At 58.3% G+C, this 115,343-nt stretch carries 86 protein-coding genes and 13 pseudogenes (2 of these 99 running past the window's edge); 58 read left to right on the top strand and 41 right to left on the bottom strand.

From position 1 onward, the window contains the following. Positions 1-366, top strand: the 3' portion of a protein-coding gene (locus IVB18_RS41800; RefSeq protein WP_247985993.1) for a transposase. It extends 54 nt beyond the left edge of the window; only the last 366 of its 420 coding nucleotides appear in the window; the start codon falls outside the window, past its left edge; the stop codon is at positions 364-366. 475 nt (positions 367-841) lie between these two features. Here the strand turns inward: IVB18_RS41800 and IVB18_RS41795 are convergent. The 6 genes and pseudogenes from IVB18_RS41795 to IVB18_RS41770 form a co-directional block, all read right to left on the bottom strand. Further along, positions 842-2,363: pseudogene (locus IVB18_RS41795) on the bottom strand (IS66 family transposase); the annotation flags it as partial. Positions 2,364-2,432: 69 nt separating this feature from the next. Next, complete coding sequence (gene tnpB / locus IVB18_RS41790) at positions 2,433-2,786, bottom strand: IS66 family insertion sequence element accessory protein TnpB (protein WP_247985992.1); 354 nt, start codon at positions 2,784-2,786, stop codon at positions 2,433-2,435. Next, complete coding sequence (locus tag IVB18_RS41785) at positions 2,783-2,971, bottom strand: hypothetical protein (RefSeq protein ID WP_247991966.1); 189 nt, start codon at positions 2,969-2,971, stop codon at positions 2,783-2,785. Before IVB18_RS41785 ends, tnpB begins: the two co-directional genes overlap by 4 nt. Next, positions 2,972-3,205 (bottom strand): annotated as a pseudogene (locus IVB18_RS41780) (transposase); the annotation flags it as partial. 527 nt (positions 3,206-3,732) lie between these two features. Further along, on the bottom strand, positions 3,733-4,392 hold the full coding sequence (locus tag IVB18_RS41775) for a hypothetical protein (protein WP_247985991.1): 660 nt from the start codon (positions 4,390-4,392) through the stop codon (positions 3,733-3,735). 671 nt (positions 4,393-5,063) lie between these two features. Continuing rightward, positions 5,064-5,999, bottom strand: coding sequence for a cyclase family protein (locus IVB18_RS41770; RefSeq protein ID WP_247985990.1), 936 nt, complete (start codon positions 5,997-5,999; stop codon positions 5,064-5,066). 597 nt (positions 6,000-6,596) lie between these two features. On the opposite strand from IVB18_RS41770, the gene IVB18_RS41765 reads away from it, so the two are divergent. After that, positions 6,597-6,944 (top strand): phytanoyl-CoA dioxygenase family protein, encoded by a 348-nt coding sequence (locus tag IVB18_RS41765; protein ID WP_247985989.1) that lies wholly within the window; start codon positions 6,597-6,599, stop codon positions 6,942-6,944. A 51-nt stretch (positions 6,945-6,995) separates the two neighbouring features. Here IVB18_RS41765 and IVB18_RS41760 read toward each other — a convergent pair whose 3' ends face one another. The 4 genes from IVB18_RS41760 to IVB18_RS41745 form a co-directional block, all read right to left on the bottom strand. After that, complete coding sequence (locus tag IVB18_RS41760) at positions 6,996-7,736, bottom strand: class II aldolase/adducin family protein (protein ID WP_247985988.1); 741 nt, start codon at positions 7,734-7,736, stop codon at positions 6,996-6,998. 857 nt (positions 7,737-8,593) lie between these two features. Next, positions 8,594-9,304: a hypothetical protein gene (locus IVB18_RS41755; protein ID WP_247985987.1), complete on the bottom strand. Its 711-nt coding sequence runs from the start codon at positions 9,302-9,304 to the stop codon at positions 8,594-8,596. 190 nt (positions 9,305-9,494) lie between these two features. Beyond that, a complete protein-coding gene (locus IVB18_RS41750; RefSeq protein WP_247985986.1) occupies positions 9,495-10,541 on the bottom strand; it encodes an alpha/beta hydrolase in 1,047 nt (348 codons plus the stop codon). Positions 10,542-10,914: 373 nt separating this feature from the next. Continuing rightward, positions 10,915-11,397 carry a MarR family transcriptional regulator gene (locus IVB18_RS41745; protein ID WP_247985985.1) on the bottom strand — a complete coding sequence of 161 codons (483 nt, stop codon included), beginning with the start codon at positions 11,395-11,397 and terminating at the stop codon, positions 10,915-10,917. 506 nt (positions 11,398-11,903) lie between these two features. Here IVB18_RS41745 and IVB18_RS41740 point away from each other — a divergent pair. From IVB18_RS41740 to IVB18_RS41720, 5 genes are all read left to right on the top strand, one after another. Beyond that, entirely contained in the window at positions 11,904-13,409 is a 1,506-nt protein-coding gene (locus IVB18_RS41740) for a porin (protein ID WP_247985984.1), read from the top strand. 688 nt (positions 13,410-14,097) lie between these two features. Next, on the top strand, positions 14,098-15,267 hold the full coding sequence (locus tag IVB18_RS41735; protein ID WP_247985983.1) for a Xaa-Pro peptidase family protein: 1,170 nt from the start codon (positions 14,098-14,100) through the stop codon (positions 15,265-15,267). 112 nt (positions 15,268-15,379) lie between these two features. Further along, a complete protein-coding gene (locus tag IVB18_RS41730; protein ID WP_247985982.1) occupies positions 15,380-16,552 on the top strand; it encodes a CmcJ/NvfI family oxidoreductase in 1,173 nt (390 codons plus the stop codon). Between the two features lie 83 nt (positions 16,553-16,635). Then, entirely contained in the window at positions 16,636-17,322 is a 687-nt protein-coding gene (locus tag IVB18_RS41725; RefSeq protein WP_247985981.1) for an SDR family oxidoreductase, read from the top strand. Between the two features lie 924 nt (positions 17,323-18,246). Continuing rightward, positions 18,247-19,088, top strand: a protein-coding gene (locus IVB18_RS41720) for an IS5 family transposase (RefSeq protein WP_247801096.1) whose coding sequence is annotated in 2 segments (ribosomal slippage) — positions 18,247-18,619 and positions 18,619-19,088 — 843 coding nt in all. Because the reading frame shifts where the segments join, the coding sequence is not laid out codon by codon here. A 43-nt stretch (positions 19,089-19,131) separates the two neighbouring features. On the opposite strand, the gene IVB18_RS41715 is transcribed toward IVB18_RS41720, so the two are convergent. Continuing rightward, positions 19,132-19,890, bottom strand: a complete 759-nt coding sequence (locus IVB18_RS41715; protein ID WP_247985980.1) for an SDR family oxidoreductase — start codon at positions 19,888-19,890, stop codon at positions 19,132-19,134. A gap of 202 nt (positions 19,891-20,092) precedes the next feature. Here IVB18_RS41715 and IVB18_RS41710 point away from each other — a divergent pair, with 202 nt between their 5' ends. The 3 genes from IVB18_RS41710 to IVB18_RS41700 all read left to right on the top strand — a co-directional run bounded on the left by IVB18_RS41710 (position 20,093) and on the right by IVB18_RS41700 (position 24,582). Next, positions 20,093-21,817, top strand: coding sequence for a thiamine pyrophosphate-binding protein (locus IVB18_RS41710; RefSeq protein WP_247985979.1), 1,725 nt, complete (start codon positions 20,093-20,095; stop codon positions 21,815-21,817). Between the two features lie 144 nt (positions 21,818-21,961). Then, positions 21,962-22,747 carry a GntR family transcriptional regulator gene (locus tag IVB18_RS41705; RefSeq protein ID WP_346732588.1) on the top strand — a complete coding sequence of 262 codons (786 nt, stop codon included), beginning with the start codon at positions 21,962-21,964 and terminating at the stop codon, positions 22,745-22,747. Between the two features lie 743 nt (positions 22,748-23,490). Further along, positions 23,491-24,582: an NADP-dependent oxidoreductase gene (locus tag IVB18_RS41700; RefSeq protein WP_247985977.1), complete on the top strand. Its 1,092-nt coding sequence runs from the start codon at positions 23,491-23,493 to the stop codon at positions 24,580-24,582. A 193-nt stretch (positions 24,583-24,775) separates the two neighbouring features. On the opposite strand, the gene IVB18_RS41695 is transcribed toward IVB18_RS41700, so the two are convergent. From IVB18_RS41695 to IVB18_RS41670, 6 genes and pseudogenes are all read right to left on the bottom strand, one after another. After that, positions 24,776-26,122, bottom strand: coding sequence for an IS5 family transposase (locus IVB18_RS41695; protein ID WP_247985976.1), 1,347 nt, complete (start codon positions 26,120-26,122; stop codon positions 24,776-24,778). A gap of 163 nt (positions 26,123-26,285) precedes the next feature. Further along, positions 26,286-27,634: pseudogene (locus IVB18_RS41690) on the bottom strand (CoA-acylating methylmalonate-semialdehyde dehydrogenase); the annotation flags it as partial. A 128-nt stretch (positions 27,635-27,762) separates the two neighbouring features. After that, a pseudogene (locus tag IVB18_RS41685) lies at positions 27,763-28,864 on the bottom strand (aldehyde dehydrogenase family protein); the annotation flags it as partial. Between the two features lie 875 nt (positions 28,865-29,739). Next, positions 29,740-30,849, bottom strand: coding sequence for a DUF2817 domain-containing protein (locus IVB18_RS41680; RefSeq protein ID WP_247985975.1), 1,110 nt, complete (start codon positions 30,847-30,849; stop codon positions 29,740-29,742). Between the two features lie 92 nt (positions 30,850-30,941). Further along, entirely contained in the window at positions 30,942-32,099 is a 1,158-nt protein-coding gene (locus IVB18_RS41675; RefSeq protein ID WP_247985974.1) for a Xaa-Pro peptidase family protein, read from the bottom strand. 121 nt (positions 32,100-32,220) lie between these two features. Continuing rightward, on the bottom strand, positions 32,221-32,877 hold the full coding sequence (locus IVB18_RS41670) for a hypothetical protein (RefSeq protein ID WP_247985973.1): 657 nt from the start codon (positions 32,875-32,877) through the stop codon (positions 32,221-32,223). Positions 32,878-34,127: 1,250 nt separating this feature from the next. On the opposite strand from IVB18_RS41670, the pseudogene IVB18_RS41665 reads away from it, so the two are divergent. Then, positions 34,128-35,323: pseudogene (locus tag IVB18_RS41665) on the top strand (IS256 family transposase). 524 nt (positions 35,324-35,847) lie between these two features. On the opposite strand, the gene IVB18_RS41660 reads toward IVB18_RS41665, so the two are convergent. Next, positions 35,848-37,068, bottom strand: coding sequence for an IS701 family transposase (locus tag IVB18_RS41660; RefSeq protein WP_247984400.1), 1,221 nt, complete (start codon positions 37,066-37,068; stop codon positions 35,848-35,850). Positions 37,069-37,168: 100 nt separating this feature from the next. On the opposite strand from IVB18_RS41660, the pseudogene IVB18_RS41655 reads away from it, so the two are divergent. Then, a pseudogene (locus IVB18_RS41655) lies at positions 37,169-37,840 on the top strand (IS5 family transposase). Positions 37,841-38,081: 241 nt separating this feature from the next. Here IVB18_RS41655 and IVB18_RS51765 read toward each other — a convergent pair. Then, complete coding sequence (locus IVB18_RS51765; protein ID WP_256476637.1) at positions 38,082-38,204, bottom strand: hypothetical protein; 123 nt, start codon at positions 38,202-38,204, stop codon at positions 38,082-38,084. A 577-nt stretch (positions 38,205-38,781) separates the two neighbouring features. On the opposite strand from IVB18_RS51765, the gene ltrA reads away from it, so the two are divergent. The 8 genes from ltrA to IVB18_RS41615 all read left to right on the top strand — a co-directional run bounded on the left by ltrA (position 38,782) and on the right by IVB18_RS41615 (position 49,526). Continuing rightward, positions 38,782-40,104, top strand: a complete 1,323-nt coding sequence (ltrA, locus tag IVB18_RS41650) for a group II intron reverse transcriptase/maturase (RefSeq protein WP_346732587.1) — start codon at positions 38,782-38,784, stop codon at positions 40,102-40,104. A 53-nt stretch (positions 40,105-40,157) separates the two neighbouring features. Next, a complete protein-coding gene (locus IVB18_RS41645; protein WP_247985971.1) occupies positions 40,158-40,307 on the top strand; it encodes a hypothetical protein in 150 nt (49 codons plus the stop codon). An 824-nt stretch (positions 40,308-41,131) separates the two neighbouring features. Continuing rightward, positions 41,132-43,582 carry a CoA transferase gene (locus tag IVB18_RS41640; protein ID WP_247985970.1) on the top strand — a complete coding sequence of 817 codons (2,451 nt, stop codon included), beginning with the start codon at positions 41,132-41,134 and terminating at the stop codon, positions 43,580-43,582. 517 nt (positions 43,583-44,099) lie between these two features. After that, positions 44,100-44,663, top strand: a complete 564-nt coding sequence (locus tag IVB18_RS41635) for an aminotransferase class III-fold pyridoxal phosphate-dependent enzyme (protein ID WP_247985969.1) — start codon at positions 44,100-44,102, stop codon at positions 44,661-44,663. Continuing rightward, on the top strand, positions 44,647-44,862 hold the full coding sequence (locus IVB18_RS41630) for a hypothetical protein (protein ID WP_247985968.1): 216 nt from the start codon (positions 44,647-44,649) through the stop codon (positions 44,860-44,862). The genes IVB18_RS41635 and IVB18_RS41630 overlap by 17 nt, the downstream gene beginning before the upstream one ends. Positions 44,863-44,902: 40 nt before the next feature. Continuing rightward, complete coding sequence (locus IVB18_RS41625) at positions 44,903-45,793, top strand: crotonase/enoyl-CoA hydratase family protein (RefSeq protein ID WP_247985967.1); 891 nt, start codon at positions 44,903-44,905, stop codon at positions 45,791-45,793. A 593-nt stretch (positions 45,794-46,386) separates the two neighbouring features. After that, entirely contained in the window at positions 46,387-47,097 is a 711-nt protein-coding gene (locus tag IVB18_RS41620) for a hypothetical protein (RefSeq protein WP_247985966.1), read from the top strand. 1,082 nt (positions 47,098-48,179) lie between these two features. Continuing rightward, positions 48,180-49,526 (top strand): LLM class flavin-dependent oxidoreductase, encoded by a 1,347-nt coding sequence (locus tag IVB18_RS41615; protein WP_247985965.1) that lies wholly within the window; start codon positions 48,180-48,182, stop codon positions 49,524-49,526. A gap of 182 nt (positions 49,527-49,708) precedes the next feature. Here the strand turns inward: IVB18_RS41615 and IVB18_RS41610 are convergent. Beyond that, positions 49,709-50,566: pseudogene (locus tag IVB18_RS41610) on the bottom strand (IS3 family transposase); the annotation flags it as partial. 227 nt (positions 50,567-50,793) lie between these two features. Here IVB18_RS41610 and IVB18_RS41605 point away from each other — a divergent pair. Then, positions 50,794-52,173, top strand: a pseudogene (locus tag IVB18_RS41605) (IS110 family transposase). Between the two features lie 2 nt (positions 52,174-52,175). Here the strand turns inward: IVB18_RS41605 and IVB18_RS41600 are convergent. Continuing rightward, positions 52,176-52,433, bottom strand: a pseudogene (locus IVB18_RS41600) (transposase); the annotation flags it as partial. A gap of 692 nt (positions 52,434-53,125) precedes the next feature. Here IVB18_RS41600 and IVB18_RS41595 point away from each other — a divergent pair. From IVB18_RS41595 to IVB18_RS52055, 5 genes are all read left to right on the top strand, one after another. Then, a complete protein-coding gene (locus tag IVB18_RS41595) occupies positions 53,126-54,403 on the top strand; it encodes an aminotransferase class I/II-fold pyridoxal phosphate-dependent enzyme (RefSeq protein WP_256476636.1) in 1,278 nt (425 codons plus the stop codon). Between the two features lie 189 nt (positions 54,404-54,592). After that, positions 54,593-55,381, top strand: a complete 789-nt coding sequence (locus IVB18_RS41590) for an SDR family NAD(P)-dependent oxidoreductase (protein WP_247985963.1) — start codon at positions 54,593-54,595, stop codon at positions 55,379-55,381. Between the two features lie 361 nt (positions 55,382-55,742). Further along, positions 55,743-58,187, top strand: coding sequence for a CoA transferase (locus tag IVB18_RS41585; protein ID WP_247985962.1), 2,445 nt, complete (start codon positions 55,743-55,745; stop codon positions 58,185-58,187). A 604-nt stretch (positions 58,188-58,791) separates the two neighbouring features. Next, a complete protein-coding gene (locus IVB18_RS41580; protein WP_247985961.1) occupies positions 58,792-60,306 on the top strand; it encodes an aspartate aminotransferase family protein in 1,515 nt (504 codons plus the stop codon). A 129-nt stretch (positions 60,307-60,435) separates the two neighbouring features. Then, positions 60,436-61,383 carry a hypothetical protein gene (locus IVB18_RS52055; protein WP_346732586.1) on the top strand — a complete coding sequence of 316 codons (948 nt, stop codon included), beginning with the start codon at positions 60,436-60,438 and terminating at the stop codon, positions 61,381-61,383. Positions 61,384-61,950: 567 nt separating this feature from the next. Here the strand turns inward: IVB18_RS52055 and IVB18_RS41570 are convergent. Continuing rightward, entirely contained in the window at positions 61,951-62,232 is a 282-nt protein-coding gene (locus IVB18_RS41570) for a helix-turn-helix transcriptional regulator (RefSeq protein ID WP_247382406.1), read from the bottom strand. Between the two features lie 462 nt (positions 62,233-62,694). Between IVB18_RS41570 and IVB18_RS41565 the strand changes: the two genes are divergently transcribed. The 3 genes from IVB18_RS41565 (at position 62,695) to IVB18_RS41555 (ending at position 63,933) form a co-directional block, all read left to right on the top strand. Next, positions 62,695-62,973 (top strand): DUF2285 domain-containing protein, encoded by a 279-nt coding sequence (locus IVB18_RS41565; protein WP_247284221.1) that lies wholly within the window; start codon positions 62,695-62,697, stop codon positions 62,971-62,973. Between the two features lie 173 nt (positions 62,974-63,146). Then, complete coding sequence (locus IVB18_RS41560) at positions 63,147-63,341, top strand: DUF6499 domain-containing protein (RefSeq protein ID WP_247985960.1); 195 nt, start codon at positions 63,147-63,149, stop codon at positions 63,339-63,341. A gap of 46 nt (positions 63,342-63,387) precedes the next feature. Continuing rightward, the gene (locus IVB18_RS41555; RefSeq protein ID WP_247985959.1) at positions 63,388-63,933 is read left to right on the top strand and encodes a DUF2285 domain-containing protein; all 546 of its coding nucleotides are present in this window, start codon (positions 63,388-63,390) and stop codon (positions 63,931-63,933) included. 229 nt (positions 63,934-64,162) lie between these two features. Here IVB18_RS41555 and IVB18_RS41550 read toward each other — a convergent pair whose 3' ends face one another. From IVB18_RS41550 to IVB18_RS41540, 3 genes are all read right to left on the bottom strand, one after another. Further along, on the bottom strand, positions 64,163-65,071 hold the full coding sequence (locus IVB18_RS41550) for a LysR family transcriptional regulator (RefSeq protein WP_247382408.1): 909 nt from the start codon (positions 65,069-65,071) through the stop codon (positions 64,163-64,165). Between the two features lie 359 nt (positions 65,072-65,430). Beyond that, a complete protein-coding gene (locus tag IVB18_RS41545) occupies positions 65,431-66,387 on the bottom strand; it encodes an isocitrate lyase/phosphoenolpyruvate mutase family protein (RefSeq protein WP_247985958.1) in 957 nt (318 codons plus the stop codon). Continuing rightward, on the bottom strand, positions 66,317-67,516 hold the full coding sequence (locus tag IVB18_RS41540; protein WP_247985957.1) for a pyridoxal phosphate-dependent aminotransferase: 1,200 nt from the start codon (positions 67,514-67,516) through the stop codon (positions 66,317-66,319). The genes IVB18_RS41545 and IVB18_RS41540 overlap by 71 nt, the downstream gene beginning before the upstream one ends. A gap of 35 nt (positions 67,517-67,551) precedes the next feature. On the opposite strand from IVB18_RS41540, the gene IVB18_RS41535 reads away from it, so the two are divergent. The 7 genes from IVB18_RS41535 to IVB18_RS41505 all read left to right on the top strand — a co-directional run bounded on the left by IVB18_RS41535 (position 67,552) and on the right by IVB18_RS41505 (position 73,896). Continuing rightward, positions 67,552-67,779 (top strand): hypothetical protein, encoded by a 228-nt coding sequence (locus IVB18_RS41535; protein ID WP_247985956.1) that lies wholly within the window; start codon positions 67,552-67,554, stop codon positions 67,777-67,779. 145 nt (positions 67,780-67,924) lie between these two features. Next, positions 67,925-69,505 carry an ABC transporter substrate-binding protein gene (locus IVB18_RS41530; RefSeq protein WP_247985955.1) on the top strand — a complete coding sequence of 527 codons (1,581 nt, stop codon included), beginning with the start codon at positions 67,925-67,927 and terminating at the stop codon, positions 69,503-69,505. Then, positions 69,439-70,080, top strand: coding sequence for a hypothetical protein (locus IVB18_RS41525; protein ID WP_247985954.1), 642 nt, complete (start codon positions 69,439-69,441; stop codon positions 70,078-70,080). Before IVB18_RS41530 ends, IVB18_RS41525 begins: the two co-directional genes overlap by 67 nt. 23 nt (positions 70,081-70,103) lie before the next feature. Next, entirely contained in the window at positions 70,104-71,090 is a 987-nt protein-coding gene (locus tag IVB18_RS41520; RefSeq protein ID WP_247985953.1) for an ABC transporter ATP-binding protein, read from the top strand. Further along, positions 71,087-72,085 carry an oligopeptide/dipeptide ABC transporter ATP-binding protein gene (locus IVB18_RS41515; RefSeq protein WP_247985952.1) on the top strand — a complete coding sequence of 333 codons (999 nt, stop codon included), beginning with the start codon at positions 71,087-71,089 and terminating at the stop codon, positions 72,083-72,085. The genes IVB18_RS41520 and IVB18_RS41515 overlap by 4 nt, the downstream gene beginning before the upstream one ends. After that, a complete protein-coding gene (locus IVB18_RS41510) occupies positions 72,085-73,017 on the top strand; it encodes an ABC transporter permease (protein ID WP_247985951.1) in 933 nt (310 codons plus the stop codon). Before IVB18_RS41515 ends, IVB18_RS41510 begins: the two co-directional genes overlap by 1 nt. 42 nt (positions 73,018-73,059) lie before the next feature. Continuing rightward, a complete protein-coding gene (locus IVB18_RS41505) occupies positions 73,060-73,896 on the top strand; it encodes an ABC transporter permease (RefSeq protein WP_247991858.1) in 837 nt (278 codons plus the stop codon). 299 nt (positions 73,897-74,195) lie between these two features. Here IVB18_RS41505 and IVB18_RS41500 read toward each other — a convergent pair whose 3' ends face one another. Continuing rightward, a complete protein-coding gene (locus IVB18_RS41500) occupies positions 74,196-74,336 on the bottom strand; it encodes a hypothetical protein (RefSeq protein ID WP_247985950.1) in 141 nt (46 codons plus the stop codon). A gap of 829 nt (positions 74,337-75,165) precedes the next feature. Between IVB18_RS41500 and IVB18_RS41495 the strand changes: the two genes are divergently transcribed. From IVB18_RS41495 to IVB18_RS41485, 3 genes are all read left to right on the top strand, one after another. Continuing rightward, positions 75,166-76,734: a porin gene (locus IVB18_RS41495; RefSeq protein ID WP_247985949.1), complete on the top strand. Its 1,569-nt coding sequence runs from the start codon at positions 75,166-75,168 to the stop codon at positions 76,732-76,734. Positions 76,735-77,312: 578 nt separating this feature from the next. Next, entirely contained in the window at positions 77,313-77,996 is a 684-nt protein-coding gene (locus tag IVB18_RS41490; RefSeq protein WP_247985948.1) for a DUF2971 domain-containing protein, read from the top strand. 255 nt (positions 77,997-78,251) lie between these two features. Then, positions 78,252-79,352 carry a DUF4236 domain-containing protein gene (locus IVB18_RS41485; RefSeq protein WP_247985947.1) on the top strand — a complete coding sequence of 367 codons (1,101 nt, stop codon included), beginning with the start codon at positions 78,252-78,254 and terminating at the stop codon, positions 79,350-79,352. A gap of 175 nt (positions 79,353-79,527) precedes the next feature. Here IVB18_RS41485 and IVB18_RS41480 read toward each other — a convergent pair. Both IVB18_RS41480 and IVB18_RS41475 read right to left on the bottom strand, forming a co-directional pair. After that, positions 79,528-79,735: pseudogene (locus IVB18_RS41480) on the bottom strand (cold-shock protein). A 29-nt stretch (positions 79,736-79,764) separates the two neighbouring features. Then, positions 79,765-80,166 carry a hypothetical protein gene (locus IVB18_RS41475; protein WP_247985946.1) on the bottom strand — a complete coding sequence of 134 codons (402 nt, stop codon included), beginning with the start codon at positions 80,164-80,166 and terminating at the stop codon, positions 79,765-79,767. Positions 80,167-81,354: 1,188 nt separating this feature from the next. Between IVB18_RS41475 and IVB18_RS41470 the strand changes: the two genes are divergently transcribed. From IVB18_RS41470 to IVB18_RS41455, 4 genes are all read left to right on the top strand, one after another. Beyond that, a complete protein-coding gene (locus IVB18_RS41470) occupies positions 81,355-82,767 on the top strand; it encodes an MATE family efflux transporter (protein WP_247985945.1) in 1,413 nt (470 codons plus the stop codon). A gap of 852 nt (positions 82,768-83,619) precedes the next feature. Then, positions 83,620-85,113 carry an alkaline phosphatase family protein gene (locus IVB18_RS41465; RefSeq protein ID WP_247985944.1) on the top strand — a complete coding sequence of 498 codons (1,494 nt, stop codon included), beginning with the start codon at positions 83,620-83,622 and terminating at the stop codon, positions 85,111-85,113. A gap of 778 nt (positions 85,114-85,891) precedes the next feature. After that, positions 85,892-86,092: a hypothetical protein gene (locus IVB18_RS41460; RefSeq protein ID WP_247380553.1), complete on the top strand. Its 201-nt coding sequence runs from the start codon at positions 85,892-85,894 to the stop codon at positions 86,090-86,092. Beyond that, positions 86,079-88,547 carry an ATP-binding protein gene (locus tag IVB18_RS41455; RefSeq protein WP_247985943.1) on the top strand — a complete coding sequence of 823 codons (2,469 nt, stop codon included), beginning with the start codon at positions 86,079-86,081 and terminating at the stop codon, positions 88,545-88,547. Before IVB18_RS41460 ends, IVB18_RS41455 begins: the two co-directional genes overlap by 14 nt. A 646-nt stretch (positions 88,548-89,193) precedes the next feature. Here IVB18_RS41455 and IVB18_RS41450 read toward each other — a convergent pair. Continuing rightward, on the bottom strand, positions 89,194-90,435 hold the full coding sequence (locus IVB18_RS41450; protein WP_247985942.1) for a cytochrome P450: 1,242 nt from the start codon (positions 90,433-90,435) through the stop codon (positions 89,194-89,196). Positions 90,436-90,471: 36 nt separating this feature from the next. Between IVB18_RS41450 and IVB18_RS41445 the strand changes: the two genes are divergently transcribed. The 3 genes and pseudogenes from IVB18_RS41445 to IVB18_RS41435 form a co-directional block, all read left to right on the top strand. Continuing rightward, positions 90,472-90,924, top strand: coding sequence for a hypothetical protein (locus IVB18_RS41445; RefSeq protein WP_247985941.1), 453 nt, complete (start codon positions 90,472-90,474; stop codon positions 90,922-90,924). Positions 90,925-91,626: 702 nt separating this feature from the next. After that, positions 91,627-91,794, top strand: a complete 168-nt coding sequence (locus IVB18_RS41440) for a hypothetical protein (protein ID WP_247985940.1) — start codon at positions 91,627-91,629, stop codon at positions 91,792-91,794. A gap of 149 nt (positions 91,795-91,943) precedes the next feature. After that, positions 91,944-92,407: pseudogene (locus IVB18_RS41435) on the top strand (IS110 family transposase); the annotation flags it as partial. Between the two features lie 414 nt (positions 92,408-92,821). On the opposite strand, the gene IVB18_RS41430 reads toward IVB18_RS41435, so the two are convergent. The 5 genes from IVB18_RS41430 to aepX form a co-directional block, all read right to left on the bottom strand. Further along, positions 92,822-93,025 carry a hypothetical protein gene (locus IVB18_RS41430; RefSeq protein ID WP_247985939.1) on the bottom strand — a complete coding sequence of 68 codons (204 nt, stop codon included), beginning with the start codon at positions 93,023-93,025 and terminating at the stop codon, positions 92,822-92,824. A gap of 29 nt (positions 93,026-93,054) precedes the next feature. Further along, positions 93,055-94,164: a histidinol-phosphate transaminase gene (locus tag IVB18_RS41425; protein WP_247985938.1), complete on the bottom strand. Its 1,110-nt coding sequence runs from the start codon at positions 94,162-94,164 to the stop codon at positions 93,055-93,057. 233 nt (positions 94,165-94,397) lie between these two features. Next, complete coding sequence (locus IVB18_RS41420; RefSeq protein WP_247985937.1) at positions 94,398-95,003, bottom strand: CDP-alcohol phosphatidyltransferase family protein; 606 nt, start codon at positions 95,001-95,003, stop codon at positions 94,398-94,400. Positions 95,004-95,010: 7 nt separating this feature from the next. Next, positions 95,011-95,811 carry a phosphocholine cytidylyltransferase family protein gene (locus tag IVB18_RS41415; RefSeq protein ID WP_247985936.1) on the bottom strand — a complete coding sequence of 267 codons (801 nt, stop codon included), beginning with the start codon at positions 95,809-95,811 and terminating at the stop codon, positions 95,011-95,013. 367 nt (positions 95,812-96,178) lie between these two features. Next, positions 96,179-97,051: a phosphoenolpyruvate mutase gene (gene aepX, locus IVB18_RS41410; protein WP_247991857.1), complete on the bottom strand. Its 873-nt coding sequence runs from the start codon at positions 97,049-97,051 to the stop codon at positions 96,179-96,181. Positions 97,052-97,961: 910 nt separating this feature from the next. On the opposite strand from aepX, the gene IVB18_RS41405 reads away from it, so the two are divergent. Next, positions 97,962-98,162, top strand: coding sequence for a hypothetical protein (locus tag IVB18_RS41405; protein ID WP_247985935.1), 201 nt, complete (start codon positions 97,962-97,964; stop codon positions 98,160-98,162). Between the two features lie 30 nt (positions 98,163-98,192). Beyond that, positions 98,193-98,327 (top strand): annotated as a pseudogene (locus IVB18_RS41400) (SOS response-associated peptidase); the annotation flags it as partial. 398 nt (positions 98,328-98,725) lie between these two features. On the opposite strand, the gene IVB18_RS41395 reads toward IVB18_RS41400, so the two are convergent. Further along, positions 98,726-98,950 carry a hypothetical protein gene (locus IVB18_RS41395; protein ID WP_247985934.1) on the bottom strand — a complete coding sequence of 75 codons (225 nt, stop codon included), beginning with the start codon at positions 98,948-98,950 and terminating at the stop codon, positions 98,726-98,728. Between the two features lie 173 nt (positions 98,951-99,123). Here IVB18_RS41395 and IVB18_RS41390 point away from each other — a divergent pair. From IVB18_RS41390 to IVB18_RS41380, 3 genes and pseudogenes are all read left to right on the top strand, one after another. Beyond that, positions 99,124-99,240, top strand: a pseudogene (locus IVB18_RS41390) (SOS response-associated peptidase); the annotation flags it as partial. A 264-nt stretch (positions 99,241-99,504) separates the two neighbouring features. After that, a complete protein-coding gene (locus IVB18_RS41385) occupies positions 99,505-99,777 on the top strand; it encodes a hypothetical protein (protein ID WP_247380532.1) in 273 nt (90 codons plus the stop codon). A gap of 308 nt (positions 99,778-100,085) precedes the next feature. Next, positions 100,086-100,262 carry a hypothetical protein gene (locus tag IVB18_RS41380; RefSeq protein WP_247985933.1) on the top strand — a complete coding sequence of 59 codons (177 nt, stop codon included), beginning with the start codon at positions 100,086-100,088 and terminating at the stop codon, positions 100,260-100,262. Between the two features lie 40 nt (positions 100,263-100,302). On the opposite strand, the gene IVB18_RS41375 is transcribed toward IVB18_RS41380, so the two are convergent. Further along, the gene (locus IVB18_RS41375) at positions 100,303-100,569 is read right to left on the bottom strand and encodes a hypothetical protein (protein WP_247985932.1); all 267 of its coding nucleotides are present in this window, start codon (positions 100,567-100,569) and stop codon (positions 100,303-100,305) included. A 397-nt stretch (positions 100,570-100,966) separates the two neighbouring features. On the opposite strand from IVB18_RS41375, the gene IVB18_RS41370 reads away from it, so the two are divergent. The 3 genes from IVB18_RS41370 (at position 100,967) to IVB18_RS41360 (ending at position 103,955) form a co-directional block, all read left to right on the top strand. Next, positions 100,967-102,421 carry an IS1182 family transposase gene (locus IVB18_RS41370; RefSeq protein ID WP_247985931.1) on the top strand — a complete coding sequence of 485 codons (1,455 nt, stop codon included), beginning with the start codon at positions 100,967-100,969 and terminating at the stop codon, positions 102,419-102,421. 521 nt (positions 102,422-102,942) lie between these two features. Then, positions 102,943-103,146, top strand: coding sequence for a CsbD family protein (locus IVB18_RS41365; RefSeq protein ID WP_247382607.1), 204 nt, complete (start codon positions 102,943-102,945; stop codon positions 103,144-103,146). 608 nt (positions 103,147-103,754) lie between these two features. Further along, positions 103,755-103,955, top strand: coding sequence for a hypothetical protein (locus IVB18_RS41360; protein WP_247985930.1), 201 nt, complete (start codon positions 103,755-103,757; stop codon positions 103,953-103,955). Positions 103,956-104,494: 539 nt separating this feature from the next. On the opposite strand, the gene IVB18_RS41355 is transcribed toward IVB18_RS41360, so the two are convergent. Both IVB18_RS41355 and IVB18_RS41350 read right to left on the bottom strand, forming a co-directional pair. After that, complete coding sequence (locus tag IVB18_RS41355) at positions 104,495-104,782, bottom strand: hypothetical protein (RefSeq protein ID WP_247985929.1); 288 nt, start codon at positions 104,780-104,782, stop codon at positions 104,495-104,497. Positions 104,783-104,785: 3 nt separating this feature from the next. After that, positions 104,786-105,922, bottom strand: a complete 1,137-nt coding sequence (locus IVB18_RS41350; RefSeq protein WP_247985928.1) for a hypothetical protein — start codon at positions 105,920-105,922, stop codon at positions 104,786-104,788. Positions 105,923-106,375: 453 nt separating this feature from the next. Here IVB18_RS41350 and IVB18_RS41345 point away from each other — a divergent pair, with 453 nt between their 5' ends. The 4 genes from IVB18_RS41345 to IVB18_RS41330 all read left to right on the top strand — a co-directional run bounded on the left by IVB18_RS41345 (position 106,376) and on the right by IVB18_RS41330 (position 111,615). Next, positions 106,376-106,747: a PilZ domain-containing protein gene (locus tag IVB18_RS41345; RefSeq protein ID WP_247985927.1), complete on the top strand. Its 372-nt coding sequence runs from the start codon at positions 106,376-106,378 to the stop codon at positions 106,745-106,747. 1,481 nt (positions 106,748-108,228) lie between these two features. After that, entirely contained in the window at positions 108,229-108,951 is a 723-nt protein-coding gene (locus IVB18_RS41340) for a hypothetical protein (protein WP_247985926.1), read from the top strand. Between the two features lie 909 nt (positions 108,952-109,860). Beyond that, entirely contained in the window at positions 109,861-110,604 is a 744-nt protein-coding gene (locus IVB18_RS41335) for a LuxR family transcriptional regulator (protein WP_247985925.1), read from the top strand. An 858-nt stretch (positions 110,605-111,462) separates the two neighbouring features. Beyond that, positions 111,463-111,615, top strand: a complete 153-nt coding sequence (locus IVB18_RS41330) for a hypothetical protein (RefSeq protein ID WP_247985924.1) — start codon at positions 111,463-111,465, stop codon at positions 111,613-111,615. A gap of 75 nt (positions 111,616-111,690) precedes the next feature. On the opposite strand, the gene IVB18_RS41325 is transcribed toward IVB18_RS41330, so the two are convergent. The 3 genes from IVB18_RS41325 to IVB18_RS41315 form a co-directional block, all read right to left on the bottom strand. Further along, a complete protein-coding gene (locus tag IVB18_RS41325; RefSeq protein WP_247985923.1) occupies positions 111,691-112,908 on the bottom strand; it encodes an MFS transporter in 1,218 nt (405 codons plus the stop codon). 1,114 nt (positions 112,909-114,022) lie between these two features. Further along, complete coding sequence (locus IVB18_RS41320; protein WP_247985922.1) at positions 114,023-114,460, bottom strand: hypothetical protein; 438 nt, start codon at positions 114,458-114,460, stop codon at positions 114,023-114,025. Positions 114,461-115,279: 819 nt separating this feature from the next. Next, on the bottom strand, positions 115,280-115,343 hold the 3' portion of the coding sequence (locus IVB18_RS41315) for an NAD(P)-dependent oxidoreductase (protein ID WP_247985921.1). 863 nt of this gene lie beyond the right edge of the window; the window shows 64 of its 927 coding nt (coding positions 864-927); its start codon lies beyond the right edge, outside the window; the stop codon is at positions 115,280-115,282.

Raw genomic sequence — 115,343 nt, 5'->3', positions numbered from 1 at the left:
TATGCTGGCTTGGGTCGAAAGCACTGGCGGGATGATTTGAAGGCACAGATTGTCGCGGAAAGCCTCGAGCCAGGCGCGGTTGTAACGGATATCGCACGCCGCCATGGCTGCCGGCCACAGCAGGTGCATGACTGGCGCCGGGCGCGTTTAGGTCAACTGGTGCTGCCAGCTTCGACGGATACATTTTCGTTCGTGCCTTTGGTGTCGGATTCTTCGGAACCGGCGGCTGCGGAGCCATCCGTATCACCGGGAGCAGCCACTGTTACGGTTGAGCTCCTGGGTGCGCGGGTAGAGGTGCGCGGAACGCCTGGGCTTGCCGTGCTGAGTGATGTGTTTTTGGCGCTCCGGCGGACACGTTCATGCTGACGGCTCCCGCTGGCCTCATGATTTACGTTGCGACCTGACCTGTAGACTTCAGGAAGGGCGCGGATGGCCTGGCGCTCTTAGCGAAGGAGGCGCTGGGCCACGATCCGATGAAGGGCGTGGCGGTGGTCTTCCGTGCGAAGCGCGCCGATCGTGTGAAGATTGTCGTCTGGGATGGCAGTGGTCTTGTGCTGTATTGGAAGCGGCTTGAGGGCGGCGGCTTCAAGTGGCCACCTGTTGTTGACGGCGTGATGCGGATGAACGCCGCGCAGCTGTCGGCGCAACGACCTGCTCACCGAGATCGACCAGCTTATAGCGACGGCCCCCGATCCAACTCAGGAGCCCGCCAACTACGTTGAGGCAACGCCACGCGCCGTGCCGAACGAGCTCGCTTCGACGAGACGAACGGCGAAGCACTCGACGAGCCGTCCGTGCGGCCCGCTTCTGAGACGCCGGTACAGCCGGCTTCTGCCCAAGTATGGCCGTCGATGATCGTCTCGAGTGTTTCGGCGATGTAGGCGGCCGGGTTGACGTCGTTGAGCTTGCAGGTGGCGACGATCGAGGCGAGCAGGGCCCAGTTTTCCGCGCCGACTTCATGACCGGCGAAGAGCGCATTTTTTCTGGTCAGGCAGACTGGCCGGATGGCATTCTCGACCGGGTTCGTGTCAAGCTCGAGGCGCCCGTCTTCGAGGAAGCGGTTCAGCCCTTGCCAGTGATTGAGCGCGTAGCGGATGTCCTCGGCGAGCGTCGAACCACTGGAGATCATCGACAGCTGCTTCTCGAACCACGGCTTGAACGCGGCGACGATGGGCGAGTGCTCCTTGCGCGCGGCCAGCCGGATGTCCGGCGATAAACCGCCTACCATGGCTTCGATGGCGTAAAGCTGTGCGATGTGCCGAACCGCGGCCTCGGCGATCGGCGATTTGCTGTTGCGGGCCAATTTGACGAAGCGCCGGCGCAAATGGCTCCAGCAATGCACGAGCGTCCACGGCCCCTGCGGTCGAGCAACTTCGGTCAGCCGGTCATAACCGTCATAGGCATCGCATTGCAGGAAGCGTCCGTTAAAGCCATGCAGGAACTGCTCGGCGAAGGCGCCGCAGCGACCGTGGGCATATCGGAACAGCACGATCGGAGGACTTGGGCCGCTGTGGCCGCGGTCGTCGGAGACGATCGCCCAGAAGTAGCCTTTCTTCGTTTGGCCACGCCCGGGATCGAGCACCGGTGCCGTGGTTTCGTCCATGAACAGACGATCTGCCCTCTCCAGATGGCGACGCATGTGGTCCGCTACGGGTTGGAGATGGAAGCAGGCGCGGCCGGACCAGTTGCCCAGTGTCGCCCGATCAAGCCGGATCCCCTGGCGCGCATAGATCTCGGCCTGACGGTAAAACGGCGTATGGTCGCCGAACTTGGAGACGATCACGTGACGCAATCGCCGCTTCGGTCGGCAGTCCACCAGGCACGACGTGCTCCGGCGCGTGCGCCTGCACGACAGGGCCCGAGCAGCGGCGACAGATGTATTTCAGGCGGCGCGTGACCAGCACGCGCCATTGCGCCGGGATCACGTCGAGGCGTTTGCTGACGTCCTCGCCTATCTTCGTCATGGCGCCGCAACCGCACGGACAGAGCGTGCTCGCAGGCTCGATTATCCGTTCCACCCGCGGCAAATGGGCAGGCAAGCAGCCGCGATTGCGATGAGAACCTTGATCCGGCGCGCTCCGCGATCGGCCCTGGATCACAGCCTCGGCTCTCTCCTGAGCCGCATCCAGGATGCCTTGCGCGATCTCCACGTCTTCCAGCGGCAAGTGATACTGATCTGGCCGCAGCTTCTCGGACTTCGCGCCGAACTTCTCGCGTCGCAATTCCCCGAGAATGATCTCCAGCCGACGTCGCGCTTCCTCCGATGCCGCCAGTGCCCCCTGATGCTCGCTCAAGGCTGACTGCGTTTGCGCCAAAAGCGCCTTCAGGCGTTCGTTTTCGTCGCGCAGCGCCGCAATGCTCATGCGCTATTTCGAGCACATCACCACTGCGCGTGCCACGTTCAAAATAGCTCCCGAGTCACTCTGCCGCAGTTATCCAGCCGCCTGGGGACGCCGCGCTTCTTGCGGGCGGACCAACCTCCAATCCAGCCCCTCGAACAGGGCCGCGAACCTCGCTGGCGATATGCGCATCACGCCGTCTGCGATCGTTGGCCAAACGAACTTGCAGCCTTCGAGGCGCTTATGAACTAACACCAGGCCCGTTCGATCCCAGACCAAAATCTTGATCCGGTCCGCTCGTTTCGATCGGAACACGAAGGCTGCGCCGCTGAACGGGTCGAGGCGAAGCATCTCCTGCACCTTCGCAGCAAGCCCATCGTGGCCACAGCGGAAGTCGATCGGCCGCGTCGCGATGTAAATCTTCAGATCGGCACCAGCCGCGATCATCGTGACGCTCGCACTGCGCGGATCACCCGGCACAGCTGCTCGCCATCTATGGCTGTGTCCGTCCGCAGCACGACATCGCCGATCGCGATCTCAAGCTTGATCGCCGGAGCGTGACCCTCCTCCAACGCGCCTTCCACGACCAGCGGCGCGAATGTCGACTGCGACGCCTCGCACGGCGCCAACATGCCTCGCTGTCGAAAGCGTCGTCGCCAATCGTAAATCTGCCAGCACGTCGCTCCGTGCTTGCGCCCCACCTCGGACACCTGGGCACCGGGTAGCAGACTCTCGGCGACGATCCGAGCTCTCTCAGCCTCCGAACGCACACGGCGTCCCGACGGTCCTTCAAGGACCTCCAGCCGGCTCACCGGCCCTACCGATGAGCCGTCCAAATGGACGTCCTTTTTGCTGTCCAATCCCATCCCAAACCTCCGTCCAAGCCGGAGGCTTCTTCGCACGTTCATTCGAATTCTGAAGCAAGGGTATCGGCTTCGCGCTTACCGCTCCTCTGGCTAGGGAGCAAAATGGATGAGGCAACAATAGGTCTATCGGGAACATCGCTACATGCGGCAATACGCACTTCCATCCTGATTGCCGCACCGCAAAGGCCGGCCGCGTTCTCGAACGACTATCTCGAGAACGTCCCGAGTTGTTCGCACACTGGAAGATCGGCATACGCGGCTCGTTCGCCTGATGGGAGCCCAGTGAGGCGAGAGTCTCACGCTGGGATCTATGAGAGGCCGGCGGTGAGATTCCACCGGCCTACTCGTCAAAGCCGCCTGCCCGGATCTGTGAGGGCAAAGCCAAATGGCCGAGCTACTCGACCAAGACCGAACTCCTCGATATCTTCTCTGGGGAGGAGTGCGCCAGCTATCTCAAAAGCTCAGGATCTGCTTCCATATGGAAGCCTCGTCCCGCTCGGAAAGCCGATTTTGAAAAAACAACATCTCTAGATCGAAGATTCCTTATTGACCTCTTCGGTCCCGACGCGGCTGCCGACATTGCTCAGCGTTGGGCTAAAACAGGCATAGGCGAGCAGGCCGGCGAGCACAACGAATTCAAGGAAAAACGGAGCCGGAGCGAAAACTTCATACAGGCTCACCGCGAACGGCGCGAAAAGTACATTCACACCACTCATCGCCCCAATAGCTCCGGCCACGCGCGCCTGCTCTTTCATCGACGTCGAAAGGGACGCGCTGACGATGAAACCTGGCCTGGCCAAGGCGAAGCCGAGATTAGCAAGGGCATAGCCGACGATGGCGATAGCATAGTCTGGCGAGAGGGCGATCACGAGACTGCCAAGCGACGCTAGCCCGGCACCCCATCGCAGGAGGGCCTTCGGTGTCATGCGGAAAACTGGGATAAGGCCCCAGAGAGCAAGCAAACTCGCGAGCGCCCCGGCGACCATGGCAATCCCGATATGAGTTTGGGCCATGCGCAGCAAGACCGGAGATAGGAGCTCAGGTACCGCTTTGCTCGTTTTGTCGATGATCAGAAAACCCAACGTCTGTGCCAGCGCATTCTGGCAGACGAAGAGCAGGAAGCCGTAGCAGATGAAAGGAGCAAAGTCGGATTGCCACAGTGGCTTCCGTTTGCCCTTATCAGCCACTAGTAGCGGCTTTTTCAAACACCGGTGGCTCATCGAGATGGCGCACGACAATGATCAGCATTGCCATTGCGATCAGGGCGAACGCGTACAACGGTCCTGCGAACCCAAAAACGCCAATGATGAAAGTGGCGCGAGCACAGGGCCAACCACAGTACCAAGGCTGGACGCACCAGCGATGCTGGACATCCATCGCGAGCGCTCAGCGCGGCACGTGCGCTGCGGGATGTAGGTTTGACTGGCCGGGGTGGTTGCCGCGCCGAAAAGGCCGAAGATTGCACGACAGACCAGGAAACATCCGAAAACGATTGTGGGAGTTGCCAAGCCGGCGAGGCCGGCGCTTACCACCAAGCCGCAGAGCATCATGGAAACCGTAAATCCAGTAGGGCCGACGATCATGAGCGGCTTACGACCACGCAGATCCGATTGACGCGCCCAGAACGGTGAGCTCACAGCCCATAACAGGGAGGAGAGTGAGAAAATGGCCGCCACCATAGAATCTGCGAATCAAAGTACTTTTGCAGAATCCTCTTGAATAATAGCGATCGCTCAGGTCGTACCGGTGAAGTCTCTCAGCATGACGGGAGCCCGAAATCGTCAAGACGCTGAGCCACGCGCCGCTGCTAAAAGGCGCTACTAAGTTGTAGCTTCGATCCGGAATTCCATTTCTCGGCCTACTTCAGCGCGTGCGGGTTGACGGGCGAGCCAAAGCCGCCAGTAACTTCCAGGGGCGGTGCTGTAAGCAGGAAGCTGTACCGTCCGTCGGCGGCGCAGTCGGCGGCCAGCGCCTCTAGATTGAACATCTCGCCCAGCGGCATGCCCATGTCGCGCAGCGCAAGCATGTGGAAGGCGAGCGGCATTTCCGAACCCATTCCCTCAGCGTCTAATATCTCCACAGCCATATTGTCGGCGGCGACGGCAGCCAGCGATTTGTCATGAGCCCACTCTGCACAGGTATAGGTGAGGCCTGGTTGCATCCCCATAAACCTCTCCCGGTCTCCGTCGGCGGTGAACCAAAGCATGTGTCCGGTGTGAACCAAGAGGATGTCGCCGGCGCCAACGCTTACGCCCTGCTTTTCGCATGCGGCCTTCAGATCATCGACCGTGATCGCATAGTCGAGCGGCAGCCGCTCGACTCCCTTCAGCCGTGCAATGTCGGCGAGTACCCCGCGCGAAACGATGCCGGGGGCTGCAAGATGGTTGACGCCCATCTTCAGCGCACCATTTTCGGTAAGGCATTCGCGCGCGATGCAGCCATTATAAAGGTGACCGTCGTAGTGAACGTGGCCGAGGGCGTCCCATTGCGTCGAACATTGCAAAGGCATGTGGATGACGTCATCGGAGTAGCAAACTCCTTGCGCCGCGGGGCTCATCGGAGTGAAAAGGTCTGTCGCGTAGACCATCGGGTTGAACCGCTTGCGTCCCAGCTGCGGCCCATTCCGATCAAACCGCAGACCGAGGTTAAAAAGCTTGCCATCGCGCACTTCGGCCGCCGCGTTCTTCAACGTTTCTGGCCCGATATGGTTAAGTGTGCCCCGCTGGTCCGCTTCGCCCCATCTCCCCCAGTTGCGCAGTTTATCCGCAAGATGGTCAAAATTCGCAGGCCGCATGGCGGGTTCCTTCTTCGCTGCCGAAGATGGGCAGCTTGGGCCTATTTAGTGAATTGCCTCGTCGCTTGCTCGGCATTCTTCATTGATATAGCGGCTCGACCCGGGTCGCTGCGCCAGCGTGAAGTGCCGCTCCTGGCTGAGAATGTTACCGCCTCGCAGCGGTTCTCCCCGCCCTAAATCAGCCCGGGCCATACCGAAAATATGCACGTGATCGCAGCCATGCGCAGCTTTTCACACAACCAACGCCAGCCTCTTGAGGTGCCTGGAACGCGATCAATAGGCGGCGAATTGCTGAGCAACAAAGAGAACTCAACAGCTCGAGAAAATCCATGCTCCTGGTCCTCGTACACACGGTCCGAGCAGCGCGGCCGCCACTGACCTGAATAACTGCCGGTCAGAATCCACGAGTTCGAAAGGAAGCACGCTCCATCAGCTGTGATCCGCTACCTTTCGGAGCTCGGGCACCGGCCGCCTAAAAGGTGCGGCAGGCCGGCATCCCGCGCCGGATTCCGTCAACTGGCGCAAAAGTAAGCTCAGAAGGCGGGCATCGAAATTGATAAATTTGGGTCAAGTAAAATGCGATCGAGGACGTAAGCAATGTTGGGCCAACAACCTGAATTAGCTCCTGTATCGGAAGCCAGTCTCTCGGCCGCAAAGGAGAAATACGCTTGGGATGGCTATTGCATCATTCCGGGCGTCTTGTCGCCGAGTGAAGTTGCCCAAGTTCGCCAGCGCATTGTCGAGCAGGCGGCAGCCGAAAAAGCCCTGGGCTGGGCACGCGAGGATGCCGGCCCGACCCAACTTAAAAAGATACTTGAACATCAGGGCGGCGCGCTGATCTCGGGATATGTACATGATAGGCCGCCGGCCCGATTGGTTCTAGACGCGCCATCGCAGTCGCGATCATGCCACTATCAGTCGTGGGTCGCCAGAATGGCAGCGTGATGTGTCAATCTGAATTCCTGTCTCCCAGGCATCAACGCATCGTTAACGTCGTCAAGTTGCGTAACCGGGACTTAAGCGATCGAGGCGGCGCTTGAGAGCTGCCCAAGGACGCGGGTTCCCGTTGTAGCCCTCGCGTTGAAACTGTTCCGCGGTGTGGGAAGCGATCTTATCAGAGGGCAGAGCGATCCTTTGTCCACCTTGCGTCGCCGCGATCTGGATCCGGCAGGATTGCTCCAAAAGGTACATGTTGAGGAACGCTTCGGAAACGGTACGGCCAACTGTGAGCAAGCCATGGTGCTTGAGGATCATCACGTCCTTTGTCCCGAGATCACGGACGAGACGCTCGCGCTCTCCAAGATCGAGCGCTACGCCCTCATAATTGTGATACGCTATATCGCCATAGAAGCACATTGATTTTTGGTTCAGAGGAAGCAGTCCCTGTTCTTGAGCAGCAACCGCCATTCCTGCCAAGGTATGCGTGTGAATTACGCACTGGGCATCATCGCGCGTCATGTGCACGGCCGAGTGAATCGTGAAGCCGGCGTTATTTATCTTGGCCTCGTCCTCTTTCTGAATGGCATGCCCGTTCGGATCGACCACAACGAGACTAGAGGCCGTGATTTCGTCGAACATCATACCGTAAGGGTTGAGCAGAAAACGGTGCGTCTTGCCAGGCAGGCGCGCTGACAAGTGCGTCGAAATCAAGTCGTCCATGCCAAAATGCGCAATCAGGCGATAGGCTGCAGCCAAATCGCAGCGGATCTCCCATTCTTGGGAGGCGTCGTTAGGCATGGTCGCTTCTCCTCAAGCGCAGTTAAGGAATGCGAGGGATCATAGCGGCGGCTAAAGCCAAACTTTCATTGATGAATGCCGTTCGGTCGTGGATATCCCGCTTGTTGCAGGAGAATTTGCAGGTTTCATGCGTCATTTTAAATTCCCCCAAACACTGACTGATGTCCTGTTATGGCGTCTGAGGCGCAGCTCGGGGATCCAGCGCTTTCTACGTCGTAGACCCCCTTGCAACACTGCTTGGCTCAACATTCACAGGTCGAACCTGCAGGCCTTTCAAATATGCCTAGGATTGCGGCCCACGGATCGTCGTGAAAGGAATTCGTGGGGTCGTGAGCGCGCTATCCGGAAGCAATTTGGCTTTGCTCCGCACCGACTCAGGTCCAGTCAGATCGGCTGTCGTGACCGAGCTCGGCGGACGCCCCTTTTAATTAGTATGATTGCTGTGGTATCGAGATCAGCTGACGACCTGTGGCGAAACTGAAAGCGGGCGAGACCCTGATGTGATCCGCCTCGCCGCGGGCGGCATCAATCGTTCCGATCGCCAGCCGGGCAAGGGCGACGACTCACCATGGATAACCTGTCGCATTTGCCCGCCCGGATTTAGCTGGTGAGACCGTTTTTTTCCGGCCGCTAAGCCAAGCCCTGTCTCGACGTTTCCAGGGGCATGGAAATACGCGATCAACTTCCAGACCTTTTGGCAGTTTTACCGAATGCGCCGCCGCTCCCAGCTTTCGGTGCCTGCTTCCGTTAGAGCGATCTCGGGGGACAGTAAAATAGGCGCCGCCTCGGCACCGGCCCTTCTTGATAACTGAGGCTGGGTCCCGAAGCCGTACACGTCCCTGCGGGCGAGAACGATATCAGTTCGTCGATGCCATTGCCAGCCGGCAGAGGTCCGTGATGCTGTAGACTGGGAGCTTCGCAATGCGGCGGATCGCCGGAGCGACAATTGGAAAGGCCGCGCATTCAAACAGGATGGTTGCGATCTCCGGATGCTTTGAGCGGAGACGCGCGATGCAATTGGCGACATCTGCTTCGATTGCAGCAACATCCAGGGGCGGCGCCGGACGTTTCAGCTCGTCGTGCCAGAACTTACCCCCTTCGATGCCGCCGATTACGATCCTCTCTCGCTCAGACTGATCATCGATCCCGAGCAGATCTTCGCTGCAATAAGTCGAGTCATAGGTCAGGACAGCGATCTTTGCGCGCCACGGTAATTGACGGAGCAATGCAGGTAAGAGCAGCAGGCTTGACATGACAACCGGCACGTCGACCGAAGCCGCGACTGCTGGTTGATGCCGGACAGAGAAGCCGCAGGTCGAACTTATCGCGACCGCGCCCCGTTTGACCAGTCGTCGAGCCGCGGCGATGAAGGCGGGCTCGAGTGTCGGATCGCCACGAACGACGTTCTCGACCCAAGCTCCCGCGACGGTTTCCGAAATAGTCGGAAAGTCGAATGTCGCCGGATTCAGTATTGAGCCGCGCGCCGGAGCGGGCGGAGTGGCGCCGGGTGCCAGCCCGCGTTCGAGGTGCAATATGCCGAGAGAGCGTGGTGCCAAGTGCGAGGTCATACCATAAGCCTAACCGAATCTAGAGCAGAATTCTGCAAAGAGAGCTCCTCGTATAACCGAATTTCTGCGTTTCTTGGACAAGCCGGTTTTGAGCTCGAATGGCTTACAGGCGACCCAACATCCAGATCTCGTGCGGTAATTCATTCGATTGGCTTTAGCGACGTCTTTCAAAGGGGCCCGCAACCGCCTATCAAGCGGAAGTGTGCGCCAGCTTCTGCTCTAGCCAGGAAAAAATGTCGTTGTCGCAGGCTGCAAAGTTCTCGAACTCACCGCCTGGAGTCGGTGCTAGCGGCGGCATCAATAGCTTGAGATCGATCCGCGCCGCTGTGCAGTCAGATTCTAATTTGATGCCTTCCGGAACGCTGACGATGCTGCGTCCACCTGCAACGACCAGAATCGGGCATTTCAAGCGTCGCGCTAATCGCGAGCGATGTGCTGAAGCTAAGTGATCATCCAGCAGGTGAGAGGTTCCCGTCATCCACGAGATGGATGCCTGGGTACGAGCCCAATTCCACAAGCCGCCGTCGCAAACCGCCGCAGCAATGCGGCGATCAGCTAGCGCGGAGTCGGTTGCTAACCCGGCCGACAGCCCTTCACCGTAGATCCCAATTCGAGACACATCGACTTCCTGCTGAGTAGACAAATAGTCCAAGCAAGAAGACAGAACTTCTAATCGTCCATGCCGACTACTTGGAACGTCGTCGTAAGCGAGAACGAGAGCCGCCATGCCTCGGCTTGCGATCACGGGCAGAAGTCGTCCTAGCAGCATCGCTCCCGTTTCGTCTTCCCTGCTTATGCAAATCACTGCTGGGGCACATGGGTCGGGCCCGCCGGCCGACACGTAGTAGGCAGGCAGCTTGCGTTCATCCCAAGATGCGATTTCGACGCGCCGCACCCTCTGCTCCAGAGATCCGAAATGGCTGATGCCAGCTTCCAGTTTGGCCAAAACGTCTCCCGTTTGTAGATCGTCTTCCTCGACCAGTCGCCTGGCAACTTCAAATGCAGTTAGTGCGCAAAGCCAAGATTCCGCCGCCGCATCGAAGGCGCCCCGTTCCACATTCAGGTCTCCGAACAGGCAGTGAGCATCTCCAATGTTCGTCCATCGTGCGACGAACTGCCGCCGGCTGGTCGGCTCGTAGCGTCCAGAGAAACTATCTAGGAATAGCGCTGCACTTCGCCTTGTGGACTCAAGGTTGTCCGTCACTTCAGGCCAAGCAGCGCACAGCATCAGTTTCATCCCTTGTGCGGATCGTGACCAATCGCTCAAGATGACCCTACAACCTTGAGCAATGGAGAGCCCTGAACCCGGCCAGTCAACGTTGACTGCAGCCTTCAAATTCCGCTTATGTCGGCTCCAGATTTTAACGCTCATCAAAGCTGACGCTCCCCAATCTATGGGTGCGCGCCGCTGAAATTCTGCGTTTTTTCGGTAAAATTCGCAGTATTTCCAAGTGCGCGCGTGCGTCGACCTCAGAAGTGTCGGCCCAGTTTGCGCAAAGGAGCCATCTGTAGCAGCGCATCCCTGCTGGTAATACTAAGCGGTAGGGCGTGCTTCCGGGCCGGGCACCACAAGGATCGTCAATGTGTCCCGGCCTCGATCAAGGGCCACACTACAATAGCCCCAGATTTAGTTTTTGATGTGCAAGCCGGCTATTCTTGGCAATCGATGTCAGTCGTTTATTGAGGTAGTCCAAAGACTCTTCGTCAAGACCGGCAAGCATCGTGGAATTAAGTGCCTGTCTCTTGTCTGACAGCTTCGCCATTTCCATTCGAGCCTTTTGGGTTAGTGATATCTGCAGGAATCTTGCATCATCGGGCGATATCACTCGGGCGAGGAGCTCCATCTGTTCGAGCTTCTTCGTTTGATTTGTTACGAAGGCGGGATGGATCCGCAGCTTGTTTGCGACCGCAATTCCCGAGACGCCGCGACCATCATCGAGTTCGTCAATGGCCATAAGGATTAGCCATTGCGGTTCGGTTATTCCTAACAGCTCCGCCCAGCTCTTGTGTATTTCCTCGAGTTGAGAGTGGATCTCAACGAGGTTCCAGATCAGGTCTCTAACGGCTCGATCGAACTGTTCTTTTCCGGCCATGTTTGCTTTCGCACTTGCTCATTAGTCGCGAGGGAAGAGGCGTTGGCGAACGACTCAGGGGAAGGCTGTAGTCGATCCTATCCATCGCAAGTTGCCTGAAACAGCGTCCATAGAACATAGGCACCATGCAAGTTATCAATTGATGCGAACAATTAATTGCGTATATCGCGTTCCGCGATCGTTTAGGACGAAACCACCGGTCGCTGCTCTAAATCTCCAAGTAGAACCCCCGAGATGCCCCTCGAGGGTTTTCTGTTTGGCCCGGAGGCGGTCGTCTAACGCATTTTCGCGCCGATTTTGTCTACGTTGCTCAATTGCAACATCCAGTTTCCAATTGCATGGCACCTCTAATTAATTGATTGCACTAATTGATGATAGAAACTAAATATCACCTCGACAGCGAGGGGTCCTCGAAGTCGTTCCGTCAAGCACCAGCCTTGAGGCGAGGGTGACATAGCGGATCTTTGAAGGACGGAAACGCGGTTTTCCAACTTGGAGGGTCATCGATGAAAGTGATGAAGGGTATTATCCTTGGATCAGCGGCAATGTTCGTGGGGGCTGGAGCGCAGGCTGCCGATCTCCCGGTCAAGGCCAAGGCGATCGAGTACGTAAAGATCTGCTCGCTGTATGGCGCCGGCTTCTACTACATCCCCGGCACGGACACGTGTATCAAGCTGGGCGGCTATCTGCGCGCTGACACAATGCTGGCCACAAACGTTGACTTCGACGCTGCCAGCACTGGTGTGGCTGGTGCCCAGAACCGGCTCAGCAACTATTACACGATGCGAACTCGCCAGGATCTGAAGATCGATACGCGTACCGCGACCGAGTACGGCGTTGTTCGCACATATGCTGAATTGGCGTTCACTTGGACGACGGGCACCTATAGTGGTTTGGGTACTGGTGGAACGGCTTATACCTCGTCGACGGGTTCTCAGGTGGCTGGCGGTTCGCTAGGTCTCTATAACGCGTTTATTCAGTTCGCCGGCTTCACGTTCGGTAAAGCGGTTTCCCAGTTCTCCACGCCTTGGTCCCAATACCCCGCGAACAACTTCGAATTGCCGGGCAGTGGAGGCTACGACTGGGTGAATCAGGTGACCTACACTGCTGACTTCGGTCAGGGAATCACCGCCGCGATTTCAGCTCAGGATCAAGTCCAGAATTACACCACCAATATTTGGAACGTGAGCGGTGCTACGGCCGCGGGAGTCGCGGCCGGCGCGTACGGCGCCAATGATATAGGGGGTACTCGCGCTCCCGACCTTGTCGCGATGGTTCGTGTTGACCAGGCGTGGGGTCTCTTCCAAGCATCAGTCGCTGCTCATGACAACCATGCTGCCTATTATGGTGCAACCGAGCTGACGGGGCATCCAGGCGACAAATGGGGCTGGGCTGGTCAGCTTGCACTATCAATCAAGAATCTTCCGACTGGGCCGGGTGATACGATCAACTTGACGGGCGTGTATACAAACGGCGCAAGCCGGTACAACTTCCAGGATTATCTATCCACCACCTACGCGATGTACGGAGGTACGAGCGTCACGGGTGCTTACCAGAGCTTGGGCCTTGCTGGCATTTCAGATTCTGTGTTTGTCACCGGTTCCGGCCAGGAGCTGACCACGACCTATGGCCTCAACGGCGGCTATACCCACAACTGGAATCCGTACTGGAACTCCTCTCTCTTCGGAGCGTGGGCTGCTGTAAGGCACAACAACACAGCCAAGAGCTATATCTGCGGTGCGTTCGTTGCGAACCTCGCTTTATCGAGCGGTATCGCCGGCTGCAATCCCGACTTCAACTATGCGGTTGTTGGTACAAAAACGTCCTGGACCCCGGTCAACAATCTGACGTTCACGGGTGAGCTTGCGTACATGATGCTCGATCAGAAATACGCGAGCGGAAGCACGGTTACACTTCCGCTTCAGTCGGGCGTCGCAAAACCTGCTGCGGTGTATGAGCTGAAGGACCAGAACAGCTTGGTGCTGCTGCTCCGCGCCCAGCGTAATTTCTAAGTCATTTCTTTAGCGAAGGGAGAAAGAACAGGCTCGACAGCTGACCTCCAAGAAGGCCCCCGGCATGCCCGCCGGGGGCCTTTCTCGTTAAAAGACGAGTCTCGTCCGTGTGCTCAATTGATCTGCTTCGAGAAGTCGTTCACTCTTGGCAGTTACGACATGCTCCCGGACCCGAGATGCATTGAACGAGCATATTTGTTTGAGCGCGAACGAGCGGCCGAACTTAGGTCAACCTTCGATCTCTAAGATCGGCCAATCGCGCTATGGGCGTGAAGCTTCAGGTGGGAGGGGGCGCACGTTGAAGGCCTTATGGGAGCGGAGGGAATCGGAAGAGGCTGAGTATGTTCTAAGTTGCGGCACAGGGGGCTAGGAACCAACCCAACATCCAGTTCGCTTTGCCCTCGCGCGCTTGCTGCGTGACGGCCGCTCCTACTCGATCACCAACGCAGAATTTCGACGGATAAATCTCTTATTTAGAGGATTTCACCTTTGTCATGTTCTCTATAGTGCTGCGCTTAAGATCTTTTGGGTCTTGCAGGACACGTGCGGCGGGCGTCACCTAGCGCTGGAGACGGAATCGAGAAATCTGCTTCCCAGATGAAGTGGCGCGGCGATCGTTCAAGGCTTGCCAAAATTCGCGATCTCCTGAAAAGACTTCAGACAGCCAAGAAACCAAGGAGCTAAGATAATGTCCATCAGCAAAGGACCTCAGGTGTTTCCGCGCGCGGAGTACTTGCGAAGGCTTGCCGCAGTAAAAGCAGAAATGGTCAAGCGGGAGGTCGAAGCCCTCGTCGTCACCTTCGATCGAAGCATCAATTACCTGACCGGCTACACCGCGCGATCGGCCTATGTCCCGCAAGGCCTTGTGATCTCGGCCCACGAAGAGGAGCCAATCCTCATCCTGCGTCTTATGGATGTGCCAGCAGGCATGCATCTGACATTTCTGGAGCGGAACAAGATCATTGGATATCCCGAATCGCTCGTGGGCAACCCCGAGAAGGACGGTTACGACGCCGTCATCGATTTTCTTCAGGAAGCCAACCTTGTGAACCGCGGGGTCGGACTCGAAATGGGGCAGCTTCCAGCGCGAGCGGCGGAAAACTTCAAGAAGCGACTGCCGGCTGCCAGATTCGTGGATTGTACGCACGTCGTCACATGGATTCGCGTCATCAAGTCCGATCTTGAAATAGCTCTCATGAAAGAGGCCGCCGCGATTGCCGATGCGGGTATGATGCGGGCTGCCGATGTCATACGCCCAGGAGTGCATGAGGCTGACGCCGTCGCCGAGATTCTTTCGACGTTAGCCCGCGGAGCAAATGGCAAGCACGGAACGGGGATTGCAAATATCTTCATGTGCTCCTCGCCGCGTACGGGTACTTGCCATATCACCTGGAGCGACGACATCTTTCGCCAAGGCTCGCAGATCAACCTGGAACTGGGAGGCGTGCGGCACACCTATACTGCGGCAGTCATGCGAACGTTTTCGATTGGCAAGCCCTCCGACCGCTTGTGCCGACTCCATGACGCGGAAGTAGCTGGTTTGGAAGCCGCGTTGGACAAGGTCCGCCCGGGAGCAACATGCCACGATGTTGCTCAGGCATTCAATCGTACGATCGGCAAGCTGGGTTTTCAGAAAGAGTCCCGTTGTGGGTATGGCATCGGCATTGATTGGAACGAGGCCGTTACGAGCCTCAAGGAAGGCGACATGACCGTGCTAAAGCCAAACATGACGTTCCATCTCATGCTGGGCAACTGGATCGACGAAGATTTCGGTTATGTCATCAGCGAAACCTTCCGGGTCACAGAATCCGGTGCGGACGTATTGACCCGTGTGCCACGCAAGATTTTCCAGATCTAACTCGGCGGCGGGAACTTCCGATCACGAGCCCGCTGCGGGCAGGCCCTTTACCTTGGCAACGTCCTTGTGGACGTTGCTGACTGCTGATGCGTGGGCCTCATAGTTTCCGTTTGTGGCCGCCGCTCTGATCCGGCTCAGGGCACTCACGAAATCCGCTAACGATCCCCTTGTCCCGTCGGGATGGTCGCGGACTCTGTTGCGATGTGGTTTTCGCGCGCTCAAGCTGGTCGTCTCGAATATCGACCCGCCGCGCTCTTCCGCCGTTAGGACCAACCAGGGCGGCTTCGAGCCGGGGGAAGACAATAACCGCGCGCTCACTTGCATCCTGCAGAATTTCCACAACGTCGGCCCAGTTTTCGCAGCTATCCGGCTTAAACCCGCGTTAAGATTTGTGCCTCTGGAGCGGAGAAAAACAGAAATGGGAGCGGAGATGCAAGGTTCTTCGACGGCGCACATCAACCGTGATCAGTTGAAATCGGTGCAAGGTCAAATCGCCTTTGCTCGACGCTCGCCGAGCGAAAAGGCTCCAGCAATTGTGGTGCGGGGGTCCGATGGGCCCTTGGTGAGCTATGACGTCACCATACGGGACGCGCGTCCGATCGTGGACGAACTCTCTCTCGACAGAGAAGGGTTCACCCTCGTCCAGCACAAGATCTCCTGTGCGAGCGAACGTGATCCGGAGGTCATGCGCGACAGGTATCTCGAAGAAATGGTCCCGTTCATCAAGGACTATTTCAAAGCGTCGTGGGTCGTACCCAAACGAGACGCCGTTATCATCCGCTCTGTTGGCGGGAGCTCTGTTCCGCCAGCAGAAAAGGGGACCGGTCTAGTCAGGCCGTATGTGGCCAGCTTTGCTCATATCGATTATGCGCCGATCGCCGGCCCGGTGATGGCCGCGCAGGAAGACCAACTCCAAGGCATTCCGATCCGGGCCTATTCTCGACTAATGATCATTCAAGCCTGGCATGCTCTCTCGGAGCCTCCGCAGGATTTTCCCCTGGCGTTCTGCGATGGCAACTCGGTCGTGGATACCGACCTTGTCGATACGGTTTACGAGAACTATGACGTCAAGCATAAGACGTGGCTTGTTCACTACAGTCCAGTTCACCGCTGGTATTACTTCCCCGAGATGACCTTGGATGAGTTCGCTCTCTTTAAGGGATATGATTCCGAAGACGATCACAATCCGCGGTCGGCTCATGCTGCGTTCGACAATCGTCGCGCTTACCCAAATGCGAAACCCCGCAAGAGTGTCGAGGCTCGCTTCTTCGTTTACTACGACTGAGGGCCGTTGTTGTTGTCGATAATCACTGCGCGAGTTCATAGGGGAACTTGCGGCGGTCCAGGTGGAGGGGAGACGTTCTTTCGATGAGCACAGTTCTGATCACGGGCGCGAATCGAGGTATTGGCCTTGCGCTTGCGCGGCAATACGCAAGCCAAGGTGCTAATGTTTTTGCGTGCTGCCGCGATCCAGCGAAGGCCGACGACCTCGAAGAACTCGCCGCGTCATCCAGCGGTCGCGTGCGGATCATCACACTCGACGTAGCCGACGAGTCCTCGATGGCCTCCCTTAAGCGTACCCTCGGCGATCAACCAATCGATATTCTCATCAACAACGCCGGAATCAGCGGCCTATCGGAAGACCGGATCGAGGCCGAGGGCTATATGACCACCATGCGCGTCAATGCCCTGGCACCTATGCTCATCGCGCAGGCCATGCACGACAATTTGAGAAGCAGCACCCAGAAAAAGCTGGTGGCAATCACCAGCATTATGGGCTCGACCAGCAGCGCCGGCGGCGCCAAGTATGCTTATCGGGCCTCGAAGGCGGCCCTCAACAATGGCATGCGTGGCTTATCGCGCGCATGGGCTCACGAGGGGATCCTGGTGGCCTTATTGAATCCTGGTTATGTGCAAACAGAAATGGTGAAGGGGCAGGTTGCTTTCATATCTGCCGACGAGTGTGCGCGCGGCCTTATCGCCCGGATCGCGGAGCTCACGCCAGCGACCAGCGGCATTTTTCAGGATTACCGCGGCGTGAAGATTCGCTGGTGAACGTTTTACTTCAGGCCAAACCATCGGTGCCCAACCCAACTTGCATGGCCGCCCAGGTATGGGCGGTCGGGATCGCCAGCCGCGCACGCCCTCAGAAACGAGATCGTGCCGACGCATTCTCTCCTGCACCACAGGACGTTGTCGACAATCAGTCCTCCATTCGGACTAAATGGCGGGTCGTCCGCCGAGCGGTCCGGGATTCTTTTGCAGCTTGATAAGCTCGAGCTTGAGCCGCCGATATCTGCCCCGGACAGCGGCGCTGCGACCGTGATCTGGCAAAACCTAGGCGCGGACGCGGATCGCAGGTGCGGTCAACCGGCGGAGACTAACGGCATCGGTTGCGGCCTTGTCCCAGGGACGACGGCCTGCGACGATCTCACTTCCGGCGGGGCGCGTATCCGCCTACGGGCTACACAGAGATGCGTAAAAAGGCTTTCCCAAAGCTGGCGCTTCAGACCCAGGAGATGGTGCGGCCATTCATCGAGCCGTCATTTTGGCGGGACGCGACGATAACTTGCTGAAGATGATTTGGCCCGGCGCCAGGCCGCCTGTCGAAAAGTGCCTGGAGCGCGCCCTTATTGGTGCGGATCTGGTTGAGACGGTCCTCGCTGCTTCATCAGCCGAACATTGGCTAGCTATGTCGTGGGCAAGCGTTAGATGAGGTCTCCTTCAGAACAAAGCTCGATTGCGGAACGACAAAGTCGCGCTTGGCGCGGCTTTGTCCCGATCTCGTGCGGCTTGTCCGAGGGCTTTGTAATCGCGAGTGCCACGAGCCAGCTTTTGGCCGCTCTTGCAGCCCGGGGAATTCGAACGCGATCTAGATAAATCTATGCTTTCGAACCCCTTAGTGTCTGTCCGGGAACATCTTGAATCATCGGAATCATTTGTGATTCAAGGGTGGCGGTCCGATTCGAAGGGGCGCCCATGTGGACGAAGGAGAACCGCGGTCGTTACGACCGAAGCCGGCTACGCTATCCAAGCGATTTGACTGATGAGGAATGGGCGTTGGTGGAGCCGCTGATTGCGCCAGCCAAGCGAGGCGGCAACAAGCGCACGGTCGATGTGCGCGAGGTGATCAATGGCCTGATGTATGTGCTGAGCACCGGTTGCCAATGGCGAGCGATCCCGAAGGACCTGCCGCCACGCAGCACGGTGCACGACTATTTTGACTTGTGGGCTTGGAACGGCACGCTCGATCGCATCCATCACGCGCTCTATGTACAATGTCGAGAATTGGCTAACCGAGAACCCAGCCCGAGCGCCGCCATCATCGACAGTCAAAGCGTCAAGAGCGCGGAAAAAGGGGGGCGTGGATCGACCCGCATGGCTACGATGCGGGCAAGAAGATCAAGGGCAAGAAGCGCCACATCCTAGTCGATACTCAAGGCTTGCTGCTCCACGCCCTCGTGCATTCGGCGGACATCCAGGATCGTGACGGTGGGGTGCTGGTGATGGCCACGCTGTTTGGCCTGCATCCATTCCTGCTGAAGCTCTATGCTGACGGCGGCTATCAGGGGCCGATCTTTCAGTCCGCCGTTCGCAAAATCCTCCGGCAAATCGACGTCGAGATAGTCAAGCGCTCCGATACAGCAAAGAGTTTTGCGATCTTGCCCAAGCGATGGATCGTCGAACGCACCATCGCCTGGCTCAACCGCTGCCGCCGTTTGGCCAAGGATTGGGAGTGCCTCAACCGAAAGGCATTGGCGTTCTTGCGCCTCGCCTCAATCCGCCTCATGCTGCGAAAGCTCTGCCAAAAAACAGCATGATCCCGGACAGACTCTTAGATGTCAGGGTCGAATTGAGCCGTGGCTAAAGCGTCAGACCGCCATCTATGACGATAGTCTGTCCTGTGATCATGGGCGCTGCAAAGCCCAGATAGACGATCGTTTCGGCAATATCCTCGGGAACGCATCTGCGCCGCAGGGGAGTTCGTTCGATGGAGCTTTGCCTTTGCGCCTCCGTCCACTCGATCTGCCAGGTGCTATCAACCGCGCCCGGCGCCACCGCGTTAATCCGGATCTCTGGCGCGAGACCTTGAGCAAGATGGCGCGTGATCGCAATAATACCGGCCTTGCTTGCCGCATAGGCCAAACTAGATCCTCTCGACGTCAATGCTGACACTGAGGCCAAGCTTACAACCGCGCCTTTCGATTGTCTCAAGGACGGAGCGGCGGCGCGCGTGCATCGGAAAAGCCCGATGAGGTTCGTGTCCAACACAGCCGACCACAGCTCGTCAGTGATGATGTCGAGCTCGGAAGACGAAATGGATTTTCGTGCTCCCGGCGTGCCGGCATTGTTAACGAGAAGGTCGAGCCCGCCCATCTTATCAACTGCAACGTTTACGAGTTCTGCCTCTTTCCCATCACCTATGGCCCCAGCGACGCCGAATACGTCGTAACCGTCCGCGCGGAGCTTGCTCACCTCCTCAGGCCCCCTTGGATCGTCGGGAAGATGATTCAGCGCAACGGTGCAGCCTGCTTGAGCCAGCCGCTTCAAAGTCGCCAAGCCGATGCCTGACGCTGCACCGGTGACGAGCGCTCTTTTTCCCGACAGTTCGTAGCGGATCATGGTCTCTCCTTATTGCTTTCTCTCACACGAGCCCGTTGGGCGCGCCGGGAGGCTGGCCTGGGATGAACTCGCGTTGACGGGACTTTTTATATCATATAAAAAGTTACCACGCGAGATGCCTATCGCGACAGCTGTCGTGGACAGATGGGTGCGGCTCGTGAGCCTTTTTTCACGCCTAGTTCGACAAACCGACAGGGTAGAAATGGACAATACAACGTTGCGTTCGCCTAATCCCGCGCTCACTCCAGTCCGCCGCATGACCGGCGGGCGCTTCATTGCCGAAACCATCAAGGCCAAGGGTATCTCACACGTCTTCTTCATGGATGCCGTTCTGCGGCGGGCGCTCACCGAGATGGAAGACCTCGGCATCAAGCGGATCCTCGGGCACTCCGAAAAGGGAATCGCGTATATGGCTGACGGCTATGCACGCGCATTGCGTCGCCCGGCCGTCTGCATGGCGCAGTCCGTCGGCGCAGCCAACCTAGCGGCGGCTCTCCAGGAGTCCTGGTTTGCCTACTCGCCCGTTGTCGCGTTGACCGGTCGCCACGCAGCCACCTACCAGTACCGAAACGCGTATCAAGAACTCCCACACGAGCCGCTTTACGCGTCCGTCACGAAGTTCAGAGGTCGAGTGGACGAGGTGGCGCAATTGCCCCATCTGCTGCGTCAAGCATTTAGAGAGGCGACAACCGGCGTATCCCGCCCCGTCCATCTCGACATCACCGGTTATACGGGCGACATCGTTGGCGCCGCCGAATTCACGGCTGCCATCTTTCCCGAAGAGACCTTCGCAAAAGTGCCGGCTTTCCGTCCCTCTCCGGATGCGGAATTGGTCAGCCGTGCTGCGGCCGCGATCGCGGCTTCGGAGCGACCCGTGATTCTTGCAGGCGCCGGCTTAATGATGTCGGGAGCCGAAGGAGCCCTGAAGGCGTTCGTCGAACATCACGGAATTCCAGTCGTGATGTCCCTTGACGCGAAGCACGCTCTTCCGGAGTTTCATCCGCAAAATGGAGGAGTGGCCGGGACCTACTCGCGGACCTGTGCAAACAGGCTCCTGTATGATGCGGATCTTGTCATGTTCGTCGGCAGCGATACCGGCGACATGATCACGAACCACTGGAAGCTGCCGAGGCCCGAGACGCAAATTGTACAGATCGACATCGATCCGGCGGAGCTTGGTCGCAACTTCCCCGAAGCGATCGGTGTACACGGTGACCCGAAAGCGGCTCTCGAGCGCCTTGGTTTAGAACTGCCGTCCCGTGCACGGCCAGGTTGGCAGCGTAAGGTTGCTGACTACGTCGCCGAATGGCGCGCTGAAGCGGAGATCGCGCGATCGTCTGAGGCGACGCCGACCAGGCCGGAGCGTCTGTGCCGGGAGATCTCGGAATGGCTTCCGAAGAACGCAATGCTGGTGGCCGATACCGGATACGCATCGCACTGGAGTGGGACGCTGGTCTATCTCACCGATCCGGCTCAGGGATACCTGCGAGCCGCCGGCTCGTTGGGCTGGGCCTTCCCTGCTTCGCTCGGCGTCCAGTGCGCAATGCCAGATCGCCCCGTCGTCTGCTTAACCGGCGACGGTGGCTTTATGTATCATCTTCCCGAGCTGGAAACGGCTAGGCGCTATGGCCTTAACGTGATCACGATCGTGAACAACAATCATTGCCTTGGACAGGGTCGGAGAAACATCGACATCGCCTACGAAGGAAGGAAAGGCAACAAAGAGGAGATCTTTGCCTATCGAGACACGGATTTTGCGCAAATCGCGCGCGATTTCGATTGCTTCGGTGTGCGCGTTGAGAAGCCCGGTGACTTACCGAAGGCGTTTGACGCCGCGCGCCGATCCGGTAAGCCCGCAGTTATTGACGTGGTGACAGAGTTTGAGGCGCTGGCTCCGTTGCCCTGGACCCCGCCGTCCGGAGGCTAGGCCGGCCCGGCACCGTTCAGACACATGTTAAGGGGGCCCGAGCGGCTTTAAGCTTTTGTAGCTCACCGCCGCCGTGGTACACGGTCGTGCCCACAGGAGCAGGTCCACCCCTGTCGGGGGCGCCGAAACAGGAACGATTGTAAAATGAGAAAGGCAGGATCTCGAGACGCAGAATCCTCTGCTTCCTCATCCACCTTCCTCATGCCAACCGACATCGATCGGCTGCACGTGGGGCGCGACAACTTACACGCGAGAGCATATTTGATGCTTCGGAAAGCTCTGATGGCCGGTCGGCTCCGGCCGGGTCAGCGGCTTCTTCTAAAGCCGTTGGCCGAGGAACTTGGAGTTAGTGTCACGCCTGTCAGGGAGGCGCTTCTCCGCTTGGCGTCCGAGCACGGCCTTGTTCCACATCAGTCGCGCACCATGATGGTTCCTGTGTTGAGTGTGGCCCGGTTCAGGGAAATTCGCGACATTCGAATTGAGTTGGAAGGCCGCGCCGCGGAAGCTGCGGCGAACAACGTCTCATCGGGCGATGTCTTCGCGTTGGAGAAGATGCACGAGCAGCTGATGCTCGCAAGACGGCAGCGCGATGTGCAGAAAGTGCTCTCAATCAACGAAGAATTTCATTTTAGGATCTACAGATCATCAGATTTGCCTGTGGTTTGCGGACTGATCGAAAGCCTGTGGGTTCAGATGGGCCCGCTTCTCACGCTCAACGATTTCAGTGAATCCGCAACGGCGAAGGATCATCCTCACCGATCGATCTTGGCGAGCCTGGCGGCAAGAGACGGCGCAGGGGCGCGCCTTGCTCTCGCCAACGACATACTCTGGGCCAGCAGGTACCTCGAGAAGGCCGTCGTCAGGCTGAATCAGCCCGCTGAAGACAAGAACAAAAAGCGGAGTTCGACCTCAGCCGTCAGCGCAAACTGACGGCCAGCTCTATCAACTGGGCCGCTATTCGAAGGCACTTTTTTTCGGGACCTGAACAAACAACGCGTCAACGAATGCCGAGAGTCGATCCGGATGCCGCTGCGCGCCCATTGCACCGCATCGTTCTCGTTTTCCAACGCATGTTTCCGAAGACCGAAAGAGCTTCCTTGAGTGACGGTGTTTCGTCAGGGAAGCTCATGATGTGCAACAGCAATTCCTGCGTGCAATTCATGTCTACTCTTTTTGCGCCTCTTTACCTCCCACGCGGTGACCAAGGCATCTGCTCACCGAGCAGCTGCTGATCGTTGGGCGAGGTTGGTAACGGATGCAGGACCGGTCACACGTACACGTCTAATCCCCAAATAGCATCGCTTCTAGCAAAGATCTCGCGAGTCTCGCTCGATGCCTCACAAAGACGTCCGCGAACAACTTAGTGGATGCGGAAGTGGTTTGCGCGGGAAAAACGCGCGCCGCCATTGAATACCGCCGAAATTAACATCAAGTCTCGTTATGATGACGTCAGGTGTTCTGTTTTGGAATTTCCTCGATTGGCACGCAAGGCCTGGTTGATTGGTCCGAAGGCCTGATCGCTAAGGTAAGGAGTTGAGTCAGAGCTTTCTGCTTGTGAACCGACTCCTGCGAGACAGAGAAGCCCGCCCTGCTCCGCTGGGTGAATTCGACGGAGCTGGCTGAATGCGTGAAGCTCAACACACCGGGGCGGTACCGAGAAGGAGTGAGGAGTCATGAGAAATCGATACTGGACCTTGTCAGAGCAGCCGGTGGTGGGGTGGCCACAAGAGAACACGTTCGTTCTCATGCAAGGCCCAGTCCCAGTGCCCGCATTGGGGCAGGCGTTGACCCGGACCATCTATGTGTCTCTCGATCCTTATCAAGTGTACTACCAGCGGGATCGCACGGGTCCGGCCGGCGCGCCCTGCCATGCGCGCACCGTCTCTCAGGTCATCGAGAGCCGAATGAACGGATTTGCCGCCGGCGACTTCGTCTTCAACACCAACGGCTGGAGCGAATACGCGCTAATGGGCGAGGGTGTCTGGCGGCCGGACTACATGGTCCCGCGCAAGCTCGATCCGTCGCTGGGGCGTATCTCGCAGTCCGTCGGCGTGCTTGGCATTCTGGGGCTAACGGCCTACGCCGGCATGGACCTGATGGCCTCGCCTAAGCCAGGCGAGACGGTGGTGGTTTCGGCGGCTTCAGGCGGGGTCGGCCAGATCGCCGGGCAGCTCGCCAAGCAGCGGGGCGCGCGCGTCGTCGGGATCGCTGGCCGTGATGCCAAATGCAAGTTCGTGACCGAGGAATTGGGCTTCGACGCCTGCGTTTCCCACCTTTCGCCCACTCTGCCAGCGGATCTCGCCGCGGTTTGCCAAGCGGGCGTTGACGTTTACTTCGAGAATGTCGGGGCCAAGGTGTTCGAGGCGGTGCTTCCGCTGTTCAATCAGGCCGCGCGGATGACCATCTGCGGCCTCATCGCGCACTATGGCGATAAGGACGGAGGCGTCGACAGGCGCGCAGCGCTGATGAAACTGGGCGAGCCGATCTTCAAGGAGCGGGACGTGAGGGTGAGGAACCTCTCGGTCAGCGAGTTCGCGGAACAGCACGACGAGATGTTGGCCTATGTCGCGCCGCTGGTGAATGCGGGTAAGATCAAGTACCGCGAGGACATCCGCCAGGGATTGAAGGTGATCCCAGCCGCTTTCGCCGAAATGCTGCGCGGCGACAGTTTCGGCAAGATGCTGGTGCAGGTGAGCCCCGATCCCACACTTGGGGTGCGTGCGCCTCAAAAGACCTCTCAAGGCCCATTCGGGATACGAACCTGATTCGGCCAAGTCTTGCCGCACGCCAGCGGTGTATGCGGTTCGCTGCACTCCGCGCGCGCTCGAGCGCGCCCGGAGTGCAATGTTGGCCGTCCGAAAACATCATCCCATCGTCGGCATGACGAATTCGGCTCCGGCCCGAATACCCGTGGGCCATCTTGTCGTGATTGTCTTCGACTTAGTATAGAGTCGTCCGTTAACAAGCGGGATTGAGGGCGACTGGGGTTGCGAAGGCGCGCCAAAGGACGATCAGGATGAAGCGCAAGAGCTTCCTGAGCCAAGCGAGGATGCGGCGGAAGTTATAGCCGACGGCGGAGAGGATGACGTTGGCCGCATCGCCGGCGCGGCCTTTGAGGTAGCAGCGGCCGAGGTGACCATCGACTTTCAGGTGTCCGATGATGGGTTCGATGGCGGAGCGGCGGCGCAGCTCGCGCTTGATGACACCGAAGACGCCGCGCTTCTGGCCAGAGATGAAGACGCGACGGGGATTTTGTGTGTCGTGGCCGCGGTATCCCTTGTCGACATAGGCCCGCTCGATCGCGCAGCCGGTGAGTGTCTCGGTGCGATTGATGACGTCCCGCAAGGTGTGACCGTCGTACGGGTTATCGGGTAGCGTCCTGGCGTGCAGCACGAACAGGCCACCGGGAGCCCGGCGGTTGTTGGTGACGATAGAGGCTTTGACACCGAACTCGTAAGGCGCGGCTGCTTTGCCCTTGCCGATGCACTCCACCTCCGGGGCGTGGAAGGAATAGAGCTTCCAGCCGCGCTGGCGCTGCTGCTGCGCGCGGATCTGCGAGGCCCGGCTGAGCGAGAGGGTGAACGCGTTCTCGAGCACAGCCTGACCTTCGATCTTGCGGCGGATATCGCGGATGATCCGGCCCAGCCGGCTGCGCAGGATGCGCAACTGCCGCTGATGCCGCTTGAATTGCTTGGCATGGGCGTAGCGTCCCGCCATCATTGCCGCGGTCTTGGCAATGCGAAGATAGGACTGCCGCAGCTTGACCCCGTGCTTCCTCGCCAGGCGGTTGAGCCCCTTGATCGCCGCGTGCAGCAGCTTGGCGTCGGTCGGGAAGGTGATCGCCTTCGGCTGCACGGTGGTATCGACCGTGACCCGCTTGAGGTCTTGGCTGCGTAACGCGCCGGCCTCGTGCGCCACCCGCAAGCTCTCGGCGAGCAACAGCTCCAGCTTGTCGCCGAGCCGCTTGCGCCAGTGGCTCAGGTCCGAGCGCTCGTGCGGGAACGCGTGCTGAAAGAACTCTTCGCCGGTGAAGTACTGGAAATACGGGTCGTGGACCCAGCGCACGCACACCCCCTCATCGGACAGGCCGTAAATGTGCTTGAGCAGCAGCAGCCCGATCATGAAGCGGGTCGCGATGCCCGGCCGACCGTTCTCGCTATAGAGCGGCGCGATCTCGCCGTCGATCCAGTCCCAATCGACCTTGCCGGCGAGCTGAACCAGCTCGTGCTTCATATTGATGATCTGGTCCAGCCTGGCCCGGAACAGATCGCCCGATCCCGTCGTCCTGTGCTTCTTCGGTCGCATCGCCACCTCCGATGCAACGACGGAATCATGACTGACGATTCGACGGAATCCTGAAAATGAAATTGCAAGGTTCCGATGCCCGAAGCATCAAAACCCTGCAATCCTAAAACAGTCCACAACGACAAATGCGATTCCAGCTCAATCGCTTAGCCGCTCTTCACGGACGACTATAGAATCGAAAGCCTTCTGGACCATGCATGTGGTGGTCGCCGAACAAAGATGCCTTCCAGCCGCCGAAGGAATGAAATGCCATCGGCACCGGAATTGGCACATTGATGCCTACCATGCCGACTTGAATTTGATGTGCGAATTCCCGGGCCGCGTCGCTGTCCCTGGTGAATATCGCTGTGCCGTTGCCAAATTCGTGTCGGTTGATCATTTCGGCTGCATAATTGTATGAATTCGCGCGTGCGATCGCTAGAACCGGACCGAAGATCTCTCCCGATAGATTTTCATGTCGTGACGCGATCGAAAAGTGTGCCCCCGATGAAATAGCCATTTTCATAACCTTGACGCCTGAAGTCGCGCCCATCGACCACGAGCTCCGCCCCTTCGGCAACGCCCGCATCGATATAAGCACGAACTTTGTCGAGATGCCGTTTGGTCACCAAGGGCCCCATCTCGGCATCGGGATCGGTGCCAGGACCGATGTTCAACGCGCGCACCTTCGGGGCCAGTTTTTGGATCAGGCGTTCGGCAGTCGTCTCGCCGATCGGAACTGCCACTGAAATCGCCATGCAGCGCTCGCCGGCTGAGCCATAGGCGGCACCCATAAGGGCATTCCACCGCCTGATCCATGTCGGCGTCCGGCATGACGATTATATGGTTCTTGGCGCCGCCGAGCGCCTGGCAACGCTTGCCATGCCGGGTCGCGGTTTCGTAGATGTAGCGCGCAATCGGGGTCGAGCCGACGAAACTCACGGCCGCAACATCAGGATGTGTGAGAAGCGCGTCAACTGCTTCCTTGTCGCCCTGCACGACGTTGAAGACCCCGCGGGCAGGCCTGCTTCCTCGAGCCATTTCGCCAAGATAAGAGAAGCAGACGGATCGCGCTCGGATGGTTTGAGAATGAAGGTATTGCCGCAGGCGAGCGCAACGGGGAACATCCACATCGGCACCATGGCCGGAAAATTGAATGACGTGATGCCGGCTACGACACCTAACGCTTGCCGCAGCGAATTGCTATCAACGCGCGTACCGACGTTCTCCGTGATCTCACCCTTCAAAAGCTGCGGCGCGTTCGTCCGTGATGGCACTGGCGAGTTCGTCAATCCGCTCTTCCAGAATGCGCAAGAAGCGGTTGAGAATCTGCGCTCGCCGGAGCGGAGGCGTCGCGGCCCAGGCCGGGAAGGCGCCGCGGGCGGTAGCTACAGCAGCTCTCACGTCCTCCGCCGAAGCCAAGCCGAGCGTCCCGGATTGTTGGCCAGTTGCAGGATTGAACACCGGCGAAGCCCTGCCGCTCCTGCTTTGCACCGCTTCGCCATTGATAAAGTTTAGAATGGTCGCGGACACGACACTGCTCTCTGTAAAATGCTTGATCGCATGTCATAATGAGCGCATGAGACTGCGCATCAACGACCGAATTCGCGGCTCCGTTGTGGCGGGCCGAGGGTTTCCTCCTGCGAGACCAGCGAGTCCGGGCCGGTCACAACCCTGGCGCCGCGCTTCACCGCGTCAGCGATATGCCGCTCGATCTTGTCGACCGCTTCCATGTTGATCAGTGGCCCCTGCACGACGCCTTGCTCGGTGCCGTCGCCGATCTTCATCGCCGCGACCTTCGTGTAGAGCTTGTGCACGAATTCCTCACAGATGCTCGCCTGTGCGTAGAGACGGTTGGCGCAGACGCAGGTCCTGGCCCTTATTGCGGTATTTCGAGACGATGGCGCCTTCGACGGCTGCATCGATATCGGCGTCGTCGAACACCACGAAAGGGGCGTTACCGCCGAGCTCGAGGCCGAGTTTCTTCACGCCGACGGGGGCCTGACCGTAGAGGATCTTGCCGACCTCGGTCGAGCCGGTGAAGCCGACAAAGCGCACGGCAGAATGCTCGCACAAACCTTGCCGATCGGCCGCGAACTTCCGGTGATGACGTTGAAGACACCCTTGGGCACGCCGGCCTTCTCAGCGAGCGCAAGCGCCGAGAGCGGCGTCTCACTGGCTGGCTTCAGTGCCACGGTGCAGCCTGCAGCGAGCGCCGGCGAGACCTTGCGGGTGATCATCGAGTTGGGAAAGTTCAACGGCGTGATGACGCCGCAGACGCCAATCGGTTGCTTGATCGCAAGCAGCCTTGCATCCGGGCGCGGCGAGGGAATCGTTTCGCCATCTGCGGCGCGCCTCTTTGGCATAGAACTCGACATAGGCGCCGCCGATATCGACCTCGCCGAGCGCCTCGGAGAGCGGCTTGCCCTGCTCGGAGGTCAGGATTAGCGCGAGATCCTCGCGATTGGCGACGATCAATTGGTACCATTTGCGCAGGATGTTGGAACGTTCCTTGGCTGTGAGCTTAGCCCATGCAGGGAACGCTCGTTCACCAGCCTCCACGGCTCTCGTGCAGCCGTCGGCCGAGAGCTGCGGCACTTTGGCGAGCTCGATGCCGGTCGCCAGATTGTTTACCGAAAGGCGAGGTGAGCCGACCCAGGCGCCATCAATGTAGCAGGCCTCCCGGAGAAGTGACGGGTCCTTCAGACGATAGCGCAGGATGGACGAGCCTTGCGTCGCTTGTGCGGCGGCGGTCGGGGTCATCGCGTTGCTCCTGGAGGTTTCCAAATCCGAGCAATCAGGTCTTCGTCGATCGCGAAAAAAGGCCGCGCGAGATACCGCGCGGCCGAGTCAGGGAGGAAACGCCCCGAAGGGCACTGAATAGGAGCTCAGCAAGTACTGAACTCACTGGCAACTCTCATCCTGCACGAAACGTCGTGAAATCGTGCAAGCAGACATCGCATACTCATTTCCACGGGAAGGTTGGCGGCGTTCCCTGGGATAACTTGCAGATTTTATGCGAAAATGCCGGCGACTTCGCAGCGACTGTTATCCTCATGTGGTTTCTCGCGAGAAACTTCGAACTTGCTGTTCATTGAGGCCATGGAACACAACGCTCGGGGTACGCGGGCGGACCCCCTAGTATCGTCGGTTTCTGGATTTTGAAATCAATCTACTTAGTCAGCGCTCGTCGACGAGCAGTACAGAAACATCTGCTCAGGCATTTAACAGGACAGCACGGTGCGAACCAGCACCAAGAAGCGCGCCGAAGCGAAGCCATTTGACGGGCAAAATGCGCAAAGTCGCGATCGGCATTCACTGGATGTCATCACCACATCGCGTGCTCCGCGTTGGGCTACGCGAATAAGCTGGCACTGCTGGGCACTTTGGGGTCATAATAGGCGCTGGTCGGGTTCTGGTCGCGGCGGCTGAACGGGCCGAGGCAAGTTTGTTAAGGCTGGTGCGAGCATCCAGGCGACAATGAAGCGATTACGAGCGGGGTGCGTGTGGGAGCGCCCTTGACCGAGTCCAGACTTCTGATGCCACCGGGGGCGCTACTTCGCTCCCGATCTGCCAGCATCCCGTGCACCGCTTTTTACCTGCTGAAGCGCGCTGAGTTTTTGTGAGCAGCCGAGTTCTTATACTTGTAAACCTTCGAGCATCTGTCGCTGAACCTGACGACTGCGATATAGCACCATTTCCTTCCAATCGGTTCTTTCCGGATAGAAGCGCTGTCGCACGCGTCGGCGAATTTTATACCCAAGATCTGTTTCAATGTCGCCTTGACGATATCTGTATAGCCAATGGTCAGCACGTAATGCAGATCTGACTGCCTCCGGAGGGTAGGTTCCGAACTCGAGGCAAACGTAGACGTGCCGATCACCGAGGAGGCGCTGCCAGTAGTCATCCTGCGTGCCATTGAGCACAACAGCCGATGAGGTGCCAAGATCCGGCGATGTGACTGAAGGGCCGAAGATGCCACGTGCATGCTGATACCCCGACATAACTGACGCCTGCTCGCATTGCAGCTCACCATAACCGTAAGGCCCGAGGCCCGTGTGATAGTCGATAATCAAGACACGCAGACGAGATTCCAAACAGTAATCCGATACGATCCGTTCGAGCGTTTGCCGTGCGACGGTAGGGGCAAACCCGCCGAAAAAAAATCCGGTGGGATGTCGGTACTGCCCGCTAGTCCGAGCCTTTCGCAAAGCAATCTCGCCGCGTGTTCTGCGGAACTCCTCTACTGTTGCCTCGGCAGCAACAAAAAGTGGACCATCGAGCTCACATGGCAGAAGACAATCAGCAAGCAGGTCGTAAGCGGCATTATGAGGTAATGGCGCCGTGAAATCGACGAAATTGCGATTGAGGTCGCAGCCTTCTTGCGTGACGCGCCGATCCCAGGCAAACCCATAAGGATTGAGAGCATGGATCAGCAACATCGCTTCATCAGATTTGAGCCTCTCGTAACCACGTTCAGCCAACCAGTCGATCTGTGCCGCGGACCCGCAATATCCTTCGACGCCATGTGTTGCCGACACCAAAATTCCTACCTTTGGGGCGCGTCGGTCGCCAAACCACGCAACATCCGTTGAGAGTTCTCTTCCACGAGGCCCACGGGCTGGCGACGGATAGATTGCGGCTTCGCCGACTGCGGCCTTCCTAACGTAGTCACGGAATCTTTGACGTGCTTCGAAAAAATCCGATGCGAAGTGCTTATTCGCTGCGTCGACAATGGCATCGTTCATTCGGATTCCAGTCAAGGCTGCACAAGTGAAGTAGTCCTTGGAACATCTTCATCGGACGTCGCTGACGTCATCTGACTTGCACGACGGTTGTCTCAGCGGTTGACCAGCAGGTCGCGCGACATGCTGCTCAGCGATTTTGCGCCGTTGTCAGCCACGCGCACTGTCTCGCTGAAGACATAGCCGTCGTCCTTCTCCCAAATGCCAATGATCAAGTGGAAAGTCATGTTGGGTTGGAGTACAGCCTCATCGTCATCCTGAAGGCTCGCGCCGCCGTCAGGCCAATCATTCCCGAGGGAGTAGCCGATTCGAGATTCTTTGCGTACGCCCCGAGAGCTAAAGGTGCGCCGGAACGCTCGATCGACATCTCCGCATGTTACTTCAGGCCGCATCGTTTCGAAGGCAGCCAGAAAGCCGTCAAGCGCGGCCTGGTGCAGGTGCCGTGACCGAGCGGACGGCTCACCTAAGAAGACGGTCCGGGACAATGCGCAGCAATAGCGGTGGCGAAACGCTCCTAGTTCAAAATTGGTCTGACAATTCATCGCATAGCTCGCGTCGGTCCACTTGAGATGCGGAGCAGTCGCCGGACGTCCGGTCGGCATGGTCGGATAAATGCGAGAAGCATGGCCCGGGAATTCCGGCGTGCCCGTACACAATGCGTGCATAACGGCTGCGGCTACGTCGCATTCTCGCGCGCCGGGAGCGACCCCTAATCGGGCGACCCTCATGGCCCGATCGACGATCTTTCCGGCCTGCTCCATGTAGGCGATCTCAGCAGGAGATTTCAGTAGCTTCAGCTTGGAAATGACGCCATCGGCATCGATGCTCTTTGAAAGGTCCAGGGTTTTGCCCAGGGTAGCTTGGGCCTTCACCCCGAAATTTTTTGCCGTCAGTTCGACCCCGATGTGCCTTGATTTGGTGCGTTCGCGGATCATATCTCCAATCGGCTGCCACGGTGTCCGCTGGTTCGAACCGATGTATTTCTCGGAATAAATGAGTAGACGCGACCGCGGCAGGTAGGATGTGACCGTTGCGCATGCAACGTCCATCTCGCGCAAGATCAACCACGGATCTTCGTCGTCTTGACTCACAAGCGCGAGTTGCGGGACATAATCTGAGTATCCATCGTAGCCAGTAAGATAATTCATGTTCGCCTCGTTGAAGACGAGCATTGCGTCCATGCCCTGCTCCGCCATTCGCTGGCGCAGCCGAGCCGTACGTTCGCGATATTCCTGTTGATCAAATGCGGGCATCACGGTTTCTCCTGAGCTCATTGCATGGGGGCGATGCCCGGCATGGAAGCGACGCAGCCTCGAAAAGTCGCTTTCGGGCTTGTCGTTGCGAAGTGTCCGTCTAAGTCTGTTGCCGCCATTATCATGCGATAGAGGCCATCGTCAGTCTGCAAAGGTCTGTGATGTCGTAGACAGGCAACTTCGTGATACGACGGATCGCCGGCGACACCAGAGGGAACGCCGCACATTCGAACAGGATGATCGCGATCTCTGGATGCGCGATGCAAAGTCGCTCGATGCAGGCAGCGACATCCTTCTCGATCGCCGCAACGTCGATCGGTGGTGGCGGACGCTTGAGCTCGTCATGCCAGAACTTGCCGCCTTCGATGCCGCCAATCACGATCCTCGCCCGCCCGGCTGGATCATCAATCCCGAGCAGGTTTTCGGCTGCATGCGTCGAGTCGTAGGTCAAGACTGCGATCTTGGCTGATGCCGGCAGCTGTCGAAGCAACGCGGGCAGCAGAAGCAGACTTGACATCACCACGGGCACATTCGTCGACTTGGCCACCGCCGGCTGATGCCGGATAGAGAAGCCGCAGGTCGAGCTTATCGCGACGGCACCTCGCTCGACGAGCCGCTGGGCGGCAGCGATAAATGATGGCTCAAGAGCAGGATCGCCGCGCACGACATTCTCTACCCACGCTCCCGCGACTGTTTCGAAGATAGTCGGGAACTCGAAGGTGGCCGAATTTAGCATCGATCCGGGCGCGGGCTTCGGCGGCGCGGCGCCGGACGGCACCCCACGTTCGAGGTGCAGGACTCCGAGAGAGCGTGATAGTTGCGGGGTCATTGACGAAGCATTCCGGACTAGAACCGAATTCCCTAGCTTGGGGTGGAGCAGTCTTTGACGCAGGCTAGATCGTGGGTGTGGCAACCAGTATCAAGCATAGTGGTAGCGGCAGGTGAGCCTCTCTGGGGCGCGGTGGCGGCGAGTTGGTCAATCCCCATCGTAGCCGGCCCTGCTTCATTCCTTCAGCTAGCGCGCCGTGCCAAAAAGCACATTCTCCGCGGTCGCAATTGCAAGCCAAGCGTCTGATTACCCACTACAGGGCGTCATTTGGTTCAACAGGATCGCTTAGCTCATGTCGCATCGCACTCGGACGAGATGGTATGGCGGAAATCATGGTTGGCACCCTCTTTGTCTTTCCGACCACGCTTCTGCAACCCGCATGCCACGCCAAAATCGCTGAAAGCAGGCGATCTTCGGTAAATGCAATTCGTCGCAAGCGCGACAGCGTCGTGAAACCAACGCGTCGGCCATGGTGCCCTTGGCGCCTCGGATCAGCCCGACTCCCCGCGCAAATGAATGGTCAGGACAGATAGAATGGGTGACCGGCATCATCTCCCGCTTATCACGGAGAGCACCTTGCGGTTTTGGTGGGTTGCGAGGCGCAGCCCGGCGAGCCTGGATCCGCGCAGCAGCCAGACCGGACCTGGTTAGACACTTCACACGCTACGGAGTGTGGCTTCTGCGCGGGAATTCCAGGTTTCTGCGGGTTGGAATGACCGCATGGCAAGCGGAGAGTCACAGGCCGCATGAATGAATTCGGCCAAGCTTCCGTCGGACTCGCTTGTTTGGAAGCCTCGCAGCATTCCTGGCTTGTGTCCAGTTCCTCGAGAAATCAGAGAAGCATGGTCCGCCTGAGGTGAGGCGACTAGCCGCTGCAGCGAACAAGCGATGCCAATGTCGCTCGGCATTCCTGGACTGAAGAGTGCCCTGTTCTCGCACCGTCTCGACCAAAAGCTTGCATGAAGGCGCGAGATAGTAACGACTAAGAAGCATGAAATCGGTAGATGAGACGTGCGTGCCGACACTTCCAAGGGATGGAGATCGGTCGTGTCCCCAGTGATGGTGTAGCTCGGTAGAGCAAAGCCGCCCGAACGCGCGCCCCCAATAGCGCCGTAGCGGGCGGGCGGCTTTGCGGTGGTCACCGGCAGTTCTCCGGTAGGATCGGGTTGCGACACGCCAACGCAACCGAGGAACCACCGATGACCGACGACATGATGAACCTGCGCTCACTCGTAGAGAAGACCCCGACGCCGATCTGCTGCGCGAGATGATCGGCTTTGCCGCCCAGCGTCTGATGGAGCTGGAAGTCGAGGGCCAGACCGGGGCGAGCTACGGCGAGAAGAGCCCCGAGCGCCTGGCCCAGCGCAACGGTTACCGGGAGCGGATCTGGGAGACCCGCGCCGGCGCGGTCGAACTGCGCATCCCAAAGCTGCGCAAAGGCTCCTACTTCCCGGGCTTCCTGGAGCCGCGCCGCATGGCCGAGAAGGCGCTCACCGCCGTGGTGCAGGAAGCTTATGTGCAGGGCGTCTCGACCCGTTCGGTGGACGATCTGGTGCAGGCGATGGGCATGACCGGCATCTCCAAGAGCCAGGTCAGCCGGCTGTGTGGCGAGATCGACAAGGTGAAGGCCTTCCTCGCCCGTCCGATCGAGGGCGACTGGCCGTATCTGTGGATCGACGCCACTTACGTGAAGGTGCGCCAGAATGGCCGCATCGTATCAGTCGCGGTGATCGTCGCGGTCGGCGTCAACAGCGACGGCCGGCGCGAGGTTCTTGGCATGGACATTGGGCCGTCCGAGGCTGAGACCTTCTGGACGGCGTTCCTGCGCAAGCTCGCCCGCCGCGGCCTGCGCGGCGTCAAGCTGGTCGTGTCCGACGCCCACGAGGGCATCAAGGCTACCGTAGCCAAGGTCCTCAACGCCAGCTGGCAGCGGTGCCGCGTCCACTTTATGCGCAACGCGCTGGCGCATGCCGGCAAGAGCGGGCGGCGCGTCGTCTCCGCCTTCATCGCCACCGCGTTTGCTCAGGATGATGCGGAGGCCGCGCGAACGCAGTGGCGCAAGGTCGCGGATCAGCTTCGCCCCAAGCTGCCGAAGCTTGCCGGCTTCCTCGACGAGGCCGAGACCGACGTGCTCGCCTACATGACCTTCCCGCCGCAGCATCGGACCAAGCTGCACTCCACCAACCCGATCGAGCGCCTCAACGGCGAGATCAAGCGGCGCACCGAAGTGGTCGGCATCTTCCCCAACGAGGATGCGATCGTTCGCCTCATAGGCGCGATCCTGCTCGAGCAAAACGATGAGTGGGCCGTCCAGCGTGCCCGCTACATGACGCTGGAAACCATCGCGCCATTGAGCGATGATCCGATCGTCAGCCTTCCGGCTATCGCCAGCTGACCGGCCCGGCCCTTGCCGGCGAACGCGGTGACCCGCCGCCAGCTACACCACGCCCAGGGACACGATCTGGGAGATCCGCTGCGATCTGGCTGCTGCCTAAGTTGATGGCATTCTGCGGATGCACTGTATTTCAACTAACACGTATGTGCCGGGGTCAACCTCGAGGAACGCGAGCGGCTGGTATGGTCGGGGTCAGGCATACCGTCGCCGAGGCATTCCTTAACCTGTACCAGGCAGCAATCCTGCTGAATCCTGCTTGCGGCTACTCCACCAAACAAAAGGTTACTCCCGTTTGGCCTCGCGTGCGACTGCGCGATTTAGACATAATGGCTGCACTAAAAGGCCCGCGTCCTAGCATTACAGTTGCCGTTTTGCTTTGAGATGCGCGCGCTGAGCGGCAGCCTGGTGAGCTCTGCGCCAGAATGACCATGCGATGACATGCGCGGGTTGGATCCGCTTTCGAGCAAGCCTGATGGCAATGCGGCGGATTTCCTGGATTGACCAACGGATCAGTGGCGGTGTGGTTATGCTTTGGCTTTTGCCGGGGGGCGGCGTTTGGTTTTTTTGGGCGGTGGCGGATTGGCGCGATGGCGGATCGCCGCCATCATGGCGAAGGCGAGCATCACCAGGGACACGTGGCGATGCCAGCCATGCCAGGACCTGCTCTCGTTGTGATCGAGCCCGAACTCGTTTTTCGCGGTTTCAAAGCTGTCCTCGATCGCCCATCGATGGCCTTCGACCGCGACCAGCGTTTCAATTGATGTTCCCGCTGGGCACCAGGTGGTGAAGAAGGCGAGATCGCCATCGGCGATATGGCGACGGATCAGCAGACCGCGCGTCCATAAACCATCATTTGCGCTGTTGAACTGCTCGACCTCGAGATCGGCCAGTTCGAGATAACACCAGTCATGCAGCCTCGGTCCTTTGGTTCCGGCTCCCGCCGACAAGCGCTTCCAGTCGGACGGGCGCCGCGTCCGGGCGATGTCTTCGGCCTTGCCGGCGACCGGCTGTCGCTTGCCCCAGGATCGGAAGACATGAGAGCTGCTGACCCCGAGCACATAGCCTTTGCCTGCCCGCCGTAGCTGCTGTTCGATATCGCCAACACCGTAGACCGTGTCACCGGCAACCCACTTGAATGGTACAGACGCGGCTATCGCACGTGCGATCATTCTCGTCGCAAGCTTTGGTTTGGTCGCAAAGCCGACATCGGCAGGCACATATGCGGCTTCCAGACGATCTGGATCGTCAGTCCATTCCTTCGGAAGATACAACGCGCGATCGATGAACGCATGACCATGACGCGAAACGTAGGTAGCGAAGACGCCGATCTGGCAGTTCGTGATCTTCCCTGCCGAACCAGTGTATTGCCGTGCCACTCCGCATGAGGCCTTACCCTGCTTGAGAAAGCCGGTCTCGTCGATCACCAGCACCGCATCGTCATCCGCCAAATGCTCGATGACATAGTCGCGGACGATATCGCGCAGGGCATCAGCGTCCCAATCTCCACGACCCAGAATTGCCTGCTGACGCCATGGGCCGGGATCGCCAGCCGCCTCCGCGCGCATCCAGCCGGTCTTGCGCTGCTCATCTCCGAGCAGACCTTCCAGGAACAAGCCTGCATTCGTCGCCACACGCTCTTGCGTGAACAACGGACGTATCCGTTGCTTGACCTCTCGAAGCGACGCCGCCCACAACGCAAGCGTCTCCTCAACCGACGCGGCCCGCGTCCACGACATTCGAATCATGGTTGCCCATGGATTCAGAAGCCCGCAAACAAAGCAACTGTAATGCTAGGGTCTGTTTGGATTCAGGATTCTCATCCTGGCTTTGTGATTCAAGCTTGGGATGGACCGATTCGTTTTGACTGACGCCCAATGGGCGAAGATGGAGCCGCTTTGTCTTGGCAAGCCGGGCGATCCGGGCCGGAGCGGCAATAACAACCGGCTGTTTGCACGCGCTTTCGCGACTGGGCGAAGGCGGGCGTCTGGAAGCGCATGTTTGATGCGGTCTCAGACGAGCCGGAGATGGAGTACGTCATGGTCGATGCCACCATCGTCAAGGTCCACCGCCACGGACAGGGCGCAAAAGGGGGACGCAAAAACAGGCCATCGGCCGCTCGAAAGGCGGAATGACCACCAAAATCCTGGCACTTACCGATGCGCTCGGCAATCTCGTGCGTTTCGTGCTGCTGCCAGGACAGCGCTTTGACACGGTCGGCGTTCCGCCGCTAATCGTAAGGACTGACCTTCGAGGCGCTGATTGCAGACAAGGCGTTCGATAGCAACGCCATCATCGCCGACCTCGACGCACGCGGCGCCAAAAATGGTCATCTCTCAGCACCCGCGGCGCGCAAAACCTCTCGTCATCGACGCCGACATCTACAAATGGCGACATCTGATCGAAAACTTCTTCTGCAAGCTCAAGGAATTCAAGCGGATCGCCATGCGAGCAGACAAAACGGACACCAGCTTTGAAGCAATGATCAGTCTCACCACGGGCGTGATAAATTCAAGATGAATCCAAACAGACCCTAGGTGACCTCTATCGCCGCCTCGATCGCATCTGCCCGGGCCTGCGCGAGCCGAGGCAGGGCGGTAGGAACGTGAGAGAGTACCCCGGCCGAGACACACGGGACGGCGGTTGAGGCGCAATGCTCAATATCTCAACGGCCTTTTCTAGCTTGGTAGCCATTCTACCTCAGCTGTAGCATCGAAGCAGAGTACTGCCCGGGATCTCCCGCGGTAGGCTTGGAGTTTCTTCAGATCTGGCCGGGGGGCATGCCGCTGGGAAGTGGCAGATAATCATCATGACTTCGGAAGCTCAGATCATCGCCGTCTTTCTCGACCAGATCGTGGCGCCAGCGCTCCTTCTGGCGGTTCATTACACGCGAATAATCTGAGCGCCGAAGCAGATAACAGAGTTGGCGCTTTAGCATTGCAGTTGGTGCGCCGGGAGACCGGCAAGGAGTAGGTGGTGGAAGTCCACTACGATGAAGGAGTAGCGATCCACATCGGCCCCGAGCCGTGCGTAGGCATCCGTGAGGGTGTCGGCGAAGCGTCGGCAGGGGAGTGCATAGGCCAGCCATTGAGCCGCGAAAGAATGTTTTCCCGAGAGCCGACGCTGTCAACTGAGCGGAAGGCAACACGAAGGGGTGCGATATCGCGAGCGCCCAGTCGCTTCGGCGTGGTCGCAGACCCTGGCATGTGCAGAAGCTTCTTGTACGGGAACCGGGAGCTCTCTCGGTCGGCCAGATGCTCACTGAGCAGCCTGGTCCGCGGCGGGAAGGCGAGGAGCCGTAGCCGCTGATGCACGATCCAGAGAAGTCTGACTCCGGCATAGTAGCTGCGAAGCCGGCGAACAAAGCCGGGCGACCGGTGACGGAGCCGGCGGAGCCAAGGCCGGGGACCAAGGGGAACGAGGGCCAGCAAAGCACGCACCGGGCACAGCACCGGGCTCGCGTGACCCAAGCGCTGGACCGCGTACGGAAAGCTGCAAGGCTGAAGAAGAAGGAACGGTTCACCGCACTTCTCCACCATATCACTGTCGATACACTCCAGATGGCGTTCTATGCGCTTCGGCGCAAAGCCGCCCCCGGCGTGGATGGCATGACGTGGCAGGACTACGAGGCCGACCTTGAGCCCCGGCTCAGGGAACTGCACGAACGGGTCCACCGGGGAGCGTACCGGCCGCAACCGTCACGCCGGACGTACATACCGAAGGCGGATGGGAAGCAGCGGCCGCTGGCGATCGCGGCTCTGGAAGACAAAATCGTCCAGGGCGCGACCGTCATGGTGCTTAACGCCATCTACGAAGGCGACTTCGTCGGCTTCTCCTATGGGTTTCGACCCGGCCGGGGGCCACACGATGCGTTGGACGCCCTGACGGTAGCGATCACCACGCGGAAGGTGAACTGGATACTTGACGCCGACGTGCAAAACTTCTTCGGAAGTGTGAGCCAGGACTGGCTAGTCCAGTTTTTGGAGCACCGCATCGGTGACAAGCGCATCATCCGCCTGATCCGTAAATGGCTGAGGGCGGGTATCCTCGAAGACGGGGTCGTAACCGTGGACGACAGGGGCACGGGGCAAGGATCGGTGATTTCGCCGCTGCTCGCCAACGTTTACCTGCACTACTGTTTCGATCTTTGGGCCGAACGCTGGCGACGGCAGGAGGCCCACGGCGATATGATTATCGTGCGCTATGCGGATGATCTGGTGGCCGGCTTCGAGCATGAGGACGACGCTCGTCGCTTCCTTGATGCGATGCGTGAACGGATTGAGGCATTCGCGTTGACGCTCCATTCGGACAAGACCCGCCTGATTGAGTTCGGTCGCTATGCGGCGACCAATCGCAAGACACGCGGGCTCGGCAAACCGGAGACCTTCATGTTTCTGGGCTTCATCCACATCTGCGGTAAGTCACGCCGGGGAAACTTCCTGCTCGAAAGGAAGACCCGTCGCGACCGTCTGCGGACGAAGCTTCAGGACATCAAGGCAGAGCTGCGGCGTCGAATGCACCAACCGATCCCCGTCCAGGGTAAATGGCTGAGACAGGTCACCACCGGCCACTTCGCCTACTATGCGGTTCCTGCAAACGGGCGGGCGCTCTCAGCGTTCCGCTATTATGTGACCGACCTCTGGCGGCGAACGCTTCGGCGCCGCAGCCAACGAGCCGGCTTCACTTGGGATCGTATGACGAAGTTGGCGGATGACTGGCTTCCTCAACCCCGTATCCTCCATCCCTGGCCGCAACAGCGCTTCGCCGTCACACACCCAAGGTAGGAGCCGGATGCCTTAATTGGGCTCGTCCGGATCTGTGCGGGGGGCGCTCAGCAATGAGCGTCCCTACCGCGATCAGCGACATATCAATCGTCATCAGACCGTTCCTGCCGCTGGACGGGCGCGCGCAGCGGAATGTGGCCGCATGCGTGATCCTCGTGCCTGAGCGGCCCGGCGAGCAATTGCTAAGTGACGCGCTCTCGTAGAGCAACATCGATCGGCTGTGTGGTGCCGACTATCTTATTTGGTAGCTGCCCAAGCGAAGCGGCTAATGGTCTATTTCGCTTCAATCACGGTCGCAGCAGGACCGGCGCCAGCTAAGCCGCGCTGTCGTACCGACTCATCCTAGTGTTGGAGCGGGTGATTGTTTGGCAGATGAGAAATTGGAACGCGACGGTGGATCGCCCTCCCGCCCCGTGCATACGCAACCGAATACACCCGATTGCTGAAATCGATCTCGATAACACTCGTCCCGATGTGGCGAGTTCATCACGACAGGGCGATATGCTTGACTGAACCTGGGAAAGCCCAACCAATGTACGGATCGCGAAGTGTGGCACAGCCTGTCATGCCAGGACTGCTCATCATACAGCAGACTTCCCGTCGCCTAGCATTGCGGCAGCCGTTCCTGAACCCAAAGCGCGCCAGTTCTGTCACTATTCGGCGTAGTGCCTATAGCCGGACACACAGCCGAAATGATCGCGTTTCCTCTACGTCTTCTTGTTGACGGCCGCCAGGCCGACTGCCGAATCGTTGGCATAGGGCGGGAGGCATGCGGCTTTGCTTCCATCGGCAGAAAGAGGCCATCGCTTAAGTTAAAGGAGAAAAGCGGAGTTGCGGACATCCATCAGAACGACACTGTCGTATTTGATTTGTCGTTTCCAACACAATGTCAACGTTGCCTCGGCGAGGATTTGGATCAAAGCTATGGGCTCTATCCCGCTGTCGCCGCGTCGCATCGCCGCACAAACTTCGTTGTATCGGTACTGCAGCAGAGCCGCGCTTAGGTGCGACAAGCTTGCGTCGGCTGATGGGTGACTTCCTGAGCAACGGTGTGAAAAAGGAGCTGTCGATGGGAGTGTTATCGCATCTACGGGTTGTCGAGATCGGTAGCTCGGCCGCGACAAGCTATTGCGCGCGAATGTTTGCGGATTTCGGTGCCGATGTTCAAAAGGTCGAGTCGAAAGCCGGCGATCCACTTCGCCGGAGCCCGCCGCTCACGCCAGGTGACCACAGCGCATGGTTTGCCTTCCTGAACTTCAACAAATCAAGCATCATCATCGATGCTAGCGTCCCGAACGCGGCCACGCGGCTGACGGAACTGATCGAGCATTGCGACATTCTGGTTGATGGGCGCGATGTTGATCCGGCGGGTTGCCCGCCCATCGATATCGCCTCGATCCGTCAGCGACACCCTCGGTTGATCTATCTCGAAGCGAGCTGGTTCGGCCGGGAGGGCCCCTATGCAGGATTCGCTGCCACCGACTCTACAGTGCGCGCTCTCGCCGGTCTCATCAAGCTAGTTGGACCGGCCGAAGGCCCGCCCTTGCACGCGCCAGATTTCCAAACGGGTATCCTCGCTGGCTTGTGGGGCTTCATCGCCACGGCAGCGTCGGTTGTTGGACGACTGCACGGTGAAGCAGGGCGCTCGTGGTCGCTCAACATTTTCGAATCAAGCCTCGCTCTGTCCGAGTATCTCATGTTCGAGGCATTTGCGCGGGGCGACGTGATGCGCCGGATCGGTATTAACCGTTTCTGGCCGAACTTTCCGGTCGGCATTTACCCAACGAAAAAAGGTTGGCTCGGCCTTTCGACCGTCACGCCGGGGCAATGGCGCGCATTCTGCGACATGCTCGACCTGTCCGAATTGCGTGATGATCCGGCTCTCGCCTTCAACGAAGGTCGCCTGAAACACATGGACCAGATCGAACGACAGTTTGTGCCGAGACTGAAGGCGCGGACAGCGCAGCAGTGGTTTGCGGAGGGACTCAAGCGCAAAATCCCGATCGTGCCGGTGCCCGAAATATCCGATCTGCTCCAAGACGAGGAAAAAAAGGCGCGCGGCGCAATAGTGCCGATTGTGATTGGTAAAGAGGAGGGCCTGACGGTTGGTTCGATGCAGCGGCTGACGTTGACGCCACCACGCCGGGGTGGCAGCGTTCCGGCTCCCGGCGAGCAGCAACATTCCGCCCACATCCGTACTCACGGCTCGCTGACTGGGCCTGGATCGTCCGGCTGCATCGATGCGGACCGGCAGCCGTTGCATGGGACTCGCGTGATCGACTTCACGATGGGGTGGGCAGGCCCATTGTGTACCCGGACACTGGCCGATCTCGGGGCGGACGTCATCAAGATCGAAGCCATTCAGTATCCGGACTGGTGGCGCGGAGTTGACCGGCGCAGCGGCTATGTGGACGGGCAAATTTATGAAATGGCGCAATGCTTCTGCATTATGAACCGCAACAAGCGCGGTATCACACTTGACCTGAAGCGGCCGCAAGGCCTCGCTCTTGCCAAGCGGCTGTTGGCGGAGGCCGATATTGTGGTCGGCAATTACTCGGCTGATGTGCTGCCAAGGCTCGGGCTTGGTTACGACGTACTCAAACTACTCAATCCACGCCTCGTCATGATGTCGATGTCAGCTTTTGGCGCGAGCAGTGTCCATCGCGATTGCCGGGCTTATGGCTCGACTCTCGAGCAGGGCTCAGGTCTGCCGAGCGTGGTCGGAAGCGCCGATAAGCCGCCTGTGATGAGCCACATCGCGTTCGGGGATCCCGTCGGCGGATTGAACGGCTGCGCTGCAGTTCTTCTCGCCCTGATTCACGCTCGCAACACCGGGCAGGGACAATTCATCGATCTCGCGCAAATCGAGTGCATGATCCCCTTCGCGGCGCCCTGGATCACCGTTCACTCGATTGATGGGGCGCCACTCACAAAGTATGGTGCTCGACATCCGCAGTTGGTGCCGCATGGCTGCTTCCGGTGTGCGGGTGAGGACAACTGGATCATGATAGCGGCTACCGATGCGGCGATGTGGCAGAGGCTTGCCATCCTTATTGGTAGGCCAGACTGGGCCTGGAACGCATTGCTTGAATCTGCGGAAGCTCGCCGCGACATTGAGGATCTCATAGAGGCAGGCATCGAAGCTTGGACGCACACTCGTGATGCGGATCACGCCATGTCCGAGCTGCAGGGCGCAAGGGTTGCGGCAGGCGTGGCCCGCCTGCCGATTGACCTGCTCAAGGATCGACATCTCGGCTCGCGCGCATTTCTGCAGGAGGTCGAACGCGCTTTCATTGGCTCGCACCCGCAGCCATCCATGCCGATTCGCGAAGGCGCAGCGCCGTATGCGATCCGCTCGGCGGCCCCCACACTGGGACAACATAACAGAGACGTCCTAAGAGAACTTCTCGGGCTGTCCGACGCCGAGATCGCGCAACTGGCAAGCGAGAACATCATCGGTACCGCGATGGTCTCCTGAGGTAGCTCGCGAAGACCTAGAAGGTGGCGTCAGACTGCTAGATCCGTGCTACGGCTCGATTGCACTCGAACTTGACGGATCAGCCGCTCAGCACCGCGGCCTTTGGCCTTGGTCATCCATACCTCACGGCAAAGCAGTGGCGCGGCGTTTTTAATTATCTCAGCAAGCTGTGGAACTACATGGCATTGCGATCGCCTTCCAGTGACGACTGCGTGATAGCTTACCCAGCTTCGCATCCCATTGCTAACCCAGAACGGAAGCCGCTTTGCGAGACATGAATGAGTACCGAACTTGAGGACATCATTGGCCCTCCACCTGAATGGCAGGGATATGCGTGGCTCTTTGAGTCACAACCCACGAATCCTAGTAGGTCCGTCGTTCCCGGTTATCCGGTAAGTGAGTGGGCCTTCTGGGAGAGCACGCGGGGAAGGCCGCGCCGAGACGCGCGGCACGTGCCGCTCGCTAAGTCCACAGCTCGCGCAAGCTGATACGTCTGAGGTTGGTGGAGGAGACGATCGTGCATGAAGTCATTGGCGAGCCCCGTAAGATGCAAGCCTTCGAAGTCCTCAAGTCAACCGTCCGATCATACTCACGTTCGTTTCCGGCTATTTTTAGTCGAGCGCGCGGCTCCGTTATCTTAACGGAGTATGGTCGAAAGGCAATTGACTTCCTGTCCGGTGCTGGAGCATTGAACTGCGGCCATAAAAATCATCAGATCAAAGCTGACATTACTGAGTATTTTGCGTCGGATGCCATTGTCCACGGGCTTGACATGGCCACTCCGGCAAAGCTCGGCTTCATGGAGACGTTCAGCTCACTCATACGTCGAGAGCGGAATCTGAGCTACCGATTCCAATTCTCAGGGCCGGCAGGTGCTAATGCTATTGAGGCAGCTCTGAAGCTTTCACGCAAGGTCACGGGGCGTCAGAGCAATATTTCATTCACGCATGGATATCATGGCATGAGCTTAGGAGCGGTTGCCGCGAGCGGCAATCGGTTCTTTCGTACGTCCACAAGCCATTGCATCAGAGTATGGAAACAGTTTTGCCGTTCGAGGGCGAGGCATGGCGGTGGGCTTTGATTGCCGAAGGACTGAGGCTGCAGCAACCACGGCGCGCAAGGCCTTTGAGAGAGGACTGATCATCGAACGATGCGGGCCAATCGATCAGGTCATAAAGTTCTTGCCAGCACTCACGATTGATCATGACACCCTAAATCAGGGCCTTGAAATATTTGAGGAAGCCTTGGCCGTAGCGCTGAAGCAGACTGGGATCGAGTGAGCGAACCGCCCAATTAATTCAAGTATCTGAAAGGAACACCATGGCGTACCAGACCATCAAATATGACATTGCGGAGCAAATCCTTACGATAACCCTAAATCGGCCGGAGAAGCTCAACGCCTGTACCGCAACCATGGAGCGCGAGATCGTCGACGCTTTTGATCGAGCAGATAAGAACAATGATGTCTGCGCCATTATCGTGACTGGCGAAGGACGAGCCTTCTGTGCCGGCGCCGATCTATCTTCGGGCGGCGACACATTTGACCGCGACACGCGGCGTGGACCAGTTAAACGACTGCCCGATGGCGCAGTGGATTACAGCGATCCGAAGGTCAGCGACGGCGGTGGAAAGATCGCGATGCGGATCTTCAAGTGTCTGAAGCCCGTCATCGCCGCCGTGAATGGGCCGGCGGTCGGCATGGGCGCGACCATGCAGCTCGCGATGGACATCCGCATCGCTTCTGAAGCCGCGCGCTTTGGGTTCGTGTTCTCGCAGCGTGGCCTCGTTCCGGAGGGAGCTTCGAGCTGGTTCCTGCCGCGCGTCGTCGGCATCGCACAGGCGCTGGAGTGGTCTCTCAGCGGGCGGGTATTTCCGGCGCAGGAAGCGCTTGCCGGTCGGCTAGTTAGCAAAGTTGTGCCGCCAGATCAACTGCTTCCCACCGCGCGTGAGCTCGCTCGCGAAATCGTCGACAAGACCTCATCCGTATCTGTTGCGCTAATCCGGCAGTTGATGTGGCGCATGCTGGGTGCAGATGACCCGATGGAAGCCCACAAGATCGAAAGCCGCGGTATGTATACGCGCGGGCGTTCCGCCGATGCCAAGGAAGGTGTGATGGCATTCTTGGAGAAGCGGCCCGCAGTTTTCAGAGACAAGGTGTCGGCCGACATGCCGGATTTTTTTCCATGGTGGACGGAACGAGAGTACAAATGACAGTTCCTTGCCCTACCAGCCTAGCCGATCCGCGCCGCTCAATGAGGCAATTTTCCGGGCCGTGCCGATCCGCTGATATCAGCTCGTCGACGAGTCGGTGAGTCTAGCGAGCGGCCGGGATTTTCATCGGCAGCGATGGCATTCTTGGTAACTCAGCTCAACCAGTCTCGCCGTGCCCCCTGCAAGAATGCAGATTGAAAGATAAGCAGGATGGCTGGATAAAGTATCCGACCGTGCGGGAAAGGCACGGGTTGAGCCGAAGCGTTCTTCTGTTGGGGAGTTGCTCTCGAGCAATTTGTGCGACTTGACCATGTCGCTCCCTCGGCCTTAGCTCGCCATCGAGGGACTGCAGCTCCTCGCGTCGGCTTGGTCAATGTGCTTTGCCGCAGGCCGCAGCTCCTATTGATCCGGTGTCGCTCGAGAACGTTTTGCCGCCGCAAGACTAATCATTTGCGAATGGCCTCATCAATTGCGAACCACGCATCTCTCATCAGGATAGGTAGTACCGTTGGCTCATTGGTTGTGCTGTACACGCGAGCTGGATGAGTTGTCGAGGCTACACGCATTCATCAGATCAGAAACGAGGGGCAGCAATGAAATCCGTAGTTAATCCGTTGCAAGTCTCGCGATTCCTTCGGGTATATGACGATGCCGCCGCCCAAAAAGGCATCAAGCTTTCGATAGGATTTGATTTCAATGAATACGTCTCGATCACACGGGTCCTTCCAACAAAGAAACCGACATATCCAAACTTTCGGCCAGATCGTTCGCCGATCAAATCGGGTGAGGGATATTGGATGGTGGGCGTCGACAATGACAAGCAGATTGCGCTCGTACAGGCTGCTCGACTTTATGACCTTTCGCACAGTAACTTTGCAGAGCATCTTGAATCTCTGAGGGCGTTCTACGCCGATCCAGCCGTACATGCACATCCTCAGGACCGTTGTACTTGCGCTGCGCCAACCGCAAAGAAGATTACTGGGAAAGTAGCTTACCATGGAGATTTTTGGCTGCGCAGCGACTTTAGGCGTCAAGGCATACCCACCATCATGGCTGCAATACTGCGCGGCGCTTCATTTGCCATGTGGTCTCCCGACTTCGTATGTGGACTTGCAGAGCGCTGGCTGCTCGAGAAGGGCGTTCTTGCACAATACGGACATGCCCACTATGAACACGGCGGTTCGATACTACATCTGGTAGAGGAGAACATCATTGATCACGATCTGCTTGTTTGGCTAACCGGCGAGGAGTTGAGAAGCCTCGTTGCCGTTCACGATAGCAGCAAGTCGGCTTTAGCCTCCTGAAGTCTCGCTGACGGTGATCCTCATCAAATCTCCTAAGGGCGCGAGCAGGACCGAGTCTTCCGCCAGCCGGTCAAGCTTACGAAAGGGTGGACCGATCGACGCTCGCACATCATCCGGCAATTGGTGAGCGGCCCGAACGTTGAAAAAGACCAGGTCTGCGGCATAGGTGCGTGACACGGCCATGCTGTTGGCGCTCGCTTCCACCACCACCTCATGCTGCTTGAAAGACGGGTTGCAAAATCCCTCTGATCAAGCGGGACCGAGCTTCCCATGGAAAGCGTCATCGTTCGTATCGCCGCGCGATCCTGCTCAAACAGCATATGGCCGCCAGCGTGCTTGCTACATAACCTTGGAACCACCACCAAGCCGAGCAATGATCCATCCGCAGCTTTCCGACGATCACCTACTGACCAGTTTGGCTCTAGCCGGTGAATGCGGTGATCTACAGCTACACCGCGACCTAGGGGAGTGATCGTGATCGTGCATTTTCGCACGATCCGGGCTCGAGCGCACCGACGCACCGTGCTCATGTCCATTTGAGCGCGCGAACCACTTCGCAGATGATTATCGCAGAAGCCGTCGGTGAATACTCTAAACGGTAAGCACGCGTCAGCTCAGTCGACTCCGACCAGCTATTCCGAAATCAGCATTTCTTTAGTTTGTGCGACCAGAGCTCGAATCAACATCGAGCCGTGCTACACGGACCCCCCCCGAACGTGCAGTGCGATCAACTACCATTGCTAGTAATTGATCTACATAGCGCAAGCATGTCACTTATCGGTCGATATACTTCGGTGCCGGCTAAGTGACCTGCGGCGACAGCCAGCGAGTGTCTCGGGAAGGCCCGTTAGGCTGCCGAAAATCTTTGGCCGCGATGGTGCACGAATGTTTCTCAGGCGGCGCGCGTTAGGATCCTCTGGATCTCACAAAAACCGGCAAGCGCGGCAACCATTTGCGGCTCAATCGACGAGACCGTCAAGCATTACGAAAAGCGAACGAGTAAGGCATCTGTTCTGTTCAAAGACGAGGACTACCGATCGAACATGGTGCGCTAGTTAGTCCAATTCAACTGGAGACACGACATGCAGCGCAATGGTGAACTGACGCTCGGATTATACCTGATTCAGGCGGGATATAACGAAGGTGCATGGCGAGATCCGAGCGTGCCTGCCGATGGTGGAGTTGATGTCAACCACTATGCTCACCTAGCAGCACTTGCCGAAGCTGCGGCATTTCACTTCGTGTTTATCCCCGACAGCCCTAGCGTTGTAGAACAAGATAACGCGAATATTGCGCGTGTGAGCCGAAACGACACGTTCGAGCCAATCACACTTCTGTCGGCACTTTCATCGAGAACGCGGGACATCGGCCTTGTAGCGACAGCGACAACGACTTACCACCAGCCATATCACCTTGCACGGATGCTCGCCTCACTTGATCACCTCTCGCTCGGACGGGCGGCCTGGAATATTGTCACCTCGGGAAATAAGTACGAGGCCCCAAATTTCGGCGAAGAAGAGCTTCCAGATCACGACACGCGCTATACCCGAGCGAAAGAATTTGTAGAAGTTGTCAAGGGGCTTTGGGATACGTGGGAAGACGATGCGTTTGTTCGCGACAAGGAAACAGGTATTTTTGTCGACACGACGAAGCTGCATCTGCTCAATCACCGAGGGGACTACCTTTCAGTCAGAGGCCCGCTGAACATCGCACGGCCGCCTCAAGGACATCCCGTGTTGGTTCAGGCGGGCGCATCGGAGTCCGGAATACGGTTCGCTGCAGCGCTGGCCGAGGTAGTGTTTACCGCTGAACCGTGTTTGGAAAGCGGTAAACGATACTACGCAACTCTCAAAGAGAAGGCACGCGCACTTGGGCGGACGGACGATCAGGTTCTAATTATGCCTGGCATTGTTCCGATTGTTGGGAGGACCAAGGAAGAAGCCTCCGCCAAGCTCCAAAGGCTACAATCGTATACTCACATTGACGTTCAAATTGGGACCGCCGATCGTTGGCTGGGATTTGTCACTGATATCCGTTCGATGGACCTCGACTCATTAGTACCTGAATCATTACCGCGGACGAACTTTATCCAGAGTCGTCAGAAGACGCTCCTCGATCTGGCCGTACGCCAGAAATTCACTTGGAGACAACTGATCCGCTTCGTATCGGACAGCCGGGGCCATCTCATGATTGTTGGAACGCCGGACGAAATCGCCAACGCCATGGTCGATAGATTTGACCAGCGTGCTGCTGACGGATTCAACGTGCTACCAGCAACTGTTCCAGGCGAGCTCAAGGACTTTGTTGAACTCGTCATCCCGGAATTGCGCAAGCGAGGTAAATTCAGGTCCACGTACTCTGGACAAACATTAAGAGAGAATCTCGGACTCAAGCGGCCACTTAATCGGTTCGCGCAAAGCAGTCGATGACCGCCACTGAATTTCCTTGAGGTCGGGCTAGGATAGCCAGAGTTGGCCCTTATCTCCAGGAGTGATATATCTTAGAACGTTCAGCAAGGAGAGATTGAGATGGAGCGCTGGTCCCGGTTGTCTGAACAGAGTTTCCGCGTCGATAAGTGGAGCGTCTGCCGGGGGTAGGCTGCCATGCGGAATGGCAGCGGGGCGAAGTAGGCTTGATCCGGCGTGCTGCCGTCAAGGCTCGAATGGGGACGCCTGCTGTTGTAGAAGTCGAGATATCGGCCGATCGAGCTGCGCGCCTCGCCGACGCTGTCATAGGCCCGCAGGTACACCTCCTCGTATTTGATGCTGCGCCAGAGCCGTTCGACGAACACGTTGTCCCGCTATGCGCCCTTGCCGTCCATGCTGATCGCGATGCCGTTGTCGGCGAGCACGCCGGTAAAAGCCTGTCCGGTGAACTGCGCGCCCTGATCCGTGTTGAAGATGTCCGGCTTGCCGTGACGAGCCAAGGCGTCCTCCAGCGTCTCGACGCAGAAGGCTGCTTCCATGGTGATCGACAGCCGCCATGACAGAACACGGCGGGTCGCCCAGTCCAGCACCGCCGCGAGATAGACGAAGCCACTCGCCATCGGGATGTAGGTGATGTCCATCGCCCAGACCTGGTTCGGCCGCGTGATCTCCATGCCGCGCAGCAGATATGGATGGATCTTGTGGCCGGGCTCGGGTCTGGTGGTGCGCGGACGGCGATAGAGCGCCTCTATCCCCATCCGCCGCATCAGCGTCCTTACATGCCGGCGGCCGATCTTGCACCCCTCGGCAGCCAGCAGGCCTCTCAGCATTCGCGAACCGGCGAAGGGAAACTCCAGATGCAGCCGGTCGAGACGCCGCATGATCGCGAGATCGGCGTCCGGCACCGGCCGCGGCAGATAATAAGCGCTGCCGCGGCTGATCTGCAAAACCTCCGCCTGCCTGGTGATCGACAGATCGTGCTCGCGGTCGATCATCGCTTTGCGCTCAGCAATCCCGCCTTGGTGAGCGCGCCTTCTAAAAAACTATGCGCGGCGCCGCGCGCCCCCTGTGGGATAGAAACGGGTAGCTGCTAGACTGCGGCCGGAAGGGAGCGGCCGATACGATTTTGGTGGCACGTAACCCCGTTAAAAAACCTGGTCCATGGGCTGTTGCGCACTTGAGAGTGGTGACGCCATTCGGCGATCCCGTTTAGGAATCTGACCAATAGCGCAGCCCAGCCCTTCCGCCGGCGTCAGCAGGAGGATTGGAGATGACCCCCAAAAGATCGAAGTCGAGGAACGGTGGTGAGATGCCGATGGTGCACCCGAACGCGGCTGCCATCGACGTCGGAGCGACTATGCACATGGCTGCCGTGAGGGCAGATCGCGCACCGGAGCCAATCCGCAGCTTCGGTACCTTCACGGCCGATCTGCATCGGCTGGTCGACTGGTTTACTGAATGCGGCGTCGAGACCGTCGTCATGGAATCGACCAGCGTCTACTGGATTCCGATTTGCGAGCTTCTCGATGCCCGGGGATTTACCGTGTTTCTTGTCAACGCGCGCGATGCCAAGCACGTGCCGGGGCGCAAGACCGATGTCAGCGATGCGCAATGGCTGCAGCGGCTCCATTCATTCGGGTTGCTGCGGGCCAGCTTTCGGCCCAAAGGGTAGATTGCCGAGCTGCGAGCCTACGTGCGTCAGCGCGAGCGCCTGCTGGAGTACGCGGCCTCACACATCCAGCATATGCAGAAGGCCTTGACGGAGATGAATCTTCAGCTGCACCACGTCGTCGCCGACATCACCGGTGCGACCGGCCTGCGTATCATCCGCGCGATCCTTGCCGGCGAGCGCGATCCTGAGACGCTGGCGTGCTTGCGCCATTACAGCTGCCACTCCAGCGCCGAGACGATCGCGAAGGCGCTCACCGGAAGCTACCGCGCCGAGCATCTGTTTGCGCTCGAGCAGGCACTTGCGCTTTATGACGCCTACCACGAGAAGGCATCTGCTTGCGACGCCAAGATCGAAGCCGTGTTGAAGGAACTCATTATCCATAGGGGTCATGATCATGGATCAGCGCCGCCGGTCTCGCGGCGTCGGAACCGAACCGATCAAGCGAACGCTCTGGCGTTCGACGTCCGCGCGTCGTTGTTTGGGCTGCTCGGAAAGGACGTCACCACCATCGACGGCCTCGGTCCTTACCTCTCGCTGAAGCTGATCGCGGAATGCGGTGACGACCTTACCTCATGGCCAAGTGCAAAGCATTTTACTTCCTGGCTGGGGTTGGCGCCGAGCAATAAGGTCTCCGGGGGCAAAATGCTCTCGTCACGAACGCGCCGGTCCGGCGGTCGGGCCGCAGCTCTTCTGCGCCTTGCTGCCGTAACCGTCGGACGCACCGACACCGCGCTCGGCGCCTTCTATAGAAGACTGTCGTCCCGCATCGGCAAGGCCAAGGCAGTCACCGCGACGGCCCGCAAGATCGCAGTCCTGTTCTACAACGCTGTCCGTCACGGAATGGACTACGTCGATCCCGGCGCCTCGTCCTACGAGACACGCTACCGTACGCGAGTGATCAACAGTTTGCACCGACGTGCCAAGACATTCGGCTTTGTTCTGCAGCCCTTGGAACCAGGAGCTGGTGCCGTTTCTTAGGAATCGTTCTCCAGCGTCAGCTCCCCGATCTTGGCATGCAGCGACTTCACATCGATCGCAGGCGTGGCCGGTGCAGCGCCGCCAGGTCCAAAAACTCCGGAAGCGCCACCCTCCAGCTGCGCCTTCCACGCCGTAATCTGATTGGGGTGGACGTCAAACTGCTCGGCAAGCTGAGCTATCGTCCGGTCGCCCTTGACGGCGGCAAGTGCCACCTTCGCTTTGAAGACCGGTGTGTGGTTCCGGCGTGCTCGTCTGCTCATCGTCGCTCCTGATTCGCAGGCACCAGCGTGCCCGCTGTCAGGCAGAAACTCCACTTACCGACCTGTTCAAATTCGCGGAGCCGGCTCTGTACGACCCAACCGAGCCCGACTATGTGGCCAGCACATTGCCACCTGGGTATGGCGCGTCCGGCCGTACCGCGGCCGCAGAAGCCATGGTCGGGGGAAACGGACGACCTCCAAAACTGCTACGGCTTCCCAGCAAGCACCGACCGATCTCCGTCAAAAAAAGGATTGCTATCGGGTCTGCCAGACAGCTCGGCGCAAGACCAAGCAGCGTGGCACTTAAGCCCAATTCAAATCGGGCGAGTGTTTGCCCATCGCTACCCGGGTCGGCGAACAAGAAGCACCAACATTCAGGCCGCGACCTTGGAGAGCTGCAGCTGTGGCCGCTGTTTATTCGGTGTGCGCGGTTTCGTTTCCGATCTTATCCATGAAAGGAGTGTGGCTATCGTGTCCGGGCTCCGTCTCAGCGTCTTGTTCGACTCTGTCAGATCTAAGCTATCCGAGTTGGTAGGTACTCAAGCGATCCCGCCGATATAAAGTCTCTATCCAACTAAGGAAGCGATCGAGCTGCGCGTAGAGAATTCAGTGTGAGCGGTCGTGGAAGCGCCTACCGTGCTCTCAGCCGATCCGTCGGATCTGCATGCTTGGCAAATAGAACGGAGAATCAAATGCCACAGCGTAGCCCTCTCTCTGAGGATGGTCGGCCGGCCGGACATTTTCGGAACACCGCTTACATGATCAATAAGAGCCGTCCCTATTTCGATGCAGCTCATGAGGCTGGTCTCATGGCCGTCCATGGACGTTCGATGACTGGACGTGTCTTTGTTTTGGGCTCGGGGTCGCTTGAAGGTCGGCCGGAAAAAATTGATTTCGTGCGATGTTCCTACCTTGGCTTGGACAATCATCCCGCGATCGTCGCTGGCGCGATCGACGCGATAGAGGCGCATCGGTCCTTGCACTGGTCATGCGCACGAACGCGGCTCAATTTCGATCTCTTGGCAGAGCTTGAAGCAACCCTCTCGGAGATGTTCTGCGCACGCGTGATCGCCTTCTCCACTGTCATGCTCGCCAATCTAGGTATGATGCCCCTCCTTGCTTCGGGCCAACTGACAGGCGGACGAAAACCGCTTGTCGTGTTCGACCGCCTTGCGCACATATCCTTGGCCTATCACAAGCCGGTGGTTGCTGATGAAACGCGACTGGAAACGATCGCGCATAACGACATCGAAGCTCTCGAACGCTTGTGCCGCGAACATCCGGTGGTCGCTTACGTATGCGATGGCATTTACTCTATGGGAGGAAACGCGCCTATCAAGGAACTGCGCCAACTTCAGGAACGGTACGGGCTCTTTCTCTATATCGACGATGCTCACGGCATATCGATCTTCGGACGCCAAGGCGAAGGATTTGCTCGCTCTCAGTTTCCGCAAGTGCTGGGTGACCGGACGATCATAGTGGCCTCGCTCGCTAAGGGCTTCGGCGCATCGGGCGGCATGGTGATGCTCGGAACGGCTGATCACGAAGCGTTGTTTCGACGCTACTCCATCCCCTATGCGTTTTCGGTGCCACCCAATCTGGCGGCGGTTGGTGCGGCGCTTGGCTCGTGCAAGATTCATCGATCGGCAGAACTCGGCGATCGTCAGAGGCGGTTAGCGCAACGTATCAAGGTCTTTGACCATCATGTTGCAACCGCTCAGCAAGGAAATTCATTTCCCATCAGAATGATTGCAATAGGATCGGAAACCAAGGCGATTGCAATCGCCAAAGAGCTTCTCGATGCCGGCTTCTACACTTCGGTGACGTTCTTCCCGACGGTCGCTCAAGGAAAGGCAGGGATTCGGGTGTGCATTACGGCCGATCATGAAGACAACGATATAGAGCGATTGTGCGACTGCATTTTGGAAGCAGTGGCCGAAACGACCGGAAAGCCATACCCTCTGAGGTGATGTAATGAGTCAGCCGACGAATTCATGGAGCTGCCCGGTACGGTTGCTATCCCCCTATGCCGGAAAGAATAATGAAAGTTCGTCAAGTCTCGATCCATTGTTCGACGCCGAAGGTGCCTCCAGACCGCTTACGCCAATGTTCTCGGCGAGGCGCCACTCGCTCGTTACGCTGTTTGGGACGGTCTGATTATGCCGAAGCCAGGAAAACTCAGGGGTCAAAGCGACCGGCGCGTTGCGCTTGTGACCGGAGGAGCGCGCGGGATCGGACTCGAGATCGTGCGCCGGTTCGTGGCCGATGGCTATCGCGTAGCATTTGTAGCGACAAAAGCGGAGCATGTCGACCGCGCGCTTGATCTTCTCGGCCGCCCGGAAGATAGGCTCTATGCTGAGAGGATTGATGTAACTCGACACAATGATGTCCAGGGATTTGTTGACCACATCCGGGAACGTTGGGGCGAAATAGCGATTTTGGTGAACAATGCTGGCATCTCCCCCAAGCGCGTGGACCAAAATGCACCTTGGCTTTCGCAGACGTCCTTGGATGAATGGGGGCGGGTCATCGATGTCAATCTCAACGGACCGTTTATTCTTATGCGGCTTTTGGCGCCAGCAATGATCGCGAGCGGCTATGGACGCATTATCAATGTCGGGTCACTCGCGGGGCGTGCCATGCCGATGATCGCAGGGCCACATTATGCTGCATCGAAGGCGGGGCTGGTCGGCTTAACCCGCGCTGCTGCGCGGGATCTCGCTCCACACGGTATCACAGTCAACTGTATTGCTCCTGGGCGTATTCTCAGCGATCTGACTGGACCACCCGAGACCGAGGTCAACCGCTCCGCTCTCAGCAGGATTCCAATCGGCCGTTTTGGAACTGCTGAAGAGGTGGCGCACGTCGTAACCTTTCTGGCCTCGCCGATGGCGGGCTTTATCACCGGCGCAACCATCGATATCACAGGCGGCGAGTTCGCCGCGTAAGCCGATGCATATCGCATTTTGATCGTCGACACTAAAATGCTGGCTTCGCTCAGGCTCACCGTGTCTTCAACTGTCTCGCGGCGCAAACGGCATACAGTCGCGCGGGAACATGAAAAGCATGGATCGACTGGAGCGGATATGCCAGTCGGCGGCGGGGGTCCCCTCGTGTCGGCTTTATGCCTCTTTCTCGCGATGTTCAATATCAACAACGTTATCGGGTCCGGATGATGCCAGGATTGAATAAGGGCTTTTTTGCACGGGCTTGCAGTACGGCCCCTTCCGCCAATGGCGTGGTAAGAGGCGCCGCGCTTGCCGCGTCTGCAGGCTTGCGTTGCGAGCAAGTAACAATGCGGAGTATCGGATGGCGGGGAAAATGAAACCCTCGATGGAAGTGTTTTCGCATCTGCGGGTCGTCGAGATCGGTAGCTCCGCCGCGACCAGCTATTGCGCGCGATTGTTTGCCGACTTCGGCGCCGACGTTCAGAAGGTCGAGCCGCCAGGAGGAGATCCACTCCGCGGTAGCGCGCCACTCACGGCTTCTGGCCAAAGCGCGTGGTTTGCATTCCTGAACTTTAACAAGTCAAGTGTGGTCATTGATGTCGCCGACCCGGACGCGATCCCGCAGCTGACGGCACTGATCGAAGATTGCAACATTCTGATCGATGGGCGCGATATTGATCCCGCAGATTGCCCTTCCATTGATATTGCCGCGATTCGGCAGAGATGTCCCAGGTTGACTTACCTTGAAGCAAGCTGGTTTGGCGGAGGGAGACCCTATGCAGGATTCGCCGCAACCGATTCGACGGTCCGCGCGCTCGCCGGCCTCATCAAGTTGGCTGGAGCTGTCGAGGGCCCACCGTTGCACGCACCGGATTTCCAGACTGGTATTCTGGCCGGTCTGTGGGGCTTCATCGCCGCGGCTTCTTCGACGATTCCGGAAGAAAAAGCTGGTGGGAGAAGACGGTCGTGGTCTCTCAGTATTTTTGAATCGAGCCTCGCTCTGAGCGAGTATCAGATGTTCGAGGCCTATGAGCGCGGCGACATGATGCGCCGGATTGGCATCAACCGCTTCTGGCCAAATTTTCCGATCGGCATTTACGAGACCAAAAAGGGTTGGCTCGGCGTCACGACGATCACTCCGGCACAATGGCGCGGTTTCTGCGACATGCTCGATCTGGCCGAACTGCGTGACGATCCGGCTCTCGTTCTCGGCACCGGGCGTCTGGAACACATGGAACGGATCGAGAGACACTTCATTCCGAGGCTGAAAACGCGCACAGCGCACGAGTGGCTTGCGGAAGGATTGAAACGCAAGATCCCGATCGTTCCGGCACCCGATATGTCCGATCTGCTGCAGGATGCGGAGAAGAGGGAGCGCGGTGCAATCGTGCCTGTCCTGCTTGGCGAAGAAGAGGGCCAGACGCCGGGCTCGATGCAGAGGCTGACACTGACGCCGCCGCGTCGGGGCGGCAAGGTTCCGGCTCCAGGCGAGCAGCAGAGTTTCGCGAATACAGGAAGGCGCCTCACCGGTACTGCGTCGGTATCGTCGGGCTGCAACGATGCAGGCGGGGCGCCACTGCAGGGAATTCGGGTGGTTGACTTCTCGATGGGCTGGGCGGGCCCGCTGTGTACGCGCACGCTGGCTGATCTCGGTGCGGACGTCATCAAGATAGAAGCCATCCAGTATCCGGACTGGTGGCGCGGCGTTGACCGGCGTGCTGCTTACATCGAGGAGCAAATGTATGAAAAGACGGCACGCTTCTGCATGGCGAACCGCAATAAGCGCGGCATTACCCTTGACCTGACGCGGCAGCAGGGCCGCACTCTTGCGAAGCGGCTTGCAGGGGAAGCCGATATTGTCGTCGACAATTATTCGGCCGATGTGCTGCCAAAGCTCGGGCTTGGCTACGACGTGCTCAGAGCGCTCAACCCTCGCCTTGTCATGATGTCGATGTCGGCCTTTGGCACGAACAGCGTCTGTCGCACTTGCCGCGCCTACGGCTCGACTCTCGAGCAAGGCTCTGGGTTGCCGAGCGTGGTGGGCAAGACCAACGGGCCACCTGTGATGAGCCACGTAGCATTTGGAGATGCCGTTGGTGGGTTGAACGGCTGCGCTGCAGTTCTGGTTGCGCTTATTCACGCCCGCACCACAGGGCTTGGGCAGTTCATTGATCTTGCGCAGATCGAATGCATGATACCCTTCGCAGCGCCATGGATCATTCTCCATTCGATCGACGGGTCCTTGCCGATAAGATACGGCAATCGACATCCGCAGTTTGTGCCGCATGGCTGCTTTCGGTGTGCAGGTGAGGACAATTGGATCGTGGTAGCCGCCACCGACCAGGACATGTGGCAGAGACTTGCCAGACTTATTGGGCGGCCAGACTGGGCCATGGACGCATCGCTGAGATCTGCGGAAGATCGCCGCGATATCGAGGAGTTGATCGAGAGAGAGATCGAAGGCTGGACGATCGCCCGCGACGCCGACCAGGCGATGTCCGAGTTGCAGGCCGCAAGGATTGCGGCCGGCGTGGCCCGCCTTCCAATTGATCTGCTCAGCGATCGGCATCTTAGGTCGCGCGGGTATCTGCAAGAAATTGAGCGCGCTTTCATCGGCCGGCATCCACAGCCGTCCATGCCGATTCGGGAAGGTGAAGGGCCCTATGCAATCCGCTCAGCGGCACCGACGCTTGGACAACACAACACAGAGGTTCTATCAGGTCTTCTTGGGCTTTCCGACACAGAGATCGCGGACTTGGCCAAGGAGGGTATCATCGGTTCAGTGATGCTTTCAGAAGGGGGCTAACAAAAACAAAGACGGTATCGCAAGGTTGAAAAATCAACACTAGATCCGACCAACGAACTCTCAGGCTTGGAAGCCAGAGATTCATCGTGGCGCTCTTGTTCAGTGCTCTGCAGCGCGATACCCCAGAAGTACTCCACTGCACGTGAAAGTTAGCTCTGCGCCAAATGCTGCGACCGAAGAGAACAATTTGTCGCAAGTCAGAATTCGACGACCGGTGGGGCATAAAACGAGTAGGCGGCTCTTTTGTCTGGTGCAGCTTCAAGCCGATGCGTAGCGAGACGGCTCTCATCTCACCAGAGTAGGTAGTATCTCGATTCATTGTTAATGTGTACGGTAAGTCAGCTATTCGCCGTAAAGGCTGTGATGAGCTAGTCTGAGGGCACCAGCGGAGCCTGTGACAGACGCAGCCGCCAAGTGATGACACTCACCCGCGATCCAAAGCGGCTATTACAGCGACGCGCGAGGCGCGCCTGCCAGCAGTTGTTACCATCGGGGCTCCCAGATTAGGACGTACCCAGCTCATCTTGAAAAGTGAGAGCACACGCCGAATGGCAGCGGTTTGGGACAGGCAGCTATTCTAGTTTAAGTTATCTCGGTCGCCGCGATGCTCATATTGGCCTCATTATTACACAAGAGCGACGCTCCGGACCAGTTCCCCAATAACAGGTGTCGAAAGTCGGCACTTCAACAGGTGTCGGTCCGGCAACTCAGCAAAAATGCGAAGGAAATCGAGGAGGTTGTGGTGAACCAAGAGATTGCAGGTTCCAGTACGGTGGCCGGATTATCGCGCGCTAGCCGGCGGTCCAACGAAAGCTTTGCCCGCGCGCAAAAGGTTTTCCCAGACGGCACTTCGCGAGTGACGATTGAGCGAGATCCAACTCCACTCTACATCGATCGTGGGATGGGCAGCTATTTGTTCGATGTGGACGGCCGCCGGTTTCTCGACCTTAATTGCAACTTCACGACCTTGATCCACGGACATGCCTTCGGCCCCGTCGTCCAAGCACTAACCCATCAACTCCAGCGCGGTAGCTGCTTCGCAAATCCGACGCAGAGCGAGATCGAACTCGCCGAACTACTTTGCGGCCGCATTCCGCGGATTGATCGCGTTCGCTTCGTCAATACGGGAACTGAGGCCGTGCTGTTTGCGATCAAAGCTGCGCGAGCCTTCACCGGACGTTCGAAGATTGCCAAGCTCGAGGGCGCCTATCATGGTGCCTATGATTGGGTCGAGGTCAGTCAAGCGGCGGCACCGGACAATTGGGGTGACGCAATCGAGCCCAAGTCCACGGCCTTCTATCGCGGGATGCCTGCGAGCGTGCTCGATGAAGTCGTTGTGCTCCGCTTCAATGATGTTGAAGGCGCGCGCCGCTTGATATCGTCAAATGCGCACGATCTGGCCGCTGTCATTCTGGATCCTATGCCGAGCCGCGGCGGCCTCATTGCGCCGAAGCCTGAATTCTTCGCTGCCGTGCAGGAAGCGACCCTCAAAAACGGCATTCTTGTCATCGCTGATGAGGTCCTCAATCTCAGGCAGAGTTTCCAGGGTGCTTCCGCACGTTACGGCCTTGCTCCGGACGTCATCACCATGGGCAAGATCATCGGTGGCGGGTTGCCGATTGGAGCAATCGGCGGTCGCGAGGACGTAATGAAGGTATTTGATGCCTCAGCGGGTCGGCCGCTGCTTCCGCAAGGCGGTACGTTTTCCGCCAATCCTCTATCCATGACCGCGGGGCTGACCGCCATGCGGCATCTAGATCATGCCGCTTTTGCACGTCTGGAGATGCTTGGGGACATTGTTCGTGACGGGATTGGCCGGGCCATCTCGAACCTGGCTGCGCCGCTGTATGTTACGGGAGCCGCTTCGCTCTTCCGCATTCATCCGCAGGCAGAAGCTCCGAATGACTATCGCGAGAGTTATCCCACGCCTGCCGGAGTAACTCTAATGAAGGAGCTCACACGCTTCTTTGCGGAGAATGGCATCATCCTGCCGTATGGTGCTGCCGCATCGATTTCGACGTCGATGGCGCGCACCGACGCTGAGTTCATCGTGGATGTGTTCGCAGGCTTTCTCGAGAGCCATCAAGACATGTTGGGTGCGATAACGGTACGCAAATGAGCGCACTGTCTTGGCAATGCTTTTTGGTTTCCTGCCGTTAAGATGATCTTCGGCCAAAGATTGCCGTCCGACCGTGATCCAGGGTGGCGAAGCGAGGGCCGGCGATATCCAGGTGGGATAGTAGCGGTGATGACCTGGTCCATCGCCTGGTGGTGGCTCGTCCGCACTCCGCTGCACACGCTGAGCACCCGTCCAGGACCTCGCCATGAGGCGCTCGGCCACTCCAAATACAGTCCGATCCAATGCCTGATGAAGCGATACACCTCAGCCGCGCTCGCGATGTTTTCGACCCTGACCAGCTCCGATGGCACGAGCGCTACCGTCGTGCCTTTGTTGAGTTGCAATCAATGGGCTGATATCGACAGCTCGGAGTCAAGGGTCGAAGGCATCCCAACCAGTTCAGAATTCCTTCCGGGATATGGCCTGCGTGAACCCGCGGCGACCGTGTTCGACGAAGATGCGATTTGGTTCCCGTCCTCTTGGCGCAAGACCGACGACCCCGTTTTCGCTGCTCGTAGTCGTGCTACAGCCAAGCGACATGCTCATAAGGGCGTAGCGGTCTGTTTTCGCGAAAAGCTACTACCCTTGCTCAATTGCGCCGATTTTCGCCTCATGCGGACTGCGGTAAAAGACGTCGATCTCGCGAGATACCTCGAGGATAGCTTCTGGATGTTGGCCATTCTCACAGAGTGCGTATTTGAGCGCTTGCGCGCGGCTCGCGAACAGACCTCCGAAAATACCATTCTGCTCGCGGACGACCCAGTTTCCAAAACGATTCTTGCCAACAAAGACGGTCGACCCGGCGGAGCTTCCGGAAGGATATTCGACAAGCTTCATGACCATAAGTCCATGAGTCTACCCCGTCATTACCGCCTCAGGATTGTAGTCATCACGAACGATCGTGGCAGATCGCCGTCACCAATCGCGGCGCTTCAGTCGCGAACCGATCGTCGATCTCCATGGAAGTCTACAGCAAACACGAAGCAAGTCCCGCTACCAACTCTAGGGAAGGCAGATCCACTTTCGCTTCTGCTGGAAACGAGCAAACGTGCCCTGCCGCCGTCAGGGACTCGTTGATGCTCTCTCCAACGGATCCGACAGAATGAGCGGACCGCTATCAAGGACGCTCGCAGTGCATGTGGCAGGAGCTTGAAAAAAATTCATAGGAATCTCTCGGCCGCATATGTTCCGTCGAAGGAATCACAACCGCTAGGAGGTTGCGGCTTGAGTGGAGCGGTCAGGTGTTTCGCGGACTACTTCGTTCGTGCCGCTAGCCGCAGGGTTTCAGAGCCAAGCAAATGTTCGGCGGGACCTCCTTTTGGGTCCACGACTCGTCCAAGCTGCCGATGAATCTTCGCTCAGCCGAGGCTCTTTTGCCTCCGCGTCCTTGAGCGCCTCTTGCATGCCCGTCCGAGAGTTAGGGATCGATGCAGTTGGCCTAGCGTCCTTGCGATTTCGAGCGGGAACACCGCAATGGAGTAGGCTGACCAGGATCTGAATCGCTGATAGCGTTGTATGTCGCAAGCTGCTAAGGAATTATTTCGCGTGAAGCGTCTCTGCTTCTGGCAACTTACGCGACGTTCAACTCAAGCAGAACTGTCGCCAAGACTCCTCGTGTCATAGGTAGCTCTCAGGGGATGCGTGCTATTTCGTCTTGCGACGGGAACGCGCGGGCTTGCGACCTTTACGTAAGGTCTTTGGTGGCGCCGCGCCTTTGGGTGGTTGGATGAAAAATTCAGACACATGAACGTCAAGCGTTGCCGCGATACGGTCGAGAAGATCAATCGTCGGGTTCTTCGATTGCTGCTCAATACCGCCCATATAGGAGCGGTCAATGCGGGCATCGTACGCCAACCGCTCTTGCGGAACACCGCGATCTACGCGGATCCGGCGCACATTCCAGGCGACAAGCGCACGAGCTTTCATGCGCTAAAGCAGCCATTCTGACGGCCATCAAACCACTGGTTATAGACGTACTATTGCGGTAAGTTCGTCCAGAATGCAGATGAGCAGAGTCCGCGCGTAAGCTAAATGAAAGAGCTGGTACTGGATCCGGATATCGCCATGTCGCGCCGAATGAGACAGTGCTGACGAGTTATGACGAGCAGCGTCCGATGTCGGCCTCTTGATTCGGGCCGACGGCGCCGCACGCTGAACGGCAGTTCTGCTGATCGCGCTCTGAGCGTAACGGACTGCGATCAAATGGATTCTGGCGATCGTCGGAGCGAACGAACGAAGGGACGACGGGAATAACCGCTGCCGGCCATTAATTGACTTCGGCAAGGATGGATCCTGCAGACCGCGACAATCGGTTCTCTACGAAGAGGCTCTGAATACGGCTACCCTCGCTTAAATCGATGCTTCTCAATCTGGTAGGACTTTCAGGCAGTGCCGCCCGATCCCAAGATCGCAGATTCCGCGCCTAACGCGCCCCAGCTCACGCCGTATGACGAGCAACATGCCGTCACCTATATGCGTCTGCTGGATGCCGAGGCCGATAACGCTGATTGGCGCGAAGTTGCGCGCATTGTGCTTGGTATTGATCCCACCCTGGATCCGGATCGCGCCCGCCGTACTTTTGAAAGTCATCTGGCTCGCGCCAAATGGGCGGCGCGTCACGGCTTTCGGCATCTCCTGCAGCGCGGTTGGCCGAACAGCGAGGAATGAATGCGTTCGAAACGGACGTCACTTCTGTTGATGTCCGATCGCAAAATGTGATCGTCCCATCGCGTAACTGCATTTAACAGTGAATATCCGAGTTTGTGCAACCATAAATCGTCACATTTGTCGGGCTGCAATTCCATGCATGTGCGTTAAGAACATACGGGGAAAGTGGTACGATGCCAGGAGCTGACTGGAAATCAGAGGAAGCCTATCCTGACGCCAAGAAAGCAGAAGCTGTGGACATAGCCTGGGAATGGCTGCGCCGCAATTGCGAGTACCAGCGGGACTATATGGCCCTGGCCGCCAGCCAACGATCCAGCGCGACGACGGATCACTTCCGACAGCAGTGGGGGCTGTCTTTTCGCAGCTGATCCGCAAAAGACGTTCGACCAACAAGCCATTTTCTGGGCGCCTGAAGTGCTGTCGACCGTGCTGCCCGTGCGCGCAGCTGTCCGCTCGGTGGCGTCCAAACGGTATGACCTGGATTTCAGCAAACTAGCGGGTAGCGAGCTTCGTTGCGCGCCGGATGGATGGCATGCCGTCGTGGCGCTCGGAGGAGCGAAGCATCGCCTTTGGCTAGCAGAACTGCCACCGGTGGGCTCATCGGTTGCTGTCGACCTGCCGCTCGATCGCAATTTCGAGGTTCGTGTGCGGGCAGCTCGTCGACTTTGGCTGGCGCTCGAACGGCGGCCCATCGGACCACCCCCTCTGACGCTGCCAATCTTGACCCGTCATCGGCTTATCCTCGCCTTGCGTGCAGTTGATGGGTCCTTGGAAGGAAACAGCTATCGCGAAATCGCGCAAGGCCTATTCGGCAAGCATCGTATTCCCGATCGCGGCTGGAAAACAGACCATCTCCGCAGCCGGACCATTCGCCTGGTCCGGGCGGGGCTGCGTCTCATGCGAGGCGGCTATCGCGCATTGCTCCGTCGCAACCGCAAAGACAGGGGCGCGGGATCCTGAGCTTTTGGTTGATGGTGCGGTCCTGATACCTCACAAGACGATTGTAAGTCGGCCGGTTTGAAGGCGGAAAGGGTTTTGGCGGGGCGCGGTTAGCGTTTTGGACTGCGGGTTGGCCGCGGTACTCGCCTAAAAATGAGCCTCGCCGTCGATCGGGAACGGTCTGCACGTGCAAATGGACGCTAGCATTATTCAAAGCATCGATCGAACTTCTGCTAACACCGATATGCGGTTAGGCGGCTTCCGGAGTTGCGGCCTTTTTACAGAGCCGAGCGACCCATCGGCAAAAGGCACGAGCGATCTCGGGATTGTCACTTCGGTCCACCGCATAGGCCCGATACTGCATGCCGCTTGAAGTGCGCGATCCTGGTATCACATGGAGCGCCCCTGTCCGCACGAGATCGCTGACAATAATTTCAGGCGCCACCAGCAGGCATTTTCCGGTCATGACGGCCGGCAAAGCAAGGTAATTATGATCGTATCGCGCCCCCGACTTGATGTCCTTTGCGGAAAGGTTCATGGCCCTAAGCCATGTTGGCAGTATGTCGGGCCGCGATGTGATGTTCAGAATTGGCATCGAACGGACAGTTGAGAGCGTTTTTCCCATGACGTGATTTGGAGAACCTACGCATACGAGCGTCTCATTGTAGATCGCCCAATCGTCGGCCGGTTCAGCGATACAAAGATCGCGAGTGAGCAAGATGTCGAAATTGTCGGAGGATCTCGGCGGAGACAATGAACTGATCACGTCGACGACTACGCCGCCCATCTCGGCAGAGAACGCCTGGAGATTCGGAATCAGAAAGGAGTATGCGAAGGTGGAAAGAGACGTGTGGACCACGATTCGATTAGCGTCCGTTCGGCTCCTACGCCGCATCCTCTTCGCGGTGAAACACACTGTGTCAAGCGGTTCGGCAACGGCGTTCGCGAAGAGCCTTCCGAATTCTGTCAATTCGCTCCGCCGGCCTCGCCGTTGAACAAGATCCGTGCCAAAGTAGTCTTGTAACACAGCCAAATAACGGCTGACCGAGCTCTGTGTCGTTCCCAATGTGCTCGCTGCACGCGTCACGCTTCCCTCACGCGCAATGGTCACAAACACCCGGATAGCATTGAGGGGCACTTCATCGTGTTCGGCAGCCATTTTCTGCTCCGGTAGCTCCTGGAATGTCCGCTGATTGTCACGGCGGGCCATTGCCGGAAATGAATGCTCCATCACATTATTCGATGTGTAGATCCGGATTTCCGCTTATAAAAGCTACCTCAAGCACAAAATCCGCCTTCTCGGTACGGTTCGTGCGTCTGGCACGCAATTACGATTGCTGTCGACGGTTTTTTAGGAGGTGATCTCGAGGTTCCAGGGGCTAACCGCTGATGGAGCAGTCGACATCGAGGGTCGTCTAGACGACAGGACCACATCTTAAGAGCGTTTAGATTGCGCCGGAGCAGAGCGCGGTCCTGAGTTTCTTCTCAAAATCTCGACAGCAGTATCAGTCGCAGCGTTCAGCGAAGGAAGCGAGCTTCAGCCGCCTTAACCTCGTGCATATTCTGGATTCTGAAGATCTCATCCACCGGCAGAATATCCTTGTAGACGTTCTGGACGCCGCCGTCGGCGATGATCCGGCGGAAGGTCTCCTGCATGGCGGTCGCAGCAGCACGGATGCCGTAATTGCCATAGATCATCATGCAAATATTGCCCAACGTTTTGACCCGCTTGGAGTCGAGGTCAGGGTAGGCGTTCGGCACGATCACCAGCGGCGCCGATCCGGTCCAGGCGCGCGAAAAGCTTTCGATCTCGGAAGGATTCGCCCTTTTCGAATGGATCAGGATCATGTCCGCGCCAGCCTCCGCATAAGCGTGCGCCCGATGCAGGGCCTCCGCTTCGCCGAGGCTGGCAATCAAGGCTTCGGTGCGGGCGATGACGAGGAAATCCGGGTCCGATCTGGCCGTGATGGCGGCCTCGATCTTCCCCTGGAACTCTTCAACGCGCAACAGGTGCTGACGGCCGTCGGCAACAAGGCTCGTTAGTTTTGGAAAAGTCTTGTCCTCGATCACAACGGCGCTGGCGCCGGCCCGCTCATATTCCGTGATAGCGTGAATGACGTTGATCGCATTGCCATAGCCCGTATCAATGTCCGCGACGATCGGCAGCCTCGTGCGTACGGCGATCGCCCGCAGCATGTCGAGATGCTGTGTCCTTGAGATGAGGCTCATGTCCGGCAGCCCATAAAGCGCAGACAGCTCAAAGCCGGACGCCCACAGTCCGTCAAATCCGGCTTCTTCCGCGAGAATCGCCGAAAATGGGCTGTGTGGGCGGCCATGATGTGGACCAGGCCAGTCTCGGCCATGCGGGCGCGCAGGCTTTTGGCAGGGGACATCAGAATATCTTTCAGGACAGGGTCGCGCAGGCGGCGATGATTCGGTCGCAGGCGCGGTTGAGGTCCTCGAGCGAGGAAGCATAGGAAATCCGGACATAGGGCGAGGCCATGAAGCCGCTGCCGGGCACGACAGCTACGGCGAAAGCGTCGAGCAAATACATCGCAAAGTCACTGTCTGTTTCGATCAGCTTGGCGTTCGGCGTGCGCTTGCCAATAACCCCCTTGCAAGAGGGGAAAACATAAAAGGCACCGTCCGGCACACGGCAAGCAAGCCCCTTGGCCTGGTTCAGTTTGGCGACGACAAGGTCGCGGCGCTCCAAAAACGCGCGCACGAACTCTTTGATATGGTCCCGCCTCCCTGACAGCGCCTCGAGCGCGGCATGTTGAGAAATCGAGCTGGTGTGCGAAGAGGTCTGGCCCTGGATGAGGTTCATGGCCTTGATTAGCGCCAGAGGTCCGGCACCATACCCGACGCGCCAACCGGTCATCGCGTCAGCTTTGGACACGCCGTTGACTGTTAAGGTGCGCTCGTAGAGATCCGGCGCGACTGCGGCCATTGTTGCGAAGTCGGCGTCGTAGGTGAGCTTTTCATAGATGTCGTCGGATAGCACATGCACATGGGTACGCTCGTGCAACACCGCAGCGAGCGCGAGCAAATCACCTCGGCTGTAGACTGCGCCGGTCGGATTGCATGGCGAATTCAACATCAACCATTTGGTGCGCGGCGTGATCGCCTTCTTCAATGCCTGGGGGCGCAGCTTGAAGCCATCGAGTTCGCTGCAGGCGACGAGCACCGGCTTGCCGCCGGCCAGCGCCACCATGTCGGGATAGGAGACCCAGCATGGCGTTGGGATCACAACCTCGTCGCCCCGATCGAGGCTAGCGAATAGTGCGTTGAACACGACCTGCTTGGCGCCGCAGCCCACCGTGATCTGGTCAATACCGTAATCGAGGCCATGATCGCGACGGAGGCTCTCGCCGATCGCTGCCCGCAGTGGCTTGATTCCGGCGACCGCCGTGTATCTCGTCTTCCCGTCGCGGATGGCTCGGATGCCAGCTTCACAGATAGCGGACGGCGTGTCGAAATCCGGCTCACCCTGGCTGAGCGTAATCACGTCGGCGCCCTGATCGCGCAGCTCGGCGGCGCGAGCCGTCATGACCTTGGTTTGAGAGGGACGGACGAGCTTGAGCCGTTCTGAAACGAGAGACAAGACACAATATCCTTCGCGTTCGAATGAGCGGTTTCGTGGCGATCTATCCGAACGCGAACGACCAAACTAACCGGATGATCGCGGCTTTGGATAAAATCATCGAAGATTACGATAACTGTATCGCATGTTCGTGCGGCTCTGTTGGGCGTTCGCAGTGCGTTGCGTCTCAGCTCTCCTTCTTCATCAGCCTGCGCCAGGAGTGCCAACCATCGCATCTTCGCAAGCTTACATCGACTTATTCGATTAATGTCATCCTGCCGTAGCAGTTCAGGTTTTTAAGGTCGCACACAATCGCGAATATGCCTGATGACACAAGCGCCCAATTTCGGTGGTCCGCCAATGTCAGTGCCGATCTAAGAATTCGCGGGCGTGGCATTCGTATGAATGGAAGTGGAATCGGAGGCGGTGATGACCCATATCGATCTGACGCGACGGCAAGCCATCGCAGGCGCCGTTGCCGCAAGCGTGTTGGCCAGCACAGGCGCCGGTGCTGCGGAGGGTGAGCCTAAGACATTGACGCGTCGCCGCCTCAAGGTCGGCATGTCCGGATTTCCGCGATCCTTCGACCCCGTCATCGCGACCGATACTGCCATTCGCCGGATCATGCCGCAGCTTTTCGATACGCTGATCACCTTCGACCATGCCCATGATATGCCGCTACGGCCCGGCTTGGCCGAGCGTTGGGAGCGGATCAATGCGCAGTCACTGCGGCTGTTCTTGCGCAAGGGAGTGGCTTTCCATGACGGAACGCCTTTGACGGCCGAAGATGTCGCCTTTAGTCTTGGTCCTGACCACCTGCTGGGACCTGGACGCAGCGGAATGTCCGAGGCGCTTCAGTCGCTTGATCGGCTCGAGAAGGTCGAAATCGTCGATCCTTACACCGTCATTGTGCATGCCAAGGGCGGCGACGCGCTCCTCGAGCAGCGCCTGGCTGCTTGGGGATCGGAGATCGTCAGTCATCGCGCCTTCGTGGCGGCGGGCTCGTGGGAGCGCTGGACCACAGCCCCTGTTGGAAGCGGTCCTTACAAGCTCGTCGACCACAAGCTTGATATTCGCGTCTCGTTGGCCGCCCACGATGCCTATTGGGGTGGTCGGCCGCCGTTCGATGGCATTGAATATCGCATCATTCCCGAACTTTCCGCGCGCGTGAACGGCCTGCTCGCCAGCGAGCTCGACATCGCCACTGACATTCCGTCGGACCAGTTCGCGAGCGTCCAGAAGCGTGCTGATCTCGAGGTCGTGGGTGGTGCAGTGCAGAATATCCGCTCGCTCGTCTTCGATCAGACCGATGCCATCTTGAAGGATGCGCGTGTTCGCCGCGCCATGAGCCTTGCGCTCGATCGCAAGCTGATCGTGCAGAGCTTGTGGGAGGACCGGCTCCCGATTCCGAACGGCTACCAGCTGCCGAGCTACGGCGAAGGCTACATCCACGAATTTCCCTCGCTTGCCTATGATCCCGGCAAAGCCAAGGAGCTGCTGGCCGAAGCGGGCTACAGGGGAGAGCAGATCACCTATCGTCTGCTCAACAATTACTACCCCAATCAGGTCTCTGGTGCGCAGACCATGATCGAGATGTGGCGTGCGGTTGGCCTGAACGTCAAGATCCAGATGATGGAAAACTTCGCGCAAATTCAGCGCCAGCCGGTGCGTGCCATCTTTGATACGTCGAATACGGCGCTCTTTTTGGATCATCTCGGCCATCCCTGGCGTGAATTCGGTCCGAGCGGCACCCTGCCAAAGTCGATCGGAGTCTGGAGGAACGAGGAATACTTCGCGCTCGGCGCCAAGCTCCAGGACATCGTCCAGGCCGAACAGCGCCGGCCGATCATCCGTCGTATGCTCGAGATCATCAACGAGATCGATCCGCCTTGCGTGATTCTGCACGTCTCGGGCCAGTTCTATGGCAAGCGCCGCGATGTGCCATGGCTGCCGGGACTGACGCTCGACCTCAATTTCGGCCCCTTCAACAGAGCTCTGATCCGGACCTGATCGCGATGACGCACACCTTGAATCGACCATTGTCCAACAGCAATCCGCCCTTGGAGCTAGCCCTCGGGCAGAGTGTCTTGGCGATGACCTGGTTTGACGACAATCTTGCCGCTGGCGATCATGCGATCCTGTTCAAGGTCTCGCAGACGATCCGAGGGGGCAGTCGCGTCGTCTGGGAGGCGCGGACGCTGCGCCGCATCCATCAAGGCGCGCCTCCAATCTGCACCGACGATCTAACAGTGCGCCGGCAAGTAGCGGAGGGCCTTGAGATCGGATGCGAGGTCAAGGCTGCTGGAGGTGCCCGGCCCATGCTCGAAAGCTGCATGAACATCGGCCATTCCGAGGCGCATGGTACGATCTCATTTCGGGAGCATTCGTGCTCTTTTGCCGGCGTTGTTGATACCAGCAATTCCAGGCGCGCGCGCACACCTGTCGCACAATTGCGCTGGCTAAGCACGCTTGCCGCCGATCGCCGAAGGTCGGCGGAGTTGCCACTCGAGGATGCCGCTGTAGCATCGTTGCACTCCTGCCGTAACAAGAGCTTCGTTCAAACCGAGCTGATGCAGCGCCCATGATGGGGGAAGGGCAGGGACCTCGGATGGAGGCGCTTCTTCAGATCGCAGGTTTGCATGTCGTGTTCGACGGTGTGCCGACACTGCGCGGAATCGATCTCACTCTCAAGCGTGGCGAGTCGCTGGGCATGGTCGGCGAAAGCGGTTGCGGCAAATCCGTGACATGGCTTGCCGCGCTCGGACTGTTGACGCGCCGCGCTAACATAACGGGCAGCGTACGCCTTGCCGGAGAGGAGCTGCTCCATGCGCCGGCCTCTCGCCTCGATAAGGTGCACGGCGGGCAGATCGCCATGATCTTCCAGGACCCGGCGAGTGCGCTTAATCCTGTGCACACGGTGGGCAATCAGATCATCGAGGCCTTGCGGCTTCATCGCGGCATGGACCACCGCACGGCCCTTGCCGAAGCGCGACGTCTGCTCGACCAGGTCGGTATCCCCGATGCCGCGCGCCGGCTGGGTGCCTATGCGCACCAATTATCCGGCGGCCAGAACCAGCGCGTTGTGATCGCCATGGCGCTTGCAGGGCAACCCGACATCTTGATCGCTGATGAACCTACCACCGCCTTGGATGTCACTATTCAAGCGCAGATCCTTGAGCTTCTGCGGCAGATCCAACGCGAGACAGGGATGGCGCTGGTCCTGATCTCGCATGATCTCGGCATCGTCAGTGAGATCTGTGAACGCGTACTGGTCCTTTACGGGGGGCACATCGTCGAAGAATTGCCCGCCTACCGTCTCTTTGACCAACCTGCTCATCCATATACGAGAGGTCTTCTTGCGGCTCTTCCAAGTCTGGATGCGCCGCGGCAACGCCTCTTCGCCATTCCGGGTGTCGTGCCAAACGCAGCCGATTTTCCGCCAGGTTGTCCTTTTGCCCCCCGTTGCGATCGGCGGATCGAACGTTGCGGTCATTGGGCGATTGAGCTCGCCTCGCTGGATGGCGATATCGGACACAGGGCTGCCTGCTTGCATGTCACGAGCGAACCGCACCAGGGCGAAGTCGTGGCTGCATGATCGAAACTGCTCCGCCGATCCTCCAAGCCGATGGGCTTGTCCGCCGATATTGCTTGCCACAGGGCCTTTTCCAGCGTCCAGCGATGGTCCACGCGGTCAATGGGCTCTCTCTGCAGCTGGCTCGCGGCGAAACGCTCGGACTGGTTGGCGAATCCGGCTGTGGTAAGTCCACGACGGGCCGGCTCCTGATCGGCCTGGACCGACCAGATGCCGGCTCGGTGACCTTCGGCGGAGAAGCTTTGCCTGCTATCGGCGATATTCGATGGCGCCGGCTCAGGATGCGAATCCAAATGGTATTTCAGGATCCGCTAGGTGCGCTCGATCCCCGCCTGACGATCGGCGCGCAAATAGCCGAGCCGCTCGAAATTCATCGGCTTGGCAGCAAGTCGGAACGAAAGGGGCGGGTCAATGCGCTTCTCGCGGATGTGGGGCTTAGGACCGATCACCTTAGGCGCTTTCCGCACGAGCTTTCAGGCGGCCAGCGCCAGCGTGCTGTCCTGGCCCGAGCGCTTGCGACCGATCCAGATCTCATTGTCTGCGACGAGCCAGTATCGGCGCTCGACGTCTCGATCCAGGCGCAAGTGATCAATCTTCTGCAGGATCTGCAGGCGCGGCGGCGCATGGCGATGATCTTCATCAGCCATGATTTGCGAGTAGTCCGGCTGCTCAGCGACCGGATTGCTGTGATGTATCTCGGCGCCATCGTCGAGGAAGGCGCCTCTGAGGCGGTTCTTCTGGATCCTTTGCATCCCTATTCGCGGGCGCTCGTTTCCGCGGTGCCCAGGCCGGGGAGACATCGGTCTCGCACGATCCTGCAAGGAGATCCGCCCGATCCGGCTGCGCGACCGGGCGGCTGCGCATTCCATCCTCGCTGTCCGGTAGCGCTTCCACTTTGCGCGCGGTTCGTCCCAAAGCTCAGATCCGTTCCCGACGGGCGCCGCGTCGCCTGCCATCTGATCGGCGCTCATGGTGCCGAACTCGACAAGGAGGCATGATGGCTCGCTTCATAGTGGTCCGCTTGGCGCGCGCGTTGCTGACCATCGCAGTTGTGGTCACATTCGCATTCGTAGTGCTGCGCGCCGCTGGCGATCCCGCCCGTGCGTTATTGTCGCCGGAAACCCCGGCGGAAGCGGTCGAGGCCTTCCGAAAGGCCTGGGGGCTCGATGCGCCACTCTGGATGCAATACCTCAGATACCTCTTCGCGGTCGTTCATGGAGATCTCGGCCAATCGATGCGTGACGGGCGTTCCGCGATCACCGTCGTCGCCGAGCGCATTCCTGTCACGCTGATGCTGACCGCGCCGGCACTCATCCTCAATCTGTTGATCGGCATTCCGGCCGGCATCTACGCGGCCCTCAAACGAGATAGCATCGCGGATCGATTGGTGATGATGGTAGCGGTCGTGGGCTTCACCGTCCCATCTTTCGTGCTTGGCCTCGTGTTCGTACTGGCGTTCGCAGTCGAGCTCCCCTGGTTCCCCTCGGGCGGCGCCGGCACTTGGCAGCATTTGGTGCTGCCTGTCGTTACCCTCGGTCTGGGCGGCGCAGCCGTTTTGGCCCGCTTCAGCCGCAGCGCCATGCTCGAGGTGCTTGGACAGCCCTACATTCGTGCCGCCAGCGCCAAGGGTGTGCCTTGGCCCCGCGTCGTGACCGGCCACGCTCTGCCCAACGCCGCGATAGCGGTGCTGACCATCGTCGGCTTCATGGTTGGCAATCTCATCGCGGGAACGGTGCTCGTCGAAAGCGTTTTTTCGTGGCCAGGCATTGGCAGTCTGCTGGTCGTCTCGGTTGCGAGCCGTGATTTGGCTGTCGTCCAGTGCATCCTGCTCATTGTGGCCGCCGCCATGATTACCACCAATGTCACCATCGATCTGCTCTATGGCGTGCTCGATCCACGTATGCGCGAGTTGCACTCTGGGAGGCAATAATTGTCGAGCATTTCCGCAGACCGAGTTCTGCCGACTTCGAGGATGCGCAGTCTGTGGTGGTGGCGTGACCGCGGGGTCGCAATTGCGGTTGCCTGGCTGGCGCTCATGCTTCTTGTCGCAATCTTCGCTGATCGCCTCACCCCTTATGACTATGCAGCCCTCGACCTTCATCATCGCCTTGCTGCACCTCTTGGCCTCGGCGGAACCATGGCGCATCCCTTTGGTTCAGACGAACTCGGCCGGGACGTCCTGGCGCGCCTGGTCATATCCATCCGCATCAGCCTACTTATTGCCTTCGGAGCGACGTTGCTCGGCGCCGTCCTTGGCATCACGCTTGGCGTTTTGGCCGCTCACTTCCGCGGCTGGGTAGAGCAGGTCATCCTCGGTTGCGTGGATTTCCAGGCAAGCATGCCGTTTCTCGTCTTGGCGCTCGCGGTGCTTGCTTTCTTCGGCAACTCTCTGCTCCTCTTCGTCGGGCTCATTGGTCTGCACGGATGGGAACGCTACGCGCGTGTCACCCGCGCGCTTGCCATGAGTTCCAACGAGCAAGCCTATGTGATCGCCGTACGCCAGCTTGGCGCAAGGCCATGGCGCGTCTACCTGCGCCACATCATGCCAAACATCGCGTCGACCTTGATCGTCACCATGACGCTCGCATTTCCGGACGTCATCTTGCTCGAGAGCGGCCTTAGCTTTCTTGGACTTGGAGTGCAGCCTCCGCTTACGTCGCTTGGCAATATGGTCGGCTACGGTCGTGACTATCTGACCCGTGCTCCCTGGATCCTTGTGCTCCCTTCGCTGGTCATCTCGCTCACGACTTTGTCGATTTCGCTCGTTGGCGATTGGCTGCGCGATCGGATCGATAAGTCATTATCATGAGCCCTCCAGAACCCTGCTTTCGATCCCTCAGCCCCGCAACATCCTGCCTTTCGACCACCTGCAGCGATCTCGCGGCGGCCGCGTTCGAATAGGGAAGGGCGCTTCGTTGACCGGAGGCACGATCCCCAGGGTGGGCCCGAGCGGCTGGGCTTGATGGACCGCTGGACATGTGAGCTTTGCCGGCTTGGCCAAGCTGTGTGCCGGGTTTCGCGAGCGTGGCGGTATCACCAATCGGCTGCATGAGCTGATCATGCGGTGACGTACACGCGCACCATCATCTTGAGCGTGAAGGCGAAACTTCAGAGCAGGCCATAATTTTCTGTCTTGCTGCATGCGGCCTTGATGATGAGCTCGGGATAAAATGTCGGCAGCTGACGACGGCGCTGCGCGCGAGCATCACCTTTGGATTCTTGATCTTGAATCTGCGGCCGGCGGATCAATGGCGGAGCTTCTCTCTCTGGTCGGAAAACGAGAGAGGATACGGATCGCGCTGTTCGCGGGATCGGGAAGTCGACCTAACCCGGGAGACCAGGCTTGTGGCGCGACATACGATCGGTGCTCGTGGGCGTGAATTTGCATCGAGTCTCGCGCGTGCAGTTTGCACTGAGTCTAGGCCGGACTTGAGACCTGGCTACTCATGACCAAAGGGTCGCGTTTGGCGATCTGATCGAGCACCTGCCTGCCTCAAGCTCATACAGGCCGGACATCGGCTGGCAGAAAGAGCCGAGCTTCACTTTCCGCCCGTTCTTGCTGAGCCCATTTCCGGTGACCGCCACCTGCGCCGCTCACTGTGCGTAACCTGATCGGGGGTGGACTCAACTTCAAGGTCGTTCCTTTGGCATTCAGCGCGACCGGCAATAGTAAAGCGCCGTGCGGACCCCATAGTACTCACATTAAGTATCGGCAAACGCAGCCTTAGCTCTGACGAAGCCACCTCGGCGCTGCAGGCGCGCCAAACCCGACAGAGGCGGCTGAGATTTCAGCTGCAAATGCAGTGTGCCCACATTCTATCCACTGAGGTGCTGCTATCACGAACACGCAACAGGAAAAGCCAGAAAGCTCCGTCAAGCTCTCAATGGAATTTCTTGGGTCACTCTGGGCGTCGACCCGCGATCGATATTGCTCCTGTTTTTCAAGCCGATCGCGTTTTCTTGGCACTGCATCATCAAATCAGAACGTCTCATCGCACGAGTAGATGTCTGTCACCGAATGTTTGCGTCCCAACGATACAGCCTCGCCCGCACAGGTTCTGACCCAGAGGATAGGGCAATGACGTTCTCAAATTTGAGCTCTCCACATCCAACGATCAAACGGCTTGTCGTGACATCAGCGGCAGGCTTATTCGCGCTGCAAGCTGCACAAGCAGCTGATCTTCCGGTCAAGTCCAAAGCGATCGAGTACGTGAAGGTTTGCTCGCCATATGGCGCCGGCTTCTACTACATTCCGGGCACGGACACGTGCATCAAGCTGGGTGGTTACTTGCGCGCTGACTTGGTGTTGAACAGCAACAGCGACTTTGACCCAGCAGCTAATGGTGTGGCGGGAGCTCGAAACCGCCTCAGCAACTACTACACGTGGCGGTCGCGGGAGAGCTTGAGCATCGACACGCGGACTGCGACCGAGTACGGCGCGGTTCGCACCTTCTTCCAAGGCGTGTTCAGCTGGACCTCGGGTGGCTATACCGGGGCCGGTACAGGCGAAGTCGGAGGCGCAACCACCTATAACGCAGCTGTGGCCGGAGGACAGGGCAGTGGAGCGATCGCACAGGGATCGCTCGGCGTCTACTCCGCCTTCATCCAATTCGCCGGCTTTACCGTGGGAAAGGCGGTCTCGCAGTTCTCTGCGCCTTGGACCAACTATCCGGCGAACGAATATGACGATCTACCCGGTGGGGGTGGCTGGGTCACTGGCGTGAACCAGTTGACCTATACCGCCGACTTCGGCCAAGGCGTCACAGGGTCGCTCTCGACCCAGGATCAAGTCATCTATGGTACAACCAACATCTGGAACGTGAGCGGCGCCACGGCTGCCGGCCTCGCGACGGCGGCCTACGGCGCCAACGACATCGGCGCTTCGCGCTCGCCTGACCTTATCGCGATGGCCCGCGTCGACCAGGCCTGGGGCCTCTTTCAGGCGTCACTTGCTGCGCATGATAACCATGCGGCCTATTACGGCGTTGACGAAACCACCGGCCATCCAGGCGACAAGTGGGGCTGGGCTGCTCAGTTGGCCTTATCACTCAAAAACATCCCGACCGGGCCAGGTGACACGATTAACTTGTCCGCCGCGTATACGAATGGTGCGACCCGCTACAACTTCAACGACCTGATGGCGACCACATACGCGATGTACGGCGGTACGGGCATGGCTAGCGGTTACCAGAGCGTCGGCCTGGCCGGTCTGTCTGACTCCGTGTTCGTTGCGGGCGCCGGTCAGGAGTTGACCACGACCTACGGCTTCCGCGGTGGCTACACCCATAACTGGGATCCGCTGTGGAATACGGCCATTTATGGCGGGTGGGCTGCCGTTCGATATGGAAGCACTGCCAAGGGCTATATCTGCAATGCTTTCGTTGCGGGACTTGCACTTTCGAGCGGCATGGCTGGCTGTAATCCCGACTTCAATTACGGGGCTGTTGGCGTCGTCACGCGCTGGACCCCGGTCAGGAATCTGACCTTTACGGCCGACCTCGCCTACACCATGCTCGACCAAAAATACGCGAGCGGAAGCACGGTAACATTGCCGCTGCAGTCGGCTGTCGCGAAGCCAACTGCTACCTACGCGTTAAAGGACCAGAGCACGCTGACAATGTTGCTGCGAGCGCAGCGCAACTGGTGAGTCTCCGCCAAATTTAGCGAAAGGAGAAAGGCTCTATGCAATGTACGCTAACCTCCAAGGAGGCTCGGGCATGCCCGCCGGGGGTCTCCTACATATATGGCCAACTGTTGGTCAGAGGGGGCAGGCCCGGTCCTTTTTGCGCGAATAAAGGCTTCAAGCTGAATGACGAGACAACGAAGGCACTTGGGAGATCGAGTGCGTCAGTATACGCATTGCGGGCCCAGCTGTTGGATATCGATTGGAAACGGACCAGGGGTACTGGAACGGAACTCAATGACGTAATTGGAGCGGCAATCCACCAGGTCCGTGGCCCGAGATGGGATCGCCCGATCGCTGTGCTCTCTCGGGCGAAAGGCCGAGATCAGGATCCTCAAGGCACAAATTGAGGACACTGAGCTGGATCAGATCATTTCTGTCACCGCGCGCTGGCGCACGGCCCAGCGCCGCCCCTTCTCTTAAGGCTCAGACTCCATGAAGATCAGTGTTCGAGATATTCTCGATCTCTTTGTTGAAGCTGACCGCAAGCAGCCCGTCATCGCGTTTGTTTGAAATCCATCGCTCGGCCATCGAGGAAACGAATGATTCTGTACCACTACACATCCGCCGCAGGTCTCCATGGCATCGTGGCCAGCCCCTCGCTATGGACGTCACACTATCGCTTTCTCAACGATACATCGGAGTTTCTGCACGGCTGGAAGATCGTCCTCGACGCAATCGACCGTCGTGGCGACCAGATCAGAGATATCTCATCGCTTGCCTGGGAGACGGTCGCACTCTTTCGTCAACATAGCAGCGAAGTTCATGGCTTCGTCGGATCTCTGACATCTGAAGGCGATCTGCTCTCGCAATGGCGAGGCTACAATCGTGGACAAGGATTCTCAATCGGCTTCAGTGCAGACTGGCTTTTGCAGAACGCTGCAGCCCAGGACTTTGATATCACGCCGGTCCTCTATGACACAGAGCAACAGCGAGCGGCGGCTGATAGGGCGGTGACGCTGCTCATCGGACGCCTGGTGGAAGGAACGGATGAGCCGGAGGGCGCCCGCGCGCAAGTCAGGACCTGGTGGCCGCATGCGTTGAAGACTGCTCTTGTTCTCAAGAACCAACCCTTCCAAGAGGAGTGCGAGTCGCGCCTGGTTTGGGTTGGGAGTTTCCTGGCCTGGCGACCTGAAGACACGTGTCTCACCAGCCGGACTTGTTCCTTACCGGGCTTGTCTGTTCGACAAAGTCGTCATCAACAATACTGCTCTTCATCCCAATAATTGCGGCATCGAAGAAATCATCATCGGGCCCGCGTTGGGGCGATAGCAAACAATCGCCGTGGAAGCCCTACTGGCCACACATCGTATGCGCTTGACGATCAAGCGCTCAGAGATCCCTTATATTGCGGACCGAGCGGCTTGCGCTTCCCGGTCCGGGCGGCTTTCAAATGATCTGTAGTCTCCTGTCTCGCGCTCTTGAAGGCGTTCGATCTGTGCGCGATAAGAAGCAAACAAACAACTTGCGACCGATTCCAGATGGGTTTCCGATTTCGCCGTAGTTTTAAGATTATCCCGGGCGTCCGCTTAAATCTAAGCGGCAGTGGAGCGAGCGTCTCGCTTGGCCCGCGCGGACTGCATTACACCATCGGGCCGCACGGCACGAGAACGACCGTGGGCCTGCCAGGCTCGGGGGTGTCGTGGACGTCCTATCAGCCCTACGCATCGGTTGGTGCATCGCCGCCCCCTCTGCCGGAAACGCCCAATTTCCCGCCCCGTGGACCAATCGGTTCGGACGAAGGCACTGTCATCGACAGTGCTTCGATCGATGACCTGGTCGCCAACTCGACCATCGAGATTGCACAGACCTTGGCAGCCGGCCGAACCCGCTGGCGCCGATGCAAGCTACTCATCGCGCTATTGTCGGTGCTCTTCGCGTTCGGTGCCCTCAAGCTCGCGGCTTCAGCTTCGGCCGTTCCTCCTGTTGCAGCCTTTCTTCTGACCGCTGGGCTGGTTCTTGTCCTCGGATCTCTGGCCATCCATGGCCTCGAAACGAGTACCGTGTCGCTCGCGTACGAGCTGCCAGCGGAGCAGTCAGCGCGGTTTGAGGCCCTGACCCGCGCATTCCATGACTTGGCGAGTTGCGGTCGCATATGGAATGTCCCTCTTGAGCGACAAGAAACGGATTGGAAACGCAGCGCGGGCGCCTCGAAGCTGATTCAAAGACACCAGATTTCGTTAGCCAGGGAGAAGCCACCGCTGGTCAAAAGCAACGTCGATTTCCTGAAGTTGCCACTCGGAAAAGAGACGTTCTATCTGACACCTGACGCGATCCTGGTTACTACCGGCAAGACTGTTGCCGGGTTCGGCTACGAAGACGTTGAATTCATGTTTCGAAGCGCTCGCTTTATCGAGGAAGAGACGCCGCCCGCCGACGCGACTGTCGTAGACCAGACCTGGCGCTACGTGAATCGTAAGGGCGGCCCGGACCGGCGCTTCAAAAACAACCGGGAGCTACCGATCTGCCTGTATGGTGAGATCGATCTTCGCTCGTCCCACGGAGTGAACGAACGGATCCAGTGCTCGCGCGTTGAAGCAGCCGAGAGATTTGTCGCATCCCTCGCTGCAATGTCTGCTTGAAAATGCGATCCCGATAAGCGCCTCGCACGGCGCTCCGATGCGCAGCGCTGATCGTGCGTCGGACAGGAAACGGCCTCAGCGGTGCCGGGAGATTTGCTGAGTCGATGACTTCTCGCGCAAGCCAGAAGCTAATTCAGAAACGCCAAAGCTTGGCAGGTTCCTCAGGGCAAGTCGATCAGCCGATGCGCAGATTTTCGGCGCTCATCTTGCCCGAACGACCAGCCATCAGCTCGTAGCTGACCCGAACGCCTTCCGCGAGATTGGTGTAGCCGGCCTTCTCGACCGCGCTGATGTGAACGAAGACGTCAGCTCCCCCGTCTTCTGGCTGGATGAAGCCGGTATCCCTTGGTCGCGTTGAACCACTTCACAGTCCCCATTGCCATTGCATTATTTCAAACTGAAGTTCCGCGATCTAATCGAAGAGCTGCCTGACCCACAACCGTTTACGCTGAGGACGGTTCCTGCGGGCGATCGGTCGTGGCGGCGCAGCCGGCAATGGCGGTCGCTCATCGCCAGCTGGCTCATCGGCCTGTGCCTCGGGCTGGCCTTGCGCCACATATCGATCGAGCTTCTCAAGGGCCTCAAGGACCTTCCGTCCCTCCTCAGTGATGGTCCAGTATCCCACCTCCCGGTCGATGAGCTTTTGTCCGAAGATATCGAGGTTCGGCTCGCGGCTTGCGATGCGCTTCATGCGCGCCGGCCACTCGGGCCCGCTGGTGTAAAAGATGGCCAAGTGCTGTTTGACGAGTTCAAGTCTGGCTCGGCCGCCCGGCTGCCCGGCAAGTATCTTCAGTATGGACAGCTGAAAGCTCACATGCGCACGCAAAGGTTCAATGAAAGCCCGACAATACCGGCGCTACCTAAGGCCGGGTAGCACACATCATCGCTTTTCAAACGGAAACCTTGCTGGGTAAGGCTAACAAAGGGGGCAGAGCACCGGATTCCATGTGCAGCCTTCGGACTCGCCACTTTCATGTGCCCTCGCAGCTCGGGTCGTGCTGCTTGTCTCGGCCGAGCCGCTCGCCGCCCACAAAACTGCCGAGTCGGGACACGACTCGGTGTTCTTGTTATATTCTCATGGCGTCCATGAGCGGTCGACCCCCAAGCTGGCGCATGCCGTCACCCAAACAGACGAAAAAAGGGCTGCAGCCGCCGAGCGGAATGTGTCCGGTGTGAACGAACTAGATCAGCGTGCGCGAGGCCAAAGAAAGGGGAAGTCACCATCGACGTCTATGGCTTGCTGACTTGTGACCCACTGCCGAGAGCACTTCATTTTCCAAGGCGCCAAGAGCGGGATCGAGGCCGCGCAGCTCATCAATGTGATTGCATATCGATATCTGTGATCCAGTCGAGCAGGCGCGAGCTTACAGAGCTCGTGACGAATCAATCCCGCTAGGTCTTCCTAACCGATGAAATTGCGACCCACCGTGTAGTCGCATCGCCGCCCTCTCGGGCTGAGCGCGTGCGATGCCGGTTGTCTTGTTTGCGACGTGCTGTCGATCCCGCGACAGGTCGGCTTGGATGAGAGGAAGCATTAGTCAAGCTGTCGCAGTTGGCATGGGCTTTGAACAGTGAGATCCCATCGATTGCTCAGAAGTGCAGGGATGGGTTGCGGGATGATAAGTCTTCAGTTCATGGCATGGATCGGGTCCGAGTTCGGGCCCTCCAATCTTTGGCATCAACCCAGTGGCCTGCGCATGAATCGCCTCCTCGATCGACCTCGCTCGATCCCGATGCGCGCCGTCACCGTTGCGCCATTGCGGTGATTGGCCAATTCTGGCGCGGCATTTGCAACCTCTCCTTGGCGCTTATCGCATGCGAAAATCGGGGCCGCGCTGCACGAAGCCAAGCCGTCGTCAGTTTTTGCATCTAAACAACGTGCGGTCGCACGAGGCTGCCCGCGAGCAGCATCGCGGGCTGACCGCGAATTTACGTCAGAACGTAATACTCCCGTGAAAAAAAGCGGTATTTCGTTCGCCCACGCAAACGGCGACATGATTATATGGACAAGATAGCCAAGACAAAGCCGGCATTAATCTCGCGACCAGAAGGGACGAGACGGGCGGCTATCCGTCGCTTCTCTATCGAGCTCGGCGAAACCGCGAAACTCGCGTTGCCAATGGTGCTGACGCAGGTTGGGCAGATCGCGATGATGACGACCGACCTTGCCTTCATCGGGCGCATCAGCGCTGAGGCGCTCGCCGCGGCAGCGCTGGCGGGCCGGATCTATTTCATTAGCGTCACCTTCGGCGTGGGACTACTAAGTGCCATCGCGCCTTTGGCGGCGCGAGCGTTTGGGGAAAATAATCTAGGCGCGGTACGGCGTACGCTGCGCATGGGCTTATGGGCGGCCCTGATCCTATCATTCCCGATCATTGTTGTGGCGCTGCGAGCAGAGAAAATACTGCTTGCGATGGGCCAAGCCCCAGATGTGGCGCAGCTCGCCCAGCAATACCTCTTCGGATTAGCCTTCGGCGGGGCTCCGGCACTGGCGTTTTTTGCTATCCGCAGTTTCATGGGCGGGGTCAATCGGCCACAGCCAGTCTTCTGGATTACGTTATCAGCCATCCCCCTCAATGCCTTGCTGGTCTATATGCTGGCCTATGGCAAGCTTGGGCTGCCCCGGCTCGAGCTGTTCGGGGCAGGTCTTGCGACCACGCTCGTCAACTGCAGCATTTTTTTGGCCGGGTTGTGGTTCGCTGCACTGCGCCGGCCGTTCCGTGACTACCATGTCTTTGCGCATCTCTGGCGTTTCGATTGGCGCGCAATGCGGCCGCTCATCGCAATCGGGACGCCGATCTCCATCGCTTCATTGATCGAGTCGGGACTATTTTTGGCCACGTCGCTCCTTGCGGGCTTGATCAGCACCAGTGCACTGGCCGCTCATCAGATTGTTGTTCAGATTGCCGCGATCATGTTTATGATTTATCTCGGCGTTGGCACGGCCGCGGCCGTACGCGTCGGCCATGCCGCCGGCCGCGACGACCGTGCAGGCGTCAAGCGGGCAAATCTGGCAGCGATGTTGCTTGGTATTGTCATAGCCGCAACGCTAACGCTTACGCTGATCGCCGCACGTTTTGAGATCGTCGAGCTGTTTCTGGGCAGATCGGCCGGCGATTCCGAGGCAACGATTGGCGTTGCCGCAAAGCTCATCGTGGTCGGCGCAACCCTCTTTATCACTGACGCGGCCCAGTGCATTGCGGCAGGCGGCCTGCGCGGATTGAGGGACACGCGGGTGCCGCTTCTGTTTGCTGCCTTTGCTTGGTGGCTGATCGGCTTTTCGCTCAGCTATTGGCTCGGTCTGAAGATGGGTCTGGGCGCCATTGGTATATGGATTGGCTTGTCGATCGGAACGACTGTCTATGCGGCGCTCCTTGTCTTGCGGTTCCGCCACTTGACAAGCCGCGCTCACTGAGGGTTAGAAGGGACAGTTACTAGCATCTTATTTTTCGATCATTTCATTTCAAAAAGCGATAACCAAAGTGGTTAACTCGCTTGAGAGCGAGTAGGAATCCTCAAGGCGTCCTCTGGCGATTTGCAGGATTTCCAACTTGTCACGCTTGGCAGAATGGCTCTGGGTCCCTCCCTTCGATAGCAAAGCCGACAAATCGTGCGGCCCAGCGGCGCGCACGGGGATCGATGCGATCACGTCAGGGCACATCAATTTTCGACAGGTCGACCGGTGTCTGCGAGCTCCACAACTGCGGAATTCCTGTCAAGCACACGAGATGCATCGCAATCGCCGGAATCGAACCGCCGCGCGAAACGAGCCGAAGGCTGCATCAGCCCTCGATTTCAGGCTCAATCGCGACTACGGCGCCGAGAAAGTTTGCTTGGACGCGGCATTTGCCATTCTTGCTTGCGAGCCGATGCTACCCTCGGCTTGTTCGATGTCCTACCTAACGTCCTCGCCGCGGTTGGACTGTCCTTGAGGTCTGTGGGGAATTCCGTGGCTTGGCGCTGCGCCGGCAGAGGTGCATCAGGCGATCATGATCAGACCAAACCACTGACGCCGCAGCCTCCGTCCAAGACAAGCTGGGCCGATCTACGGCTGAGGAGAGCTGCTGGCGCTCGCACGCCGCTAATCCCGGCTCGGTACCGGCCGTCGCGCTGGCCGGGCTTTGGTCAGCATGGCTGGGAGCGCCATACCCGCATTGCGCTCGCTCTAGCGATCAGCCTCGGCTCCAAGTCGATGGCGCTGGGCTGCGCCAGCCAAGTCCTGGTCGCTCCCGGTCCGCTACGTTCCAGCTAGACGAAAGCTTTACGCATGTTCGACCGACCGAACCGGAATCGGGTTCTCATCGTGCTGTTCGATGGGCTTCGACCCGATCTCGTCAAACCATCATTGACGCCGAATCTGGTCAGGCTCCAGCGCCGCGGTGCGGTGCTGGCCAGGCAGCGCACTGTCTATCCCAGTGAAACACGAATAGCGCTCACGAGCCTCGTCACTGGCGCGACGCCGGATCGCCACGGCATCATTGGAAATCAATATCTCGACAGGCAGTCGCCGATACCGCGCTCTGTCGACACGAGCGACGCGCGCCTGATCGAGCACCTTGATGCCGCGAGCGAGGGCCATCTACTCGGTGTGCCATCACTTGGTGAGATCCTCGCGGCGAACGGCTGGACCTTCTCAGTCCTCGCTTCCAACTCGGCGGGGGCAACGCGCCTGCTGAACCACAAAGCTCGGAAGTTCAGACAAGTGACGCTCTCCGGCCACTTCCCTTGCATCGCGACCTCCGCCGAGATGCTCAGACAGGTGGAGACCCTGCTGGGGCCGACGCCTGCGCCGCCGCCCCCCGGCAACCCAGATCTTGCCTCTCAAGCCTTTCTGACTTCAGCGTTCCTCGACGTAATCTGGCCTCAAATTCGGCCCGACGTCGCAATCCTCTCCTTCGGCGAGCCCGATATTTCCTCGCACGATTGTGGGACTGGCGCGCCAAAGACGCTGGAAGCGATCAGCTTTGTCGATCGGCAGTTGGGCCGCGTGCTCGATTGGTGGGAGGCTGAGGGCGTCTCCCTTGGCGTGCACCTGATCGCCGCCTCCGATCATGGACATGTGACGGTGCATGCGCGGGCCGATCTATTTGAGACGCTCGAGGCTGCCGGGCTGCGCTGCGGCCCGGCACCGGCGGCCGGGATTGATGCCATCGTCATACCTGGCCAAGTCGGAGCAATTTACCTCGCCGAGCCATCGGACGCCGTTATCCGCCGCACAGTAGGATCGATGATCGAGCGGCCCTGGTGTGGTCCGGTGTTTACCGCGGGTGGCGCGGTCGATGGCATTGCACCGGGCAGCTTTGCCCGCCATTTGGTGTTCGCCGACCATGCCCGATCGGCGGACATTCTGTTCTCGTTCCGGTCGGATGACAGTCTCGATCCATTTGGCCTTATGGGCCGCACCTGGAGTGCGGATGGGGCGTTCGGCTTCGGAGTGCACGGCGGGTTGCATGCCAAGGAGATGTCGTCGGTCGGCATTTTGGCGGGACCGCTGATCAAAAACGGCTTCGTCTCGCAAGTTCTCTCAGACATTTGCGATATTGCGCCGACAGTGCTCGGTCTTCTGGGCCTTTCGCGACCGGCAACGATGACCGGTCGTGCGCTCGCAGAGGTCTTTATCGATGATGGACAGGACGTGCCTCTTACGATTGAAAAGATATACGAGACCAGCAGCGGCGCATACCGGCAGCACCTTCGTCGTGTGCAGGTCGGTGAGGCAGTCTATCTTGATTTTGCTGACGTCGTGGGGTCGTCCCAATAACTGACAAAACTCAAGCTCGATCTGCACCCCGCAAGGGCCGGTCTGCTGCGATCGATGGTGGAATTCGTCGAAAAATTCGATGGAGCGCCAAATTTAAGCGCTGGCTCGAGAGTCATTGCATCAATTCAAACCCTCATGTTTGCTACCATGTACGAACAAATACACCCATCTCCGTCGGGGACCGATTTATGTCGAAAGTTTCACCATTTCATTCAACGAAACCTGGTGCGCGAAACGTCTATCACGACAACGACAAGTGTACCGAGGGCAATAACATCGAACGGCAGTATCTCGCCTCCGGCACCGGAGGGCGGCCGCGCTGCGAACATTGCGGCCGCCTAGCCTAGTTCGCAGCTGCCGTGGCGGGTTAAATGAGCCCCGCCACGGGTCTGGGGCAGGAAAATATGTCAAGCTTGAGAGGGCAGCGTTCTTTGCTTCGTTTGCGTCGGCTTGGCCTCCGCGGTGTGCTCGCTAACGCAGTTCAAGTCAAACTCCGGCCGAGGTCACTGGCAGATTGTTCCGATGGTCGATCGGTCGGCTTGATTGATTTTCGGGCAGCGCTTTCAAGTCGGCTTCATCGTGCCAGTTGGGTGGCTCAGTTCTAATCTCAATTCATTTGGCGAAGCGTTCTGGGCGGCTTTGCCGGGCTAGTAACGTAAGCGATTAGCGGCGCATTGTGCACAAGCATTAGGACCACGTCCGGAAGCTGTTTGTCGAGACGTCTCGCGATTGACGCTGCCGCACAGAAGCAGGTGGCCAGCCCAGGAATAGCAACCATATGGCCGCTGACGATCTTCCCTTTTCATCTACGGTCTCATCCGTTGTCGATGCCTTCTTGAAAAAGCTCGAGGACCAGAAAACCCTTTCGCCGGCGTCTTTGTCGGCGCTGCGAAAGGCACTGGCGGATCATCAATTGGACGCCGAGAGCCTGCGGGCGGCCATTTTCAACGCTGCTGAGCCGAGCAATGATCCAGATTGAAGAAATCGAAATTGTCGAGTTCCGTGGAATTCGTCATCTCAAGCGCTCGTTGGGCCGAAGGAGTTTTGGCATTGCGGGGCCGAACGGTACTGGCAAGAGCGGCATCGTGGATGCGATCGAATTTGCCCTCACCGGGAACATCACTCGTCTCGGCGGCGCGGGCACGGCGGAGCTGAGTGTCAAGGCGCACGCTCCACATGTCGACGCGAGCAAAAAGCCCGAAAGCGCGCTCGTTCGCCTGCAGGTCTATGCGCCCGCTCTCAAAAAGAGCTTCATAATCGAGCGGAGCGTGAAGAATCCAGGCGCCGCGGTACTCAAGCCGAGCAGTGCTGAAACCAGGGCGCTTCTGGCGCAGCTCGAAACCCATCCTGAGTTTGCCCTGTCTCGTCGAGAAATCATCAAATACATTCTCGTTCCTGCAGGCAAACGATCACAATACGTCCAAGAGCTGCTGCGCCTTGATCAGCTCGAAAAGCTGCGGGTCTCACTCCAACGCGTTGCCAACGATGCAAAACGCGACCACGGAAGGGCCGAGGCGGAGGATCGGCGGACCAAGTCCGATTTCTTTCGCCATCTCGGCATTGCCACCCCAAACAAAACTGATCTGCTTGCTTCTGTAAATGCTCGTCGAGCTGTGCTGAAGCTCGATCCTGTGGCGGACCTCGCGCCGGAAAATGCCTTGAAGGTAGGCATCAATCCAGATGCCGAGCACGGGGCGTCGCAGCCGTTCTCCAAGCTCAGCGCCAACAATGACCTTGCGAGCTTCCTGAAGAGGCTGGCTGTCTCACAGGAAACAACCATAGCTGGCGCAAAGTCTGAAGCAGTGGCCGATCTCGCTCAGCTCACGGACGATCCGGCTCTGTTAAGGGTTGTCAAGCAGCGCGCCTTGGTTGAGCGGGGTCTTGAGCTGGTCGAAGGAGACGCTTGTCCGCTGTGCGACGGTCCCTGGGAGATGGCCCTGCTGGCAGCGCATCTTCAAGAGAAGATCGCAAAGGCAGATGCAGCCTCGACGGTATTGAAGCAACTGGCCCGGGCGATCGACCCCCTCGCGGCTCACCTGCGGGCTATGGCGCTTGACGCGGGCAAAGTGGCCGAATGGTGCGAAAAGGCCAATCCTCCTATAGATGCCGCGTCGCTGCGGTCCCACGCAAAGGCCGTCGACGGTGACCGCGACACACTAGACAAGGTCGTCCGCGACCCGGCAGCGATCGCCGAGGCGCTGCAAGCCCTTGGTCGACTGGGGGCATCGCCCGCGGTCGAGTTGCTTCAGCCCACCGATCGTCTGGCGGCCTATATCGATACGCTCTCCGACCCTTCAAAGGAGGAAGAAGCCAAGGAATTCTTGATCGTCGCCCAGGAGAAATACGATCAATGCCGTGGGACGCAGCAGACCCTCAATATCGCGGCCCAGCAGGCCGAAACAGCTTCTGCGGTGTTTAGCCACTACGGTACGGTCAGCACCGCAATCTTGGAAGGCATCTACGACAAGGTGCAGAAGGACTTCACCGAATACTACAGTTTCATCAACCGCGACGATGAGGCCAAGTTCGAGGGCAAGCTCTCTGCATCATTGGGCAAACTGGCCTTCGATGTCGACTTTTACGGACGAGGCAGATTTCCTCCCGGGGCCTACCACAGCGAGGGCCATCAGGATGGCATGGGGCTTTGCCTCTATCTTGCACTGGTGAAGCACACGCTCGGCGACGGATTTACGCTTGCCGTCCTCGACGATGTGCTGATGTCGGTCGACGCCGGCCATCGTCGTGAGGTTTGCGCGCTCCTGAAGCAGAAATTTCCAAACACGCAGTTTGTCCTGACCACTCACGACGGCGTGTGGCTCAAGTTCATGCAGAGCGAAAAGCTGGTTCAGAGCACTCTTAGCTTTGGCGGCTGGACGGTCGACAGTGGCCCACAGGTCTGGAACGAAGGTGACGTCTGGACGCAGATCCAGAAACACCTCGCCAATGAAAATGTATCCTTGGCGGCAGGGACTTTGCGACGCTATCTGGAGTTCACCTCGACGATCCTTGCGGATAATCTGCGCGCTCGCATCGAATATCATGGAAACGGACAATACGACCTGGGCGATCTCTGGCCCGGGGTGTTGGCCGCATGGAAGGCCCGCCTCAAAGAGGCGCGCGACTCCGCGTCCTCGTGGGGGAAAAATATTCAGGATGCCGAAACGCTCCAGATAGAATCCAAAAAGCGGGTGGCGGCGACAAAGTCCGAAGAGTGGATGATCAACAAGGCGGTTCACTACAACGCCTGGGCGGACCTGCAATCGAAGGAATTCGCTGCGGTCGTGAGTTCGTTTCAACAATTGCTTCAAATGATGCAGTGCCCCAACACCGATTGCGGCGAATTCCTCTGCGTTTCGCCCATCAAGGGTGACAAGGAAGTGCTCCGCTGCAGTTGCGGCGCCGTCAGTCTCAACCTCGTGCCGAAGAAGAACTGATGCTCCTCGGCCTGACCAGACCGTCGCTGACGCGTGTATGTGAACCTGTGGCCACGCACCCTCGAGGCCGGACCATGCGGTGAAGTTGGTCCGCCCGTCGCCCCGCGCCCGCTCTGGATCGACCGGTAGCGCCGATGACGGATCGCGATGATCGCGCATTCATTGCGGCCTGACACCGCCATGATGATGGGCACTGCAGCTGCGGTTGCTGCCGACGATGATGGCCGCAGGGGCTCAGGATCAGGCCGCACGCCGGTCGGCTTCTGCGCGGGCAGAAGGCCACTGAATAGCGAACAGCGCATTCGCCGGAGCGGCTGTCTTCGAAGCGATAAGCCGCCACCGGAGGACCGCTGCGGCCAAAGGTTCGGGCTTGCGGGTCTCTTTGCTGCTTACCTATCACCTTATACGCCCGTGCTCCGGTCTGAATCTGATTGTGACAGAGTTCCCGGACATGGACTTGATGCCTTTGAGAGATGCGTCACGCGAAGCGTAGTGGCGGACCAAGTTGGTCAAGAGGTGCCGGCTCCAGCCGGGATGGCAACCTTCAGCGGCGCGCGCCGGTCCGCGCGCAGTGGCGTAACTGGTCATCAGGGCGCCGACGACGGTCCTGCCGTGTAGCTCACGCGTCATTTCAGGGCGTCACAGCCTAGACTATGATTCGGACCGGGAGTGCGGAATAACCGTACACGAAGTTCGATGCAACGCGCTCCGGATCGCCAACGACCTCGACCTCCATGCGTTTATTCAGTATCTCCTCCCAGAGGACTTTAAGCTGCAGCTGCGCGAGATGTCGACCAAGGCAACGATGGATGCCGTATCCGAACGAGAGATGTTGGCGCACGTTCTTGCGATCGATCGTAAATTTGTTGGCGTCCTCGATGACCTCATCGTCCCGGTTGCCAGAGATGTACCACATTACGACCTTGTCGCCTCGCCTGATTTGTTTGCCTCCCATGATGATGTCCGCGGTGGCGTTGCGGCGCATATGTGCGATGGGCGTTTGGTATCGAATAATCTCGGACACAGCGCTCGACACCAAGGCGGGGTTATCTCGTAGCTTTCGTAGCTCGGAGGGGTGCTGGTTCATGAACAGCAGGCCACCGGTGATCGAATTGCGCGTGGTGTCGTTGCCCCCCACGATCAGTAGAATGAGATTGCCAAGAAACTCACGTGGCTCCATATGCCGAGTCCCGGACGAGTGCGCCATCATCGAAATGAGATCAAATCGTGGCTCGGCATTTATCCGCTCCCGCCAAAGCCGAGTAAAATATTTCAAGCACTCGGACAGGATTGCGCTTCGCTTGCCCCAGCTGTCGATCGCCTGCCCAACCGTCGGCGCTGCAACGGCTACGTCCGACCAATACGTCAGGAGCCGGCGATCCTCGAACGGAAAGTCGAAAAGCGTGGCCAGCATCTGCGTCGTCAACTCGATCGAGACCATATCGACCCAGTTGAAGGCTTCATTGCGCGGCAGGCCATCAAGGATTGTTCTAGCGCGACTGCGGATTAATCCTTCGAGTTTTTCCAAATTGTCCGGTGCGAGTATCGGACGTACGGTGTTGCGCTGCGCGGCATGTTTGGGAGGACCCACCTTGATGAAACTCGGTGTCCAATGTTCCTCGGGCACGTCGAGGATCGTGACACCTTGCTCTGACGAGAATATTTTATGATTTGTATCGACGGCCACGATATCGCGGTATTTCGTTATCGACCAATATGGTCCGTATGGGCTGTCTTGGCAGTGGTGAACGGGATCTTCCCTTCGCAGCCGCTCGAAGCAAGGCCATAAGCTATCATCTTGAAATCGTCTAGGTTCGCTAACATCTAGATCGCTCAACGGGATGCCGCGCACATCTTCGCCTCCGCGCACGTCAAAGAGCGTTTTCATGACCGTGTCCTTTGGTCTTTTCTCTTTGGAGAACCCATGATCTCGATAGGTCGTAACCGCATGGATTGCGTGCCGAGTGCTTCAGTTGGGAAGAGCTTCTCGCCGAAGCGGCAAAGAATATTCAAAAAACTCAGCGGCGCCCCCTACCAGTTCCGGCAGGAGCGAGATCGCCGCCACTTTGTCTATGCGAGCGGAACGCCGCCAGATGAGTCGGCCACGTCTCTTTGCGGAAGACTCGCGGCGGCCCGCTTGAATTGTGGCTGCTGCGAAATAGGGCCTGACTTCGGCATGCCCGATCTCAACAACGCGATCGGGCAGGGGACCGACGCGGTGGTCGCGGTCGCGCGTTCGATCAAACAGAAGATCGAGATGTTTGAACCGCGCTTGGGCAATGTTCCAGCTGCATGTCAAGACCCAAGCAACAATGCCTTCGGCGCCTTGCGCGCCGTCAAATGGCCGACTGATCCGATCCAAGCACGGCCTAGCTAGGCCGCGGCGGCTTCACCATTTATTATCCTCGCCGCTGGTGCTACTAGGGCATCGTCTAGCTCGCTCCTGTGGCGTCAGGCGTGTGACGGGGCTCTCGATCTGCGCCAGTAGCTCGTCAATGGTCAGGCACGGCGCCTCTGGCGCGACGCTCTGCGCTTCTTCCGGCAGTACAGGCATCGGAACGTGCGGAAGTGAAAAGACGTCCTCGCCCGCCAGCCCGCCCTACACCCGCGAGGTGATGCATGCGCTGATCGCGCACTTCGAGCGCATCGCGCCAACGTGGCTGTTGCTGGAACACGTGACTGGGCGCAGGCGTGCTCGCACATCGTGGCGGTCGGCCGCTTGAAATGGATTCCTGGCTTGAAGCATACCGGGAAAGACAACTACGCATGGTTCAGGTTCGATGCCCGACACACGAGCCGCCGTGTCTCCCACGGTCGTGACCAGGGCGAGATTCTTCCGGAACCGTGCAGGACATGCGAGCAGTGCGGCAAGGCTTAAACGCTGCAGCGCTCCAGCTCGCGGTTCTGTTCGGGGGCGTGCAGAACGCGCGCATGCCGCGAGCGTTTGGCGTTACATCTAGCGCTACAGCATGATGCACCGCCGCGCGCCACGCCCGCCACGCAAGGCACCACCAGATGGCTTGCTACGACGACAAACTGGGTGACAGAAACGATTGCGGGGAGACGACGAGGTATCACCATGAGTAATCGTCACAACCGCCGCGCTGATCTGGCTAAAATCAAACGCAATACACCTGGCGCCTTGCTGACGTATCTGGTCGAGCCCGACGACCCGGCGCTCGATAGCATGCCGCTGCTCAAGGCTGCGGCGGGCGACTGGACCGGCCGGTCTCGAAGATGGTCGTGATTGCCTCATCTGCAGTTCGTACTTGTGACCAGCCGGGACATCGGCGATGTTGCTCAGCACGCCTGACATCGCCAAGCCGACCACGTTGGCACCGCCGGAATATGCCGGGCGTGCTGGGAAGCCTGATCTGCCCGTTGAGGGAGCCGTCCATGGGCGAGGTTAGCACGATTGGTCTGGATATTGCGAAGTCGGTGTTCCAGGTGCATCGGATCGATGTTACGGGCGCGGTCTTGATCGCAAGCGGGTAAGTCGGGCAAAGGTGCTGGAGTATTTTTGCCAGCTGCCACGTTGTTTGGTTGGGATCGAAGCATGTCCGTCAGCGCATCATTGGGGCCGCGAACTTCAGGCGCTTGGTCATACAGTCAGACTGATACCTCCGAGCTATGTGAAGGCTTACCTCAACCGCAGCAAGAATGATGCGAATGATGCCGCTGCAATCTGTGAGGCTGTGACGCGGCCGTCGATGCGTTTTGTCCCGATCAAGAGACGACGGAGGAGCAGACCGTTTTGATGCTGCACCGGACCCGACAATCGCTGGTGCGCCAGCGTACCAATGTTGAGCAATGCACTGCGCGGGCACCTGGCCGAACTCGGCATCGCGTCGGCCAAGGGGCGCAACGGGACAGCGGAGTTACTAAGGATTATCGATTGTCGGGGGCGAGAGATATACAAGGAACCGAAGCTGTCGCTGGCGGCATGAGGCAGGCCGACAACGAGATGGCAACACCAATAGGCGAGGGCATGACGACTTAATGCAGATACGGTCGTTCCGGGAATCGGGAGAACCCGCTTTCAGACGGTCCACGCCCGGTGGGCGAGGTCGAACATCGCGAAGGCGGAAATGATGAGGCTTGCCCCGGGAGGACGACGCTCGCACTTGAACAGCAGACTCAGTGTGCGTGGCTTGAGGATGGGCATGTGACCCGATGAGGCAATTTTCGCGCCTTATTACTCGAGCGTGGCGGACTTCGGTCCGCCTGCGCGGACGCGCTCTTGTGTCACATACCAGATTAGGTAAGCATGAAGATCAGCCACCGTGCTGTACATAGCCGATCCGCGCTGGAAGATTGTGGTCGCCGACCGCGCGAAGAGAACCGCGATGTGGTTGCCGCGGCGCCTTGATCTGCTTTGATTCCGCTCGACCTACCAGATAGAAGAAAAGCGTAATGGAGTTTTCTGCGATTGCAGCTCTGGCCGCCCAACTAAAGTCTCTTCCTTCTGGATCAGCCATGAGAAGGCTCAGTACCGGCGTCGGTTGCGCTAATCAGAGATGTCTTTCAGTGCTTCCACCAAAAGCCTATTGTCGTCTTCAGTGCGGCTTGCGATGCGCAGGAATCGTTTGCCATTCTGAAGCGTCTTGCCGCCATTGTGCCTGATCAATATCCGTCTATCTTTTAAAAGTGTCGAGGCGATCACGTCCCCATCCGGCCAATGGGGCGGGAGTTCGCAGAACACGAAATTTGCGTCGGGCTTCAGAACTCTCATTCCGTCGATGCTGCGCAGGTCTGCGTATAGTTTGTCCCTGTCGCTGCCTACCCTCACCCAACTCTGCTTTGCCGCGTGCGCCAGGTGAGGAAGCTTGCTTAGAAAAAACTCAGCAAACGTATTGACATTCCACGTGGGGAGGGCGGCTCTAATTTCGTCCATCGTCTGTACATTTGCTGATGCCGCATACCCCATCCGTAAACCGCATGTCCCGTAAATCTTTCCCAGGCTTTTGAGAACGATCACATTGGGAAATTCGAGCAAGTGATTTTCCAGGCTCGCACTTCGCCCGAGCTCACTAAACTCGATAAATGACTCATCGATCAGTAGGAGTTGCTGTTGAGCTCGAAGCGCGGAAGCGAGATATAGTAAATCCGCATAGGGAACCATCCGCGAAGTGGGATTATTCGGCGATATCACGACAGCGCCGTCGACACCATTTGTACGCGCAAATGCTGCATAGCGGTGCACATCGAGTTCAAAATCTGGCGGTGACAGGAAAAAGCGTGACAACCGCCCGGGCAAGGCGGTGGTTTCATAGGGATTGAAGGTTGGGACCGGGACAGCAATCCTCATACCCAGTCGGCCAAGGAGGATGGGAATCAGTTCAGCCACGCCATTGCAAATGACAAGATTATTCGCCGGCGTCTTCACCGCATCCGCAAGAAGCTGGACCATCTGCGCATTAGGAGAGGGATAGCAAGTAATAAGCCGCGGTAGAGCGTTCTTAAGTTCGTCAAGGAACGCCTGCGGCGGAAAATAAGGATTTACCAGAAGGACGAAGTCCTTGATGTCATATTTCCAATAGCCGCCGGGGAATCGGTTGACCAGGTCAGAGACCTCGTCCGACCTAAGGGATACGGCGATTTGTGCTGCGCTGTTCATGAGTGCGACTAGCTCAACGTTTCAGGACAAACGAAAATCGTAGGATGGTCGCGATCTCTCGACAAGCTCCCAGCGAACAAGCATCGAGCAGTGCCGATCCGTGCGGAAATGTTCTCGGCAACAAGTCTGGTGCACGCCGCGGTTGGCGAGACTACACGTCATCATGTGACCTGCATGGAGTGAAGCCTGCAAGCCCAAGAAGGCCGGTCGCTGGATCATACTTCCATCCGCAATCAAAGGGAGCGACTGGCTAAAATCACCGATGACGCGACGGCGAAGATGCTTATTGCCGTATACATTGTTGCGCTGAGTGGTGGCACGCGAACAGGCGCGACATGCGCTATAGCGAGCAGCAAGAAGGCAATGTTCACGACGTCAGGAAATGCTTCAGCAGGAATAAGAGGCTTAAAAAGAAATAGAAGCGCCAGGAGCGGCACGTCGTATGACAAGGGGACGCCCAAGAAGCGTCCATCACGCGACCTGCCAAAGTTCGCAAAGTAGCTAAGCCTTATTGCTCCCGTCACCAGTAGAGCGGTTGCGGTCGCAAGCGCGACTTGTGAAGCTTGGCTGACTTGTACCACAACTACCGCAGGCACAACGGCTCCATAGACGATATCTGCAAACCCGTCGAGGCTCGCTCCCATTTTTGCGACATCTGGATCGCGACCTTTGGTGCGACCTGCCACAAACCCGTCCAGGTGGTCCGATAGAACAGCCCAAAGCGCTGCTGCCACAGATAGCTCAAGGCGGTCAGAGAGAGCTAAAAACAGGCTGGCGGAGGAAAAGAGAAGACCTGTGATCGTTATCGCGTTCGCTGGATCCCAAAGGTATTTCAGCATTGAACTCTCACCTCGTTTGCAAATCACGTCTCGCCGCGTAGGCATTCGTTCGGTCCTTGAAAATGCGCTCGGCAATCTCCAAATCGTCAGCATTATCAATTTCGTACCAGCTGAGGCCATCGCATCGCGCCGCGGCGAGCTGTAGGCCTCTCCTGTCAATCAGATAATCCAAAAGTTCTTCGGTGTAGGTCTGCCTAGCTCCAGCGGCGATGATATCGTCCAGTGTCGGAACGATCGTTGCCTTGAGTGTCGGCGCCGAAAGCCGTAGGAGGTTCATCGTCTTGAAAAGCTTTGGGCCATCCGCAACAAGATTTGCCGCGGTTTGCTTCAATCGAAAACCTGAGATGAAGCCGTTCTGCGACAACAGAACGGCCGACCCTTCCATTGAATCATCGAAGGGAACGACTGCAGCTACGTCAGTCCCCCGGCAGACCATCAAGTGTCGCAGCGCATCCTCTTCGAAAAAGACGTCGCCCTCGAGAAGAAAGCAGTTTCCGGAGAGAAGAGCGTCGCGCGCCAGCCACAAAGAATAGGCGCTTCCGGTGCGGTCGAAGACGGTCGACTCGACATATTTGATTTTGAGTTCGCCAAAGTGGCTACCGCAGGCATATTGAATGGCGTCTTTGCGGTAACCCACCACGATCGTCACCTCTTCCACGCCGACAGATTCCAGATTGTGCAGAGCGTTGTGAAGAATCGAAGTGCCGTTGACCTCGACCAGCGACTTCGGCCGCAGATCTGTCAGAGGACGCAGGCGAGAGCCGCAGCCAGCGGCGAGAATGACGGCGTTCTTGGGAGCATCGGTCACCGTTTAGTTCCTTTTTCGTCGCGCCTCTAAGGTGAAACACCGACGGACTTCTTCGGCGCCAGCTTAGGCGTGCTGAAGCGAGATCAGGTCTGCCGGAGCCATCTGAAAATGGAGCCCAAGCGTGAAGACAGACAAATGGTCCTCGTCGGTCCGTTCTCCAGAGAGAAGGGAGGCGCTGGATCCGGTGCCTCGAGCTGCCGAGATGGCAAAGTGCGCATTTCGGTTGAGTGAGGCGTGCTACGCCATCTAAGGACATCTCAGTGCAATGATTAGGCATTTGAGATTGCAGTCGAACCTGGCCAGCTAGGAGGAAGTCCAGGACAGTAGGTCTTCGACAACGAATATGCGCTCCTGTGTCGACGAAACCCTATTTGCGCAGTTCAGCGTCGGGCCGCAAATATCGCGTTTCCGCACGGGCGAGTTCGTCGTACTTGAACAGTTCGAAGACTTCCTCGAGAGTAGCAATGTGCGGCTCAATGCTCGCGGTGCTTTCCTCAGCGATGATGCGACCACAGACTTGACGCATTGCCGCTATTGCCGCTCGCATAGAGTGGTTGGCCCAGATCACCGTAGAGATGCTGGCTTTGCGGTATACAGAGATCGGCGTTCGATAGTATTTCGTCGGAACGATCACGACCGGCAATCTGTTCTGCCAAGCGCGCGCGAACGAAAGGATTTCGTCCGCGGTGCTCCTTCGCGAATGAATGAGGATCGCATCGGCTCCCGCGTCGGCGTAGGCGTGAGCGCGCGAAAGTGCTTCGTCCATCTCATGCCCAGCGATCAACGCCTCGATCCTTGCCACCAAGATCAAGTCGTCCGCGACTGTATCCTTCACTGCCCGGAGGCGGCCAGAGAATTCGTCGATATCGGCGAGGGGGTGCCGATGCCCAACAAACGAGTTCATCTTCGGAAAGCAGCTGTCCTCGAGCGCGACGCCGGCTGCTCCACGCTGACGGAGCCTGCGTGTCACGAGGCGCGCATTGTTGAAATTCCCGAAGCCGCCATCTCCGTCAACGAGCACAGGCAGTTCGCTCGAGTCCACGATCCGCTCGACTACGTCTACGAGTTGGCTCCACGACGCTTCGTTGGCATCGCGGTAGCCCAGGGAGCAGGCAATAGACAGGCCGGACGCCCAGAGGCCTTTGAACCCTGCGCGCTCAGCGATTGCGGCGGAGAGACCATCATGCGCTTCCATGAGGAACGATAGCTCTCTGCGGGAGCAGATTTCGGCGCGCAGCATTTCAGCACGTGAGGAACCGACGGATTGATCAGGGCCGTTGGCGAGAACAGATGGTAATCGGTCTTGCATTCCAATTCCTTGTGATGACTGGCCTAACGTGTAGACCGGCCGATTTCATCAATCGATAGGTGACATGCTTCCGTCATCTAGATCAATTACGAGGGTTGGTAGTTGACCGGGCCCGCAAACCCGTTCCGTGTCGGAGTGCTCAAGAGTCATTGCTAAGCTCCGCCGATCATTTGAGTGATGGCACAAATTGAAAGCACAGCTGTGCTCTGGTCGAGGCGCCGACGACTGCATCATCGATCTTGCATTTGTCGACGCGGTTTTGAGACTGCGCGATCTGCACGAAGGCTTCTGAAGTCGATGGCATTCTAGAGAGTTCGGGCTCAAGCAAGTCAGGGCGCGAATTCATTGTGGACGCGCGCGCCTTCAAGGTTTGGGGAGGGCGCAGTGCGCCAAATTCTGATCCCCGCAGCGGCGGCATACCATCGCGACTGCCGCTTTCTAAAGGGCGGGAGACGCCTCGGTGGCATACTGAGAAAATTGGTGGCTCAGTTCCCCGAACTTGAAGCGAGCTCTTCAGCCAGCTTTAATGCGAGGATCGGAATGATGTTCGCGCTGAGGGTATATGGAGTCGCTTCCTTCGGGGCATCGAAGCACGGCGCGGTTTAGTTGAGCCGGAGATTCGGCGGAAAGCCGCCGAAAAGTAGATCGCAAGAACGACGAGGATGCTAGCGGCAATGAGGGCAGTTGCGAGTCTCATGCCCACAATTTCAAAAGGCATGCGGCTTTTTCTTACTCGTTCCTGAAGTGGAACATCGGCCAAAAACGAAGCAATACCCGTGGCAAATTTACAACCCATGCAGCCACCCGAGACGCTACGCTGGACGGTCGCAAGGGGGCACCTATGTTCGACATCTACATCAATCAGAAACGTAATCTGCTCGTCCTACGCAAAGGCTCCGCAATGCCGGTACTCGGCTCCCCGGGTAAATGGCGGAAGAGCAAGAAACGAGTGGTCAAAGTCAGCGACGAGATCAAGTCAGCCGTCGAAAGACAAGGCTACTACGTGCGGAGACTGCGGACTAATCAGCAACGTACGATGTAGGTTCGCATACGTTTGAGCGCGGACCTCTCTGTGTGCAACCTCTACAGCATCACCACCAACCAAGGCGCCATCCTCGCGCTCTTCCGCGTGGTCAATCGCTACGTCGGCAACTTGCAGTCCGTGCCGGGCGTCTTCCCCAGCTATCCCGCGCCTGTGATCCGTAACCAACCGAAGCCTAGGACTGAGACGCGCACTGAACTTTCACGCACGCTTCATTTGTCTGTAGGGCGCCGCGGTCTTTCCTGTCCTGCCGCGTGCGAGGCTCGGCTTGTGACGGCTTCAAACACCGCAATACGCCGGTCGAGTTGCCATAGCTCGATGTCGTTGGTATCAACTAGCTGCTGAGCACGTTCCCGTGCTTCCTGCTCGTCGGCACACTGCAAATTTGCCACGCTTATAACGTGGCGGTCGTGATCCAAAAGGTAAGCTCGGTAGTGCGCCATCCCACCCCCCAAGGTCCGCGCTCATCCATCGGTGTCCGGTCGATGTGCTCGGCTTGTTCCTTGTCAAATTTGACCGCCAGACCCTGGCTGGCTTGATCATCGGACCATCACCTCAATCCTTCAATGAGCGTCCTCCAGCCGAGCGCATCGTTCAGCCGTTAGCAGCGAAGCGCCAAGCGTTGCCAAGTAGTGTGGCAGTTCGCAATCGGGACGCGCGTTCATATTGCCGACCAACGAGACGACCGAGTTCTTAAGGTCGCCTTGGTCAAGATGATCGAAGGCTCGTTGCTTGCACCGCTCGACATATTTGTCGCGCGTCATGTCAATTTTCAGGGAACGTTGCATTTTTCGCCTCCCCAACCGATGACTGCTTCCAATAGTGGAGTTGGAACGGAGCGGATTTGGCCTGTCTGTTCGAAAAGCGACAAACAGACGCTCTTTTGGTCGCAAGTGTGGGAATTAGGATACAGACGCACGTCGCGACCGCACCTGTCGGCGCCGGGCGGAGTCCAAGCCAGATACCCGGGCCGCATCTTGTCTATGGTTTCCTGACGACTACGCCGAATGCGGTGGTCGCACCGATCCATCCGAAGGCGATGCCGGTGATCCTGACGACGAACAAGGCGCGATGTGTAAATGCGGCCGTTGGGGTAAGGCGGACATGCGGCCGTCCCCCTGGAATTTCGCATCAGACACCCGTTGCGCGCCAACCTCAATTCGACCTGGTGCTGGCCTTTGTTTGTACCAGAAACTGCGGAACCTCGAAATGTCGGGTGAGTTACAGAACCGAAGAGGATTTGGAGGGTAAGCGATAATCCAATCGTGCGCGCTATAGCACGTGGATTTCTGTTTATCCGTACGTCCTCTTTATTGGGCAGTGTTTGAACAGAGAGGTGACAATGAAAGCATCCCTTCTTCTTACTGGCGCGCTCATCGTCGGATGCGCCGCCCCAGCACTCGCTGACGAGTTCTACGTCGTGCAAGGACCTAGCCACAACTGCACGATTACCTCCACGCGCCCGGCGGACAAGGAAGTCGTGACGCAGATCGGTCCGATGGCCTTCAAGAGCCGCGTCGAAGCTGAAGACCGCATTAAGCAGACCAAAGTCTGCGAGGAAGGCACCGTTGGTAGCAGCACCAGCAGCACGACCGTTATCAAAGAGAAGCAATGAATTTCTGATCGAATTCTGGCGAACTTCGAGAAAGATCGCGCCCCGGTGGGCGCGATCTTTTTTGTTTGGCAGATCACCTCACTGGTGCGCTAATTCAGATCGTTTATTCGCCTCCCGCAGAGGGTTCGACAAATTGGTCGCGGCGAGAAGGCGCTTGTCCGATGAGGCTGCGACTTTGGTCTTAGGCGCTCTTTGTGCGCTGCGGTCCACGCATTGTCCGTAGTCCTACGGACGTTGCGCATAGTCGATCTTGGGCGTCTACTTCAGATTGAATTTCAGGACGATCGAGTTTTTCAGCCGGAGGCCCCATGAGCGTTAAAGCCATGATGGCAATCATCCTTCAGAACCAACTGACATTGCGCGGCGTGCATTCATTGACGCTCTCCGACTATGAAGAGATCGTAGAGTTGCTGATTGAGCAGCTCAGAGAGCTGGAGCTAAATCTGGCAGCGCGCGAGATAGCTGACAATCGCGAGCCGCACTAGCGCGGCCACAAGCCTGAGCGCACTGCCCCGTTGCATCGGTTCAATGCGACGCGCAGCGGGGGCATTCCCCATCTGCCGCTTCGCTGAGTTGCCGACCAATCTCTTCGTTGAGCGCCTTTGAACTCCAATTCGTACCGTCGCTCTTAACGATCCTTTTGGCGCGCTCGAAGGCATGGCTTTCGGCCGCATCGTCACCGACGCGGATGGTTACATCAGAATGGAAGGGACAGACCGCGATTGCACGAGTTGTCTCTAGTGCATAGCGCACCGTCGCGCCGAGATCATCGGCGTACTCTTTGGGGAACATGTAGAGCTTCCTGTCGCCTCGACACGAGGGAGACCTCGCACGCAGTGCGCCATGGCAGGACGCGGATCAGCAGTTAGGGCGAGGCCCGGTGTGCCTAGGAGCCCGGGGCCTCATAACCTCAGCAGCCTGACAAGAGGTCGTTCGGCTACACGTCCAGCCTATCCGGAGTAGCCGATCTCGCTTTGATGTTGCGCAAAGCCGCCTCGGGCCAGCCGGCCCCTTGCGGCGGAGGGAGAGGACGGTGGGGCCGGCGGTCCGATGGGCTGGCGGATGGGGACGTCCGCCATGCCCCGGCACGCTAATCCCAATCAGATGATCGCCGTGTTCACTTGTGGTCCAGGCTGTGTGAAAACCTGGTCGATGGTATGATTCTCTTGCTGAATCGGCGGGGGAAGTGATGCAGGGTTTCGTTCAAGGGGCGGATCGCCAGCAGACGACGCTGTTGCCGGAATGTCTCGATGATTGGGTCGACCAGGGCAATTCTATTCGCGCGGTCGATGTGTTCGTGGAGGCGTTGGATCTGCGCGGCCTCGGGTTCGATGGCGTTGATCCTGCGGCGACCGGCCGGCCGGCGTATCATCCTTCGCCGATGCTCAAGCTTTACATTTACGGCTATCTCAACCGGGTGCAGTCGAGCCGGCGGCTGGAGCGCGAGGCTGGCCGCAATCTCGAGGTGATGTGGCTGACCGGACGGCTCGCGCCGGATCACAAAACCATCGCCGACTTCCGCAAGGATAACGGCGCTGCGATCAAGAAGGTTTGCGCGCAATTCGTCGAGTTGTGCCGCAAGATGGGCCTGCTGACGAAGGCCAGCGTTGCCATCGACGGCAGCAAGTTTAAGGCCGTGAACAGTCGGGACAACAACTTCACGCAAGGCAAGATCCAGCGCCGCCAGAAGCAGATCGAAGAGAGCGTGGCGCGCTACATGAGTCAACTGGACACCGCCGACCGCCAGACTGCGGCAGGAGAAGAGCCGTCGGAAACGGTGCTTCTGACCAAGACGCGACTTAGGGAAAAGCTGGCGAAGCTCGAAGAAGAAGTGAAACGGCTGGCCGCGATTGAAAAGGCATTGCTCGCCTCGCCCGACAAGCAGATATCGCTGACCGATCCCGATTGCCGCTCGATGGCAACGAGCGGGCGCGGCTCCGGCATGGTCGCCTACAACGTACAAAGTGCGGTCGACACCACGAACCATCTGATTGTCGCGCACGAGGTCACCAACGTCGGCACCGATCGATCGCAGCTGGCGACGATGGCGCAGGCGGCGAAAGCCGCGCTGTGCAGCGATCATTTGGACGTCGTTGCGGATCGGGGCTACTTTAAGGGTGAGGAACTCCTGGCATGCGAACAGGCCGGGGTCGCCGTCACGCTACCCAAGCCGCAAACCTCGGGAGCCAAGTCGGAAGGCCGCTTTGGGAAACCTGATTTTGTCTATTTGGCCAAGGACGATGTCTATCGCTGCCCGGCCGGCGAGAAGCTGGCGCACCACTTCACCGCTGATGAAGATGGCCAGAAAATGCGGATTTACTTGACGAAGGCGTGCCGCACATGCCCGCTCAAGGATCAGTGCACAACGTCCAACGAGCGCCGCATCAGACGCTGGGAACACGAACATGTCGTCGAGGCCGCGCAGACGCGGCTCGATCAGAACCCGCAAGCCATGCGTGTGCGCCGCGAAACTGTCGAGCATCCGTTCGCCACACTGAAGATGCGGATGGGTGCAACACACTTTCTAATGAAGCGGTTGCCCAATGTCGCGACCGAAATGGCGCTGAACGTACTCGCCTACAACCTCACGCGCGTAATGAACATCGTCGGGATCAAGCCGCTCCTGCTGGCAATCCAGGCGTGAAGAGTTCGTGCTGTTATGCGCATCGTGTGACCGTTCAGGTCGCGCAGCGTGGCCCGAGCTTGCGCCCGGGTTGGCCCCGGACTCGATCAAGCAAAAAATGCTCAGACCGTTGTGTCGACGCGGATCGTCCCCGGTTGCGTGCTGTTTTTGGGGGAAGAAAAACGTTTTTACACAGTCTGGGTCGGAAGCAGGGTATTTGTAATGTTCCAGCAAAGGAACAGCGAGGTCGCCGATGAAGGACATGTAAGTCCGGCTGGAGAAGCTCCGCACCGACGCCGCCGAATGTGCCCTCATTCGTGATCTGGCGACGGATCCGAAAAAGCGGGGAGCTGTTCGCGAAACTTGCCGAGCACTTGACCGTGCTCGCGTCGGAGGTTGAGCGGGCTCTTGGCGACAGCCATTCCGAGATCGCTGCTGACGTTCCTCCGGGTCGTCCTATGCGGCGCGACAGAATCGGCTTCCCGTTCGAACTCGGCTCGTGCTGGCGCGTTGGATTGTCCTCCCAACCGGAGGAGGACGCTATGGATTGGAACCGCATCGAAGGAAACTGGAAGCAGGTAAAGGGCAAAGTGAAGGAGCAGTGGGGCAAGCTGACGGACGATGACTTAGACGCCATTGACGGAAAGCAAGACCAGCTTGAAGGAAAGCTCCAGCAGCGCTACGGCTACCAAAAGGATCAAGCCAAAAAAGAACTCAACGATTGGTTTGGTCGTCAGAAGTGGTAGCCCCTCAAAGCCCGCCGGTCCCCGCGCGGGCTTTTTTTCTCGCGTCGTTGAAGATTGAGAACCGAATAGGAGTTGTCCCATCACGCCACGTCAGGGACATGCTCCGAAAACAAACCGCAGAGCCAGAACGACCATCCCAGAGACAAGGCAGGCAATTGCCGCAAGAACCAAGTCAGGTCGCGCACTCCTAGTTGCAACCCGCCTGACGAAATTTCTCAGCTCCCCCATCGTATTTACCAAAGTGTCGCCCGGAACGAGAGAGAGATGAGCCAAGCATAGGCATGTCAGCTCTTCCGGGTTGCATTCCCCAGCTTGCCATCGTTCCCCAGCTTGCCATCGTTGCCGTAGATATCGTTCGAGCGTGCAGCGACGTGCGTCCAGTGGATCAACATCATTGCACCGCTAGGTACAACGTCCACGCTCCACTAGCCGCGACCGTCGGAAGCATCTCATCATCCATTGTCGCTCCCGTGCCCTGAAATTCCGGTTGCAACTCGCGATCATGTCGAAGGTTTCCATTTTTTCCCGAACTGGCAGTTCTACTAATGTCGTGATCTGCCGCAGGAACATGAGTCCCCAGTACGCAATTGCTTTTACTGGAGTAGGCGATGAACAATCCTGACTTGGAAGTGCTATTCCGAGCTGTGCAGGATGCTCGGCATATCATCAGAGAGTGTGTGATTTCCAACTCATTCGATGCGGCACACACGGTGGAGCGCCTGCATGCCGTTCTGGACAGAGATGAGGTGATCCACGTACTCGACCGCGTGAGCCGTCAACCTGTGGCCAGGCTAACGGAGGAAGGCTGAACTAGCGCTGACCGCGGCGGCAATTGCGGCAGCGGCCCGCAAAGCTGCGTCGATCTCTCAAAGAGCGCCAGCGCGAAAGCGACTGGCATAGGCACCAATTTGCCCCGCCACTAATCCATCTTGACCATTCTGAAGTGGCCTTACTTGGGTGGTTGCCATCTTGGCAAGGTCAGCCACTCGGTTATCTGAGACGTGATTTCGTTCTGCCGGGCCTTCCTAAGCAGACTGTCTCGTTTGTGTCCTGGCGGGCATGACCGCGCTTCATCACGTAGCTGTTGAGCTTCTAGGTCAAGCTGAGCCTTTAACGAGGCTTTTCGTATGAACCGCATGCGCGTCATGACGCATAACCCATCTCTACGAACCTACCCCGCCTGTGTAAACTCGGAACTCGGTATGTTGGTTCTTAGATGGACCCCTCTGCGTTCGTAATCTGTTCGTTGGGACCATGAATAAGGCCCCGACGATATTGCACGCCGGGGCCATTCAAGATCATCAGGCCGGTTACATCCGCCGCGCCTTCAGATCACAAGCATCGTTGATTACGACACTTGATCATGAGAACAAGTTCGCAACCGTGCAGCCGGAAACGGTTCACATTCGGCCCGGAAACGAGCTGCCTCTAGCTCGCTCTTGCGCCATTCGGCGCGGCGCCGATGCTCCATCGCCAACGCTTTTTGCGTCTCCACGTCCAAAATAATCTCGTCGATCTCGACGGCGTCCAGCATGCGTTTGATGCGCAAGACGGTAGACAGCACCATCATAAGATCGCCATAGGGTAACAGCAAATCGCGCGCCGCGATCTCGCAGTATGTGAGGAACGCGGCCATTGCTTACTCACTCTTGCAAATGAGCAGCGCCAGCTCGCGGGCTTGCCGCAGATCATCGGCCGCAGACGGAGTGTCGTCGTCACCCAACGGCATGCGCTCAGCGGCCCGACCGACTACCAGCTCGATGCAATGGCTCTGCACATTCGCGAATACGTCAGAAACGGAACTGACGGCCTCGCCCGGTTCGGGCATCAGTGGGGCAATTGCTTCCCGAACATCGGAGGCATCGCCGCGACCTTCCGCGAACGCTTCCTCGTGTCCCTCGCCCCAAACGCGACCTTCAAAGCCCGAACCCGGGTCCACCGTGGCGCCGCCCAGCGGGTGGCCCTGTAGGCGCGCAGCCACGATATGGCCCGCCTCGTGAATTGCGACCCGGCAGTCCTGGTCGTAAGTGCGGCCGATTTTGGCGAGCAGCCTGTCGTATTCATCGACCTCCGCATTGGGGTCGCTGCCGTTATCGCCACCATCGACGTGAGCAGCGACCCCCGCGGCGCCGAGAGAGGTCGCAGGATGTGCGGTGCCTTCCTCAGACGGAGTTCCTTCAGACATCATCAAAAGCCTGTCATGGTGAGCGGCGGCCCAGCCACCCCGACCTTCGCAGGCACGAGCGCCAGCGGGATCGCCTGCCGACCCTGCCGGATCGCGTCGGGCATGGCCTTCAGCTCCGCGAGGGTGAAGTTGGCGGCAACTTCGATCTGGCCCATGGTGTTCTGGAGGAAGCCCGCCATCTGGCCGCTCTCGAAAATGGCCGATTTCGGACAGGGCATCGGTAAGAGCACGCGACTGCGCAAGATAGCCCGGCAACGCAGCCTCGATGGCGGTCACCTGCTTTGCCAACTTGTCTGCTGCCGTAGCACGCTTAATACGCTCGCTTTCCGCAGCGAGCTGACGCTCGCCTTCCGCCTTCTGGTGCGCGAGAACGGCGAGGGCGTCGTCGATGCCCGCGAGGTCCGAGGTTGCCGCGACCACGGCAGCCTGCTGCTTGTCGAGCTCCCGGTGATCTTCGAGGTCCGCCGACAGGAGGGTATCCCGGCGAGCCTGAATTGCCTGGTCCAGCGCCGCCTGCGCCGTGACGCGCTTGGCGACGAGCTGTTCGCCGCGCTTCGCAAGCGAGACGATGGTGGTTTCGAGTTGCTGCATGGGAGCTTTTCGGAAGGGGTTGCGCATGAAGCCAGTGTATGCCGCATCAACATGATTTGCGTAGACCGACGACGTGGAGGGCTCCACATCCGATGCAGTTACTTGTGGTGCGCTCCACATTTGTGAGGATTTTCGAGCGCTGGAGCGGCAGGGTGTGATGTCCGCTTTGCTCTTAATGCTGGCCTTGCAGGTGCGTGCGAGCACTTCCGCTACGGGCCAACAGCTGCCAAAAGTGTTTCTCAATTCATCCGCCTGGGCAGCGTCGATCTGCGCGTTTTCGTGTATCGCGCTAATTTTGTTGAACCGTCTGTTCTTCGCTTTAATAGAAGAATTAGAGTCAACTCTAATTAGACAGCAGAACTGCTTGTCTGGCGGAGTGCGCGAACTATCTTGTTTGACGAGGTTCGGCGGGACCAGCAACTGAAGCAAAGAAGCTTGTGCGGAGTTCTCGCCATGATTGAAAGGTCAATGGAACGTCGCGCTCTGCCGCGCGAGGTCATCAATCTGCCGGCATTGCTCTCGTTCGATGGAATTATGGGGCTCCATCCGTGCGTAGTGCGCGACATCAACGCCTTTGGCGCTCGCCTTTCCACGCCCTATTACATATTCGCCAGCGAATTTGATCTGTTGTTCAGTAGCCTTCACAAGAGGCTTGCCTGTCGAGTGGTATGGAGGCGGGCAACCATTTCGGGCGTGGTGTTCGTTGTGCTCCGCCGCGCACCAAAGCCAGTGAGTGCAAGCATCGTTCATCTTAATCTGCCGTATGCACTCCCGCCGGTGCGGCCCGTTAGCGAGGTGTGCGGCATCTCTTTTGATATGCATTGACCTAATGGTCTGGCACATCCAATGGGTAAGCGGCTCGTTACAATCGCGATGACGAGCTGTCGCCGGCGGGACTGGGCTGCAGGCAGGTTTGACGCGCTATCCAACAGATGCACAAGAATGCAGATGGCGAGAACGCCAGCATGGCGATGCCACTCACACAGGGTGTCCGCTAAGCGTTAATCGCGTCGGTTTGCACCTGAGGCCGTGACTTCCGGTCTAATGAACGGACATCGCCTGAGTAGCCCGGCATGTCTCAAAGGGGCCAGCAGCTAATGCGCGGGAGTTTTGGCTGCTGCCAATTCGCGCCTGGTTCGTTTGCGGCGCAATTTCGCCCAATGGTTGCGTAGATTATTGATCTGATATAGTTTCCCGCTTGATTTCGGGTTTTTGCTTTTTCGATTATCCATTTTCCACTGACTGGATAGGGGTAATGACTTACCAGAACGTCGACAGAATTGTTGTCGGTACCCGCTTTAAGATGAATAAGTTCGGAGCCGCTCGATGCCCAGAGCTGGCTAACCGGAGTGGCATCGTCATTGACGTGAGCCTTCGTACCACGGGCATCACCGTGCTGTTCGATGGCGCCCGAAGACCAACTTGCCTGCACAGAGACTTTATATCACCCATCTCAGATGGGGAGATCGCTGCACCTTCTATCGCTTCAGACGAATGAGGGCGCATGAAGTCTTTAAGGCCACGCGAATGGTCAAAGCAGGAGGCGCAGCGATTGATAGCTCTCGCGCGTCAGAAAACCTGCGCCGGCGACGTAGCCCGTGAGCTTGATCGCCATGTCACCTCAGTAAGAAAGAAGGCACGCGAACTCGGCTTGCTACTCCAGAAGCGGGCCGACGTCTCGCAACTCCGTGGGAAGTGAAATCATTCAATGTGGAGCATCGCGCGCCACCGCCACTTGCGACGATATTCGTTAGGTAGAGATCTGGCGTAGGCGCGCTCCAAATGGAATTCGAGAATCTCCTTGGCAGCCGCGCGGGGCGCCATGCCGCGAACGATGTCGTCAGGGCTGAACGCCTGGATTGGGTCAAAAGGGGCGGTCAGAGGCTTTGGGAGGTCAAGTCCGGTTTACCCGTCATAGCTGACGGTCTCAGCTTGGCTCATGCTCCTTCACATCCGAGCGAAGCTCCTGCGGCCCGCGACCAAATCGGCCAGAATTCCTTCAGTCGGCTCTCTGCTTTGACGCGCGCCGGCAAGCCGCCGCGCCCCCCCAGTTCGCCTGCCGCGCAATCAAAGGGAGCGGTTTGCAAAGAAAGCGATGGGGTACCGCAGCCTACACTACACGCGAACTCCAAAACCGTTGACGGCCCCCCATGAGCTTCTGTTGATGATCGCGAGTTTCAAACCGTTTGATGAGTTGCGTCTCGAAATTGCCCACCAAAACAAGGGGGCGACAGCATACTTGGTGTGGAGCAAGTATGCTTTGCGAGCGTCCGCCTGCCAGGCCGCTCGCAGAGAAGGACAGTCGGATGATTGCGCCGATTCGACGGAACTGGAATCCAAAAGACTTTTTCGATGAGTTGACGCCGGCGATGTTCACGGCCGGACCATCGACTGTGCGCGCACGTCGGGACAAGTTGTGGCCAGAGTTGTATACTGAATACGACGCGAGGCACTTAAAACAAGAATTGTTCAACCGAAATCTGATCGCCACCAACGAAGCTGAGGCGTTCTTTAGTGCCTGGGCCGCGGATGAAGAGCGTCACACCGATGGTTTCATCCGGATCATGGAGCTTGTCGCTGGTGAATCCGAAAAAGATCTTCGAGACAGATTGGAAGCTCGATCGCATAGTTTTTCTGCAATCAATGAATACTTGAAGGACGAATTCTCTCTGATCGTTATGATCGCATTTGATGAAATGTGTACTTGCCGCGCCTATGCTGCGGATAGAGAGTTCTATGCCGGACTTGGCAGCAGCTTCCTTCGTTGCCTGAGAGAGGTGGTTGCCGACGAGGCAGTTCACTCGATGAACGCTGTTAATGTTCTCCGTGCCCGTTACTGCGAGCGCATTCCCGAAATCGGCGAGATTCTCGACAGCCTAATCCGCAGCGTGGGCAATGATCCGGATTATACCGGCACCTTCGTACTGGATTACTTCGGCGGGAATTACACGAAGCAGATGTTTGTCAACTGCCGCGCCGCTGTCCTGAGAAACGTCGCTAAGCCGCTAACAGCCGCAGTGACGGATTGAAGCGTCGGCGCGCAAGTGGACAGACGAGCTTCTGCGCCTCATCTCCTGTCGGTGCCTCAGAATTGCATGTGTTGGTCGGTCAGAGCGGATTCGGCTCACAGACGAGTCAGATAGCCTGCATGCGCTGTCCTTGAACTTTTCCGCTTGTTTTCAGGTTCTTGGCAAGCGACACGCAATAATGAGCGATTCAGCGGTGCCTTGCACAAGGGGGCACCGATCACACGTCAAGAGAAAAAGCCAATCAGGCAATCATCACGAACAATTAAGCCAAATGGCGCTGTCGGCTTTCCTCCTGATGTCGCGAATTCTTCAACGCACGCGCCCGCGGCATCTATCCCAATTCTCTCAAGTCATTGTCGTTAAACCCGATTTTTGGGAGCGGTGCAACTGGTACGACACTTGCTGTTCTCATCCCCAGGTTCTCTCCCTTCCGGAGATGCGTATGCAACGTGCCCTCTGCACCAAGCAGAATTTCCGACTGCAGGCATATCGGGGTATCCCCCTGACGAACATCGTCATGCACCACGAGGGCCGGTCGCGCTCAACCCTTAAGAATTGTTCGCGTCGGAGGCGTCCAACTAGGGCACTCAGACGCCACGCATTGTTCATGCAAGGAGCCAAACTTGCGCGACGAGCCTGTTGGGCTGCTCATCGACCGGGCTCTCGTCGGCGCCGGCGCGGTGAAGATCAGTTGCGGCCTGACGATGCAGATCCGTAGATCGTGCACGACCGTGGCCCACTTCTTTTCATGCTCGCCGGCAAGCCGAACATCTGCGGTGACACCGGGCTCGTTGAGCTCGAGATCACGGGGCGGCTCGGCGACGGATTGGAACTTGCCTCCGCTTAAAACAAGCTCAATCGAGGCGGCGCAATACCGACCTTTTGGGCCAGCCCGCTGAGGCGCCCAAAATGGATCTTTTCAGCTTCACCGAATGCGCGACGCGAACGCAATCCCTCAGATCGCTTTTCGAGCTTCTTGTGAGCTGTGCGAGCGACGAAGGCTTCAGCGAAGTCTCTTACGGAGCGCTCAATTTCGCGGAGCCACTTCGCCTACCGGAGTATCCGCCGCCCGCGGTGGCCGTTAAGTGGCCGCCCGAATGGTGTGAACGATATTTTAAGCGAAAGTACCACAAAATCGATCCGGTGGTCCGGCGGACACCGACGCTTTCGCGGCCGTTTCTGTGGGATCAACTCGCCGAGCAATATCAACTACAGCCCGACGAAAGGCGCGTGCTTGATGAGGCCAGAGAGGCCGGTCTCAAGCACGGCATGAGTGTACCATTGTTTGGGCCATTGGGTCGATTATCCGTCGTATCGTTTGCATCTCGGTTCGACGATGCCGATGCTCAACATTCCAAAGGCCATCTCAACGCACTAGCCTGGCACTTTCACACCGCTTGTGTGGAGATCACACGTCCGGCGGAAGATAACTGCAATATGAGAGTTGCGCTATCACAGCGGGAACTAGATTGTCTACGGTGGGTGGCAGAGGGCAAATCGTCATGGGAAATCGGGAGGATATTACAAATCAGCGAGAATACGGTGAACTTTCATCTTAAGAACGCGATGCGAAAGCTGGGCGCGACCAGCCGGATCCAAGCCGTCATTGTGGCGATCCGCCTCAATCTTATTTTTGATGTCCATGCTGCGTGAGCATCTTGATGGACGATGATTGTATCGAAGCCAGTTTGCGCCTGAAAACTGCTGTGAAGACAAAAATCGATCCTATGGGCAACCGTTCGCCAAGGCATTGAGCAAGCTCCATGTGACGAAGCCACTTGCTCCTAGCGCACACGTTGTATACGGCAACTACGTGCTTAGTCCCGGGCATTCTTTGGAGCGTTAAGTTAGAATCGGTCTGGCTAGGGAGTCCAGCATTTGCAGGTGTTCGTAGGACGTGAGGTTTTCAGTCGCCGATCGTAGCTGTAGGCGCCAATGAGATCGGTAGTTTGATTCGAGCTGATCGGTTTGCTTCAGTTGATTTTTTGTCGTGAGTTTAAAACTGCTACTGGTTCGAATATATGCTATTTTATCAGGTATGAATGGATCGAAAGACCAGCTTCTAAACCCGGTCGACAAGCTCCTTCTGGAGGGGGGCTGGTGGATTCGACGTGGCTGATGCGCCACGGCTACTCTGCCCAGCTTCAAAGTTCTAAGTAAAATCAGGCTGGCACGAACAGCCCAAGCGTAGTGTCTTCCGGCGGCCGCGCGGCGCCCTAAGCTGGCAACAGGTATCCCTCCAGACAATCGTCCACTATTCGCCGCTTGTCATGGTGGGCGGACGGCGTTCGAACTGCAAGGCTATGCGCACACCTTCCGCAATCAACGACGCGCGTGCATCTCTATGGTCCAAAAGCGCGCCGCAATGGGTTAAAAAGCTGCCGCTGTCCCTCGACTATGCATGCCTGTACGGTTCCTAAAGGGCCATCTGGACGCCCGAACGGATCATGAGCAGTATTGCGGTCGAAATGAATGCGACGATCAAGACAAAACGACTCGGATGTGAATCTAATGCTGGCCATGAGCCAATCACCGATCAAACAGACCGAGTTCTTGTTTCTGCAAGGCAATCTGGAAGGCTATCAGAGCGCCAGCGATCCGAATCCGCGCAGGTTGGATGATCTCGAGGGCAATCCAGGTGCTCAATCGCCGGGCCGCGTCTAGTTTCCTCAAATGTATGATTGCTGTCGACCGCCACGCTCTGACTCAGGAAGACTGGCTAGTGCGTGAGTCCGATCATCAGTCTCTCGCCACGCGCTGCGGTGTCAGATTGGCGGCGCGGATGAATGCCGCAGCGAGCAAGGCTGAAAGAGCATAGCCGAGACCCGGCAATATCAGCGTGACCCTGTAGCCAAATCTCGCCGCGATAAACCCGCTCGCCGCGAAGCCTATCAATGCGAACGCCGACATCACCGAAGTCAGGAACGTGACATCTGTCCCCGCCTTGCCTGGCCGGGCGAGCGCGAGAAACCAGTTTGTGAATGTAACATGCTGGACTGCGAGGGCCGCGAACACGATCCCAACGCTCGCGACGGCGCTCACGCAAACGCCGACATAGCGATCGATAATCGCAAGCGCTCCAAAACCGATGGCCAGGACTGCACAGCCCCAGATCACGCCCCGGTTCGGCGCCATTCGGGTCAGGATCGCGCTGGTCACTGGCGCGATGATAGTATACGTCACGACGTTCGAGAGCGCTCCGATCCATCCGATATCTGCCGCGGCAAAGCCGAGATCGACGAGCCGCAACTGCACCATTGCGAACGCCAGCGCGATCCCGATAGCGCCGGGCGCTATCAATGCGGCCGTTGTCCACATGCCGTTGTTGAGAAGGATCGGGAAGATAGACAGGCGCTGCGGTGAGCGCCGTCGGTTCATGCAATGGAGCGGTTCAGGAATCGCGAACACCCATCCAGCGAAAACGGCTAGCAGCAGCGCTAAGCCCAGCAAAGCCGGACGCCAACCGACAATCTCGATCAGCTGGAGGCAGACCGCGCCACCGATCACGTGGCCGACGACCCGTCCCCAGCCCAGCAGCGCAGCGCCGAGCGGACGCTCGCCGGAACCGAGGGCTTCCGCTATGTAGCCCAATGTTGCGATCCGCTGTGTGGCGGCGACGGTCGCAAGGGCGAGAGAAACAAGAAAAACCGGCACGAAATCGGTCTTTGGGTTCAAAAATGCCATCACTGCCAGCGCAGTGGTAGTGGCGATTTGGGTCAACAGGATCCATGACCGCCTCAGCCCGAGACGATTGAGGCTCCATCGATCCACGACGGGGGCCCAAAGAAAGTTAACGGTGAAGGCAAAGAAGACCGTCCCATACAAGCCGACCAGTTCCAGGCTGGCGCCGTTGCCCCGAAGGATCACCGGAATGGCCGAATAGATCAACGCGATCGCCAGATACTGCTGACTGGCCAACGCAGCCATCCCGATATGTGGCATGTAGCGACTTGCCATCAAGCCTCTTCCTTTTAAAGAGCAGTTTCGCATGTGCTTCGAGAGCACGGTTTGGACAAGCAGTGGATCGTTCCAGCGCAGCAGCGCCTCAAACCGGACTATGATCCGAGCGTTGGCTGTACGGGGTGAGAGATCCGGGTGGCAGTTGCTACTTCGAATCAGTTCGCACACTGCGCCTGACCTTCATCTTGTCGAGCAAACCGACCTGCCAGAAACAGGGGGTGACGTCGCTATACATCGGCGAAGGATTATTGAAGGACGACCGGCCGTAACCGTCGCCGGCCTGCGCGCCAACTTATCCTCTGACCAGCTCCACAGAACGGGCGTCGACTTTATTGCTGGGCCAAGGCCTGCCGAATTGACCTCGCAGCTAGCGATGGGCGCAATCATCGCGGCTCCTGAAGAAACGAACTCCAGATCACATCAAACACTCCATTGCGCGCATCCGGTTTTTAGCCAAGCGCCGTGAAGCCGGCATCGGTGACGGCGGTACGAAATGAAGCAAGCAGCGTGCCGTTTGAAAACTGAAGGTTCTCTAGTCGCCTCATGTTGCGCGGGCGCGTCAGATTGGAAACAACGATATCTCGAACCTGACAATCGCGTCGTTAGCCTTGACCGTACACACCACGCGCATTTCAGAGGCGGAAGGCTGGGATCTGGCGCGTGCACCCAGTGTGCCGCTGCCGACGAGGCGCATATCGCCGGCCCCAGTGCAGAAGATCATGTCCCTTGCGTAACTTGGAAAGGCGGCGCTTCCGCAAAAGCGGCCAGTCAGCGCTGCAACTCCGAAGAAAAAGCCCCGACCGAAGGTCGGGGCTCCTCGATCCGCCGCAAACGTGTTGAGATCGCTATTTTCCAACCATCGGAAACAGCTTGTAGTTAAGCCCATCCTGGTGAATGCGATCCGACCCGGCAGCGGGGAAGGTCACGTTGCTCTCCGGCATGAACAGGTGATCATACTCGACGCCAACTGACCAGCTGGGGGCGAAGTTAACTTCCAGGCCAGCGCCTACGGCGCGCCCCAACGGACATTATCGCTTTTAGCAAGCTCCGCCCCAGTGACCGTCGAGTTGATCTGGTCTGTGTTGCTGGTCACCACAGCACCGCCCTTGGCCTAAAGCAGCACGGTTTTGAAGGCGTAGCCGATCGGGCCGGTGAGCAAGCCGAACGCATCCGTCTTGGTTCGATTGATGTTCGACGGGAAAGCGGTGCTGATATTGGAGCCGCTGAAGTCTGCCCAGTCGCCCTGGCCTTCAACGCCGTAGACCACATTGAACATCTGCCAGCGATAGCCAATCTGGCCACCGATAGTGCCGGCGGTCGTACCATGGCAGCCTTCGGGAGTAACGCCTGCGAACTCCCAGCAGTTATGGCTCGAGCCCCAGCCGCCGATAATGCCCATATAATAACCGGTCCAGTCACAGATCGCGGGAGCGACCGACAGCTGCGGCGCGTTGGATTGGACAGGCTGTGGAGCGAGATCCGCGCCAAATGCGGGGACCGCCGCGTTGACTGCGACGATGCTTGCAGTCAGAAGCAGCAAATTCTTCATTGGAGTGTTATTCCTCACTTGAACCCGGCTCTGCGCGTCTTGGCAACATCATCGTGAATTGCTGTAACTTCAGCACAACATTCCTCAGGAAGAAATCGCTCTAATCTCACGTTGCGTTAGGTACTGGAGCTAGAAATCCCGCCATTTCCAGAATGTTAGCGTTGATGCGCGTATTGGTTTAAGCACTTGGGAGTTAGCTGCCCAACTTGGAAGGCTGCTCGCATCAAAGAGTGCGGCTAGTGCAGATCTCGGCAAAGCACCCGAGAACGAAATGCGCGTCCACGGTCCGTGAGCAGCGGGTTCCGATCTTGGGCATCCTCGACTAACCTCGGAATCGCGTCGAAGGCATCAGACCCTTCCGAAGGTTGCCTGTCGGAACGACCACCGAGCTGCGCAATCATGGTCTTGACGCATCGATGATGGGCCAGCGGACGGATAAACATGTTCGCAATGCCCGCCTCAACCTCATCAGCCAGGACACGTTCGCGGTGCCATTCCGCATAGTCTACCCGGCGTCGTCAGAAAGTTATGCAACCGCTTTGTGGCCGGTGACGTCCTCGAGCTCTTTCACGTCCCTATGTGGCTGTTGCGCCAAATCGCGGTCTCCTCTCTCGTGATCGCCTGGTATTCTTCAAAGAGCTTGGAAAGCGGGAACGATGGCCGGGCCTGCGTGCTCAAAATAGCAGTCCGGGATCGAGCATCGCTTTGAAGTCCGCTGAGCACAAAAGCATCTAGCCGACGCTTTGGCCATCCGTGTGAAGGCGACGCTGGAGAACAGGAAGACATGGACTGTGGAGGTTTGTTTTGGGTGCGTCGCTGCTAATTCTGCCGTGATTCGTCATCCCTTGAGGAAAGCGCAAGATGAGGCAAGGTCAATTCACCC

Source organism: Bradyrhizobium sp. 186 (assembly GCF_023101685.1).
Lineage (GTDB): Bacteria > Pseudomonadota > Alphaproteobacteria > Rhizobiales > Xanthobacteraceae > Bradyrhizobium.
Note: the sequence above shows the minus strand (reverse complement) of the source record. Positions and strands in the feature narration are given on the sequence as shown.

Coding starts and splice junctions, on each gene's coding strand:
- tnpB (WP_247985992.1), bottom strand. CDS start 2,786: ATGATCGCGGCTGGTGCCGATCTGAAGATTTACATCGCGACGCGGCCG.
- IVB18_RS41785 (WP_247991966.1), bottom strand. CDS start 2,971: ATGTTGGCGCCGTGCGAGGCGTCGCAGTCGACATTCGCGCCGCTGGTC.
- IVB18_RS41770 (WP_247985990.1), bottom strand. CDS start 5,999: ATGCGGCCTGCGAATTTTGACCATCTTGCGGATAAACTGCGCAACTGG.
- IVB18_RS41765 (WP_247985989.1), top strand. CDS start 6,597: ATGTTGGGCCAACAACCTGAATTAGCTCCTGTATCGGAAGCCAGTCTC.
- IVB18_RS41760 (WP_247985988.1), bottom strand. CDS start 7,736: ATGCCTAACGACGCCTCCCAAGAATGGGAGATCCGCTGCGATTTGGCT.
- IVB18_RS41755 (WP_247985987.1), bottom strand. CDS start 9,304: ATGACCTCGCACTTGGCACCACGCTCTCTCGGCATATTGCACCTCGAA.
- IVB18_RS41750 (WP_247985986.1), bottom strand. CDS start 10,541: ATGAAACTGATGCTGTGCGCTGCTTGGCCTGAAGTGACGGACAACCTT.
- IVB18_RS41745 (WP_247985985.1), bottom strand. CDS start 11,397: ATGGCCGGAAAAGAACAGTTCGATCGAGCCGTTAGAGACCTGATCTGG.
- IVB18_RS41740 (WP_247985984.1), top strand. CDS start 11,904: ATGAAAGTGATGAAGGGTATTATCCTTGGATCAGCGGCAATGTTCGTG.
- IVB18_RS41735 (WP_247985983.1), top strand. CDS start 14,098: ATGTCCATCAGCAAAGGACCTCAGGTGTTTCCGCGCGCGGAGTACTTG.
- IVB18_RS41725 (WP_247985981.1), top strand. CDS start 16,636: ATGAGCACAGTTCTGATCACGGGCGCGAATCGAGGTATTGGCCTTGCG.
- IVB18_RS41715 (WP_247985980.1), bottom strand. CDS start 19,890: ATGATCCGCTACGAACTGTCGGGAAAAAGAGCGCTCGTCACCGGTGCA.
- IVB18_RS41710 (WP_247985979.1), top strand. CDS start 20,093: ATGGACAATACAACGTTGCGTTCGCCTAATCCCGCGCTCACTCCAGTC.
- IVB18_RS41705 (WP_346732588.1), top strand. CDS start 21,962: ATGAGAAAGGCAGGATCTCGAGACGCAGAATCCTCTGCTTCCTCATCC.
- IVB18_RS41700 (WP_247985977.1), top strand. CDS start 23,491: ATGAGAAATCGATACTGGACCTTGTCAGAGCAGCCGGTGGTGGGGTGG.
- IVB18_RS41695 (WP_247985976.1), bottom strand. CDS start 26,122: ATGCGACCGAAGAAGCACAGGACGACGGGATCGGGCGATCTGTTCCGG.
- IVB18_RS41680 (WP_247985975.1), bottom strand. CDS start 30,849: ATGAACGATGCCATTGTCGACGCAGCGAATAAGCACTTCGCATCGGAT.
- IVB18_RS41675 (WP_247985974.1), bottom strand. CDS start 32,099: ATGCCCGCATTTGATCAACAGGAATATCGCGAACGTACGGCTCGGCTG.
- IVB18_RS41660 (WP_247984400.1), bottom strand. CDS start 37,068: ATGATTCGAATGTCGTGGACGCGGGCCGCGTCGGTTGAGGAGACGCTT.
- IVB18_RS51765 (WP_256476637.1), bottom strand. CDS start 38,204: ATGAACCGCCAGAAGGAGCGCTGGCGCCACGATCTGGTCGAGAAAGAC.
- IVB18_RS41645 (WP_247985971.1), top strand. CDS start 40,158: ATGAGCGTCCCTACCGCGATCAGCGACATATCAATCGTCATCAGACCG.
- IVB18_RS41640 (WP_247985970.1), top strand. CDS start 41,132: ATGGGTGACTTCCTGAGCAACGGTGTGAAAAAGGAGCTGTCGATGGGA.
- IVB18_RS41630 (WP_247985968.1), top strand. CDS start 44,647: ATGGCGGTGGGCTTTGATTGCCGAAGGACTGAGGCTGCAGCAACCACG.
- IVB18_RS41625 (WP_247985967.1), top strand. CDS start 44,903: ATGGCGTACCAGACCATCAAATATGACATTGCGGAGCAAATCCTTACG.
- IVB18_RS41620 (WP_247985966.1), top strand. CDS start 46,387: ATGAAATCCGTAGTTAATCCGTTGCAAGTCTCGCGATTCCTTCGGGTA.
- IVB18_RS41615 (WP_247985965.1), top strand. CDS start 48,180: ATGCAGCGCAATGGTGAACTGACGCTCGGATTATACCTGATTCAGGCG.
- IVB18_RS41595 (WP_256476636.1), top strand. CDS start 53,126: ATGCCACAGCGTAGCCCTCTCTCTGAGGATGGTCGGCCGGCCGGACAT.
- IVB18_RS41590 (WP_247985963.1), top strand. CDS start 54,593: ATGCCGAAGCCAGGAAAACTCAGGGGTCAAAGCGACCGGCGCGTTGCG.
- IVB18_RS41585 (WP_247985962.1), top strand. CDS start 55,743: ATGGCGGGGAAAATGAAACCCTCGATGGAAGTGTTTTCGCATCTGCGG.
- IVB18_RS41580 (WP_247985961.1), top strand. CDS start 58,792: ATGCTCATATTGGCCTCATTATTACACAAGAGCGACGCTCCGGACCAG.
- IVB18_RS52055 (WP_346732586.1), top strand. CDS start 60,436: ATGACCTGGTCCATCGCCTGGTGGTGGCTCGTCCGCACTCCGCTGCAC.
- IVB18_RS41570 (WP_247382406.1), bottom strand. CDS start 62,232: ATGAAAGCTCGTGCGCTTGTCGCCTGGAATGTGCGCCGGATCCGCGTA.
- IVB18_RS41560 (WP_247985960.1), top strand. CDS start 63,147: ATGCCAGGAGCTGACTGGAAATCAGAGGAAGCCTATCCTGACGCCAAG.
- IVB18_RS41550 (WP_247382408.1), bottom strand. CDS start 65,071: ATGGCTGCCGAACACGATGAAGTGCCCCTCAATGCTATCCGGGTGTTT.
- IVB18_RS41545 (WP_247985958.1), bottom strand. CDS start 66,387: ATGCTTCCTCGCTCGAGGACCTCAACCGCGCCTGCGACCGAATCATCG.
- IVB18_RS41530 (WP_247985955.1), top strand. CDS start 67,925: ATGACCCATATCGATCTGACGCGACGGCAAGCCATCGCAGGCGCCGTT.
- IVB18_RS41525 (WP_247985954.1), top strand. CDS start 69,439: ATGGCTGCCGGGACTGACGCTCGACCTCAATTTCGGCCCCTTCAACAG.
- IVB18_RS41520 (WP_247985953.1), top strand. CDS start 70,104: ATGGAGGCGCTTCTTCAGATCGCAGGTTTGCATGTCGTGTTCGACGGT.
- IVB18_RS41515 (WP_247985952.1), top strand. CDS start 71,087: ATGATCGAAACTGCTCCGCCGATCCTCCAAGCCGATGGGCTTGTCCGC.
- IVB18_RS41510 (WP_247985951.1), top strand. CDS start 72,085: ATGGCTCGCTTCATAGTGGTCCGCTTGGCGCGCGCGTTGCTGACCATC.
- IVB18_RS41505 (WP_247991858.1), top strand. CDS start 73,060: ATGCGCAGTCTGTGGTGGTGGCGTGACCGCGGGGTCGCAATTGCGGTT.
- IVB18_RS41495 (WP_247985949.1), top strand. CDS start 75,166: ATGACGTTCTCAAATTTGAGCTCTCCACATCCAACGATCAAACGGCTT.
- IVB18_RS41490 (WP_247985948.1), top strand. CDS start 77,313: ATGATTCTGTACCACTACACATCCGCCGCAGGTCTCCATGGCATCGTG.
- IVB18_RS41485 (WP_247985947.1), top strand. CDS start 78,252: ATGGGTTTCCGATTTCGCCGTAGTTTTAAGATTATCCCGGGCGTCCGC.
- IVB18_RS41470 (WP_247985945.1), top strand. CDS start 81,355: ATGGACAAGATAGCCAAGACAAAGCCGGCATTAATCTCGCGACCAGAA.
- IVB18_RS41465 (WP_247985944.1), top strand. CDS start 83,620: ATGTTCGACCGACCGAACCGGAATCGGGTTCTCATCGTGCTGTTCGAT.
- IVB18_RS41460 (WP_247380553.1), top strand. CDS start 85,892: ATGGCCGCTGACGATCTTCCCTTTTCATCTACGGTCTCATCCGTTGTC.
- IVB18_RS41455 (WP_247985943.1), top strand. CDS start 86,079: ATGATCCAGATTGAAGAAATCGAAATTGTCGAGTTCCGTGGAATTCGT.
- IVB18_RS41450 (WP_247985942.1), bottom strand. CDS start 90,435: ATGAAAACGCTCTTTGACGTGCGCGGAGGCGAAGATGTGCGCGGCATC.
- IVB18_RS41445 (WP_247985941.1), top strand. CDS start 90,472: ATGATCTCGATAGGTCGTAACCGCATGGATTGCGTGCCGAGTGCTTCA.
- IVB18_RS41440 (WP_247985940.1), top strand. CDS start 91,627: ATGAGTAATCGTCACAACCGCCGCGCTGATCTGGCTAAAATCAAACGC.
- IVB18_RS41430 (WP_247985939.1), bottom strand. CDS start 93,025: ATGGCTGATCCAGAAGGAAGAGACTTTAGTTGGGCGGCCAGAGCTGCA.
- IVB18_RS41425 (WP_247985938.1), bottom strand. CDS start 94,164: ATGAACAGCGCAGCACAAATCGCCGTATCCCTTAGGTCGGACGAGGTC.
- IVB18_RS41420 (WP_247985937.1), bottom strand. CDS start 95,003: ATGCTGAAATACCTTTGGGATCCAGCGAACGCGATAACGATCACAGGT.
- aepX (WP_247991857.1), bottom strand. CDS start 97,051: ATGCTGCGCGCCGAAATCTGCTCCCGCAGAGAGCTATCGTTCCTCATG.
- IVB18_RS41405 (WP_247985935.1), top strand. CDS start 97,962: ATGTTCGACATCTACATCAATCAGAAACGTAATCTGCTCGTCCTACGC.
- IVB18_RS41395 (WP_247985934.1), bottom strand. CDS start 98,950: ATGCAACGTTCCCTGAAAATTGACATGACGCGCGACAAATATGTCGAG.
- IVB18_RS41385 (WP_247380532.1), top strand. CDS start 99,505: ATGAAAGCATCCCTTCTTCTTACTGGCGCGCTCATCGTCGGATGCGCC.
- IVB18_RS41380 (WP_247985933.1), top strand. CDS start 100,086: ATGAGCGTTAAAGCCATGATGGCAATCATCCTTCAGAACCAACTGACA.
- IVB18_RS41375 (WP_247985932.1), bottom strand. CDS start 100,569: ATGTTCCCCAAAGAGTACGCCGATGATCTCGGCGCGACGGTGCGCTAT.
- IVB18_RS41370 (WP_247985931.1), top strand. CDS start 100,967: ATGCAGGGTTTCGTTCAAGGGGCGGATCGCCAGCAGACGACGCTGTTG.
- IVB18_RS41365 (WP_247382607.1), top strand. CDS start 102,943: ATGGATTGGAACCGCATCGAAGGAAACTGGAAGCAGGTAAAGGGCAAA.
- IVB18_RS41360 (WP_247985930.1), top strand. CDS start 103,755: ATGAACAATCCTGACTTGGAAGTGCTATTCCGAGCTGTGCAGGATGCT.
- IVB18_RS41355 (WP_247985929.1), bottom strand. CDS start 104,782: ATGGCCGCGTTCCTCACATACTGCGAGATCGCGGCGCGCGATTTGCTG.
- IVB18_RS41350 (WP_247985928.1), bottom strand. CDS start 105,922: ATGCAGCAACTCGAAACCACCATCGTCTCGCTTGCGAAGCGCGGCGAA.
- IVB18_RS41345 (WP_247985927.1), top strand. CDS start 106,376: ATGATTGAAAGGTCAATGGAACGTCGCGCTCTGCCGCGCGAGGTCATC.
- IVB18_RS41340 (WP_247985926.1), top strand. CDS start 108,229: ATGATTGCGCCGATTCGACGGAACTGGAATCCAAAAGACTTTTTCGAT.
- IVB18_RS41335 (WP_247985925.1), top strand. CDS start 109,861: ATGGATCTTTTCAGCTTCACCGAATGCGCGACGCGAACGCAATCCCTC.
- IVB18_RS41330 (WP_247985924.1), top strand. CDS start 111,463: ATGCTGGCCATGAGCCAATCACCGATCAAACAGACCGAGTTCTTGTTT.
- IVB18_RS41325 (WP_247985923.1), bottom strand. CDS start 112,908: ATGGCAAGTCGCTACATGCCACATATCGGGATGGCTGCGTTGGCCAGT.
- IVB18_RS41320 (WP_247985922.1), bottom strand. CDS start 114,460: ATGAAGAATTTGCTGCTTCTGACTGCAAGCATCGTCGCAGTCAACGCG.